The sequence below is a fragment of the Mangrovibacillus cuniculi genome (genome assembly GCF_015482585.1).
GTDB lineage: Bacteria > Bacillota > Bacilli > Bacillales > R1DC41 > Mangrovibacillus > Mangrovibacillus cuniculi.
The window spans coordinates 1,199,903-1,315,245 of the sequence record NZ_CP049742.1 but is presented as its reverse complement, the minus strand read 5'-3'; the positions used below and the strand labels follow the sequence as shown (position 1 = coordinate 1,315,245).

121 protein-coding genes, 1 other RNA gene, 2 pseudogenes, 1 riboswitch and 2 other annotated features (2 of these 127 running past the window's edge) are annotated in these 115,343 nt (G+C 36.3%); of the genes and pseudogenes, 95 read left to right on the top strand and 29 right to left on the bottom strand.

Annotation, left to right across the window (positions count from 1 at the left end; all coding sequences use genetic code 11):
* The 5 genes from G8O30_RS06705 to G8O30_RS06685 form a co-directional block, all read left to right on the top strand.
* Positions 1 to 404, top strand: the 3' portion of a protein-coding gene (locus G8O30_RS06705; RefSeq protein ID WP_239674201.1) for a pyridoxal phosphate-dependent aminotransferase. It extends 796 nt beyond the left edge of the window; only the last 404 of its 1,200 coding nucleotides appear in the window; its start codon lies beyond the left edge, outside the window; the stop codon is at positions 402 to 404.
* Between the two features lie 133 nt (positions 405 to 537).
* On the top strand, positions 538 to 1,830 hold the full coding sequence (gene asnS, locus G8O30_RS06700; protein WP_239674200.1) for an asparagine--tRNA ligase: 1,293 nt from the start codon (positions 538 to 540) through the stop codon (positions 1,828 to 1,830).
* 469 nt (positions 1,831 to 2,299) lie between these two features.
* Positions 2,300 to 3,013, top strand: a complete 714-nt coding sequence (locus tag G8O30_RS06695; RefSeq protein ID WP_239674199.1) for a DnaD domain-containing protein — start codon at positions 2,300 to 2,302, stop codon at positions 3,011 to 3,013.
* A gap of 12 nt (positions 3,014 to 3,025) precedes the next feature.
* Positions 3,026 to 3,688: an endonuclease III gene (gene nth, locus G8O30_RS06690; RefSeq protein WP_239674198.1), complete on the top strand. Its 663-nt coding sequence runs from the start codon at positions 3,026 to 3,028 to the stop codon at positions 3,686 to 3,688.
* A complete protein-coding gene (locus G8O30_RS06685; RefSeq protein ID WP_239674197.1) occupies positions 3,685 to 4,041 on the top strand; it encodes a YpoC family protein in 357 nt (118 codons plus the stop codon). Before nth ends, G8O30_RS06685 begins: the two co-directional genes overlap by 4 nt.
* A gap of 84 nt (positions 4,042 to 4,125) precedes the next feature.
* On the opposite strand, the gene G8O30_RS06680 is transcribed toward G8O30_RS06685, so the two are convergent.
* Positions 4,126 to 6,735, bottom strand: a complete 2,610-nt coding sequence (locus G8O30_RS06680) for a transglycosylase domain-containing protein (protein ID WP_239674196.1) — start codon at positions 6,733 to 6,735, stop codon at positions 4,126 to 4,128.
* A 2-nt stretch (positions 6,736 to 6,737) separates the two neighbouring features.
* Positions 6,738 to 7,376, bottom strand: coding sequence for a Holliday junction resolvase RecU (gene recU / locus G8O30_RS06675; protein ID WP_239674195.1), 639 nt, complete (start codon positions 7,374 to 7,376; stop codon positions 6,738 to 6,740).
* A 78-nt stretch (positions 7,377 to 7,454) separates the two neighbouring features.
* Here recU and G8O30_RS06670 point away from each other — a divergent pair, with 78 nt between their 5' ends.
* The 4 genes from G8O30_RS06670 to G8O30_RS06650 all read left to right on the top strand — a co-directional run bounded on the left by G8O30_RS06670 (position 7,455) and on the right by G8O30_RS06650 (position 10,102).
* Positions 7,455 to 8,441: a DUF2515 family protein gene (locus G8O30_RS06670; RefSeq protein WP_239674194.1), complete on the top strand. Its 987-nt coding sequence runs from the start codon at positions 7,455 to 7,457 to the stop codon at positions 8,439 to 8,441.
* 423 nt (positions 8,442 to 8,864) lie between these two features.
* Positions 8,865 to 9,074, top strand: coding sequence for a hypothetical protein (locus G8O30_RS06660; protein WP_239674192.1), 210 nt, complete (start codon positions 8,865 to 8,867; stop codon positions 9,072 to 9,074).
* Between the two features lie 22 nt (positions 9,075 to 9,096).
* The gene (locus G8O30_RS06655) at positions 9,097 to 9,459 is read left to right on the top strand and encodes a DUF1798 family protein (RefSeq protein WP_239674191.1); all 363 of its coding nucleotides are present in this window, start codon (positions 9,097 to 9,099) and stop codon (positions 9,457 to 9,459) included.
* 70 nt (positions 9,460 to 9,529) lie between these two features.
* A complete protein-coding gene (locus G8O30_RS06650; protein WP_239674190.1) occupies positions 9,530 to 10,102 on the top strand; it encodes a YppG family protein in 573 nt (190 codons plus the stop codon).
* A 265-nt stretch (positions 10,103 to 10,367) separates the two neighbouring features.
* Here G8O30_RS06650 and G8O30_RS06645 read toward each other — a convergent pair whose 3' ends face one another.
* Positions 10,368 to 10,826 (bottom strand): Hsp20/alpha crystallin family protein, encoded by a 459-nt coding sequence (locus tag G8O30_RS06645; RefSeq protein ID WP_239674189.1) that lies wholly within the window; start codon positions 10,824 to 10,826, stop codon positions 10,368 to 10,370.
* A 136-nt stretch (positions 10,827 to 10,962) separates the two neighbouring features.
* Between G8O30_RS06645 and G8O30_RS06640 the strand changes: the two genes are divergently transcribed.
* The 10 genes from G8O30_RS06640 (at position 10,963) to G8O30_RS06595 (ending at position 22,710) form a co-directional block, all read left to right on the top strand.
* On the top strand, positions 10,963 to 13,224 hold the full coding sequence (locus G8O30_RS06640) for a DEAD/DEAH box helicase (protein ID WP_275576538.1): 2,262 nt from the start codon (positions 10,963 to 10,965) through the stop codon (positions 13,222 to 13,224).
* Positions 13,221 to 14,447, top strand: coding sequence for a ribonuclease H-like domain-containing protein (locus G8O30_RS06635; RefSeq protein WP_239674188.1), 1,227 nt, complete (start codon positions 13,221 to 13,223; stop codon positions 14,445 to 14,447). Before G8O30_RS06640 ends, G8O30_RS06635 begins: the two co-directional genes overlap by 4 nt.
* Positions 14,448 to 14,818: 371 nt before the next feature.
* Positions 14,819 to 15,118, top strand: a complete 300-nt coding sequence (locus G8O30_RS06630; RefSeq protein ID WP_239674187.1) for a spore coat protein — start codon at positions 14,819 to 14,821, stop codon at positions 15,116 to 15,118.
* A gap of 129 nt (positions 15,119 to 15,247) precedes the next feature.
* Positions 15,248 to 15,793, top strand: coding sequence for an SLOG family protein (locus G8O30_RS06625; protein WP_239674186.1), 546 nt, complete (start codon positions 15,248 to 15,250; stop codon positions 15,791 to 15,793).
* A gap of 89 nt (positions 15,794 to 15,882) precedes the next feature.
* Positions 15,883 to 16,188, top strand: coding sequence for a cell division regulator GpsB (gpsB, locus tag G8O30_RS06620; protein WP_239674185.1), 306 nt, complete (start codon positions 15,883 to 15,885; stop codon positions 16,186 to 16,188).
* A gap of 54 nt (positions 16,189 to 16,242) precedes the next feature.
* Positions 16,243 to 16,624, top strand: an RNA gene (gene rnpB, locus G8O30_RS06615) — RNase P RNA component class B.
* A gap of 526 nt (positions 16,625 to 17,150) precedes the next feature.
* Positions 17,151 to 18,284 carry a THUMP domain-containing class I SAM-dependent RNA methyltransferase gene (locus G8O30_RS06610; RefSeq protein ID WP_239674184.1) on the top strand — a complete coding sequence of 378 codons (1,134 nt, stop codon included), beginning with the start codon at positions 17,151 to 17,153 and terminating at the stop codon, positions 18,282 to 18,284.
* A 57-nt stretch (positions 18,285 to 18,341) separates the two neighbouring features.
* On the top strand, positions 18,342 to 18,515 hold the full coding sequence (locus G8O30_RS06605) for a hypothetical protein (protein WP_239674183.1): 174 nt from the start codon (positions 18,342 to 18,344) through the stop codon (positions 18,513 to 18,515).
* A 202-nt stretch (positions 18,516 to 18,717) separates the two neighbouring features.
* Positions 18,718 to 20,646 (top strand): ATP-dependent DNA helicase, encoded by a 1,929-nt coding sequence (locus G8O30_RS06600; protein WP_239674182.1) that lies wholly within the window; start codon positions 18,718 to 18,720, stop codon positions 20,644 to 20,646.
* Positions 20,647 to 21,192: 546 nt separating this feature from the next.
* Entirely contained in the window at positions 21,193 to 22,710 is a 1,518-nt protein-coding gene (locus G8O30_RS06595; RefSeq protein WP_239674181.1) for a carboxypeptidase M32, read from the top strand.
* 50 nt (positions 22,711 to 22,760) lie between these two features.
* Here the strand turns inward: G8O30_RS06595 and G8O30_RS06590 are convergent, their stop codons facing one another.
* Complete coding sequence (locus G8O30_RS06590; RefSeq protein WP_239674180.1) at positions 22,761 to 23,222, bottom strand: chemotaxis protein CheX; 462 nt, start codon at positions 23,220 to 23,222, stop codon at positions 22,761 to 22,763.
* Between the two features lie 171 nt (positions 23,223 to 23,393).
* On the opposite strand from G8O30_RS06590, the gene G8O30_RS06585 reads away from it, so the two are divergent.
* From G8O30_RS06585 to G8O30_RS06560, 6 genes are all read left to right on the top strand, one after another.
* A complete protein-coding gene (locus G8O30_RS06585) occupies positions 23,394 to 24,476 on the top strand; it encodes a type III polyketide synthase (RefSeq protein WP_239674179.1) in 1,083 nt (360 codons plus the stop codon).
* The gene (locus tag G8O30_RS06580) at positions 24,473 to 25,042 is read left to right on the top strand and encodes an isoprenylcysteine carboxyl methyltransferase family protein (protein WP_239674178.1); all 570 of its coding nucleotides are present in this window, start codon (positions 24,473 to 24,475) and stop codon (positions 25,040 to 25,042) included. The genes G8O30_RS06585 and G8O30_RS06580 overlap by 4 nt, the downstream gene beginning before the upstream one ends.
* A gap of 161 nt (positions 25,043 to 25,203) precedes the next feature.
* Positions 25,204 to 28,695, top strand: coding sequence for a dynamin family protein (locus G8O30_RS06575; RefSeq protein WP_239674177.1), 3,492 nt, complete (start codon positions 25,204 to 25,206; stop codon positions 28,693 to 28,695).
* Between the two features lie 8 nt (positions 28,696 to 28,703).
* Entirely contained in the window at positions 28,704 to 29,582 is an 879-nt protein-coding gene (locus G8O30_RS06570) for a 5'-3' exonuclease (RefSeq protein WP_239674176.1), read from the top strand.
* A 58-nt stretch (positions 29,583 to 29,640) separates the two neighbouring features.
* A complete protein-coding gene (locus tag G8O30_RS06565; protein ID WP_239674175.1) occupies positions 29,641 to 30,099 on the top strand; it encodes a divergent PAP2 family protein in 459 nt (152 codons plus the stop codon).
* 13 nt (positions 30,100 to 30,112) lie between these two features.
* A complete protein-coding gene (locus G8O30_RS06560; protein ID WP_239674174.1) occupies positions 30,113 to 30,382 on the top strand; it encodes a DUF6123 family protein in 270 nt (89 codons plus the stop codon).
* 69 nt (positions 30,383 to 30,451) lie between these two features.
* Here the strand turns inward: G8O30_RS06560 and G8O30_RS06555 are convergent.
* A pseudogene (locus tag G8O30_RS06555) lies at positions 30,452 to 30,834 on the bottom strand (reverse transcriptase-like protein).
* A 42-nt stretch (positions 30,835 to 30,876) separates the two neighbouring features.
* Positions 30,877 to 31,548: a queuosine precursor transporter gene (locus tag G8O30_RS06550; protein WP_239674173.1), complete on the bottom strand. Its 672-nt coding sequence runs from the start codon at positions 31,546 to 31,548 to the stop codon at positions 30,877 to 30,879.
* Positions 31,549 to 31,652: 104 nt separating this feature from the next.
* Between G8O30_RS06550 and G8O30_RS06545 the strand changes: the two genes are divergently transcribed.
* Together G8O30_RS06545 and G8O30_RS06540 are read left to right on the top strand one after the other, a co-directional pair.
* On the top strand, positions 31,653 to 32,330 hold the full coding sequence (locus tag G8O30_RS06545; protein WP_239674172.1) for a reverse transcriptase-like protein: 678 nt from the start codon (positions 31,653 to 31,655) through the stop codon (positions 32,328 to 32,330).
* A complete protein-coding gene (locus G8O30_RS06540) occupies positions 32,330 to 32,506 on the top strand; it encodes a zinc-finger domain-containing protein (protein ID WP_239674171.1) in 177 nt (58 codons plus the stop codon). The genes G8O30_RS06545 and G8O30_RS06540 overlap by 1 nt, the downstream gene beginning before the upstream one ends.
* Before the next feature lie 83 nt (positions 32,507 to 32,589).
* Here the strand turns inward: G8O30_RS06540 and cspD (G8O30_RS06535) are convergent, their stop codons facing one another.
* Positions 32,590 to 32,790: a cold-shock protein CspD gene (gene cspD / locus G8O30_RS06535; RefSeq protein ID WP_239674170.1), complete on the bottom strand. Its 201-nt coding sequence runs from the start codon at positions 32,788 to 32,790 to the stop codon at positions 32,590 to 32,592.
* A 305-nt stretch (positions 32,791 to 33,095) separates the two neighbouring features.
* On the opposite strand from cspD (G8O30_RS06535), the gene G8O30_RS06530 reads away from it, so the two are divergent.
* The 5 genes from G8O30_RS06530 (at position 33,096) to mntR (ending at position 37,150) form a co-directional block, all read left to right on the top strand.
* Positions 33,096 to 34,028, top strand: a complete 933-nt coding sequence (locus G8O30_RS06530) for a metal ABC transporter solute-binding protein, Zn/Mn family (RefSeq protein ID WP_239674169.1) — start codon at positions 33,096 to 33,098, stop codon at positions 34,026 to 34,028.
* 66 nt (positions 34,029 to 34,094) lie between these two features.
* Positions 34,095 to 34,844: a metal ABC transporter ATP-binding protein gene (locus G8O30_RS06525; RefSeq protein WP_239674168.1), complete on the top strand. Its 750-nt coding sequence runs from the start codon at positions 34,095 to 34,097 to the stop codon at positions 34,842 to 34,844.
* Positions 34,845 to 34,850: 6 nt separating this feature from the next.
* A complete protein-coding gene (locus G8O30_RS06520; RefSeq protein ID WP_239674167.1) occupies positions 34,851 to 35,783 on the top strand; it encodes a metal ABC transporter permease in 933 nt (310 codons plus the stop codon).
* Positions 35,773 to 36,660 carry a metal ABC transporter permease gene (locus G8O30_RS06515; protein ID WP_239674166.1) on the top strand — a complete coding sequence of 296 codons (888 nt, stop codon included), beginning with the start codon at positions 35,773 to 35,775 and terminating at the stop codon, positions 36,658 to 36,660. Before G8O30_RS06520 ends, G8O30_RS06515 begins: the two co-directional genes overlap by 11 nt.
* Positions 36,661 to 36,736: 76 nt before the next feature.
* Positions 36,737 to 37,150, top strand: coding sequence for a transcriptional regulator MntR (mntR, locus tag G8O30_RS06510; RefSeq protein ID WP_239674165.1), 414 nt, complete (start codon positions 36,737 to 36,739; stop codon positions 37,148 to 37,150).
* A gap of 312 nt (positions 37,151 to 37,462) precedes the next feature.
* Here the strand turns inward: mntR and G8O30_RS06505 are convergent, their stop codons facing one another.
* The 3 genes from G8O30_RS06505 to G8O30_RS06495 are packed head-to-tail and all read right to left on the bottom strand — an operon-like array spanning position 37,463 to position 39,829.
* Entirely contained in the window at positions 37,463 to 37,639 is a 177-nt protein-coding gene (locus G8O30_RS06505) for a hypothetical protein (protein ID WP_239674164.1), read from the bottom strand.
* Between the two features lie 52 nt (positions 37,640 to 37,691).
* Positions 37,692 to 38,687: a metal-dependent hydrolase gene (locus G8O30_RS06500; RefSeq protein ID WP_239674163.1), complete on the bottom strand. Its 996-nt coding sequence runs from the start codon at positions 38,685 to 38,687 to the stop codon at positions 37,692 to 37,694.
* Positions 38,687 to 39,829 (bottom strand): MGDG synthase family glycosyltransferase, encoded by a 1,143-nt coding sequence (locus tag G8O30_RS06495; RefSeq protein WP_239674162.1) that lies wholly within the window; start codon positions 39,827 to 39,829, stop codon positions 38,687 to 38,689. Before G8O30_RS06495 ends, G8O30_RS06500 begins: the two co-directional genes overlap by 1 nt.
* Positions 39,830 to 39,979: 150 nt before the next feature.
* On the opposite strand from G8O30_RS06495, the gene G8O30_RS06490 reads away from it, so the two are divergent.
* The 7 genes from G8O30_RS06490 to G8O30_RS06460 all read left to right on the top strand — a co-directional run bounded on the left by G8O30_RS06490 (position 39,980) and on the right by G8O30_RS06460 (position 47,700).
* Complete coding sequence (locus G8O30_RS06490) at positions 39,980 to 41,656, top strand: formate--tetrahydrofolate ligase (protein WP_239674161.1); 1,677 nt, start codon at positions 39,980 to 39,982, stop codon at positions 41,654 to 41,656.
* A complete protein-coding gene (locus tag G8O30_RS06485) occupies positions 41,656 to 42,306 on the top strand; it encodes an HD domain-containing protein (RefSeq protein ID WP_239674160.1) in 651 nt (216 codons plus the stop codon). Before G8O30_RS06490 ends, G8O30_RS06485 begins: the two co-directional genes overlap by 1 nt.
* Entirely contained in the window at positions 42,303 to 44,195 is a 1,893-nt protein-coding gene (locus tag G8O30_RS06480) for an ABC-F family ATP-binding cassette domain-containing protein (RefSeq protein ID WP_239674159.1), read from the top strand. Before G8O30_RS06485 ends, G8O30_RS06480 begins: the two co-directional genes overlap by 4 nt.
* 17 nt (positions 44,196 to 44,212) lie before the next feature.
* The gene (locus tag G8O30_RS06475) at positions 44,213 to 45,349 is read left to right on the top strand and encodes a conserved virulence factor C family protein (RefSeq protein ID WP_239674158.1); all 1,137 of its coding nucleotides are present in this window, start codon (positions 44,213 to 44,215) and stop codon (positions 45,347 to 45,349) included.
* Positions 45,349 to 45,786 carry a BrxA/BrxB family bacilliredoxin gene (locus G8O30_RS06470; RefSeq protein WP_239674510.1) on the top strand — a complete coding sequence of 146 codons (438 nt, stop codon included), beginning with the start codon at positions 45,349 to 45,351 and terminating at the stop codon, positions 45,784 to 45,786. The genes G8O30_RS06475 and G8O30_RS06470 overlap by 1 nt, the downstream gene beginning before the upstream one ends.
* Complete coding sequence (locus G8O30_RS06465; protein ID WP_239674157.1) at positions 45,770 to 46,570, top strand: class I SAM-dependent methyltransferase; 801 nt, start codon at positions 45,770 to 45,772, stop codon at positions 46,568 to 46,570. Before G8O30_RS06470 ends, G8O30_RS06465 begins: the two co-directional genes overlap by 17 nt.
* 527 nt (positions 46,571 to 47,097) lie before the next feature.
* A complete protein-coding gene (locus tag G8O30_RS06460; RefSeq protein ID WP_239674156.1) occupies positions 47,098 to 47,700 on the top strand; it encodes a YpjP family protein in 603 nt (200 codons plus the stop codon).
* A 104-nt stretch (positions 47,701 to 47,804) separates the two neighbouring features.
* On the opposite strand, the gene G8O30_RS06455 is transcribed toward G8O30_RS06460, so the two are convergent.
* Positions 47,805 to 48,047, bottom strand: coding sequence for a hypothetical protein (locus tag G8O30_RS06455; RefSeq protein ID WP_239674155.1), 243 nt, complete (start codon positions 48,045 to 48,047; stop codon positions 47,805 to 47,807).
* Between the two features lie 90 nt (positions 48,048 to 48,137).
* Between G8O30_RS06455 and G8O30_RS06450 the strand changes: the two genes are divergently transcribed.
* From G8O30_RS06450 to G8O30_RS06410, 9 genes are all read left to right on the top strand, one after another.
* Positions 48,138 to 48,839: an anthrax toxin lethal factor-related metalloendopeptidase gene (locus tag G8O30_RS06450; protein WP_239674154.1), complete on the top strand. Its 702-nt coding sequence runs from the start codon at positions 48,138 to 48,140 to the stop codon at positions 48,837 to 48,839.
* 1 nt (position 48,840) lies between these two features.
* Complete coding sequence (locus tag G8O30_RS06445; protein WP_239674153.1) at positions 48,841 to 49,785, top strand: thymidylate synthase; 945 nt, start codon at positions 48,841 to 48,843, stop codon at positions 49,783 to 49,785.
* Positions 49,786 to 49,795: 10 nt separating this feature from the next.
* Entirely contained in the window at positions 49,796 to 50,287 is a 492-nt protein-coding gene (locus tag G8O30_RS06440) for a dihydrofolate reductase (RefSeq protein WP_239674152.1), read from the top strand.
* Between the two features lie 10 nt (positions 50,288 to 50,297).
* Positions 50,298 to 51,035: a lysophospholipid acyltransferase family protein gene (locus tag G8O30_RS06435; RefSeq protein WP_239674151.1), complete on the top strand. Its 738-nt coding sequence runs from the start codon at positions 50,298 to 50,300 to the stop codon at positions 51,033 to 51,035.
* An 85-nt stretch (positions 51,036 to 51,120) separates the two neighbouring features.
* Positions 51,121 to 51,369, top strand: a complete 249-nt coding sequence (locus G8O30_RS06430; protein ID WP_239674150.1) for a DUF2535 family protein — start codon at positions 51,121 to 51,123, stop codon at positions 51,367 to 51,369.
* 83 nt (positions 51,370 to 51,452) lie between these two features.
* A complete protein-coding gene (locus G8O30_RS06425) occupies positions 51,453 to 52,298 on the top strand; it encodes a DegV family protein (RefSeq protein ID WP_239674149.1) in 846 nt (281 codons plus the stop codon).
* Positions 52,299 to 52,484: 186 nt separating this feature from the next.
* Complete coding sequence (locus G8O30_RS06420) at positions 52,485 to 53,438, top strand: nucleoside hydrolase (RefSeq protein ID WP_239674148.1); 954 nt, start codon at positions 52,485 to 52,487, stop codon at positions 53,436 to 53,438.
* A 133-nt stretch (positions 53,439 to 53,571) separates the two neighbouring features.
* The gene (locus tag G8O30_RS06415; RefSeq protein WP_239674147.1) at positions 53,572 to 54,348 is read left to right on the top strand and encodes an SGNH/GDSL hydrolase family protein; all 777 of its coding nucleotides are present in this window, start codon (positions 53,572 to 53,574) and stop codon (positions 54,346 to 54,348) included.
* Between the two features lie 18 nt (positions 54,349 to 54,366).
* A complete protein-coding gene (locus G8O30_RS06410) occupies positions 54,367 to 54,951 on the top strand; it encodes a YpmS family protein (protein ID WP_239674146.1) in 585 nt (194 codons plus the stop codon).
* A gap of 179 nt (positions 54,952 to 55,130) precedes the next feature.
* Here the strand turns inward: G8O30_RS06410 and G8O30_RS06405 are convergent, their stop codons facing one another.
* The gene (locus G8O30_RS06405; protein ID WP_239674145.1) at positions 55,131 to 55,868 is read right to left on the bottom strand and encodes a DUF4397 domain-containing protein; all 738 of its coding nucleotides are present in this window, start codon (positions 55,866 to 55,868) and stop codon (positions 55,131 to 55,133) included.
* 173 nt (positions 55,869 to 56,041) lie between these two features.
* On the opposite strand from G8O30_RS06405, the pseudogene msrA reads away from it, so the two are divergent.
* The 4 genes and pseudogenes from msrA (at position 56,042) to G8O30_RS06385 (ending at position 58,115) form a co-directional block, all read left to right on the top strand.
* A pseudogene (gene msrA / locus G8O30_RS06400) lies at positions 56,042 to 56,529 on the top strand (peptide-methionine (S)-S-oxide reductase MsrA).
* On the top strand, positions 56,522 to 56,956 hold the full coding sequence (gene msrB, locus G8O30_RS06395) for a peptide-methionine (R)-S-oxide reductase MsrB (protein WP_239674144.1): 435 nt from the start codon (positions 56,522 to 56,524) through the stop codon (positions 56,954 to 56,956). The pseudogene msrA and the gene msrB overlap by 8 nt, the downstream one beginning before the upstream one ends.
* Before the next feature lie 221 nt (positions 56,957 to 57,177).
* Entirely contained in the window at positions 57,178 to 57,678 is a 501-nt protein-coding gene (locus G8O30_RS06390; RefSeq protein WP_239674143.1) for a PTS sugar transporter subunit IIA, read from the top strand.
* 293 nt (positions 57,679 to 57,971) lie between these two features.
* Positions 57,972 to 58,115: a YjcZ family sporulation protein gene (locus G8O30_RS06385; RefSeq protein WP_239674142.1), complete on the top strand. Its 144-nt coding sequence runs from the start codon at positions 57,972 to 57,974 to the stop codon at positions 58,113 to 58,115.
* 293 nt (positions 58,116 to 58,408) lie between these two features.
* On the opposite strand, the gene G8O30_RS06380 is transcribed toward G8O30_RS06385, so the two are convergent.
* Positions 58,409 to 60,193, bottom strand: a complete 1,785-nt coding sequence (locus G8O30_RS06380) for a methyl-accepting chemotaxis protein (RefSeq protein ID WP_239674141.1) — start codon at positions 60,191 to 60,193, stop codon at positions 58,409 to 58,411.
* Between the two features lie 323 nt (positions 60,194 to 60,516).
* Here G8O30_RS06380 and G8O30_RS06375 point away from each other — a divergent pair, with 323 nt between their 5' ends.
* The 5 genes from G8O30_RS06375 to G8O30_RS06355 all read left to right on the top strand — a co-directional run bounded on the left by G8O30_RS06375 (position 60,517) and on the right by G8O30_RS06355 (position 63,277).
* Positions 60,517 to 60,792 (top strand): YozE family protein, encoded by a 276-nt coding sequence (locus G8O30_RS06375; protein WP_239674140.1) that lies wholly within the window; start codon positions 60,517 to 60,519, stop codon positions 60,790 to 60,792.
* A gap of 217 nt (positions 60,793 to 61,009) precedes the next feature.
* Entirely contained in the window at positions 61,010 to 61,666 is a 657-nt protein-coding gene (locus tag G8O30_RS06370) for a hypothetical protein (protein WP_239674139.1), read from the top strand.
* 64 nt (positions 61,667 to 61,730) lie between these two features.
* The gene (locus G8O30_RS06365) at positions 61,731 to 61,898 is read left to right on the top strand and encodes a YozD family protein (RefSeq protein ID WP_239674138.1); all 168 of its coding nucleotides are present in this window, start codon (positions 61,731 to 61,733) and stop codon (positions 61,896 to 61,898) included.
* Between the two features lie 196 nt (positions 61,899 to 62,094).
* Positions 62,095 to 62,859 (top strand): sporulation protein, encoded by a 765-nt coding sequence (locus G8O30_RS06360; protein WP_239674137.1) that lies wholly within the window; start codon positions 62,095 to 62,097, stop codon positions 62,857 to 62,859.
* Positions 62,860 to 62,953: 94 nt separating this feature from the next.
* The gene (locus G8O30_RS06355) at positions 62,954 to 63,277 is read left to right on the top strand and encodes a YodL domain-containing protein (protein WP_239674136.1); all 324 of its coding nucleotides are present in this window, start codon (positions 62,954 to 62,956) and stop codon (positions 63,275 to 63,277) included.
* Here the strand turns inward: G8O30_RS06355 and G8O30_RS06350 are convergent.
* The gene (locus G8O30_RS06350; protein ID WP_239674135.1) at positions 63,274 to 63,423 is read right to left on the bottom strand and encodes a hypothetical protein; all 150 of its coding nucleotides are present in this window, start codon (positions 63,421 to 63,423) and stop codon (positions 63,274 to 63,276) included. The two genes, G8O30_RS06355 and G8O30_RS06350, sit on opposite strands and share 4 nt — an antisense overlap.
* Before the next feature lie 154 nt (positions 63,424 to 63,577).
* On the opposite strand from G8O30_RS06350, the gene deoD reads away from it, so the two are divergent.
* From deoD to G8O30_RS06325, 5 genes are all read left to right on the top strand, one after another.
* The gene (deoD, locus tag G8O30_RS06345) at positions 63,578 to 64,285 is read left to right on the top strand and encodes a purine-nucleoside phosphorylase (RefSeq protein WP_239674134.1); all 708 of its coding nucleotides are present in this window, start codon (positions 63,578 to 63,580) and stop codon (positions 64,283 to 64,285) included.
* 152 nt (positions 64,286 to 64,437) lie between these two features.
* Positions 64,438 to 65,280: a M15 family metallopeptidase gene (locus G8O30_RS06340; RefSeq protein WP_239674133.1), complete on the top strand. Its 843-nt coding sequence runs from the start codon at positions 64,438 to 64,440 to the stop codon at positions 65,278 to 65,280.
* A gap of 124 nt (positions 65,281 to 65,404) precedes the next feature.
* Positions 65,405 to 66,910, top strand: a complete 1,506-nt coding sequence (locus tag G8O30_RS06335; protein ID WP_239674509.1) for a lmo1851 family serine protease — start codon at positions 65,405 to 65,407, stop codon at positions 66,908 to 66,910.
* 161 nt (positions 66,911 to 67,071) lie between these two features.
* Positions 67,072 to 68,073 carry an LCP family protein gene (locus G8O30_RS06330; protein WP_239674132.1) on the top strand — a complete coding sequence of 334 codons (1,002 nt, stop codon included), beginning with the start codon at positions 67,072 to 67,074 and terminating at the stop codon, positions 68,071 to 68,073.
* Between the two features lie 73 nt (positions 68,074 to 68,146).
* Positions 68,147 to 69,049 carry a CobW family GTP-binding protein gene (locus tag G8O30_RS06325; protein WP_239674508.1) on the top strand — a complete coding sequence of 301 codons (903 nt, stop codon included), beginning with the start codon at positions 68,147 to 68,149 and terminating at the stop codon, positions 69,047 to 69,049.
* Between the two features lie 332 nt (positions 69,050 to 69,381).
* On the opposite strand, the gene G8O30_RS06320 is transcribed toward G8O30_RS06325, so the two are convergent.
* Positions 69,382 to 69,624 carry a DNA alkylation repair protein gene (locus G8O30_RS06320; RefSeq protein WP_239674131.1) on the bottom strand — a complete coding sequence of 81 codons (243 nt, stop codon included), beginning with the start codon at positions 69,622 to 69,624 and terminating at the stop codon, positions 69,382 to 69,384.
* A gap of 94 nt (positions 69,625 to 69,718) precedes the next feature.
* Between G8O30_RS06320 and G8O30_RS06315 the strand changes: the two genes are divergently transcribed.
* The 3 genes from G8O30_RS06315 to G8O30_RS06305 all read left to right on the top strand — a co-directional run bounded on the left by G8O30_RS06315 (position 69,719) and on the right by G8O30_RS06305 (position 71,472).
* Complete coding sequence (locus G8O30_RS06315) at positions 69,719 to 69,967, top strand: hypothetical protein (protein WP_239674130.1); 249 nt, start codon at positions 69,719 to 69,721, stop codon at positions 69,965 to 69,967.
* A 62-nt stretch (positions 69,968 to 70,029) separates the two neighbouring features.
* Positions 70,030 to 70,536, top strand: coding sequence for a GNAT family N-acetyltransferase (locus G8O30_RS06310; RefSeq protein WP_239674129.1), 507 nt, complete (start codon positions 70,030 to 70,032; stop codon positions 70,534 to 70,536).
* 126 nt (positions 70,537 to 70,662) lie between these two features.
* Complete coding sequence (locus G8O30_RS06305; protein WP_338040674.1) at positions 70,663 to 71,472, top strand: SDR family oxidoreductase; 810 nt, start codon at positions 70,663 to 70,665, stop codon at positions 71,470 to 71,472.
* Positions 71,473 to 71,538: 66 nt separating this feature from the next.
* Here the strand turns inward: G8O30_RS06305 and G8O30_RS06300 are convergent, their stop codons facing one another.
* On the bottom strand, positions 71,539 to 72,900 hold the full coding sequence (locus tag G8O30_RS06300; protein ID WP_239674128.1) for an MATE family efflux transporter: 1,362 nt from the start codon (positions 72,898 to 72,900) through the stop codon (positions 71,539 to 71,541).
* A gap of 215 nt (positions 72,901 to 73,115) precedes the next feature.
* Between G8O30_RS06300 and G8O30_RS06295 the strand changes: the two genes are divergently transcribed.
* The 6 genes from G8O30_RS06295 (at position 73,116) to G8O30_RS06270 (ending at position 78,337) form a co-directional block, all read left to right on the top strand.
* Complete coding sequence (locus tag G8O30_RS06295) at positions 73,116 to 73,883, top strand: carotenoid biosynthesis protein (protein WP_239674127.1); 768 nt, start codon at positions 73,116 to 73,118, stop codon at positions 73,881 to 73,883.
* Positions 73,880 to 74,617, top strand: a complete 738-nt coding sequence (locus tag G8O30_RS06290) for a lysophospholipid acyltransferase family protein (protein ID WP_239674126.1) — start codon at positions 73,880 to 73,882, stop codon at positions 74,615 to 74,617. Before G8O30_RS06295 ends, G8O30_RS06290 begins: the two co-directional genes overlap by 4 nt.
* The gene (locus G8O30_RS06285) at positions 74,614 to 75,279 is read left to right on the top strand and encodes a glycosyltransferase family 2 protein (protein WP_239674125.1); all 666 of its coding nucleotides are present in this window, start codon (positions 74,614 to 74,616) and stop codon (positions 75,277 to 75,279) included. The genes G8O30_RS06290 and G8O30_RS06285 overlap by 4 nt, the downstream gene beginning before the upstream one ends.
* Before the next feature lie 8 nt (positions 75,280 to 75,287).
* Positions 75,288 to 75,713 (top strand): hypothetical protein, encoded by a 426-nt coding sequence (locus tag G8O30_RS06280; protein WP_239674124.1) that lies wholly within the window; start codon positions 75,288 to 75,290, stop codon positions 75,711 to 75,713.
* The gene (locus G8O30_RS06275) at positions 75,689 to 77,176 is read left to right on the top strand and encodes a phytoene desaturase family protein (RefSeq protein WP_239674123.1); all 1,488 of its coding nucleotides are present in this window, start codon (positions 75,689 to 75,691) and stop codon (positions 77,174 to 77,176) included. Before G8O30_RS06280 ends, G8O30_RS06275 begins: the two co-directional genes overlap by 25 nt.
* Before the next feature lie 90 nt (positions 77,177 to 77,266).
* The gene (locus G8O30_RS06270) at positions 77,267 to 78,337 is read left to right on the top strand and encodes an undecaprenyldiphospho-muramoylpentapeptide beta-N-acetylglucosaminyltransferase (RefSeq protein ID WP_239674506.1); all 1,071 of its coding nucleotides are present in this window, start codon (positions 77,267 to 77,269) and stop codon (positions 78,335 to 78,337) included.
* Between the two features lie 47 nt (positions 78,338 to 78,384).
* Here G8O30_RS06270 and G8O30_RS06265 read toward each other — a convergent pair whose 3' ends face one another.
* From G8O30_RS06265 to G8O30_RS06250, 4 genes are all read right to left on the bottom strand, one after another.
* Positions 78,385 to 78,951 (bottom strand): GNAT family N-acetyltransferase, encoded by a 567-nt coding sequence (locus G8O30_RS06265; RefSeq protein ID WP_420844615.1) that lies wholly within the window; start codon positions 78,949 to 78,951, stop codon positions 78,385 to 78,387.
* Positions 78,952 to 79,291: 340 nt separating this feature from the next.
* Positions 79,292 to 80,413: an amidohydrolase gene (locus G8O30_RS06260; protein ID WP_239674121.1), complete on the bottom strand. Its 1,122-nt coding sequence runs from the start codon at positions 80,411 to 80,413 to the stop codon at positions 79,292 to 79,294.
* A 53-nt stretch (positions 80,414 to 80,466) separates the two neighbouring features.
* A complete protein-coding gene (locus G8O30_RS06255; RefSeq protein WP_239674120.1) occupies positions 80,467 to 81,060 on the bottom strand; it encodes a DedA family protein in 594 nt (197 codons plus the stop codon).
* A gap of 12 nt (positions 81,061 to 81,072) precedes the next feature.
* Positions 81,073 to 81,855 (bottom strand): undecaprenyl-diphosphate phosphatase, encoded by a 783-nt coding sequence (locus G8O30_RS06250; protein WP_239674119.1) that lies wholly within the window; start codon positions 81,853 to 81,855, stop codon positions 81,073 to 81,075.
* A gap of 139 nt (positions 81,856 to 81,994) precedes the next feature.
* On the opposite strand from G8O30_RS06250, the gene G8O30_RS06245 reads away from it, so the two are divergent.
* Entirely contained in the window at positions 81,995 to 82,870 is an 876-nt protein-coding gene (locus G8O30_RS06245) for a patatin-like phospholipase family protein (protein ID WP_239674118.1), read from the top strand.
* 65 nt (positions 82,871 to 82,935) lie between these two features.
* On the opposite strand, the gene G8O30_RS06240 is transcribed toward G8O30_RS06245, so the two are convergent.
* Positions 82,936 to 83,184 (bottom strand): hypothetical protein, encoded by a 249-nt coding sequence (locus G8O30_RS06240; protein ID WP_239674117.1) that lies wholly within the window; start codon positions 83,182 to 83,184, stop codon positions 82,936 to 82,938.
* 102 nt (positions 83,185 to 83,286) lie between these two features.
* Here G8O30_RS06240 and G8O30_RS06235 point away from each other — a divergent pair, with 102 nt between their 5' ends.
* The 8 genes from G8O30_RS06235 to G8O30_RS06200 all read left to right on the top strand — a co-directional run bounded on the left by G8O30_RS06235 (position 83,287) and on the right by G8O30_RS06200 (position 90,957).
* Positions 83,287 to 83,544 carry a hypothetical protein gene (locus G8O30_RS06235; protein WP_239674116.1) on the top strand — a complete coding sequence of 86 codons (258 nt, stop codon included), beginning with the start codon at positions 83,287 to 83,289 and terminating at the stop codon, positions 83,542 to 83,544.
* Positions 83,545 to 83,549: 5 nt separating this feature from the next.
* Positions 83,550 to 84,008: a hypothetical protein gene (locus G8O30_RS06230; RefSeq protein ID WP_239674115.1), complete on the top strand. Its 459-nt coding sequence runs from the start codon at positions 83,550 to 83,552 to the stop codon at positions 84,006 to 84,008.
* Positions 84,009 to 84,079: 71 nt separating this feature from the next.
* Positions 84,080 to 84,227, top strand: a riboswitch (FMN riboswitch).
* A gap of 133 nt (positions 84,228 to 84,360) precedes the next feature.
* Complete coding sequence (ribD, locus tag G8O30_RS06225; RefSeq protein ID WP_239674114.1) at positions 84,361 to 85,455, top strand: bifunctional diaminohydroxyphosphoribosylaminopyrimidine deaminase/5-amino-6-(5-phosphoribosylamino)uracil reductase RibD; 1,095 nt, start codon at positions 84,361 to 84,363, stop codon at positions 85,453 to 85,455.
* A 5-nt stretch (positions 85,456 to 85,460) separates the two neighbouring features.
* Entirely contained in the window at positions 85,461 to 86,111 is a 651-nt protein-coding gene (gene ribE, locus G8O30_RS06220; protein ID WP_239674505.1) for a riboflavin synthase, read from the top strand.
* Between the two features lie 12 nt (positions 86,112 to 86,123).
* The gene (locus tag G8O30_RS06215; protein WP_239674113.1) at positions 86,124 to 87,317 is read left to right on the top strand and encodes a bifunctional 3,4-dihydroxy-2-butanone-4-phosphate synthase/GTP cyclohydrolase II; all 1,194 of its coding nucleotides are present in this window, start codon (positions 86,124 to 86,126) and stop codon (positions 87,315 to 87,317) included.
* Between the two features lie 13 nt (positions 87,318 to 87,330).
* Positions 87,331 to 87,798: a 6,7-dimethyl-8-ribityllumazine synthase gene (gene ribH / locus G8O30_RS06210; RefSeq protein ID WP_239674112.1), complete on the top strand. Its 468-nt coding sequence runs from the start codon at positions 87,331 to 87,333 to the stop codon at positions 87,796 to 87,798.
* 443 nt (positions 87,799 to 88,241) lie between these two features.
* Complete coding sequence (locus G8O30_RS06205) at positions 88,242 to 89,525, top strand: NCS2 family permease (RefSeq protein ID WP_239674111.1); 1,284 nt, start codon at positions 88,242 to 88,244, stop codon at positions 89,523 to 89,525.
* Between the two features lie 184 nt (positions 89,526 to 89,709).
* Positions 89,710 to 90,957: an EAL and HDOD domain-containing protein gene (locus G8O30_RS06200; protein ID WP_239674110.1), complete on the top strand. Its 1,248-nt coding sequence runs from the start codon at positions 89,710 to 89,712 to the stop codon at positions 90,955 to 90,957.
* 40 nt (positions 90,958 to 90,997) lie between these two features.
* On the opposite strand, the gene G8O30_RS06195 is transcribed toward G8O30_RS06200, so the two are convergent.
* Positions 90,998 to 91,300, bottom strand: coding sequence for a hypothetical protein (locus tag G8O30_RS06195; protein ID WP_239674109.1), 303 nt, complete (start codon positions 91,298 to 91,300; stop codon positions 90,998 to 91,000).
* Between the two features lie 76 nt (positions 91,301 to 91,376).
* Here G8O30_RS06195 and dapF point away from each other — a divergent pair, with 76 nt between their 5' ends.
* From dapF to cspD (G8O30_RS06180), 3 genes are all read left to right on the top strand, one after another.
* The gene (gene dapF / locus G8O30_RS06190) at positions 91,377 to 92,351 is read left to right on the top strand and encodes a diaminopimelate epimerase (protein WP_239674108.1); all 975 of its coding nucleotides are present in this window, start codon (positions 91,377 to 91,379) and stop codon (positions 92,349 to 92,351) included.
* Between the two features lie 15 nt (positions 92,352 to 92,366).
* Positions 92,367 to 93,578, top strand: a complete 1,212-nt coding sequence (locus G8O30_RS06185) for a class I SAM-dependent methyltransferase (protein ID WP_239674107.1) — start codon at positions 92,367 to 92,369, stop codon at positions 93,576 to 93,578.
* Between the two features lie 158 nt (positions 93,579 to 93,736).
* Positions 93,737 to 93,937 carry a cold-shock protein CspD gene (gene cspD / locus G8O30_RS06180; RefSeq protein ID WP_239674106.1) on the top strand — a complete coding sequence of 67 codons (201 nt, stop codon included), beginning with the start codon at positions 93,737 to 93,739 and terminating at the stop codon, positions 93,935 to 93,937.
* A 40-nt stretch (positions 93,938 to 93,977) separates the two neighbouring features.
* Here cspD (G8O30_RS06180) and G8O30_RS06175 read toward each other — a convergent pair whose 3' ends face one another.
* Entirely contained in the window at positions 93,978 to 96,845 is a 2,868-nt protein-coding gene (locus G8O30_RS06175; protein WP_239674105.1) for a putative bifunctional diguanylate cyclase/phosphodiesterase, read from the bottom strand.
* Between the two features lie 317 nt (positions 96,846 to 97,162).
* Between G8O30_RS06175 and G8O30_RS06170 the strand changes: the two genes are divergently transcribed.
* From G8O30_RS06170 to trpA, 8 genes are all read left to right on the top strand, one after another.
* Positions 97,163 to 97,306 (top strand): hypothetical protein, encoded by a 144-nt coding sequence (locus G8O30_RS06170; RefSeq protein WP_239674104.1) that lies wholly within the window; start codon positions 97,163 to 97,165, stop codon positions 97,304 to 97,306.
* A 564-nt stretch (positions 97,307 to 97,870) separates the two neighbouring features.
* Positions 97,871 to 98,100, top strand: a binding site (T-box leader).
* Positions 98,101 to 98,248: 148 nt separating this feature from the next.
* Positions 98,249 to 98,473 (top strand) — a binding site (T-box leader).
* Positions 98,474 to 98,543: 70 nt separating this feature from the next.
* Positions 98,544 to 99,932: an anthranilate synthase component I gene (trpE, locus tag G8O30_RS06165; protein WP_239674103.1), complete on the top strand. Its 1,389-nt coding sequence runs from the start codon at positions 98,544 to 98,546 to the stop codon at positions 99,930 to 99,932.
* Complete coding sequence (locus G8O30_RS06160) at positions 99,929 to 100,513, top strand: anthranilate synthase component II (RefSeq protein WP_239674102.1); 585 nt, start codon at positions 99,929 to 99,931, stop codon at positions 100,511 to 100,513. Before trpE ends, G8O30_RS06160 begins: the two co-directional genes overlap by 4 nt.
* Position 100,514: 1 nt before the next feature.
* Positions 100,515 to 101,498: an anthranilate phosphoribosyltransferase gene (trpD, locus tag G8O30_RS06155; RefSeq protein WP_239674101.1), complete on the top strand. Its 984-nt coding sequence runs from the start codon at positions 100,515 to 100,517 to the stop codon at positions 101,496 to 101,498.
* Positions 101,495 to 102,277 (top strand): indole-3-glycerol phosphate synthase TrpC, encoded by a 783-nt coding sequence (gene trpC, locus G8O30_RS06150; protein WP_239674100.1) that lies wholly within the window; start codon positions 101,495 to 101,497, stop codon positions 102,275 to 102,277. Before trpD ends, trpC begins: the two co-directional genes overlap by 4 nt.
* Positions 102,274 to 102,891 (top strand): phosphoribosylanthranilate isomerase, encoded by a 618-nt coding sequence (locus G8O30_RS06145; RefSeq protein WP_239674099.1) that lies wholly within the window; start codon positions 102,274 to 102,276, stop codon positions 102,889 to 102,891. The genes trpC and G8O30_RS06145 overlap by 4 nt, the downstream gene beginning before the upstream one ends.
* Positions 102,888 to 104,087 carry a tryptophan synthase subunit beta gene (gene trpB / locus G8O30_RS06140; protein WP_239674098.1) on the top strand — a complete coding sequence of 400 codons (1,200 nt, stop codon included), beginning with the start codon at positions 102,888 to 102,890 and terminating at the stop codon, positions 104,085 to 104,087. Before G8O30_RS06145 ends, trpB begins: the two co-directional genes overlap by 4 nt.
* Positions 104,084 to 104,878 carry a tryptophan synthase subunit alpha gene (gene trpA, locus G8O30_RS06135; RefSeq protein WP_239674097.1) on the top strand — a complete coding sequence of 265 codons (795 nt, stop codon included), beginning with the start codon at positions 104,084 to 104,086 and terminating at the stop codon, positions 104,876 to 104,878. The genes trpB and trpA overlap by 4 nt, the downstream gene beginning before the upstream one ends.
* Positions 104,879 to 104,904: 26 nt before the next feature.
* On the opposite strand, the gene G8O30_RS06130 is transcribed toward trpA, so the two are convergent.
* The 5 genes from G8O30_RS06130 to G8O30_RS06110 all read right to left on the bottom strand — a co-directional run bounded on the left by G8O30_RS06130 (position 104,905) and on the right by G8O30_RS06110 (position 109,089).
* The gene (locus G8O30_RS06130) at positions 104,905 to 105,495 is read right to left on the bottom strand and encodes a hypothetical protein (RefSeq protein WP_239674096.1); all 591 of its coding nucleotides are present in this window, start codon (positions 105,493 to 105,495) and stop codon (positions 104,905 to 104,907) included.
* 27 nt (positions 105,496 to 105,522) lie between these two features.
* On the bottom strand, positions 105,523 to 106,470 hold the full coding sequence (locus G8O30_RS06125) for a TIGR03943 family putative permease subunit (RefSeq protein WP_239674095.1): 948 nt from the start codon (positions 106,468 to 106,470) through the stop codon (positions 105,523 to 105,525).
* The gene (locus G8O30_RS06120) at positions 106,467 to 107,468 is read right to left on the bottom strand and encodes a permease (RefSeq protein WP_239674094.1); all 1,002 of its coding nucleotides are present in this window, start codon (positions 107,466 to 107,468) and stop codon (positions 106,467 to 106,469) included. Before G8O30_RS06120 ends, G8O30_RS06125 begins: the two co-directional genes overlap by 4 nt.
* Positions 107,469 to 107,624: 156 nt before the next feature.
* The gene (locus tag G8O30_RS06115) at positions 107,625 to 107,780 is read right to left on the bottom strand and encodes a hypothetical protein (RefSeq protein WP_239674093.1); all 156 of its coding nucleotides are present in this window, start codon (positions 107,778 to 107,780) and stop codon (positions 107,625 to 107,627) included.
* A gap of 46 nt (positions 107,781 to 107,826) precedes the next feature.
* Positions 107,827 to 109,089, bottom strand: coding sequence for an ATP-binding protein (locus G8O30_RS06110; RefSeq protein ID WP_239674092.1), 1,263 nt, complete (start codon positions 109,087 to 109,089; stop codon positions 107,827 to 107,829).
* Positions 109,090 to 109,314: 225 nt separating this feature from the next.
* Here G8O30_RS06110 and G8O30_RS06105 point away from each other — a divergent pair, with 225 nt between their 5' ends.
* Entirely contained in the window at positions 109,315 to 109,941 is a 627-nt protein-coding gene (locus tag G8O30_RS06105; RefSeq protein WP_476738608.1) for a response regulator transcription factor, read from the top strand.
* Positions 109,938 to 111,359, top strand: a complete 1,422-nt coding sequence (locus tag G8O30_RS06100; RefSeq protein WP_239674090.1) for a HAMP domain-containing sensor histidine kinase — start codon at positions 109,938 to 109,940, stop codon at positions 111,357 to 111,359. The genes G8O30_RS06105 and G8O30_RS06100 overlap by 4 nt, the downstream gene beginning before the upstream one ends.
* Positions 111,360 to 111,597: 238 nt before the next feature.
* Here G8O30_RS06100 and G8O30_RS06095 read toward each other — a convergent pair whose 3' ends face one another.
* Positions 111,598 to 112,041, bottom strand: a complete 444-nt coding sequence (locus G8O30_RS06095) for an Hsp20/alpha crystallin family protein (RefSeq protein ID WP_239674089.1) — start codon at positions 112,039 to 112,041, stop codon at positions 111,598 to 111,600.
* A 333-nt stretch (positions 112,042 to 112,374) separates the two neighbouring features.
* Here G8O30_RS06095 and G8O30_RS06090 point away from each other — a divergent pair, with 333 nt between their 5' ends.
* Together G8O30_RS06090 and odhB are read left to right on the top strand one after the other, a co-directional pair.
* Complete coding sequence (locus G8O30_RS06090) at positions 112,375 to 115,212, top strand: 2-oxoglutarate dehydrogenase E1 component (protein ID WP_239674088.1); 2,838 nt, start codon at positions 112,375 to 112,377, stop codon at positions 115,210 to 115,212.
* Between the two features lie 20 nt (positions 115,213 to 115,232).
* Positions 115,233 to 115,343: the 5' end (the start) of a 2-oxoglutarate dehydrogenase complex dihydrolipoyllysine-residue succinyltransferase gene (odhB, locus tag G8O30_RS06085; protein WP_239674087.1), read on the top strand. 1,128 nt of this gene lie beyond the right edge of the window; only the first 111 of its 1,239 coding nucleotides appear in the window; the start codon lies at positions 115,233 to 115,235; its stop codon lies beyond the right edge, outside the window.

The following is a 115,343-nucleotide window of genomic DNA, read 5'->3' as shown; positions in this document are numbered from 1 at the left end:
GTCATTCCACTTCAAACCCAACAACGACGTCTCAATACGCATCTATTGCAGCATACAATGGTTCTCAGGAATCTGTTGAAGAAATGAGACAGTCATTTGAATCAAGATTAAATTCCGTTATTGATACAATTAATAGCATTCCAGGCTTTCATTGCCTTAAACCACAAGGAGCATTTTACCTGTTTCCAAATGTAGCACAAGCAGCGAAATTAACGGGTTACGCTTCCGTAGATGATTTTGCAAAAGCTCTTTTAGAGGAAGCGAATGTAGCGGTTATTCCGGGATCAGGATTCGGTGCAAATGATTATATTCGATTATCCTATGCTACATCACTAGCGCAATTTGAAAAAGCGTTAGATCGTATTCATAAGTTTGTGGAAGAAAAAGTAAAAGTGCAACAATAGAGTGACTGTACATACCCGAAATTTATCGGGTATGTACAATCGTAATGATGCTATTACATATTGAATGATAAGTGTGACATCGTTATAATAGAACACGATACATAGAAGTGTGTACGTTTTGGAGGGACTTAAAGTGAAAACAACTATTGGACAAGTACATAAATTTGTTGGAGAGCAAGTAACTATTGGAGCTTGGATTGCTAATAAGCGCTCAAGTGGTAAGATTGCTTTCTTACAACTACGTGATGGATCAGGTTTTATTCAAGGCGTAGTAGTAAAAGCGGAAGTAGAAGAAGCGATTTTTGAAACAGCTAAAGGGTTAACGCAAGAAACATCTGTTTATGTAACAGGAACAGTCCAAGAAGATACGCGTTCTTCTTTTGGATATGAATTACATGTGACGAACATTGAAGTAATCCATGCATCTGTAGATTTCCCAATTACACCTAAAGAACATGGGACAGAATTCTTAATGGATAACCGTCACCTTTGGTTACGTTCTCGTCGTCAGCACGCAGTAATGAAAATTCGTAATGAAATTATCCGTGCTACGTATGAATTCTTTAATGAAAATGGCTTTACGAAAATCGATCCTCCTATTTTGACAGGATCTGCTCCAGAAGGAACAACAGAATTATTTGCAACAAAATACTTTGACGAAGACGCATACCTTTCTCAATCAGGTCAGCTGTATATGGAAGCAGCAGCGATGGCCCTTGGAAAAGTGTTCTCCTTTGGACCAACTTTTCGTGCAGAAAAATCAAAAACACGTCGTCATTTAATTGAATTCTGGATGATTGAACCAGAGATGGCTTTTGTAGAATTTGACGAGAACTTAGAAGTTCAAGAACAATATGTTAGCCATGTTGTGCAGTCAGTTCTGAAAAATTGTACATTAGAGTTAGAAAGACTTGGTAGAGATACTTCTAAATTAGAACAAATTCAAGCTCCATTCCCTCGTATCTCGTATGATGATGCGATTACCTTCTTAAAAGAAAAAGGGTTTGATGATATTGAATGGGGCGATGACTTCGGTGCACCGCATGAAACAGCTATTGCAGAAGCATACGATAAGCCAGTGTTCATTACGCATTATCCAACAGGATTGAAGCCTTTCTATATGCAACCTCATCCAGAGCGTGATGATGTCGTACTTTGTGCAGACTTAATTGCACCTGAAGGATATGGAGAGATTATTGGTGGTTCTGAACGTATTCATGACATGGAACTTTTAGAGCAGCGCATGAAAGAACACGACCTACCACACGAAGCATATAAGTGGTACTTAGAACTTCGTCAATACGGTTCTGTACCTCATTCAGGTTTCGGACTTGGCTTAGAAAGAACAGTAGCGTGGATTTCAGGAGTAGAGCACGTGCGTGAATCTATCCCATTCCCACGTCTATTAAACCGTCTATATCCATAATAGTTTTTAGGGACATGTTATAAATTAATAAAATACATTTTTGTGACTGCAGAGGGATTTCCGCTGCAGGGGGGACGCTTTCCGCGGGGCGGGCATCTGAGCCTCCTCGTCGCTAAAGTACGCGCTCCTGTGGGGTCTCAGCTACCCACCTTTTCCGCAGGAGTCGCCCCCCTTCCGCTTCAATCCCCAAAAAGTGTAGAAAATTACTTTATTTTGCATCATGTTTGTTTTTTAATGACTTTTAAAACCTTAGATAAGAAGCCAGGTGCATCTCATTTTTATGAGTGCACCTGTTTTTAGTTTGATTCTTTTACCTTGAATCCAAAAGACGATTTAGAATGAGTTAAAACTTAACGTATGGAGCGGAAATCCCATTGCAGTGACTGTGAACTATCTAATTCCTCTACCAAACAGCACCATACCACATTCAAATAAATCATGTTATACTAGCAAAAGAGGTGTTGTGAATATGAAAGATTGGTATGCGAATTTTATAGAGGATGGCATGATTACATTGCCACAAAAGCTCTTGTCTCACTACAAACAGTTAGGACTAAATGAGACAGAGCTTGTTTTATGTTTATCTCTCTATTCCTTTAAACAAGCAAATGTACCTTTTCCTACATTAGAAGAAATTAGTGAAAGAATGACGATAAGTTCCAATCAGTGTTCCATGCACATGAGATCTCTGATTCAACGAAACATTATTATGATTGAAGAAGCCGTTTCCGAAGATGGAAGATTTATGGAAAGATATACACTCAAACCATTATGGGAACTTTTATATCAATTAGATGTTAGAACGATAGAAATGGAGAAAAAACAAAAGCAACTTGAAGAAAGCAAAGATGTTTATTCCATGTTTGAACAGGAATTTGGTAGAGCATTATCTCCAATTGAACTAGAAATGATTGGTAACTGGTTGGATGAAGACGACCATACAGTACCATTTATTAAAGCGGCACTTCGTGAGGCTGTCATCTCATCTAAGCTAAACTTTCGATATATTGATCGTATTCTTTTGGAGTGGAAGAAAAAAGGATATACGTCATTAGAACAAATACAAGCACATAGTGAAAAATTCAGAAGAGCACAGCAACAAAGAGCTTCTTTTTCAACTACTAATGAAGAAATAAAACGACCAACTGCACCAATTTACAACTGGTTAGAAGCAAATGAATAAGGGAGTAAAGCTATGTTAAATCTTAAACAAATTAGAACTGTTTTAGATACGATGGGTGAAATGTTTCCCGACGCTCATTGTGAATTAAATCATTCTAATCCTTTTGAGTTAGTTATTGCTGTTGCTCTATCCGCTCAATGTACGGATGCTTTAGTAAACAAGGTTACGAAAGATTTATTTCAAAAGTATAAAAAACCAGAAGATTATTTAGCTGTTTCAGAAGAAGAACTTCAACAAGACATCAAATCAATAGGCCTATATCGCAATAAAGCAAAAAATATTCGTAAACTTTCAAAGTTATTATTAGAAGAGTATCAGGGGATTGTTCCACATGACCGTAATGAATTAACAAAATTTCCTGGTGTAGGAAGGAAAACAGCGAATGTCGTCGTCTCGGTAGCATTTGGAGAACCAGCAATTGCAGTCGATACTCACGTGGAGCGAGTAAGTAAACGATTAGGTATTTGTAAATGGAAAGATAGTGTATTGGAAGTCGAAAAAACACTAATGAGAAAGATACCTAGAGAAGAATGGTCAGAAACGCACCACCGTCTAATCTTTTTTGGAAGATACCATTGTAAAGCACAAAGTCCTAAATGTACGGAATGTCCATTACTCTCGTTATGTAGAGAAGGAAAAAAACGTATGAAGGCAAAAGGAATTGTTGTAGGATGAAAAGTAGTTTGCGACAGTTTTTTGAAACAGATCGCTTACAGATGGAGACGCAATTTATGAAAGCGTACAACGAAGGGATTCAAGCGATAAATCAAAAAGAATATCTTTTAGCACAAGATTCATTTCATATATGTATGATCCAATTTCAAGAATTGCTTTTGCAATCAAATGGTTTAGAAAAGGGTAGAGAAGACATTCCTTTTTCTACTTTGTCTGTTTTTCCATTAAACCTTGAAGAGAGATGGGGATATATTCATGATCAAGCAGGAAGATATACTTCTTTTATTCAGTTAAATGAACTGTTTAGAGAACAAGTAAAAAAAATTGCCTCAGCGCAAGCTAGGAATGAATAACTTGAAATTTTTATGTAATTCTTGAGGATTAGTTGTTTACAAAAAAAAGCTGCTCCCCCTTTAAAAGGGGGAGCAGCTTTTTTCTTAGTTAGAAGAATTTATTTCATCTTCTATGATTTCTTCAACAGAAGCAGCATTGGCATCATCACCATCATCGTCACCATTTCCGTTCCCGTTGCCACCGTTTCCTGGCGATGTTTCTCCTTCAGACGGCTGCTGGTTTTCATCATCCGAATTGTTACCATCATCAGGATTAGAATCCTCTTCATTTCCTTGGCCAGGATCTTCTTCCGTTTCTTCATTTGGATCTCCAGGTAATTCAATCAACTCATCATCTGTTTCTTCTTGCGGTATCTGAATACTTACCGTCGCTCTTTCTGATTCTTGCGTGTCTGATTTAGCAAACACACTAAATGTTAGAGAAGCTCCTGGGGTTGGATTAGCGATTTTGAACGAAGTCTCTTGTGTAGATGTAATACCTTGTTCAGGACCACCTTCAATGGAACCACCAAGTTCAAAGGTAACAGGGTTTTCTTCATTTTGTTCATACTCCCAAGCAAGTGTTAACTCTTGTGTTTCTTGATCATACTCAGCAGTAAAATTACCTGGTGCAGGTAGTTGATCAAATTCTGTGGAAACTTCTCTTGGTTCCGTTCCTGCAATAAATAGTTCTGTAGTTATTTGTTCATTTGGTGTAAATGGACTAGGTTTTTTAGCAGGGTTTGAACCTATTTCTACCTGAGCCTCTACAACAGAGGATGGACGTTTGAAATCTGTCACTTCACGTCTTTGAGACATAAACGTCATAATCTCTCTGAAAATATTCTGGGATATTTTACGATTTTCATTGGCAATATACCCATCGTTCCTACTTGGATACCCAGTCCAAACAGAAGTTGTAAACTCTGTACTATATCCCACAAACCATGAGTCAGGTACAGCTCCAGATGGTATATCATATTTGTCTTTATCCTCTTGACTGAAATTCGTTGTTCCCGTTTTACCAGCAATCGGTACGCCTGGTACAGCAGCAGCTTTACCAGTTCCTTCAGCTCCAGTTACAACATCTTTTAACATATCTGTTGTCATATAAGCAGTAGAGTCTTTCATAGCGATAGTAGGTTCTCTATCAGGTGTGACAGACGTTTCTCCATCTCTCATGACAATTCGTTTAACTGTGTGTGGTTTATTGTAAATACCTTCGTTTCCTAAAGTAGCAAATGCTGCACCCATTTCTAGAGAGGATACAGGCTCTCCGCCACCAATAGAGCTTGATTCGTAAACATTTTCAAAATTTAAACCTAATTTAGAGACAAATTCTTTTGCACGATCGGTACCAACTTCTTGTAACGCTTTTAACGCTGGGATATTTCGTGAAGTAGCTAATGCTCTTCTTATAGACATTTGACCATAGTGTCGGTTATCCCAGTTATTGATTGGTGTTCCATCAGAATATTCGTAAGGCTCATCGGCAAGCTGATGATAAGTCGACCAATCTAAATACTCAATAGCAGGTGCATAATCTATAATTGGTTTAATAGTAGAACCAGGTTGACGTTTTGTATCAACAGCATAGTTTGTTCCACGTTCTACTTCTTGATTACGGCCGCCACCAACAGCTAAAACTTCTCCAGTCTTTGTATCAATTAAAGAGATACCAGCTTGGAATGCATCATCCGGGAAAGAAATTCCACCATTTCCTTGCATTAAATTATCTACGAAATCTTGTGCTTCCGGATCAATCGTTGTATAAATTTTCAATCCATCTGAGAAGACATCGTAATCTCCAAGTTCTTGCACTTCTTCAATTACTAAATCTGTAATAGCATCTACTTCTGAATTGACTTTTGTGCGTTTTCCATCCTCTAAAATCATATCTTCAATCGGAACTGCTTGTGCATCTTTCATTTCTTGTTCCGAAATTTTACCGTGCTGATGCATTAAAGAAAGGACAATATTTCTTCTTTTCTCTCCAGCTTCCGGATGCTCAAATGGATTATAGCGATTTGGACTTTGAGGAAGCCCAGCTAATAAAGCAGCTTGTGGCAAATCAATTTCATTTAAAGGCTTACCGAAATAATAGTCAGAAGCCATAGCAAATCCATTAATACCTGCTGACATATATACTTTGTTCATATACATCTCAAGAATTTCTTCTTTTTCATACTCTTGTTCTAACTTTACGGAAAGCCAAGCTTCTTGTGCTTTCCTCTTTAAGTTTTTATCTGGTGTAAGGAAGGACCTTTTCACAACTTGTTGTGTAATAGTCGATGCTCCTTCAGAACCAAATCCACGTGTTACGTTAGCAATTACCGCACCACCTAATCGGATAGGGTCAACGCCAAAATGGCTATAGAAACGTGAATCTTCTGTTGCAATTACGGCATCATGCAATAATTCCGGTATGTTGTCTGATTCTAAATAAGTCCGATTTTCATTTCCAAGCTTCGTGTATAAATCCCCATTAATATCATAAATTTCTGATGGTATTGAGTCGATAAGTGCGTCGCGATCTAAGTCAGGAGCTGTACTTGCATAATAAGCAAAGAGACCTGCTCCAGATAGACCTCCAACAATTCCAATTACTACTAAACTAATTAATACTTTTTTTATTAATGAACGTTTATTACTCTTCTTTTTTGTTGTTTTCTTTTTTGCTTGTTGCCTACGTTGTTCTCTTGTTTGTTGAGCCATCGTTATTCCTCACTTTCTTTCTGTAAAACGGGTTGCAAAAGCCATTGATCGATAATTGGTAAATAGTGCAACCTCGGCGTTAGTCCAGTTTTTATAAAGTATCCTTCTTTTGTAATTTCTTCATAAGTAACTGATTTTCTGCCGCCGCATTCCATTCGATTCCACCATTTAAATATCGAATGGCCGTGTACTAAGTACGTTTCTTCTTTTGTGGAAAAACGAATGATTACAAAGGCTAAACCACCTTGTTCCATAACTTGTTTCATATGATTTATTTGGTGTAGGTGGAAGTTTTGAAGAGGGAAGGAAGTTTTATTTTTTGTTTCCTTCGCTTCAAAATCTATATAGTGGCTTTTGTAAACACCATTATAATCTGTTGTTGATGCTTGTTTAAAGTATGCCTCTTTAATTACAGCTGCACTCCTTTTTGGATAATCGACTTGAACAATTTGAACGGGAGTGGGCTTTTTATGAATAACAGCTAAACCTCTTGAGAGATAATAGTTATTTGTATCGTTTACATCTTCTTCAAGAGTCATTCCACGTTTTCCATAGCTGACAGGTTTGATTTTCGAAAGTTTATTGTTGGTCGCTGGTTTATTAGATGTAAAAGATTTACCACCAGGATAGTTAAAAGGCAACTTTTCACTTCCTTTCTGTGTTAAATGTATAAACCATCAAATCCAAGTTACGCTAAGGTAGAAAAGGAAGTGATGGTGGTGACCTTAATCCAGTCCTTAAATCAATTAGTGATATTAGAAAATGACCTTGATATTGAACAAAAGGTTTGGGAGATCACTCAACAGTATAACGTTGATAATATATCACGCACAGAGGCTTATGGACAATTTTATTCCCTTTGTAAGGACATAAAATGGGCATTTCTTGCGTCTATGGTCTCACGAAATGCAGGATGGAACATAACAGATCTTTATAACCCAGCATTTTCTTCTTGGCTAACAGTAGATAATCGTGAGAGTTTATGCAAAACATACGAGCGAGCTAACTGGTTAATTTTCCGTGATGCCTTCCCACAACTGCTTCTCTATTATTATTGGACCGTAACAAAGCGTTTAAAGTTACATTTGCTTCCGTTATTTTACGTTTCTAGTTTTATGGTGAGACAGTGGGAATTATATATAAATAATAGTAATAGTGACCTCTTAACTTATTCGCTAATTACTAATGAACAAAATGTAATAGAAGATACGGTTGTTCAGCATCCTTTTTATAAGAAGAAAGTTTTTGGTACGGTTATGTATACGCTGCAAGAGTGGAATCATTTTACTTTTGTATTGTTTCCTACACTAACAGGTCAGTTATATGGAGCGAATGTAAAAGGATTTAGGTCAATAAGCAATAGGATAATGTTCGGTAAACAGCTATATTCTATTTTGTTTCACAGGGATTTATATAACTATTTTTGGGAGTTTCATCTTAAAGTGCCACCAACTGGTACCCGGTTAGATTACTTGTTTTTTTGTCCATGGAAAGAAACGTATACTTTACCGCTTAGATGTTATGTACCGATTATGGGACACCATGTGAAAGAAGAGAGTAATTGGTCTAATTTTCGAACTCCACAAAAAGGTTGGTCACAACGTCCACCTAAAATGCCAACAATCTCTATGACGAATTTATATCGTAAGAAAAGACAAGAGATTGAAATGTTAGCTTCTATTCATGAATGGTGGAAGCGGTATTAACTATATTATATAGGAACGTATGTTCAATGACTATTAATAACCTCTTGTTCTACAATTGTTTTCTGTAACAAAATTAAAAAGCAAACCCATTTGTGATAAGGGTTTGCTTTTGTAGGTTATGTAGCTGGTTGATTAGGACCATCTAATTTTTTATCAGTAGGTACATTATTCTGCTGCTTTGGTTGAGCAGCTTGTTGTTTTTGCTTATCTTGTTTCTTCATACGAACACCTCCTTCCATAATAGAATATGTAGTTTGGTTTTTGTTATTCAAAACGTTTAGTAGTTTGTGTCGAATTAACGAAGAATCTATGCAGAATTTCCACTTTGTTTGACGAACAGGTTCTAGTTTTGTCAAGCGGGAAGGGAATTTTAAAATTCCTACGAATTTAATTAGAAAAAGCAGTTGTGGGAGGAATTTACTCATGGATAAACATTCGCTTGTACAACAGTTAATGAACGTGACAGAAGCTTTAGATGAACTAGAGAGTAAGGTTTCAAGAGCCATTTTAAAAGAACAGATGAAGTCTCAAGGTAAAATGAATAGCCAAATAATGCACATTCATACTAAACTAAGAGAGTTGGAATATGTTCCAAGTGCGGATTACACGGAACTTCGTAAAGTTAGCCTTTAATATGTAGCAAAGGAGTTTATTAGTGAGTGTCCTAAATGAAACACAGAAGTTAAAAGAGCTAGTAGAGCAAGCGCATTCTATTTACTTATCAAGACGAGAAAATGGATTGAGAGGGGATTTTGAAAAAGAGGTTAAACCTTTTGTCTATAAAGTCGACCTTCAAATGAATCAATTTGAGGAAGTGGTTCGTCCTTGGTTGCAGCAAGAAAAACCTCTATATCTTCATCCTAGCCAAATTGACAAAGTAATGGAGAATATTGAGCTAATCTCGGTACAAGCATTTTTTCCTGAATCGAGTTGGAAAAGATACCATCAATATGTACAATCTACTGTTTACGTCTTGGATTGTATAATAGATGCAGTAAATAATGTGAAAAAAGCCTAAACGTGATGAACGTATAGGCTTTTTTTGCATAAAGTAAAGTAAATGACTAAATAGAGAGGAGTGAGCCGAGGTGCGTACAAAAAGACAACCGTATACACAGTCACCTGTATTTTACCATGGTCAAAGTCCTGTATCACCAAATGGCCACCTACCCTATTGGAATGGACAGCAGGTTAACACTTCGTTAGCAGCAAACAATATACAAATGGCTAATCCTATGGTTCCACCTGCCTATCAATCTACTATGCAAATGCAAGGAAACATTCATCCTACAAATCAGCAACCTATGGGACAGGAGCAAAATTTTTCAAATCCATATCCTACTTACGGAAAGTGGACGAAGCAGAATGTTGCAGATTCTGTTTTTACTAACCCGTTGCATCAAGAAGGGTACTTTGATCCTTACACAGGGATGAAACCAAATGAACCTAAGAATTATGCGAATCCATATCCAAAATTGAATCCCATCGCAAAACCAAAACAAAGTGGAGTGTCTTCCGTTATGAATTCCTTTAAAAATCAAGATGGAAGTATGAACATGAATAAAATGATGGACACTGCTGGTCAGGTGATGTCAGCAGTAAATCAGATGTCAGGCATGATAAAAGGTGTGGGAAGTATCTTTAAAGGATTTGGTGGATGATTTAGTGGATTAGGATGAAAGTGGCTTTTACACAAAAAAGAGACTGCACTAGGATTTCCGCTCCAATCGCAAAAATTAATTAATAAATCATTAAATCTGCATTGTTATCACCTTAAAGAATCATTTAATAGTTACACTTAAAAGGTACATTCGAATTGCGAATGTACCTTAATTTGCTTTGTCATAGCCTTTTTATTTTTGATTAGGATCCTAAAGTTAAACACGCAGTAGGACCCCATAGAGTAAAACCATACTATTTAAAAATCTAGCGAATTTGAATCTTTTTCCCTTTTAATTTTGGGACAGTAACAACTAATAAACCATCTTTATACTGCGCATCAACATTTGTATCATCAACCTGTTGAGGAAACGGAATGGACTTAGTTGTCTTTGTATTGGCTTTAGAAGAAAACATAAATCCACTACTTGGTGTGTTGACGCTTCTCTCTTCTTGATTGGTAATCGTTAAAGTCATATATCTAGGGTACGTTTCGATTTCAATATGCTCTTTTTTTACACCTGCAAGATTTGCGGAGACAATATAGCTCGTTTCATTTTCATCTAAGTTTAATTGAAATGAAGATTGTAAAAAAGGTTGGTGAAACAAGTCATCTACAGATTGCATAAAGCCTTTGACGGGTTTTTCTTGAAAAAAATCGTTCATCGATTTCATAATAAAACCAAATGGTTCTTTTTCGGGTCCTTTTTTTTGATCTTCTGACATACCTCTACCTCCTATCCAAAACTATTCAACATAGTATATGGGCAGGTAAAAAAAGGTGTTCCAATCTATACAGGTCTCTCTTTTCAATAAAACATTTGTTCGATACAATAGAAGAGACGAGGTGAATATCTTGAGCATAGAAAAGAAGAAAAGTATAAAAAAATTAATCAGTGATTTGCAACAAAGTACTAATTTCATGGAAAATGTTTCACATTGGGAAACATTAGATAGCAAAAAAGCAATACACAGTCCATTTCCGAATAACCTAAACAACAAATTACGTACGATGTTAGAAAATAGAGGCATTAAATCCCTATATAGCCATCAATCTCTGGCGTTTGAAAACGCTATTAATAAAAATAATTTTGTTACCGTAACTCCAACAGCATCAGGTAAATCGCTATGTTACCACTTGCCAGTTATACAAAGTATTCTCCAAAACAAAAAGTCAAGATCGCTATATATATTTCCAACGAAAGCCTTAGCGCAAGACCAAAAGTCAGAAGTGAATGAGTGGATTGAATCGATGGAAGAAACAATCACTTGTTATACGTACGACGGGGATACAGCTCCAACCATAAGAACGAAAATAAGACAAGCTGGTAACATTGTTATTACTAACCCGGATATGCTACATTCCGGAATTTTACCCCACCATACGAAGTGGGTTAGTTTATTTGAAAACCTAGAGTATGTCGTCATTGATGAATTACATACATATAGAGGTGTCTTTGGAAGTCATGTTGCGAATGTCGTTAGAAGGTTAAAAAGGATTTGTGCATTTTACGGCTCGAATCCAACTTTTTTAATGACATCTGCTACGATTGCCAACCCGACAGAGCTAGCAGCTAATCTAGTTGGAGAAGAAGTTACTTTGATTGATCAAAACGGCGCTCCTTCTGGTACCAAACATTTTGTTCTGTATAATCCGCCAGTGGTAAATAAACAACTCGGAATAAGAAGAAGTGCCGTATTAGAGGTTAGGGATATGGCAACAGCATTCCTAAAAGAGAAGATCCAGACAATTGTCTTTGCAAGAAGTAGAGTAAGGGTGGAAATGATTCTAACTTACTTAAAGGAAATTAATAAAAAACACATTGGTGTAAATTCCATTAGAGGTTATCGAGGAGGATATTTACCTTCTTTACGACGCGAAATAGAAACTGGGCTGAGAAATGGGGAAGTATTAGGGGTAGTAAGTACAAACGCATTGGAACTTGGTGTAGATATTGGGCAATTACAGGTATGTATTATGACGGGATATCCAGGAACAATTGCAAGTGCTTGGCAACAAGCTGGACGAGCTGGTAGAAGGCACGGGGAATCTCTAGTAATAATGGTAGCAAGTTCATCTTCGTTGGATCAGTATGTAATAAAGAACCCTACTTTTTTCTTTGAACAAGCTCCAGAGACTGCAAGGATATCACCAGATAATTTGATTATCTTAATTGATCATATTAAATGTGCGGCATTTGAACTACCATTTAGAGAAGATGAACAATTTGGTGATGTTCCTATGGATGAAATCCTTGCTTTCCTTTCGGAAGAACATGTTTTGCATCAAGTTGGCGACAGGTATCATTGGATGTCCGATACATTTCCAGCGCATGGTGTTTCTCTTCGTTCTGCTTCACAGGAGAATGTCATTATTGTTGATCGAACTGTTACGGCTTCCTCAGTTGTAATTGGCGAGATGGATACATTTAGTGCTTTAACATTATTACATGATGAAGCAATTTATCTTCACCAGGGTGTCCAGTTTCAAGTAGAAGAACTGGATTGGGAAGAAAAGAAAGCTTATGTCACAAAAGTAGAGGTTGATTACTTTACGGATGCCAATTTAGCCGTTGAGTTGAAAGTTTTAGAAGAGGATTTGACGGATAATTATTCAAAAGTTGACATTTCTTATGGAGATGTAATGGTCTCTGCTATGGCAACCATGTTCAAGAAGATAAAGTTTGATACGCATGAAAACATCGGTTCAGGTCCTATTCACTTACCACCTATTGAGCTTCATACAAACGCTGCTTGGATAACTTTTGATAGTGGGGAAGTAAGAGAAGAAGTACTGATTAGTATCGCTAATGTTATTCGAACAATTGCTCCTCTTGAAGTGATGTGTGATCCAAAGGACTTGCATGTTATCCCTCAAGTAAAATCGCTACATTCTGAAAAACCAACTATCTTTATTTATGATAGCTATCCAGGCGGAATTGGACTAAGTAAAGGTATTTATGAAAATCGACAACAAATTTGGTTAAGGATCTTAGATATTATCAATGGGTGTACCTGTGAGGACGGTTGTCCAGCGTGTATAGGTATGGAACAGCCTTCAGATGGATTAAAGAGAGAAACGAAAGAGGTTCTTGTAAAGATGTTAGGGAAGGTAATATCATGATAAAATCTAAGCTGAATCGATTAAAATCACACATGTCTTTACCAGAAAAACCAACTATTATGAAGGAACAAAGCAATGTTTCTAAATCATTTCCTCTTCCACATGAGCAGCAATGGAAGGAATTTGGCGTGACACCTTATTTTGATAACGACCAATTCTGTTTAGTTAGAAAAGTAACCTATCCACTATCCTATAAACACGGAAAGTATACTTTTTACGATATTCAGAAAGCCTTTTCGTTATGGGAGAAAAGTAATCTAACGCATCCGTTGAGCACTAAATCTATTCATTCTCGTTCTATTACTTTTTTTGATACAGAAACCACTGGGTTATCCAGTGGTGCCGGGACATTAATATTCTTATTAGGTCATGCTGAGTTGACAACAAACGAACTGATTGTTACCCAGCACCTGTTACCTTCACCAGGTCATGAAGTAGCACTATATAAAAGTTTTATCTCTTCTTGTTCGGTAGATTTATTAATGTCTTTTAATGGAAAGAGTTTTGATTGGCCGCGAGTAAAAAATAGGCATACATTTTTACAAGAATTAGTACCGGCCCTTCCAAAATTCGCGCATTTTGATTTATATCATGCCGCAAAGAGGTTATGGAAACTAGAAATGAATTCTCTGAAATTAGTAGAAATTGAAAAGCAACAATTAGGATTTACGCGAAAAGATGATATCCCGGGGCACTTGGCACAGTTTATATACTTTGATTTTGTGAAGCATCATGCTCCTGAATCACTAATGGAAGTGATGCGACATAATGAGCGGGACATTCTATCATTAGTAACGTTGTTTACTCATTTAACGTTTAAAATAGTGGGCGAAAAAGAAGTCAATGGAACGGAAAGAGAGCAGTTAGGTAAATGGTTTGCTCAATCTGGAGAACTGCAAAAAGCTCTAGAACTTTATGAACATGAAACTATGTCTCCTGTTGCAACCTATGAAAGAGGAAAGCTCTTGAAAAAGGCTGGAGAATACCCTGAAGCGTTGGATCATTTCTTAAGAATTATTTCCATGGAAGGGAACGAATTAAAGGTAAAAGCTATTATTGAAGCTGTAAAGATTTTAGAACATAAAGAGAAAGATTTTGAAAGTGCTCTCTCGTTATTAGAAAAAATCCAACCCTTTGATTCCATTTCCACAGAAAACCTTCGTGTAGATTGTGAGAAAAGAGTAAAACGTTTAAAGAAAAAATCAGTTCGAAATAGGGTTTAAATTCTGTTAATTTCCATTGAAAGATTTTATAAAAAAAGGTAAAATATTTACTGTTTGTTACTAATTATTATGGGGTTGAAATAGATGTACCGCGCAATTTTTATTTTATTTTTTGTAGTGGTTAGCCTTACTGGGATAGGCTTCACAGTATTACACGATCAACTGCATGCAATATTCTAAGGTTTTTTACAATGGAACAGATGTTTACACATGATCTTTAAAATAACGAAATCAAACAAATTTTGTTAGCAAGGTAATGACTGATTAATCATGTAAACAAAAGGAAAATAGGTGTTTTCATTAGTACATGTCTCCCCCTTTGCACATATGTTACTAGTGTAAAGTGAATTTAAACGAAGGGAGATATGACCATGCACTGTAGACCAAAAGTTATGCCAGCAGTTGTTCATCCAACAAAGTGTTGTGTGACTCATTCATTCGACGAGGTGATTGTTCCTCACATTCACCCAACACATACAACGAATGTAAATCACACGTTATACAAACATCAACACTACTTCCCACAAACTGCTAGCAATGTAAATGAAGTTTCTAACCAACAGTTCAACTGCGGTGGAAACCCTCCTGGCCCAGGATTCCCAGGGGCTGCTGCTCCTGGTTTCCAAGGTCCTGCTGGCCCAGGATTCCCACGCCAAGGATTCAGACGCTAATAATTGTTCTTCAGAAGACTGAGGGTTTTTCCCTTGGTCTTTATTATATTGAGGCAGTTAAAAAGATAGTTTTTTTCATGTAGAGAGAAAAAATGTTTAATCTACATAAGTTGGAGGTAACTTAACAATATGAAGGTTGTTACAATTACAGGCTATAAGCCACATGAAATCGGTATTTTTCAACAAACGCATCCAGCTGTTACTATCATAAAAAAAGCAATTAAACAATCTCTACTACCTTTATGTGAAGAAGGTCTAGAGTGGATAGTCCTTTCTTGTCAAAAAGGTGTAGAAATGTGGGCGTCTCAAGTTGCAATTGAATTAAAACAAGAATATGAAGTTAAACTCGCTATCTTAACACCATTTCTCGATCAAGAATTAAAATGGAAAGAAAACGATCAACTACTTTACAATGAAATTATCCAAAATGCAGACTTTGTAGATAGCGTATCGAAGAAGCCTTATGAGAACCCAGAGCAATTCCGAATAAAAGATCGCTTGTTGATACATAAGACGGATGGATGTATTATTTTATATGATGAAGAAGTAGATGGATCACCGAAGTTCTTTTTAAATCAATGCAAAGAATTTTCGCTGCAACAAGACTACGACATCCGATTAATTACTTTTGAAGATCTTCAATTAATTCAAGAAGAAGCCCAATGTACTGATTGACAAAAATCAAGAAGTTTGGAAAAATAATAAAATAGATTTGGTTCTATACCCATTTAGTTCCATATTTTGTTAGGTGGTGTAAACAAGAGATGTTAGCAAATCAAGTGAAGTTAACGGCAAAGGATATATTAGAAAAAGAATTTAAATCTTCGGTTAGAGGGTATAAACAAGAGGAAGTAGATCAATTTTTAGATCTAGTAATAAAAGATTATGAGCTTTTTCATCAAACAATCGAAGAGTTACAGCAAGAAAACTTACGTTTAAGAAAGCATGCAGAAGATACCCAAAAGCGTCCTCCAGCTCCAACACAGCAAGCTGGTACAACAAACTTTGATATTCTTAAACGTCTTTCAAATTTAGAAAAGCATGTTTTTGGAAGTAAACTCTATGATTAATACTTGATTTTTGTCATCAAATAAAGTAAAATATATTCTTGGCTAATAAATATAGTGCTTGGGTAATCGCTGTAATGGTTACATTGCAGAGGAAAGTCCATGCTCGCACGAACTGAGATGTTCGTAGTGTTCGTGCCTAGCGAAGACATAAGCTAGGGCAATCAGTAATGATTGACGGCAGGAAGAACACCTAAGTCTTCGGATATGGTGAACTACCTTGAAAGTGCCACAGTGACGTAGCTTTACTGGAAACAGTAGAGGTGGAACGCGGTAAACCCCTCGAGCGAGCAACCCAAATTTGGTAGGGGCATTTTCTCCTAAGGAAATGAACGAAGGAGAAGAATGAGTTTATAACTCTTAGATAGATGATTACCACCGGTTCGTACGAGATTTCCCAATCGTTTGAGTACACCGGTACAGAACATGGCTTACAGAGCACTATAGTAGGGATCAGCCAACGAAATTGTTCACATCGCTCTCTCGAACATCCGAGGGAGCGTTTTTGTTACGTGACGTAACAACTCAGCGTTAGCCACGTGATGTGGCTTGAACTTAGCTGAGTTTCGTAACAATTTGGAATGATAACAAAAACTTAAAAGGTGCATTAACTAAACGTGATGTGGTCTGTACTTAACAGAGTATCCGAATTAACTGGAATGACCACCATAACTATTAAAGAAAGCAGTTAAAGTGATGTGGCTTGAACTTAGCTGAGTTTCGTAACAATATGGGATGATAACAAAAACCTTAAAGGTGCATTAACTAAACGTGATGTGGTCTGTACTTAACAGCGTCTCGATATGCACATAAATCTTTACTAGTTAATCTAAGGAATTCTTAGATAGTATCTAAGGATAAGATTATGTTTATACTAGACTTTGTTTATAAAAAATAGGTTGTTTTACAAAATGACCTCTATACATAAAGAAATTAATCTTCATTAAGATAAAGGAGCTTCAAACATGTATACTATTTTAGCTACCGCTGCAATGGGGTTAGAAGCACTTGTTGCAAAAGAAGTTAGAGAACTAGGTTATGAATGTACCGTTGATAACGGTCGAATTATCTTCCAAGGTGATGAAAAAGCAATTGCAAGAGCGAATATGTGGCTTCGTACAGCTGATAGAATTAAAGTAGTTGTTGGTGAGTTCAAGGCCTTCACATTTGATGAGTTGTTCGAAAAAACGAAGGCTTTACCATGGGAGCAATTTTTACCAGAGAATGCAGAATTTCCAGTTCAAGGGAAATCTGTGAAATCTAAATTATTTTCAGTTTCTGATTGCCAAGCAATTGTGAAAAAGGCGATTGTATCAAGGTTACAACAAGCATATCGTCGTACAACATGGTTAGAAGAAAATGGGCCAAAGTTTAAAATAGAGGTTTCTTTATTGAAAGATAAGGCTTTGTTAACGATTGATGCATCTGGAGTTGGTTTACACAAACGCGGGTATCGTGCGGGGCAAGGTGACGCACCTTTAAAGGAAACGTTGGCAGCATCTCTAGTGTTATTATCTAATTGGAGACCGGAACGCCCATTCTTAGACCCATTTTGTGGTTCTGGAACTATTGCGATAGAAGCAGCAATGATTGGCCAAAATATTGCTCCAGGTTTTAATCGTGACTTCGCATCAGAAGAGTGGCCTTGGATGAGCAAAGAACTTTGGGAAGAAGTTAGGCTAGAAGCGGATGATAAAGCAAATTATGATCAGCCAATTCTTATTACAGGTACAGACATAGACCATCGAATGATTAAGATTGCGAAGGAAAATGCATTAGAAGCAGGTTTTGCAGATCTAATTCATTTTGAACAACGACAAGTGAAAGATAGCAAGCCGCATGGGGATTATGGAGTCATTATTGGGAATCCGCCATATGGTGAACGATTAGGTGATAAGCCAGAGGTTCAAGCGATGTACCGTGATTTAGGACAAACTTTTCAAGAGAAATTTGATACATGGTCTGTGTACATGCTTACTTCAGATGAAGAATTTGAAGAGTGCTACGGTAAGCCAGCAACGAAAAAAAGAAAATTGTTTAATGGTTTCATAAAATGTGATTACTATCAGTATTGGGGACCAAGACCACCACGTGTATGAATAATTTTGAATAAATCGTCATAGTCTATCTTCATGGAAGATAGGAGGACGAACGGATTGAAGGATTATACAAACGAGTTTCAATTGATTACGAATGCGTTAGAAAGTGCTACTAAATCATTAGCGGAGACGGAATCAAGCCACATGCACCAATCTTTTGCATTAGCAAAAGAAGATTGGAAAAAGGCATATAAATACTGGCTTTCTAATGACTCGAGGTTTCGTAGTTGAAAAATTCGCAAGTTTACTTGCGGATTTTTCTTATGTTTGGTACGGAATCAGTAACATTCCCCTGTTATGGCTAGCTCCTAAAGGAGTAGTCGTTTGTAAAACAAAGTCATTATAACTCATAAAATACTAATAGTTAAAAAGATTTAAAGGACTTTTTCATGAAGGAACAGAATTAGTCGTATGAAGACGAAAGGAGCCGTTTATGTCTAACCTATATCCATTTACTGTATCTAAAGATGAACGCTTTTTTGATAAATTAGGAGAATACATTGGTGATGTATTCTACGATATATTACCCGATAAAGGGTACGAATTAAGAGACGAACAAATCTTCATGGCTTATCAAGTCGAACAAGCTTTCCAGAAAAATAAAACCATTTTTGCTGAAGCAGGAGTAGGTACAGGGAAAACATTTGTTTACTTGCTATATTCTTTATTTTACGCTCGATATAAAGGTAAACCTGCTATTATTGCTTGTTCCGATGAAACGCTTATTGAGCAGCTTGTGAAAAAAGAAGGTGACATTAAGAAGTTAGAAGAAGCTTTGGGCTTAACAATTGACGTTCGACTAGCTAAAGCAAGAGAGCAGTATGTGTGTATTAAAAAGTTGGATGAGCTATCTAATACTACTGACAATGAGTCTATTCTAGAAGTCCATGATAATATTCCTGATTTTGTTTACGATCAAAGCTCTATGAGTCGTTTTTATCCATATGGAGATAGAAAAGAGTACCCTTGGGTGTCTAATAAAGATTGGGTAGATATTGCCTATGATCCACTGCAACAATGTTCTACTTGTGATTGGAGACATCGCTGTGGACAAACATTAAACCGTGAATATTATCGCCACGCTAAAGACTTAATCATCTGTTCCCATGATTTTTATATGGAGCATGTTTGGACAAAAGAGTCTAGAAAGCGTGAGGGCCAGTTACCACTTTTACCTGAAGCTAGTTGTGTTATTTTTGACGAAGGACATTTACTAGAATTTGCAGCGCAAAAAGCACTGACGTATCGTTTCCACGCAGACACGATTACGCAAGTGTTAACAGGATACATGGCGCAAGATGTTCGAGAAGAGACATTAATGTCGATGGAACGAATTCTAGAGTTACATGACGAGTGGTTTGCTGAATTGGATATGCATTCGGAGGATATCGAAGGTTCCATTAGAAGACAGGTGACATTAACAGACAAAGCACAAAAAATTGCTAAAACATTAATGCAGTTGGTAGACGAATTAATGGAGCAGTTAGTCTTTGATTCCGAATTATTCACATTAGACCAATATCACGTCAAAATGATTGAAGAATACTTGGAATTCTTCCATTATGGATTATCCATCCTAATGAAGAATGAAGATGGAGTCTTCTGGTTAGAAGAGAATCACGGAGACCTTGCTTTTGTTATCATGCCAAGGTTAGTAGAAGATATTCTTCGTAAGGAAGTGTTTTCAGCTGACGTACCATTTATCTTCTCTTCTGCTACAATGTCCCAAAATGGCGACTTTACGTATATGATGAAAAATCTAGGAATTGAAGATGCATTATCATTTACTGTCGATTCTCCGTTTGATTATGAAGAAGTCATGAAAATTAATGGGTTCACCGAGAAAGAGGAAGAAACAAAGTTTAGTGCCATTAAGGAAGACTTGAAGAAAAATGGAGGAAGATCTTTAGTGTTATTTTCTTCTGCGGAAGAAATGAATCGCTTCCGACAAGTTATTCAGTCTGAGGAGATGCCATTTCCTATGTTGTTTGAAGGAGATGAAGAGATCTCCAAAATGGTGGAACAGTTCCAAAGAGAGGAACAAACAGTTCTATGTTCTTACCATTTATGGGAAGGGTTGGATGTACCAGGGGATTCACTAACTGCTGTTCATATGAGTTCGCTACCGTTCCCTCCTCACGACCCAGTTTTTGATGCGAAAAGAAGACATGCAGGAAGCGCTTTTGAAGAAGTTGACCTACCATTCATGGTTCTTCGTGTAAGACAAGGAGTAGGAAGGTTAATTAGACAGCAAGGCGACGCTGGTGTAATCAATATTTGGTTAAAACCAACGGAAGACAAACTAAAAGAAACACTTTCGTCCGTACTGCCAGTTTCAGTAGAGTGGTCAGAGAGAGTTTAAATAAGTAAAAGCGAAGCGTCTGTGACAACACAAAAGGTACATTCAAAAAAAGAATGTACCTTTTGTGTTGTCTTGTATATTAATTTATAACACTGCACAATTAGTGTTTTAACAAAATATATCTTTGGGATTGGAGCGGAAGGGGGTGACTCCTACGGGAAAGGTGGGTTACTGAAACCCCACAGGAGCGCGATCTACCGCGACGAGAGCGATGTCTAGCTCCAGGTGCGCAGATGCTCGGCAAACTCAGATGGCCCTGTGTGTGGGACCTTCTGCTAAATACCGGTGACATCACGTCACCAACGCAGAAGACAGTACCTCACGTACAAGCCCTCGGTCCCTCCAAGTTTGCTGCCGCATCTAAACGCGCGCCTTCCGCTTTTCGAGGTGGAAAGCATCCCCTGCAGCGGAAATCCCTGTGCAGTCATTTTGAGTTTTGTCTTACACGACTTAACCGTAAATGAAGCGCCATTCTACAATCAAATCTGTTTCATTTTTCTGAAAAATATGGTAATGTTAAGCCATCTTGTTATAGGGGGAATGGACATGACTACAAAATCTATCGAAGAAGTAAAGGCTTCCTATTATGACTATGTAAAGAAAATGGAAGCGTATGGAGAAGCACTTGGTTTAATGTTTTGGGACTTGCGTACAGGTGCTCCGAAAAAAGGAATTGAGCAACGTTCAGAAGCAATTGGGATGCTATCATCAGAAATTTTCGAAATGTCTACTTCGGAAGAAATGAAATCATACATAAAGGAACTATCTTCTGTTTCCAATTTAGATGAAAAAACAGCGAAGATGGTGCAAGAAAGTAAGAAAGATTTAGAACGTAATCTAAAAATTCCTGCTGAAGAATATAAAGAAATGGTAATTTTACGTTCAAAAGCAGAAAATGTTTGGGAGTCAGCGAAAAATAATGCTGATTTTAAATCTTTCCAGCCATATTTAGAGAGATTAGTAGAATTGACGAAGAAGTTTATTGGGTATTGGGGATACGAAGAAAATCCTTACAATACGCTTTTAGATATGTATGAACCTGGCATGACTGTTGAAATACTAGATCGAGTTTTCGGGCAGTTACGTTCAGAAATTGTCCCACTTGTAAAGTTGTTAGATGAAAAGGGAGTAAAACCAAAAACGGACTTTTTATTTAAGCCGTTCCCTAAAGCTCAACAAAAAGAATTTAGTTTATACGTTTTAGATCAATTAAGTTATGATTTTGAGGCTGGTAGATTAGATGAAACTGTTCATCCTTTTGCGTTAGGTCTAAACCCAGGAGATGTTCGTGTTACAACGAAATACGATGAGAAAGATTGGAGAACAGCCATTTTTGGAACAATTCACGAAGCAGGTCACGCGTTATATGAGCAAAATATTTCTCAAGACTTAGTAGGAACGAATTTATGTTCAGGAACGTCCATGGGTATTCATGAATCTCAATCACTTTTTTATGAAAACTTTGTAGGTAGAAATGAAAAGTTTTGGGAGAAAAACTACGAAGCTTTAAAATCATACAGTGAAGGACAATTTGATCAAGTTTCTCTAGAAGATTTTTATCGCGCGATTAACGAGTCAAAACCTTCCTTAATTCGAATTGAAGCGGATGAATTAACGTATCCACTACATGTTATGGTACGTTATGAAATTGAAAAAGGTTTGTTTAACGGAGAAATTGAAGTAAAAGACTTACCGGAAGTATGGAATGCGAAGTACAAAGAGTATTTAGGTGTAGTACCAGAACATGATGGTGAAGGAGTACTTCAAGATGTTCATTGGTCAGGTGGATCTTTCGGATATTTCCCTTCTTATGCTCTAGGTTACATGTATGCAGCGCAAATAAAAGTGGCGATGGATAAAGATATCCCTGAATACGATGAACTGTTATTGAATGGGGATACGAAACCAATTAGAGAATGGTTAACAGAGAAAATTCATCAGCACGGAAAATTAAAGCAGCCTCTTGAAATTTTAAAAGAGGTGACGGGAGAAGAATTAAATGCTCAATACTTGGTGGACTATCTAAAAGCTAAATATAAAAGAGTTTATCAAATAACAGAGTAAAGTATAAAAAAAAGAGTTGGGTCACATTTTGTGCCAGCTCTTTTTTTGCATCATTTTAAGTCCATATCAATCATTAAGACGATTTTTAATTCACCTAAACCAGTTAACTCTACTGGTAATCTAACAGCTTTATCAAAACCATACACCTTAGACTGTCCTACTAGAACGGTTGGAGGAGTTATATCCATCACTAAACCTTTGGCAGAAAGATTAGTAGCTAGATTACCAGCTAGCATATTACCTAATTCCCCTGAGAAAGACTCTAACATTTCTCCTTCTATAGGCATGCCGAACATTGCTTGTCCAATAGATGAAAACATTTCTGGCTTTCCATCAATTAAAACTCTTCCTCTAATGTCTCCGGTCATTCCAATTAACACACCAATTCCATCATGTGGATAAGGTTCTGTAATTAACGCCAATTTTCCGATTTTCGTTTCCGACGCAACTAACGTGTTAATAGATTCAATAGTTCCGTTTACGATTTCCGTTATGGTTTTATTTAGAGTCATTGTCGAATCCTCCAACATTTTGTCTACTTTTAGAATACCATACTTTTTTCCTGTATTGGATAAAATTTTTTGATAATTTGGGCCTTCTGCCTTATTGTGAGTGTTTCTTCACATAAAAGTAGCTGCTGTAGGTAAACCTAATCAGTAACTCAGTTGATAGGAGCGGAAAATATGGGCTTTATCCAAGCGGTAGGTATTGCAGAATTGCCATATAAGATTTCACAAGAAGAATCAAAGAAATTTGCGAAAGAATTATTTTCTGACTCATTTGATGATATCGAAAGACTACTATCTGTATTTCAAAACGGCGAAATAAAGTCTAGAGCTATTTCTATGCCAATGGAATGGTATGGAGAAGATCATAGCTTATCTGAAAAAAACGATTTGTATATCAAAAAATCTGTGGAATTTTTAAAGAAATCGATAGAAAAATGCTTCCAAAAAGCAGAAGTTTGCGGTGTAAACGTTGACTTGACGGATATTGATGCAATCTTCATGATTTCTACTACTGGTTTTGCAACACCATCGCTAGATGCACATATAATGAATGAATTGCCTTTTTCTCCTACTACAAAGAGGATACCTATTTGGGGCCTTGGCTGTGCTGGAGGAGCTGCTGGTTTAGCGAGGGCGAGAGAGTACTGTTTAGCTTTTCCAGAAGCTGCAGTATTAGTTTGCTCAGTAGAATTGTGTAGTTTAACTTTTATGAAAAATGACACCTCCAAAAGTAACTTCATTGGTTCCTCTTTATTCTCAGATGGAGCAGCGACAGTATTAATGACAGGTAGGGAGAACAAAAAGCGTACCAAAAACCCAGTTCCTTTTGTATTGGAATCACAATCTAACCTAATGCCTAATTCTATGGATGTCATGGGCTGGAAGATAGGAGATGAGGGCCTCCATGTTATTTTCTCTAGAGATATCCCTTCCATTATTAAGAAGTGGTTAAGACCTAACATAGAAGAACTGTTACATAAAAAGCAATGGAACTTTTCTGAAATTGATACCCTTATCGCACATCCGGGAGGTAAAAAAGTCATGGATGCATATCGTGAATCATTAGATGTAGAAGAGTCCCTGTTGCACTCTTCACAAAAAATACTATCAAATTATGGAAATATGTCATCTTGTACGATTTTATATGTGTTGGAGGATATTATGGAACAAAAGTATGGGGAAGGAACGAAAGGAATTGCAGCAGCATTAGGACCAGGCTTTTCTTCTGAATTAAGTTTAGTGGAGTGGTGCAAATGATCTGGGCAATAGTTTTTTTAGTAGTAATTATTATTCAAAGGCTTGTAGAAGTAGCGATTGCTAAAAGTAATGAAAAGTGGATGAAGAGTCAGGGAGCTAGAGAATTCGGCCAATCGCATTACCGCTTAATGGTGTTAATGCACACAGCCTTCTTTGTTTGTTTAATCACGGAAGGTTTATGGTTGGAACCAACTATGAGTTCTCTATGGCCAATTTGGATAAGTTTATTCATCCTTACACAAATGGCACGTATTTGGGTCCTTACATCTTTAGGTAAATATTGGAATACCAAAATCATTGTACTTCCTAATGCAAAAGTAGTGTCTAAAGGCCCTTATCGGTTTGTAAGACATCCAAACTATGTCATAGTAACGATGGAATTAATCATTATACCTTTAGCTTTTAATGCTTTTGTCACTCTATTTCTATTCGCTATTTTGAATCAAATTATTTTAACGATTCGTATCCAAGAAGAAGAAAAAGCGTTAATGGCAATAACGAATTATGAAGAAGAAATGAAATCAAAATTTAAAGGTGTATTACTACCTCCAGATGTAGAAAGATGATCATTAACGCATATTGATTACATTTACCAAACGGATGCATTTTGGAAGAAATGCATTCGTTTTCATATTTGCGCTAACCTTCGAAAATCATCATTAACAATAAGGAAAGCATAAGGTAAAATGTAGGGAGATGTCGATAAGTAAAAAGGGGACGTATTAGGATGGTTGTAAAACAACAAACTTCACAAACAATAGAAGTTACTATTAAATCTTTTTATCAAAATGGGGACACTACTCGAGTTCAAAGGGCTTTTGAGTTAAAGGATAAATTTTTCAGTAATGAAAAGTATATAGCATTTTGCGGTCATTTCTCAGCAGGGAAATCCACCGTTTTAAACAAAATATTAGACGGAAACTGGCTACCTTCAAGTCCGATTCCAACTAGCGCTAATATCGTTTTACTGAGGAATCAAGACGTCGAAAAGTTAACTTTTATAAATAGGGATTCTGAGAGATATGAGCTTCCTTCTTCTTCGTTTTTGTCTATCTCAGAATTAGCAAAAGACGGAGAGGAAATCGTTCAAATGGAGATTTCTTCTCCTAATATCGCTATTCCAAAAGGGGTAGTGGTTTTAGATACGCCAGGGGTAGACTCTACGGACGCAGCTCATCAAGAGTTAACAGAAGGAAGTTTACACCTTGTAGACCACATTGTGTATGTGACGGATTATAATCATGTTTTATCTGAAGTAAATCATCAGTTCCTTGATTCGATCCAACAATTAGGTATTCCGGTTACGTTTGTGGTCAATCAAATGGATAAACATGTAGAAGAAGAGATTTCTTTTAATGAATTTGCATTTGGTGTCAAAGAGATGGTTCAAGCGTATGGGGTGAGAGAAGATTCTGTTTACTTTATTTCTGCAAAAAATCAAGAAGATTTTCAGGCGGAATGGCAAGTTTTCGAGAAGCACCTTAAGGGGTTGTACAAAGAACTACATGCTCAAAATTCTGCGGAACTAAGGTCTATTAAACAGTTAAGAGATCAACATGAAGAATGGTTAAACGTTGAAAAAATGCAACTAATAGAAGAACGAAATAACTATACAGAAGAAAGTAGCTTATCTGATGCGGAAAAAGCATTACTTGAGAATCATCGTAAAGTAAGTGAACGAATGGAGCAATTTGAAAAGGATTCTGTAAATGAGTGGATAAAGGGTGTTAAGGACATAAACCTTATGCCATTTTCGATACGAGAGAACATTAGAAGCTTACTAGAAACATATACTACGGGTTTCAAAATAGGTTTCTTTTCTACCAAGAAAAAAGTAAAGCATGAACAAGATAGTAGGTTAGTAGAATGTCATCATTTGTTGAATGAAGAAACTCAGAAAAAACTAGAGTGGCATGTAAAAAACAAGTTAGAGTCAATTTTTGATGTATTCCCAGAAACGAAAGAAAGTTTTCGTCTTAAGATAGATCAAGTAGATTTCCGTATCTCCATACAAGAACTTGAATCGTTTTGTAAAGAACAAGCAGACGTAACTGGAGAATTTTTATTACAAGTGACGTCGCAAATAGAAGAATTAATTAAAAGTAAGGTTAGGTTATTCATCCGGGAATTTTGGGTTGCATGGCAAGAAAATCATCTATTAGTAAATCAAGCAGATCTTAAGTTTGTGAATGAAAAGCAAAAAAAGTATGAGAGTAAAGTAGAAGAGTTTAATTCCAAAATAACTATGTTAGAGTGTAAACTTGATGATCACAAAAAAAATAAAGAAGTCGTATTAGATGTTATAGTAGAAGATCCTAGAAATCCGATTAGTATGGTAGCACAACATAACACTCCTTCAAAAATGATTGGAGAAGAAAATGTACTTACAAGTTTTGAGCTAAATGATAAAGAAAATTTCGAAAAAGTTACAGGAATAGAAAAGTTCCTCCAAGTAGCAGAACAATATCCTTATTTAGATGGTATAACAAATAAAATAAAAGATGTATTACAGGAAAAACAAAAGAAGCAACTGAAAATTGTGCTATTTGGAGCTTTTAGTGCTGGGAAATCTTCTTTAGCTAATGCGTTACTAGGAGAATGGTTCTTGCCTTCTTCTCCAAACCCAATGACAGCGACTATTACTTCAATAGCTCCACCAACTAATGAATTTAAGCACAACACAGGGGTTGTTAAGTGGAAGACCGAACAAGACTTAGTAAATGAATTGAACAGTCGTTTGTCTAGAAATATGTCAACGTTAGAAGAATGGATCAATAACGACTTAAATCAGTCTTCTTTTTCAGATGATGACCAAAAGTTTTTAGAGCAATTCCAATCATCTATCACTTTTGTACGCGATAAATTAGGGCAACAATTAGCAACAACTGTCAAAGAGTGTCATAGCTGGATTGCGCAAGAAGAAAAATCGATGTTTGTAAAAGAAGTAACTCTCTACATTCAAAGTTTCTTATCAGACCTAGGTGTTACCTTGATTGATACACCGGGTGCAGATAGTATTCATGCTAGACACACCAATGTTGCCTTTAATTATATGAAAGAAGCGGATATCATCCTATATGTAACCTACTATCACCATGCTTTTGCTAAGGCAGACCGGGCCTTTTTGGCACAGTTAGGTAGGGTGAAAAGTGCCTTTGAACATGACAAGATGTTCTTTTTGGTCAATGCCATTGACCTAGCTGAATCAGAAGAAGAAAAAGAACAAGTTATTTCATACGTCAGAAAAGAATTAGCGACTCTAGGAATTCAAAATCCTAGATTATACGGTGTGTCCAGCTTAAAAGGCTTAAGAGACCCAATGAGTAAAGATTCAGGAATACCCGGAGTAAAGGGAATATTGACTGATTTCATTCAAAATGATTTAGCTAGTGTATATGAACGAGCGCTCGTTAGTTTAGTTAGAGAAGCAGAAAGACTGACCTTAATAGAGCAGGAATGGAGTAATAAAAGTAAGGAAGAGAAACAGAACGCATTTATAGAACGTGAGAGCAACATGCAAGAAACAGTAAATATGTTAAATGAAATGGAAGTTTCTTATGGAGCAAGTGTCAAGAGAGAACTTCATGAACTACTTCATTATGTTCATCAAAGAATTTCTCTTGCAATGAATGACTATTTTAAAGAGTCTTTTAATCCTGCTGCATTAAAGGTGAGAGATAAGGCGTTACTTCAAGAAGCTTTAGAAGAATGGATTACTAGTATTAGCTTCCTTTTAGAAGAAGAAATTAGAGCAACAATTCTTCGTGTGGAAAAACAGATTAAGCGAAGTGATCAACAAGTAAAAGATCAGATGAAAATGGAATTACACTCAACAATCCCTTGGTACACCTATACTTGGAATGGCAAGAAGGAGTGGGAGTCTCCAGAGGTTTTCGCAGATTCTTCCTGGTGGAATAAACAAGAACTCCAACCAGCATTACGTCATTTTCGTTCCGCACAGTCTTTTTTTGTTAAAGGAGAAAAAGAAAAGATGTTGGACGAACTTCAAACTATTGGCTCGAAACAAGTTAGGAATCAACTTGAATGGTGGGAAAATCAGCTCTACAACTGGTATAGTAGACAATGGGAAACATCCCATCAAGAATGGATAGACGTATTGAAAATAGATATAAATGATCAATTCATGGTATCGAAACAAGATCAGAAGACAATATCTTATACACAGCTTTTAGAAGTGATAAAAAAGATGGCAACGTAGGAGGGTTTATGAGAAACAAGTATTTATTAGTAGATGGTATGGCATTATTATTTCGTTCTTTTTATGCAACAAGTTTAACTGGACAATTTATGATTAATCAACATGGTGTTCCAACGAATGCTGTACAAGGTTTTTTAAAACATTTATGGCATGCTATGGATGAGGTAACGCCAACACATACAATTATCTGTTGGGACATGGGAAGTACAACATTTAGAACGGAAGAGTACGCAGCTTATAAAGCAAATCGATCAGCTCCTCCTGTGGAAATGGAACCACAGTTTGGCTTAGTGAGAGAGATAACAGATGAATTAGGATTTCATTCTGTTGGTGTTGTAAACTATGAAGCAGATGATTGTATTGGAACCATTATGAAGCAATTAAAAGACGAAAATGTTGTAGTTTTGTCAGGAGATAAAGATTTATTACAACTGCTCGATGTGAACCATGAAGTATGGTTATTGCAAAAGGGATATGGAAATTACGCTAAATGGACTGTAGATTCTTTTAAAGATGAATATGGAATTAACCCAAACCAATTAATTGACGTGAAAGGATTAATGGGTGACCCATCTGATGGGTATCCAGGAGTTAAAGGTGTTGGAGAAAAGACCGCACTAAAATGGATTCAACAATTTGGTTCTGTGGAAAGTCTACTAGAAAACATTTCCTCCTTAACAAAAACGCAACAAACTAAAATTAATACGCATTTAGATGATTTACACTTATCTAAAAAATTGGCTGCTATTCATTGCGAAGTACCACTATCTTTCCAACAATCTGATGGTAAAACGCCTGAATCTACTTCCATGAACTGGGAGTTCCTTGATCACCATGGAATGGGTGCTGTAAAAAGGTATCTGGTTACTAAATCGTTTATTGCATAAAGACTTTCACCTTATGTTTTCGTACTGTTTGGATACGATAACATAGAGGTGATGAAAAATGAATCGAGGTATTTTGACGGCGCTTGGAGCAATAACTTTAGCACAAGCAAGTAAAATTCCTATTCACTATGTAGCGTCTGAAGAATGGAAACCAGAATTATTTTTTCAAACTGGTGGTATGCCAAGTTCACATTCAGCTGGAGTATCAGCATTAACCACATATATTGGCTTAGAGAGAGGAGTCTCAACGTTTGACTTTGCACTAGCCTTTGTATTTGGAATTATCGTTATGTACGATGCTCAAGGTATTCGAAGACAAACGGGAGAGCTAACATTACGTGTTAATAATCTAGATGAATTGGTTCATAAAGTGGACCAGCACGAAGAAGTAGAATTTGAACAAAGACCACCAAAACTAAAAGAAATGTTGGGTCATAAACCAGAAGAAGTAATTGGGGGAGCATTACTTGGAAGTCTTTTAAGTTTTTGTGTATTTCATTTAACTAATGATAAGTAAGGGGCTTAGTTACATGACGTTGGATTATTATTTGCAACGACTGGTGGATAGAGGATTTTCCTTTAGAGAAGATGCTGTGGGGTTTATCTATTTCGGAAAACAATCCTCTAATTTACCTGAAGAAGTAATTATTGCGGCAATTGAGGCAACCATAAAGTCTCACTACTCTTTTGATAGCAGCTATTACTTATCTTTATTAGATTTATTTCAATCAATGGGTGTCCAAACAAGGATGCAAGCTATCCAAGTATTTGAACGAGAGACTAATTATAAAATTTCATAAAAGAGAGCTGTTCTTAAAGGTTATCCGAAGATAATCAAGAACAGCTCTTTCTGTATAATGGTCATATACTTATTTCAAATTGATTCCTTCTCTAGCTAATTGATCTGCAACACCATTTTCTTTACTAGGAATCCATTTGATAAAATATAGAGGAGATGAAGATAACTCTAACATAATCTCGTCAAGTATCTCTTTGTACTCTTTTTTGCAAAGCCTTTCTCAACGGCACTAACAACTGCTTGTGAGTCAGATCGGAAAGACACCATGGTATACTCTTGTTGTTTACAATAACGAATGGCGTATAAAAAAGCCTGATACTCTGCCATATGGTTATTCATTTCACCGATCGGTTGAGAGATCCTTTTATGAATGCCGTTACCTTTGATTAATATGCCAATACCACTGGGACCAGGATTACCAGCACTTGCACCATCGATGTATACTTCAATCATAGGTACCTCCAATTTGTACAGAGTAGATGAAAATGAAAACTTTTATTTTGGAAATCGCTTTGCTATATATCCAAACGGTGTATCTAAAATAGAAACTACCACTTTTAGCAAGTAAGTTGTAATAAATATTTGCACCCAAATATTCCATTCATAGACACCTAAGAAAGCAATAGACGTAAATAATAATGTGTCAAAGAACTGACTAATTAGGGTGGAACCATTATTTCGGATCCAGAATTGATTGTCTTTTGGGAATTTTTTTCGTAAAGCTTGGAAAATATACACATCAAGTAATTGACTTAATAAGTATGCGGCAAGTGATCCTAAAGCAATTCTTGGTAAGAAACCAAAAATAGTAGCAAGGGACTCCTGGGCAAAATCATCGGGATGTGGTTCGAACAATAAAACCATTTGCATAATAATAGTCATAACTAATAAGGTAAAGAAACCTAACCAAACCGCTTTACGTGCTTCTTCTTTACCATAGCGCTCGTTCAATATGTCTGTTACCAAAAACGCCGTTCCATACATGGCATTCCCTAAAGTCGCAGTTAAACCAAAAATTTCAACTGTCTTAATTACTTGTAGATTCGCAAGAATGGTAGAAGCACCAATCCAAACAAATAAACCGATCTTTCCGAAGAAACGATAAATTGCCAACACAAAAATAAAATTCACTAAAATAAAAATAAAACCAAACCACTCATTAAACAATATATACAACTCCTACAATAGTTTTGATTTCGCGGGATATTACGAACCGCGGTGATAAAATCAACTTGTCTATTATACTGCTCATTAAGGATGGTGACAATAACATGAAAGTAAGAATATCAGCTACTATAAAAGTACAAAATTTAGCGCCGATGCCTTTTTTCTCAGATTGGTGTGAATTAGAAGAGGCTGCTGCTGTCATTAAAAAGATAGAAGCAATGGGTGGGTGGCACTCTTTGCAAATTGAAGATGAATTAGAACAAACTTGGACACCAAAACAATTCAAAAAATGGTTATCAAAAGCCGACGATCTAATCCGTGATCTAGAGATGTATGTAGACGGTGGATATGAAGAAGGACAAAAACTTGCGGGAATTGGAGTTGTCCTTTATTTTAGAAAGGGTAGTCAATTAACCAGGATAAGGACTAATGTAGGATTAGAACAAATTCAAAACAATAATGAGGCAGAAGCTTATGCATTTTACAGAGGGGTTACCTTGTTAGAAGAAGAGGGGATTCAACATGTCCCTTTGACTCTTTACTCTGACTCACAAACCATCATTCAGCAACTAAATGGAGAATGGCCATCCTATGATGATTCCGTAAATAGATGGTTAGATGAAGTAGATATATTGCGGGAGAAGCTCAAAATAAAGGCTAAATTTGTTCATATTGAACGAAAGAAAAACAAAGAGGCGCATAACTTAGCAACGCAAGCGTTGAAAGGGATTGTAGTTCATGCGGAAAAAGAAGTACTGGAACAAAAGAAAGGGTTGTCATAATGAACAGGACTAGTGCAATAAAAGAAGTAGATTACCTTTTAGAAACATACTGCGAGGGCTGCCTTGTAAAGCAAGTGATGAAAAAAGATAGAGGTAGAAAAGGGGCACATCAATTTTGTATTTCATCTTGTACAGTTGGAGAGCAGTTAAAAAAATTAGGAGAAGAACTAAAATAACATACAAAAAAACCCGCTAGAGTAGAACTCTTGCGGGTCTTTCATGTAGCGGGGGAAATCCCCTCTATGATCGTATTAGTTAATTATAGTTTTGTAACGTTTTCAGCTTGAGGTCCACGGTTACCTTCAACGATCTCGAAAGAAACTGATTGACCTTCTTCTAGTGATTTGAAACCATCGCCTTGGATAGCTGTGAAGTGTACGAATACATCGTCTCCGCCTTCAACTTCGATGAATCCAAATCCTTTTTCGTTGTTGAACCATTTTACCTTACCGTTTTGCATGAAAAAATCCTCCTGTGTTGCAAGCCTACAACCTGCCAAAAAATTTATCAGAAAAGTTTCTTATGTAATAGGAAACGAATACCTGATATACGTATAATATCGCATATTTCTTGATAGGTCAAGGAACTCCTTGCCAAATCGTCAAAATATTTATTCTTGACGAATAAAATTTGTTGCATTTTCTATAGATTCGTTTTAAAGTTGCACTAAGGAAACTTTTATAAATCAATAAAAAATTAGTGACTAAAACAAAAACTTCTGAATACAGCTATAAAGACTGTATAAAGAAAATGGGGGACGCTAAAATGAAAAAATGGTTTAATCTTACTCTTTTGTTTCTGTCTTTAGGATTCTTTTTGATGGGGTGTTCGCAAGGGGAAGAAGCAGAAGGTGATTCAACTGACAAATTAAAGATAACAACCACTATTGGTCAAATTGCAGATGCTGCTAGCGTCATTGGTGGGGATAAAGTGGAAGTTACAAGTTTAATGGGGCCGGGTATTGACCCGCACTTGTACCAAGCAACGCAAAGTGACATTCAGAAGCTACAACAAGCAGACATTGTGTTTTACAACGGTCTTCACTTAGAAGGAAGAATGTTAGAGATTTTTGAAAATATTAATCAAACGAAACCGGCAGTTGCATTAGGTGAGAGGGTGGATGCTTCCGAATTATTAGAGGATGAAGCGGACACGAAGTATTCAGATCCACATGTGTGGTTTAATATCGATCTGTGGAAACAAGCGATCTCCGGAATTACCGAGACGTTATCAGAAGTTGATCAAGAAAATGCTGATTACTATAAAGAAAATCAAGATAACTACTTTAAAGAATTAGATGAACTTAATGAATATGCGAAGAATAAGATGCAAGAAATTCCAGAAGAGCAAAGAGTTTTAGTTACTGCACATGATGCATTCAATTACTTTGGAGCAGCTTTTGATTTAGAAGTAAAAGGCCTTCAAGGGCTAAGTACGGAATCTGAATTTGGTATTGGTGATATCCAAGCGATAGTTGACCTACTAGTAGAAAGACAGATAAAAGCAGTGTTTGTCGAAACTAGTGTGAGCGATGAAGCAATATCATCTGTTATGGAAGGTGCTAAAAAAGCTGGTTTAGATGTAAGTATTGGTGGAGAGATTTACTCTGATGCAATGGGAGAAGAGGGGACAGAAGAAGGTACGTATTTAGGTATGTACCGTCATAATGTCGACACCATTGTGGAGGCACTTAAATAAAATGATTTGTGTGAGCTGCCTACTAGTAGGCAGCTTTATCAACATCTAATAATAGGAGGAAGAAAAATGGCTGACGCACTTCAAGTTGATAACCTAACTGTATCATATGATAAGCAGCCGGTCCTAGAAGAGGTATCGTTAACTATCCCTGCAGGAGTTCTATGTGCAGTAGTAGGACCTAACGGAGCTGGTAAATCAACTTTTATACAAGCAGTTTTATCGTTAATTCCAAAATCATCTGGTGAAGTTTCCTTGTTTAATAAACCATATCGTGCAAAGGATCGTATTGTTGGGTATGTTCCACAAAGAGGGTCAGTTGATTGGGACTTTCCCACAAACGTTTTAGATGTTACGTTGATGGGGAGATACGGACACATTGGATGGTTTAAGCGCCCAGGAAAAAAAGATACATCTCTTGCAATGGAAGCTCTAAAGAAAGTAGGTATGGAGAAATATGCTGATAGACAAATTAGTCAGCTTTCAGGTGGCCAACAGCAACGAGTGTTTTTAGCAAGAGCTCTTGTTCAAGATGCAGAAGTATACTTCATGGATGAGCCATTTGTAGGGGTCGATGCTGCAACGGAAAAAGCTATTATTGCTCTACTAAGAGAGCTGAAAATGAGAGGGAAAACAGTAATTGTTGTTCACCACGACCTTCACACAGTCCCTGAGTATTTTGATTATACCGTATTATTAAATAAAAGAATTAAGGCAGTAGGAAAAACAGAGGATGTCTTCACGATAGATACACTTCAAGAAACGTATGGTGGCACATTAGCTTTTTTGCAAAAAAACTCCATGAGCACAAAGGGGTGATGAAAAATGGAAATATTACAGGTTCTCCTTAGCTCAAATGCACAATGGGTATTGTTTAGTACACTTTTGTTAGGTATTGCTAGTGGTGTTTTAGGTAGTTTTGCTTTATTAAAAAAACAAAGTTTATTAAGCGATGCAGTTGCTCACGCAGCTTTACCAGGAATTTGTTTGGCTTTCTTAATTGTGGGAGAGAAGCAAATGTTATGGTTAATTGTTGGAGCACTATGTACTGGTTTGTTAGCGACGTATTTAATTCAATTCATTACTTCTACAACAAAGCTTAAAAAAGATACAGCAATCTGTCTTGTGCTATCAAGCTTCTTCGGATTAGGTATTGTGTTATTGACAATGGTTACTAGGCAACCAAGCGGAAATAAAAGTGGTTTAGATCAATTTATTTTTGGTAAAGCAGCGGCAATGACATTGTCTGATGTAATGACTATGGGAATTATGGCGCTAACGTTGATTGTAGTAACCACACTTCTTTTTAAAGAATGGAAAATCACCACTTTTGATCCTGGATTTTCAAAAGGGATAGGTCTTCCTGTGAAAAGTTTAGAGTTTATCTTTTCCTCTTTTTTAGTGCTGACCGTAGTGGTAGGTATTCAGGCAGTGGGAGTAATTTTAATGGCAGCTATGTTAATGATTCCTTCTATGACTGCAAGATATTGGACGGACTCACTTGGTAAAATGGTTGTTATTTCTGGTGGGGTAGGGGCAGTATCTGCTACTAGCGGTACTGTACTATCAACATTAGGGCCTAGTATGCCAACAGGTCCTTTAATCGTGTTAACAGCAACTTCTCTATTTATTGTATCGTTTTTCTTCGCTCCCAAAAAGGGGATTGTCATGAAGAAAATAGCACTTCGACAGAAACAAAGAGTATACCAATCTTCCGTGGTAAATAAGCGGAAGGAGGCAATACATCATGATGTATGAATCGTGGATTATATTAACTGCTTGTTTAGTTGGCATGACATGTGGAGTTGTAGGGTGCTACCTAATTGTACGTAAAATGGCAATGATTGCAGATGCTATTAGTCATAGTGTTTTATTAGGTATTGTACTAGCGTTTTTAATAAGTCAAAGTTTAAATGGTACATGGATGTTACTTGGTGCGATGATAATAGGTTTAGTGACAACTGTAGCAATTCAATGGTTTATTCAAAATGGTGTTCCCGAAGATGCGGCTATTGGTATTGTGTTTACCACATTTTTCTCTATTGGAGTAATACTTGTTACCATTTTTGCAAAGGATGTACACTTAGATGTGAACCATGCTCTAATGGGAGAAATCTCTTTCATTCCATGGAATACCATTTCTTTCTTAGGATTCACTATCCCAAAAGCGACATTTATCCTTCTCTTAGTAGCGATTATTGTAGTAATCGTGGTAACAGGATTTTATAAAGAACTTAAAATAACATCATTTGATCCAAAGCTTGCTCTAGCGATTGGATTACCGGTTAGCTTTATTCATTATGTGTTAATGTCACTTGTTTCCGTAACTGCTGTTGCCTCCTTCGACGCTGTTGGAGCAATCCTGGTAGTATCTATGCTAATAACACCTGGAGCAAGTGCCTATCTAATGACAGAAAGATTTAGTAGAATGCTACTGCTAAGTATGGCTTATGGTGTGATGAGTGCTTTGGTTGGCTACTATGGTGCGTCCATATTAGACGTTTCTATCTCTGGTTCAATGGCTGTTGCAGGAGCATGTTTATTTATAGTAAGTTGGATATTCTCTCCAAAACAAGGACTATTAAGAAGGTTAATTAAGTGGAATCAATCATCGAAGTCATCCATTACTTCATAGAAATTGATTATTCGGTTGCATTCCTCATAATCAATATAGTAAACTTTTAACGATAAGGTTATGGGGAGGCCAACAAATGCCGACACCGAGTATGGAAGATTATATAGAACAAATTTATTTATTAATTGAAAATAAAGGATATGCAAGAGTATCGGATATTGCAGAAGCATTGTCTGTACATCCTTCTTCTGTTACTAAAATGGTTCAAAAACTAGATAAAGATGGCTATTTAATTTATGAGAGATATCGCGGCTTAATTTTAACTGCGAAAGGAAATAAATTAGGTAAAAGATTGGTTTTTCGTCATGATTTATTAGAACAGTTCTTACATTTGATTGGCGTGAAAAAAGAGCTAATATATGAAGATGTTGAAGGAATAGAGCATCATCTTAGCTGGGATGCTATAGATCGCATAGGAGATTTAGTTCAGTATTTCGAATCAGATGAAAATAGAGTAAAAGAATTGCGTAATATCCAAGAAGATAATTAACCATTGCTTTATAATAGAAAAAGAGCCATGGAAAAACAAAGAAGGTACATTCAAAAAATGAATGTACCTTCTTTGTTTTAAAATACTGCAGAATTTGTGCTTTTACAGAATAAATATTTGGGATTGGAGCGGAAGGGGGCGACTCCTACGGGAATGGTGGGTAGCTGAGACCCCACAGGAGCGCGTAATTTAGCGACGAGGAGACTCAGCTGCCCGCCCGGTGGGAAGCGTCCCCCTGCAGCGGAAATCCCTATGCAGTCACTTTCGGTTTTGGTACAAGCCTCTTTTCTCGTGTACTTTAAAACAGGAAAATTAGTACTCCATTCTTTTCATATAGGATAATGCATCACTTTCTTCTAAACCACCTAAAGAACCTTCTTCGTGCTCTAGGATTGCCTTTTGATAAGAGATAATACGGCCATCAGTCGTATATACATTGGTAATAAAACCATTTGGGTGAAACTCTACTTTAGAAACATAGTCTTTCATAAGCTCTACCTCCTATAAAGGTAGTATGGATGGAACGCTTTTTCCTATTCTTTTAAATGTGTACATTTTCCTTTTTTAATTGTCTTACTTTTCTCTTTACCTGAGAAGGAGTGTGGAACCACCCCGAATAGCTTGATACTTGATCATTCTGCTTATGAAAAATAGAAATGGCCATAAAAGGGAAAAATGTTTTTTTTCTAAATCGTAAATCTATCCACCTTATCTCTACTCCATTTTTACGTTCAATTGTTAATGGAATAGCAAAAGGTGAACTAAATAGAAAGGATGATACAATTTCTTCTTCTTTTGAACGGTTGATGATGTTTTCAGAAATGGATTGTTTCATAATAGTCTGTTCAATTTTTACCTGATTGTTAAAAAAAGATCCTAGAAGATAAGATTCTTCTGTTTCTATAATGAATTGCCAACTAATTAAGCTCATAGATGGGATTAATTTAATTCTTTCTGCGTTTGGATAATGATTCGATAAGTGATGCCTTATATCGTTTGTTACTAAAAATCTACCAAAAATGTAGAGTAGTAATACCACATAAATCCATAGAAAAGTGACGCCAGCGGATGTGCCTACTACAAACACGAGTAGAATTCCAATTATATGAGAGAAAAATATAATGGAGTCAAACAGGGGGATGACATCATAAGCTATCCACTTGTCTGTAAAAGGACGCAAAACTTGTGTCCCATGGATGTTACATAAATCACTGGCTACATGGATGAGCACGGCAAAGAAAGACCATAAGGCTAAATGTATGGAAAGTTGGACATCAAAAACGAATAGAGAAAGCAATCCTAAAATGATAGCGTAAACAGGTAACATAAAAATAGAATGCGATAAACCTCGATGATGTTTATAGTAAAAGGCATTTCCTCTCATTTTGCATATATAATCTAAATCGGGAGCATTCGAACCAAAAATGCAAGCACCTATAGCGGCTATTTTGGCTGTACTGGAAGTAGCAAGTACAGGGTCTAATTGGGCAAGTAATCCAATCCCAATCCCTGTGATCATATGTGTACTCGTGTCCACTATAAAACCCTCCTTGCTTGAATGGTCCTGTCTTGCCTAGCAAGTTGTTTTATTTCTTCTTTTATTCTGTAAGCTGCATTTGGTTTTGCAATTTCCCCTAAAGATTCTTTCATTTTTATTCTAGCTATAGGATGATGTAAAAGATAAGTTGTATAATCTAAGATATCCTTGTTTGTCTGGGCGATAAATGCTGCTCCTTTTTGTACAAAATACATAGCATTTTCCTTTTCTTGACCAGGAGTTGGTTTGAAAAAGATAAGGGGAGTACGTTTAATTGCAGCTTCTGTAATGGTGACACCACCAGGTTTTGTAATGAAAATATCAGCAACCTCCAATAGTAGGTGCATTTCCTCCACATATCCAAAAATGTTTACATGAGAATTCTTGTAGCTGTGTTGAATGGTTTCTTGTAAGAATTTGTTTTTACCACAAACGACAATTAATTGAATAGTAGGTATCATAGCAAGTTCTCTTACAAGAGTAGGGATATCTTGGGCAACACCTAGCGCTCCTGCCACTAATAGTACGGTTTGTTTAGAAGAATCTAGATTGAAACGTCGATACACTTCTTCTTTACAGACAGGTTGTAGAAAAGCCTCTCTTACTGGAATACCGCTAATGGTTATTTTGTTTTTTTTAATACCAGACATAAGTAATTTATCTTCGACTTCTTTGCTAGCTACGAAATAACGACTTATGTTTTGATGTATCCAAAGTGGATGTAAACAGTAATCTGTAATAATAGTTGCCGTTTGAGTTTTACACCAAGGTTGTTTTGTTAGTGCATTTGGTGCATGAAGAGGAAAGGTAGTAAGTACTAAGTTTGGATTAATGGTTTGCATGAGTTCTTTCATTCTCTGTTTCCCTAAATGTTGGTACAAATAAGATAATCCTTTCTTTGATAATCGATCTGTACCATAATAAAACATTTTATAAATAGGGGCTCCTACCTTTGTGAAACTTTTTTGAAAGATTTGTTGGGTAATGATTGACATGGCTGGATAGGATTCTTCGTATAAATCACATTGATGAACAAGATGTCCATCCTTTTCTTTAAATGAATCATGTACGGTTTTTGCTACTTGTAAGTGGCCTGTTCCGTATTGAGCAGTTAATATAAGAATAGAAGGTGTTGATTTCATTTGGTCTTACCTCCTTTACGATGCTTTAATGTTACCAATTATATGTAAAGGGATTATTAACGGAATTCATCTATTTTTGTTAATTTTTAATGTATCAGCTAAATAAGGAAAAAAGAATGAAAATAATTTATCTATATTAGGAGGAGTAGTATGTCTAACGTACCAACAGATATTGAAATATCTCAAAAAGCAAAAATGATTCCTATACAAGACATCGCATCAAAAGTAGGTTTAAGTGCAGAGAACCTAGAGATGTATGGTAAATATAAAGCGAAACTTTCTTATGATTTGCTAAACTCACTGGAAGGTAAAAAAGAAGGGAAATTAATATTAGTAACCGCAATTAATCCCACCCCAGCAGGTGAAGGGAAATCAACCGTTACAGTCGGTTTAGGAGATGCATTCCAGAAAGTGGGCTACAAAACTATGATTGCATTAAGAGAGCCGTCACTAGGGCCAACGATGGGAATTAAAGGTGGGGCAACCGGTGGGGGTTACGCTCAAGTAGTCCCAATGGATGAAATAAATTTACATTTTACTGGTGATTTACATGCTATCACGACAGCAAATAACGCTCTTTCCGCTCTAATTGATAACCACATACATCAAGGGAACACATTATCCATCGATCCGAGGCGTGTACTTTGGAAGAGAGTAGTAGACTTAAATGATCGTGCTCTGAGAAATGTACTAGTAGGGTTGGGTGGACCTATTCAAGGTGTGCCGCGTGAAGATGGATTTGACATCACAGTAGCCTCTGAAATTATGGCGATTTTATGCCTTGCAAAAAACTTGAAAGATTTAAAACAGCGTATTTCTAACATTGTTATTGGCTATACATACGAACGAGAAGTGGTTAAAGTGAAAGATTTAGGGGTGGAAGGTGCATTAACGCTGTTATTAAAAGATGCCTTGAAACCAAACTTGGTTCAAACCCTTGAGGGAACACCAACATTAATTCATGGAGGCCCTTTTGCAAACATCGCACATGGATGTAACTCTGTTATTGCCACAAAAACCGCATTATCTCTTGCAGACGTCGTAGTAACGGAAGCTGGTTTTGGTGCAGACCTCGGAGCAGAGAAGTTTCTTAATATAAAAACGAGAATTACGGAGACCAATCCATCTGCAGTAGTTGTCGTGGCGACTATTCGAGCGTTAAAAATGCACGGTGGTGTAAAGAAGGACTCTTTAAAAGAAGAAAATATTGATGCCTTACAAACAGGGCTAATGAACTTAGCTAAGCATGTAGAAAACGTACAATCCTTCGGCATTGAACCAGTTGTAGCTTTAAATAAATTTATTTTCGATACACCAGAGGAAGTAAGCGTAGTCAAATCATGGTGCGAAAATAATGGAGTCCGATTTGCCTTAACAGAAGTATGGGAAAAAGGTGGCGCTGGAGGAGAAGAACTAGTAAAGCAAATCATTCCTCTATTAAAAAAGGACTGCTCATTTACACACACCTATGATGTAAGTGATTCCCTCCAAACAAAGATGGAAAAAATCGCAAAGAATATATATGGGGCAAAGGGTGTAGAGTTTACTTCAAAAGCAAAAAAACAGTTAGTAGAATGTGAACGACAAGGCTACGGTATCTTCCCTGTATGTATGGCAAAAACACCTGTTTCTTTATCGGATGATCCAACTAAAATTGGGAGACCAACAGACTTTGTGATTACTGTTAGAGAGTTACGACCAAAAGTCGGAGCTGGCTTCGTTGTTGCATTAACTGGTGATGTTATGACAATGCCAGGCTTACCTAAACAGCCTGCTGCTTTAAAGATGGATGTAGATGAAAATGGGAATGCTATGGGGTTATTCTAATGAACTTAATGAAAGATAGACTGTTAATGGACGTTCAAAAGATTGCATTTGAATCACTACGAGATGACACAACTGGACATGCAATGGATCATATGAACCGAGTAGTTCAAAACGCTTTGCTGATAATGAAAGGTATGAATGTGGATGAAGTAGTGGTGCTCGTATCTTGTTACGTTCACGATTGTATTGATGAAAAGTTGGTAGAAGATGTAGAAAAGGCAAGCAAACAACTAGAACGACAACTATACTCAATTGGTCTATCGAAGGAACAAGTCATGCAAGTCATGCATATCATCAGAAATCTCTCTTTTTCTAAAAGGGAGATTTCTGAACCTTTATCCGATGAGGGAAAGGTTGTACAAGATGCTGATAGGTTAGATGCCATTGGTGCTGTTGGGATTGCTAGAACTTTTCAATACAGTGGTAGCAAAGGAAATGTTCTCTATGATTCCACCATTCCATTACCAGTTGAAGATAGAGAAATTGGGCAGAATGCAAGACATTCAACACTACATCATTTTTATGATAAACTTTTACTAATAAAAGATAATATGAATACAAAAAACGGAAAGAAATTAGCTATGGAGCGTCACAAGACCTTGGAGCAATTTCTTTTACAATTTATGAAAGAATGGAACGGTGTAGGATGAATACGTATGTGATGGAAAATGCAACGAAAACAGTGGGTGAAAAGACACTGTTTACAAACGTATCTTTTCACATACAAGAAAAGGAACGCGTTGGGTTAATTGGAATTAATGGCACTGGTAAAACAAGCCTTTTAGCCATGATTGCAAGATTAGATGATGGAGACGGGTGTAATAGAATTCATGCAAATGATTACTCCATTGGCTATGTCATGCAGGATATGCCTTTTGATGAGCAAGAAACGGTGATTGAACATGTTTTTAAAGGTCAGTCTATTATCATGAAAACGATGAGAAACTATGAACTTGCGTTAGCAGAGCTCCAAGAAGATCCTGAAAGTGTAGAAAAACAGGAAAAGCTTTTCCGCTATCAGAAAGAAATGGATACGTATAATGCTTGGGATGCGAATGCAAATGCAAAAGTTATCTTATCGAAGTTAGGAATTAGTCAAATTCATCAAAAAATGAGTGAATTATCAGGGGGACAACAAAAGCGTGTCTCATTAGCGCAGGTCTTAGTAGAGACTCCTGATCTGTTAATCTTAGATGAGCCAACTAACCATTTGGACACAGAATCTGTTCAATGGCTTACACATTTTTTAAACAATTATCCTAATGCAGTATTGCTAGTAAGTCATGATCGCTACTTTTTAGATTCTGTTACAACAAGAATGATTGAATTGTCTAATAAACAACTTTACAGTTATCAAGGCAACTACCAACAATTTATTCAGGCGAAAGCAGAGCGGGAAGCGAATGAAGCGGCAACTTCAGCTAAAAGGAAAAATTTATACCGCAATGAGCTCGCTTGGATGAGAAGGGGAGCGAAGGCTAGAACGACAAAACAAAAAGCTAGAATCCAACGTTTTGAAAACCTTGAAGACTCCTTAAGTAAGGATAACGGCAAGCAACAAGTAGATATGAACGTTCAGGGAGCTAGGTTAGGGAAACAAGTGGTTGAATTAAAGAACATCTCTAAGTCATTTCATAATAGAGAGTTTGTAAAAGATTTCTCCCTTTTAGTTAAACCTGGTGACCGAATTGGTATTGTAGGTGCAAATGGTGAAGGGAAATCTACGTTACTAAACATCATTGCTGGTACGTTAAGTATAGATACTGGGGAAAGAATAGTTGGACAAACGGTTAAATTTGCTTACTTTACACAAACGATGGAACCAGTTAACGGTGATCAAAGAATGATTGAATACGTGCGTGAGTCTGGAGAAGTGGTTCATACTTCAGAAGGCGAGGCCATTTCTGTAGCGCAAATGCTTGAAAGGTTTTTATTCCCTCTTCATACACACGGAACGCTAGTACGAAAGCTTTCAGGTGGAGAGAAAAGAAGACTTTATTTATTAAAGTTATTGATGCAAAAGCCGAATGTTTTATTGCTAGATGAGCCAACGAATGATTTAGATACAGAAACGTTGACTGTTTTAGAACAATATTTAGAAGAGTTCTCAGGAGTTGTCATTACTGTTTCACATGATCGTTACTTTTTAGATAAAGTGGTAGATCACTTACTCGTCTTCCGTGGTCACGGAGTAATTGAACATTACTTAGGGGAATATACCGAGTTTCTTGAAAGTGAAGCAGAAAGAGAAAAGAAGCAAAATCTTCAGAATGTAGAAAAGATTGCTCCAGTAAAACAAGAAAGAAAAACTACTACTACTAAACGCCTAAGTTATAAAGAACAAATTGAATGGGAAGCTCTAACACCTGAAATGGAAAAGTTAGAAGAACGCCTACTTGAAATAGATGAAGAATTACAAAGGGTTGGAAGTGATTTTGAAAAAGCTCAACAGTTATTTGATGAGCAACACCTGACGAATGAACGTCTAGAATCATTGATTGAAAGATGGTCGGAATTAGAAGAAAAACAAAATAATTAAAATGGAGGCGATTGAAAGTGAATATTACTGGAATTGAGCCAACACCCAGTCCAAATTCTATGAAGATAATTTTAGATACCTCTCTTCCTGCAGGGAAAAGCTTTAATTACTCAAAGGACAAGCTTGATGGTGCACCAGATTGGATTCATTCTCTCTTTTCTATTGAAGGTGTAAAAGGAATTTATCATGTTGCAGACTTCCTAGCCTTAGAACGACATCCGAAGATAGATTGGGAAACAATTCTTCCAAAAGTTAGACGAGTATTAGGAGAAGAGAACGAAGAAACAAGTGAAAAAGAGACTAAAATAGATGATCACTTCGGTGAAGTGCAAGTCTCAGTTCTTCAGTTTAAAGAAATTCCTTATCAAGTGAAAATATCTACTTCAGAAACAGAGAAAAGAGTCCAGCTTTCTGGTCGATTTTTAAAAGCCATGCAAGACGCTGAATTACCAGGAGATAACGTGGTTTTTCTACGTAAATGGAAAGAGTACGGTATTCGTTATGGAGAGGAAGAAGAAGTAGCTGCTCAAATTGCAGAAGAAATAGAAGCCTCCTATACCGAAGAAAGATTAAATGAATTAGTTTCTCAAGCAAAAAATGCAGGTACAAGACCTGTTAAACAAAGAATAGAAAAAATCACCTTAACAGAAGATATGTTAGAAAATCCTGACTGGCAAGAGAGATTTCGTCTTCTTGATGCAATGAAAGACCCTACCGAAGAGGATATTCCACTTCTACAAAAAGCATTAAAAGATGAGAAAGCTTCCATTAGAAGACTTGCTGTTGTATATATAGGGATGATAGAATCGCCAAAAGTTATTCCTTTGTTAGAAGAAGCTATGCTAGATAAAAACATGGCAGTTAGAAGAACTGCTGGAGATACATTTTCAGACTTAGGTTTTGTTGAAGGTATTCCAGCAATGATGAAAGCATTAAAAGACAAAAGCAAACTAGTTCGCTGGAGAGCTGCCATGTTCCTATATGAAGTAGGAGATGAAACAGCGTTAACAGCCCTAGAAGAAGCTAGTAAAGATGAGGAATTCGAAGTAGCATTACAAGCCAAAATGGCCGCTGCTAGAATTAAAGATGGAGAAGAAGCAAAAGGTTCTGTGTGGAAACAAATGACAGAAGCCAGAAAAGGAAAGGAAGAATAATAATGAATGCATATGAAGAATACATGAAACAATTGGTAGTTCCAATGCGACAAGAATTAACTACTGCAGGGTTTACGGAACTAACTACCGAAGAAGAAGTACAAAAATACATGGAAAGTACATCAGGTACTACATTGGTAATGGTTAATTCTGTCTGTGGATGTGCTGCAGGCTTAGCTAGACCAGCTGTAACACAAAGTATTGTTAGAGAAGAAAAAACACCTGCGAATTTAGTAACTGTTTTTGCTGGTCAAGATAAAGAGGCAACAGCAGCGATGCGTTCTTACTTTAATGGATATGAACCATCCTCTCCTTCTATTGCTTTGTTAAAAGGTCAAGAGGTAGTTCACTTTATTCCTCGTGAAGACATTGAAGATCATACGATGGAAGACATTATGAATAATTTAGGGAAAGCATATCGTGAATTTTGCTCCTAACCTTATTGTCACCACTGCGTATCGATCAACTAGAGAATTAGAAGAGGAAGCTGCGAGGATAGCAGCTTCTTTTCATGTTTTATTTGTAGAGAGAAAAAAGCAATCAATTCCTTCTTTACAAAAGAGATATTCCTGTGATGTATTCGTCGTTGGGAAAGAGAGAGAAGAGTGGTTTCCTCTTGGGCAACTGGAACCTATTTTCTTTCATCCTAATAGTGCAATGTTTAGGGCTAAACGAATCTTTAGGGGAGAGTCAGATCCTTTTCTAGAAGCATGTGCGTTAAGAGAGGGGATGAAAGTAATTGATGCCACACTTGGATTAGGCTCAGATGCTATCATTGCATCTCTTGTAACAGGATTGAAAGGAAAAGTAACTGGGATAGAGGCAAATCCAATATTGGCTCACATAGTGAAACAAGGGCTTGCTTCTTACCAGGAAGGTGCAGATGATTTTCTACATGCATGTAGGAGAATTGATGTACGGCAAGGAAATCACCTTGTATTCTTGAAAAGTCGACAAATGAACGATGTAGATATTGTGTATCTTGACCCAATGTTTGAAACAGAAATTACGGAATCGAACGGAATTAACCAGATTAGAGCGATAGCATATGGAGAAGATGTATTCGATGAGACCATAACGGAAGCATTGAGAGTAGCGTCGCATAGAGTGGTATTAAAAGACCACTATCAGTCCAGTCGTTTTACGAAATATCCGTTTCAAGTGATAAAAAGAAAAACCGCGTTATTTCATTTTGGGTATATTGATGTTCCTAAAAGATAAGGAATACAAAGAAAAAGATGCATTCTTTTTGAATGCATCTTTTTCTTACTTAAATTGTAAAATGTGATACATAATTGCAGAATTAATGCCCACCAATATAAATATTTTGGGATTGGAGCGGAAGGGGGCGACTCCTACGGGAAAGGTGGGTTACTGAGACCCCACAGGAGCGCGAACTATCGCGACGAGGAGGCTCAGCAACCCGCCCCGTGGAAAGCGTCCCCCTGCAGCGGAAATCCCTGTGCAGTCACTTTTGGATTTTGTCCGTTCCTCTTTAACATGTTTTATCAATCAACAATACACAAAGTTGTTACACCAGCTAATACTACCAACAAGAAAATCTCCACTAAAATCATATGTATGACCTCCTAATTATAGATACCTTAGTATATGCACACTCATGATTGATTAAACCTTTTCATCTAGGTAAGAAATATTACAATAGTATGAATGTTAACGCTTACTTATTAACAATTTACAAGCTTCATAGTATACTAATAGAAATGAGAGTAGAGGAGGATTGCGAGATGTTTCATTGGTTGAAAAAAGCCTTAGTTGTTTCTATATCTATCGCTACATTTGGTTTAGTCTCGCCATCTGCTTTACTAGAAGACTTGAATGCAGTTAATGCCAAAGATACGGAAAATACAAAGCCGGTCTCATTAGCTGAAGACTTAGACATTTCCATTGAAAACATAGAATCAATAGAAACAGACCTACATAATGACTTTGTTGCATTAGCTATGGAAAAAGCAGAACAGCAAGCCCATGTGAAATTTGGCGAAAAAATTAGCCCTGTTATTGCCAATGAATTTACAGATGTCATTTTACCACAGATACACCGCGCTATTGATGAAACAGCCAAAGAATTTACACCACAAGAAATAGCTCAATTAGTTATTACAGAAAAACCAGCTGGCGGTTTAGGAGAAAAATGGTTTCACATCTATAATGAAAAAACGAACGAGGATATTATCCGTTTCCACGTGAGAAGGGATCATCCACCTCAAGAAGGATACTATTTTAATTTCCATTATCATACAAGAAGCGACAACTTCCAAACACACCATGATTTAGGTGTTATTTATTGGGATACGCAAACACCTCCTAAATGGAGCACAATTGTTTAATAAATGGAAAAAAGTGCACTTTTCTAAAGAGTGCACCTTTTTTATTGTCTAAGTAAAGAAAAACACAGCATGATTGCATGGAATGTACTTACTTTTGTTTATTTTCAAACACGATGTCTCGATGCTCTCCTCTTTTTTAACAAAAACTTCACTAACATGAAAACCATATAAAAACTGCTGCAAATAAGATATAAGCTCAGTCCAAACAATAAAACTTGAAGCGAATTAGAGAATAAAGACTGGAACAGTAAAGAGAAAATGACACTAAATAACACAAAATCAATCCAAATTACTCTTTGTTCACTTACCCATTGAAAGAACAAAAGAAAGATATTTTTTTGTAACATCTCCAATCCTCCCTAATGATTTCCTCCTATATCGTATTCCGTATCTCTTCTATATGTTCTATAATAGTAAGAAGGACTGGAGTGATTTTTATGGATAAAAGATTACTAGTTTTATTACTTCTTGGGACATTTTTAATGTCAGGTCATGAAAGAACCAATCCAAAAGGTCTTATTTTACATGAGAGTATTTATTATCATGAGATGAACTTACGGTCAGACTGGCCACTCAAACAAATGATCTATGTACCAGTAGAGAAGGCTGATAGTGCTGATGTAAATCAAATGGTACAAACGATAGATAAAATACCAGCTAGAGTGTTAAGAGATGCCTATAATGCAGGACTTCGTATTCACTTTTTCCAAGGGAAGCTTACTCAGTTCCCTTCCACAACGCATTTAGAAAATCTGACTCCTCGAGGATATGAGAATACAGAAACTACTTGGGATGACGTACCTGGAATTGGCGGGGGGAAAGTAATATATGCTAAGGTAGGGCATAGTGACAAAGGAGAAGGACATGGCTCGGTAAATTTAGAATTACATGAATTTGCCCATTCACTGGATAATTACCTATTTACTTCTGCTTGGCATCATGTTACCCAATATGAGAGTTGGAAATCCGAAGCTAGTATTTTATTTCCTAATAAACGATATTTTATAGATTATCAATCTGAGTTTTTCGCAGAGTCTTTTGCTTATTTTTACCATTCAGAAGATAGGAGAATGAAGTTGAAAGAACATGCACCAAAAATGTATGACTACCTAACTACTATTGATAAAGGAGAATGGTAACATGAAAGTCTATCACGAATTATGTGAAAAGATCTTATCGGAAGGAACAAAAAAAGAGGACAGAACATGTGTCGGCACGATTAGTATATTCGGTCATCAAATGCGCTTTGATTTGTCGGAAGGGTTTCCTTTGTTGACCACCAAAAGAGTCCCTTTTAAGTTAATCGCTTCAGAACTTTTATGGTTTATAAAAGGAGATACAAATATTCGTTATCTATTAGAACATAACAACCATATCTGGGACGAGTGGGCATTTAAAAACTGGGTCGAAAGTGATGTGTACAGTGGGCCAGATATGACCAACTTTGGAATAAGAGCAGAAGAAGACTCTTCTTTTAAGCAACGCTACCTACAACAATTAGAGATTTTCCGGAACCATGTCTTACAAGATGATGTCTTTGCTGCCAAATTTGGAGATTTAGGGAACGTTTACGGGAAGCAATGGAGAGAATGGAAAACTAGTTCAGGAGAAACGGTCGATCAGTTAAAAGAACTTGTAGAAGCAATAAAGAATAATCCTGATTCTAGAAGATTAATTGTGTCTGCATGGAATCCTGAAGATATTCCTTCTATGGCTTTGCCGCCATGTCATACTATGTTTCAATTTTATGTTGCAGAAGGCAAATTGTCTTGTCATTTATATCAACGCAGTGGAGATGTCTTTTTAGGTATACCGTTTAATATTGCAAGTTACGCATTATTAACCCACATAATTGCAGAGATGACAGATTTAGAGGTTGGAGAATTTATTCATACCATTGGGGATGCACATATTTATGTAAACCATTTAGATCAAGTGAATCAGATGTTGAGCCGAGAAGAGAGACCTTTACCATCTTTACAAATTAGTGGGGAAATGAAGGGGTTTTCAGATTTAGAAGTAACTCAATTTCAATTAGAAGGTTATAATCCGCATCCAACGATAAAAGCGCCTGTGGCTGTTTAAGGGGGATAACATGTTATCTATTATTTATGCTTGTGATGAAAACAATACTATTGGTCTTGATGGAGATATGCCGTGGCATCTACCAAACGATTTAGCTTATTTTAAGCGAGTGACAGGTGGTCATCATGTCATTATGGGTAGAAAGACCTTTGATTCCATAGGTAAACCTCTTCCAAATAGAAAGAATACGATTATCACTAGGCAGCAGTGGGACAGAGACGAAGATGTCTCAGTTGTTCACGATATAACGGAAATAAAACAGTATGAAAAGATATCAGAAGAAGTTTTTATCATTGGTGGAGGGCAAATTTATGCGTATGCACTTCCCTTCGTACAGAAAATCTATCAAACCAAAATTCATGCATCCTTTGAAGGAGATACAACTTTTCCACTTGTTAATGAAGAGGAATGGGAAGTAGTATTTCAAGAGTTTCATCAAAGTGATGAGAAAAATAAGTATGATCATACATTTTATGTTTATGAACGGATGAAAAAGGAGTAAAGAAAGTATAATGTTAAGATTAATTTGGAGTTTTGTTTATTTAAGTATGTATTTAATTTTAAGTATTCCATCTTTACGTAAAGCCCAAAAAGTTAGTTTAAGTGAACGTTCAACGGTGGAAAAAGATCAAGAAATACATACAATCCCTAAAAAATGGGCTAGGTCGTTCTTACATACTACTGGAAGCAGTGTAAAAGTAATAAATAAAGCAGGATTACCGAATGGTCCTGTAGTATTAGTAAGTAATCATGAGGGTAATTTTGATATTCCTGTATTAATCGGCTATGTAGAAAAACCATTCGGATTAATGTCAAAAGTGGAAGTGAAAAAAGTTCCACTTATCCGTGATTGGATGGAAGTAATGTCATGCTTGTTTGTAGATCGAAAAAACCGTAGACAAGCCGTTGCTGCTCTTAAACAAGGTGTAAAACAGCTAAAAGATGGACATTCTTTATTAGTATTTCCAGAAGGTACTAGAAGTTTAGGAAAAGGTATCGGAGAGTTTAAATCAGGAAGTGTACGTATTGCTAAAGATGCAGAGGTGCCTATTGTGCCAATAGTAATAAGTGGTACAGCTGCTATTTTCGAACGTCAAAAACCTGCCATAAAACCATCTCAAGTTACCATTTCTATACTTCCAGAGATTACAAGAGATGAAGTCATCTCTCTTGACCAAAAAGAATTAAATAGCATCTTACATGAAAAAATGAAAGAAGAATGGGAAAGAATTTCTACTAGTGGCATATAGTATATATGGAGATTAATTGGTACTCTTTCATGACAATACCTGTATAATTAAGGTATAATAAAAGAAAAAGAGGATTGATATTTTGTTGACGAAGAGCGTGGAGTTTAAACGGTCAAACGGAGCTAAAGTCAAAGTCACAGACATTCCGATGTTACCAGAGCAACACTCAAAGTACTTTTTCGTTCAATTGCGTCTTCAATGTTTGTTTAAGAACCTCTATGAAGATAATCAAACCATATCTGAAGTATCTTTTCGCACGTATTTAAAACAACGTATTAAATGGAAAGATTATGTATTGATTTATGAAGAATCAATGTTAAAAAATAATGCCTAGTAAGCTAGAGATCGAATGGACGCTCTCTTCCTTTGTTCGAGAGCGTCTTACTTAATGAACATAAATATAAGGAAGTGATTTAGTTGACTACTATAAAAATAGTAACAGATTCTACAATTGACTTGGATATTGCAACTTTAGAAAGTTTAGGTGTTACCGTTGTTCCTCTTTCGTTGACCATTGATGGTGAGACATATAGAGATCGATTAGACATTACACCTCAAGACTTTTTAGTTAAAATGAAAGAAGCTAAAGAACTTCCAAAAACATCCCAACCACCTGTTGGAGAGTTCTTAGAAGTTTACGATCGCTTGGGTGCAGATGGGTCTGAAATCATCTCTATACATATGACTGGCGGTATGAGTGGAACGGTTAACTCCGCGGAAACGGCAGCAGGTATGACGGAATCAAATGTAACAGTTATTGATTCAAAGTATATTTCCCGAGCGTTAGGTTTCCAAGTATTAAAAGCTGTTGAGATGGTGAAAGCAGGAGAGAATAAAGAAGAAATATTGGCAGAAATTTCTAAAGTTAGAGAGAACACAAGGTTATTTGTCGTTGTGGATACGTTAGAAAACTTAGTAAAAGGTGGCCGTATTGGAAAAGGACAAGCTCTACTAGGGTCATTATTAAACATTAAACCGATTGCTGATTTATCTGGTGGTGTTTACAACCCTATTGGAAAAGTTCGCAGCTATTCTCAAGTAGTTAAAACTCTAATTAAAGAAATGAAATCCGATCTGGAGGGAAAGAAACTACTAGAAGTTGGCTTAGTTCATGCGGGAAATGATGAACTGGTAGAAGCTTTAGTGAAAAAAATTGAAGAAGATTTTCAGTTTAAGGTGGAGAATGTGGGTTACACCACACCAATAATCGCAACACATACAGGGCCAGGAACAATTGGATTTATGTATCGTTGGGAAAGCTAAATTCAAGAAAAGAGGTTGTTATGTACAGTTAATTCTGTATGATGACTACCTCTTTTTTACTTTCCATAGGTAATAGAATAGCAAGTATTTTGGTTATATATGTAAAATTATACAAATTAATAATTTGTATAATTCTCTCATGAAAGCTGCACCAGTCGTCATACCTTTAATATGGGGGTGTCTTGAATGGCAAAGGTGTTACTTTTTAGTGATTTTGGAGTAGACGATGTTATTACAGTATTATATGGCTATTACAGTGAAGAAGTAGAGATCGTGGCTATTGTAGCTGATTACGGTAATGTATCGAAAAGAACAGCTATCCGAAATGCGCAATTTTTATCCTCCATTTTAAAAGTAGAGTTACCGTTAATAGGTGGGGCTAGTCAACCAATGACTGCTATAGATCAAGAAGTATTTCCTGACATTCATGGTCCAGTGGGACTAGGACCATTTATACCAGCTGAAGATGGTAATGATTATGTTTTAGAGAATTTTTTTAAGGTGAAAGAAGTCATGGATGAATATGGCAAGGACTTAACGATTGTATCAGTAGGAAGACTCACTTCACTAGCTACGTCTTATTTATTATACGAAGAAACTATGAGAAATGTAGGGAGAATTATTATTATGGGTGGAGCCTTTAATGTCCCAGGCAATATTACACCCGTAGCGGAAGCGAATGTGTTCTCAGATCCTGTAGCTGCAAATATCATCTTTGAATTAAGTACCATTCCAATTGATATCATACCTTTAGATGTGACAATGAAAGCGCTTCTGAAACCTGAATTTGTAGAAGAACTTGATGATTATTATGTGAAGGTAGATGACCCTGTTGGACAATTAATCGCTCCGATGATTAATTATTACTATGAATTTTATAGTAAAAGTAACCCAGGTATTGAAGGTAGTCCTATTCATGACCTAGTTGCATTATGGGCAACCCAAAGAAATGCAAAAATAGAGTATACAAAGGTTCCTGTAAAAGTGAGTACCCAACGCGGTTGTTCTTTTGGAGCTACTTTTGGAGATTTTAGACAAACGCCAGATAAAGAATTTTGGCCCGTTCATCGAATCGCGACATCTATCGACGTAAATGCCTATCTTTCGCAGATTATGTCGGAATTTAAATCTAAATCTTAGCGGAAACTTAACCGAGATGCTATAATACAAACTTACGTACGAAAATAACCATGATTATGAAAACTAGTTCTTCATTTTTCTAATATAAGGATTTACCATTAGAAGTGAAAAAATTTTAAGAGGAGTATCCATCATGAAAAGAGTTACTTTGTTCTTTATTCTTGCTGTTTTTACTCTTTCATCATGTAATCCTTCTTCAGCAGTGGAAACGTTGGTTAGGGAATTTAACATCGAAGAGAAAAAGACACCAGAGGAAGAATTTTTCCCTAAAGACTATCAGATTGTAGGATTTGGAGATTCTCTGACAGAGGGCTTAGGTGATAGTAAGAGTAAAAGAGGTTACGTAGGACGTTTTGAAGAAAAATTAGTAAAAGAACCTGAAATTAAAGATGTAAAAATAGATAATTTCGCAATTAGAGGCCACTTGTCTCATCAAACGTTAAACATTGTGAATCAGAAAGAATCAAGAGTTGCGATATCTCGAGCTGATTTAATTTTATTAACAACAGGTGGAAATGATATCATGTCTGTCGTTCGTGGGAATATGTTTAATTTGACTTTGGAACCTTTTGTTGAAGCAAATGAAGTATATAAGAAAAATATAAATGCTATACTGAAGGTAATAAGGGAAGAAAATCCAACTGCACCAATTATGGTAATTGGATTATATAATCCATTCTTACAATGGTTTTCTAACATACAAGAAGTAGAGCAAATAATGGATTTATGGAATCATACTACAAGTAAAATGGTCAGTGAATATTCAGGTGTTCACTTTGTTCCTATAGCGGATTTATTTCAATCAGGAGATATGTCTTTACTTTATGATGACTACTTTCATCCAAATAATATAGGGTATCAAGCAATTGCAGACAGGGTTTATGAAGAGTGGTCTGCTCATCTAGATTAATATCAACAGGAGGAAAAGATGAATAAAAAGCGTTCGCCGTGGGCTTTTGCGTTTTGGATTTTGCTCGCCTTAAATATGGTAGCTATCCTATTCTTATTCTTTAGTGCCACTTCTACAAAAAGCAATTTTATCTCTGCACCAAGCAGTGCAAAAGTAAATGGAACACAATTTAACATCTCGTTGAACAAAGTAGATCTAAATAAACTAATTGATCACACCTTGTCTTCTCAAGATTGGGCCGTTGGAGAAATAGAATATGATATCGAAATAGAGGATGCTGTGAAGCTTAAAGGAGAAGTACCTGTATTTTCGAGTACGATTCAAATGCAAGTAGACTTTATTCCAGAAGCACAAGAAAATGGAGACGTTGTCTTACAAGCAGATGATCTTCAAGTAGGTGGTCTTAAAGTGCCTATTTCCTATATCATGGGGTACATTGATCGACAATACGAATTTCCTGAATGGGTTCGTGTCATGCCTTCTGAAAACATTATTTATGTTGCTTTGTCAGAACATGAACTAAAAAATGGGACAAAGGTCAAAGCTTCCTCCATTGACTTATCAAAAGAGAATCAAGAATTTACTATTGAACTACCAAAATAAAAAGAGCTCAGTCGAAGTAAACGCTTTGACTAAGCTCTTTTTTGTAAATATCTAATGTAAAAAAACAACTGGTAGGCGTATTGTGCAATTCTCTCAGGGATCATGAGAGGAATTGAATTAGGTGTCATGTGTCCTGCAAGACTATTAAGAAAAGAGTGTTGTATAAATTCCTGAAAAAATCACCCTTTTACAAGTTTTGCTTCTAGTTCAGGTGAACCACTTGCTTTTCCCAGTGCGAAAATAGTATAGGATTCATTTGGACTTAAGCTTACGTTTGGCACGTCTAGAACGACGTCTTTTGTACCTGCAATACGTACTTCAAGATTAACAGTCATAGGAGTTAATCCTAAGTAATCAGTTGCTTGCTTGTAAGAGATATTTTCAAAAATTACATCTCCTCCTTTTACAGCAATATCTACTGCTGGTGCATCAGGAGAAAGGTGTATAAAACGAACTTTTGTCTCGTTATTTGGAACAAACGGATCGTCAGCGTAAGGTAGTAAACGTAGAGAGTTTCCTAATCCTATTGCAGCTAATGTTAGTACTTGGTTTGGCTCTACTTTTACTTTTTTACTGATAACAGTGGTGGTTTGATTACCAGTAGGATAAATGTCAATGTGGTAAGACCCGGCCGGTAGAGGTAAGTAATCACTGATTTGACCGAACTTAACATTAGTAAGGACACGATTACCATTGACGAAGATATCTACAGCTGGTGCATCTGGAGCTGCGTGTAATGCTCTAACGTAAGCTAAGCCACCTTGCTGAGAAGTACCTCTAACTGTTTGCAACGCTTTGTGCATATACTTAAGATGTTTTTCATAATACTTCACGTGAAGTGTGGGGTCACTGTATTTGTAATAACAAGATAATAAATCATACATTGCTGCTTTTTGAAATAATTGATCTTGATTCATAACTTCCACTCCTTTATAGGGATACGCCTATACGATATGCTGAATAGTCTTGTTTGGTGTTTAGAAGTCGGATGATTAGAGAATTATCTTAAAAAGGGGTACACTAAAAGTAAAATCAGCGGGAGGCGAGTGTATTGGAAAAAGCAACTTTTGCAGGAGGCTGCTTTTGGTGTATGGTTAAACCATTTGACCAATATCCAGGAGTTGAATCCGTCATTTCAGGATATACTGGGGGCATAAAGAAAACCCTACTTATGAAGAAGTATGTACAAATCTTACTGGACACACAGAAGCGGTACAAATTACATTTGATCCTACAATTATGAAATATGAAACATTACTTGAACTATTTTGGCAACAAATTGATCCAACAGACGCAGGTGGGCAGTTTTATGATCGAGGTTCAAGTTATCGTACCGAAATATTTGTTCATAATGAAGAACAACGAATAAAGGCCGAACAATCAAAACAAAAGCTTGAGTCAAGCGGAAAATTTACTAGCTCAATCGTTACACCAATAACAAGTGCCTCTAAGTTTTATCCTGCAGAGGAATATCATCAAGATTTTTACAAAAAGAACCCAGCAAGGTACAATTCTTATCAAACAGGCTCTGGTAGAAAAGCTTTTATTGAAAAGCATTGGGGGAAAAATAATGAATAGAGAAGAGAAATTAAAAAAACTAACACCTATACAATACGAGGTTACCCAAAATAATGGAACAGAACCACCATATCAAAATGAATATTACAATCATTTTGAAGATGGTATTTATGTAGATATTGTTTCAGGAAAGCCACTTTTCCATTCACGTGATAAATATGATGCTGGTTGTGGATGGCCGAGTTTTACAAGACCAATAGAGGAACATGAAATTGAAGAGAAAAAAGATCTTTCACATTTTATGATTCGAACAGAGGTGAGAGGAAAAGAAGGCAAGACACATTTAGGCCATGTTTTTCCAGATGGCCCTAAAGAAGCAGGTGGTTTACGTTATTGTATCAATTCTGCTGCGCTTCGCTTTGTTCCAATAGATAAATTGGAAGAAGAAGGATACGGAGAGTATGTTAAGTTATTTAAAAATAAGTAAATACTAATTTAGTGGCTCGAAAATGAGTGTAATTATTTGCGATAAAGTTGGAGAAATCTTCTATCGTTGAGTAATTTATAGATGAAAGTGTTTACATGAAAGCTTTTCATGGCATCCAAAAATAACTTATGGTAAAATTCTTCAAGTGTGTGTATATATTCACATGTTTTACTCCATTAAATTTAGTGTAAATACATAGTATAGAAAGGTGTGTATATAAGTTGTTTAAAAAATTATTTGGAAAAAAAGAAGAAGCACCAAAAGGAATTGCAATAAAAGCACCATTAACAGGAGAGCTTGTTTCTTTAGAAGAAGTACCAGATCCAGTTTTCTCTCAAAAAATGATGGGTGACGGAGTAGCAATTGAACCTACTGAAGGAAAAGTTGTTTCGCCTGTCAATGGTGAAGTTATGCAAGTTTTCCCTACAAAACATGCAGTAGGCTTAAAAGCTGAAAATGGTGCGGAAGTTCTTATTCATATCGGCTTAGAAACAGTTGGTATGAAAGGGGAAGGGTTTGAAGCACATGTAGGAGAAGGGGATAAAGTTTCTGTTGGTGATACACTAGTTACTTTTGATATGGAACTAGTGAAACAAAAAGCAAAAGCTACTGTAACACCAATCATCATTACGAATGGCGATGAGCTAGCATCAGTAGAGACAGAAACAGGAAAACCAGTTACAGCAGGCCAAGATTCAATTATGACAGTTACAGCTAAATAAATGAAAAAAAGTCAAAAATCACATTTTGTGGTTTTTGACTTTTTTGTGAAGAGTCGATGTATTACATATCTCAAGCATAGTAGTTTGCTCTTTCCTTAGATGGGTAATTCCTTTATTACTATTTGAAGAATAAAACACCATCCTTACCATGTTCTTATCACTAATGTTTTCTTTTCGAAACTTACATAGCCTAGCCCAAAATAAAAAATTAGGCAAATACACAGTCCGCTTTTGCCCTTAGTGCATATGATACGACTGTAAGAGAAAACAAAACATCTGAGGAGTGACTACACATGTACGGTTACGAATGTGGATACCCAGCTTACCCAGCTTACGGTTATGGTGGATGCGGAAATTCAAATTGGTTTGCTTTGATTGTAGTATTATTTATTCTTTTAATCATTATTGGCGCATGCTACAACTATAATTGTGATTGATTAGAAAAGCTCCTAGCGTGCGCTTAGGTGCGGCAGGAAAGTTCAAGAGACCGAGGAGGCAGCTCTTCAGCCACCGGAGGGCTTTTGGACTTTTCCGAGCGGTTGCGCACCAGGAGCTAGACAAAGAGAAAAGCTCCTAGCGTGCGCTTAGGTGCGGCAGGAAAGTTCAAGAGACCGAGGAGGCAGCTCTTCAGCCACCGGAGGGCTATTGAACTTTCCCGAGCACCTGCACACTAGGAGCTAGAAAAAAAGGATTGCCAATTGGCAATCCTTTTTTAATTACATGTACAAAATTACATTTTAAAATTGCCTACTAGACGCTGTAAATCTTCCGCTTGTCTAGAAAGTTCAGCAGCTGATGCTGTCATTTGTTCCATTGCTGCAGATCCTTCTTCCGATGCAGCTGCCGTTTGCTCCGAATTCATTGCAGTCGTCTTAGCGATTTGAGAGACATAATCAAAAGCACCTTTTACATCTCCACTCAACGATTTGGTTTGGTATATATGAGATGAGATGTTTGCAATATCGGCAGTCGTCTTTTCAATTTGACTTAAAATGGTTTCAAAGACTGACTTTGTCTCTAATGAACTATCTACACTTTGTTTCATTTCTTTCATGTTTTCATCGTTGTGAGACAATAATGTTTTTATCTCTTCTTGAATGGAAGCTACAACATTCGTAATTTCATTTGCTGTAACTTGTGATTGTTCAGCTAATTTTCTTACTTCGTCGGCTACAACTGCGAATCCTTTACCATGCTGTCCTGCTCTTGCCGCTTCAATAGCTGCATTTAAAGCAAGAAGATTCGTTTGATCCGCAATATCTGTGATTCCTTTAATCATGGAAGAGATAGTTGTAGATTTTTGTCCTAATGATTGAACTGTATCATTACTTCTTCCTAAAACGAATTGAAGCTGGTTCATCTTGTTTACTACATGATCAATAGAGTTTCTCCCATCTTCAGCAGCTTGACGCATTGATGATGAAGATTGTTCCATTTGTACGGTTTGTGATTGAAGTGAATTCGTTGATTCCTCAAGAGTACTCATTTTACCAAGGGCGTCTTGCATCTTAGTTGATGTTTCCTCACTGCCAGATGCAATCTCTAGTGTTGTTTGAGAGATAGATTCGATTGTTCTAGAAGTCTCTTCGGAAGAGGCTAGTAACTGTTGACTACTTGCAGAAACGTGTTCTGACATACTAGCAACTTCTCTAACTAATTTTGCAATTCCTTCAATAAGAAGGTTTGTGTCATTGGCTAAGCCTGCTAGTTCATCTTTTGACGTAACATGAATTCGTTTAGTCAAGTCACCACCAGCATTTGCAATTTCCAGTATGGAAGAACTAATAGTATTAACAGTTCTTTTTATTGTTTTTGATAACGTTATTGCAAAGAAAAATGCTAGGATGATAGATAATAAAGAAAGTATACCTGTAATTCCTTGTGCAATAAGTACCTGACTATTTAGAGACGCAATTCTTTCTTTGCTTAGATTAGATTCTTCAGAAAGAAGTGTTTCAACTTCTGAACGTAATTCTTGTATGTATGTTTGGCCTTGACCAGAGGACAACAGGAGAGAAGCGGCTTGAGCGCCATTATATTGTCTTGTTTCTACCACACGATCTACATACCCTACCCAAAAGTTATAATTCTCATAAATGGATTCCAACCTAGAGATCTGTTCTTCGTTAGTAACTGATGACTTTAAGTCGGTAATGGAAGATTCTACAGTCTCTTTACCATTATTATAGGGAGTAAGGGAGTCTTCACTACCTGTGATGACATATCCTCGTTGACCCAGCTCAATGTCTATTAGTGCCCTTAAAAGCTCTTGCATTTTGGTATTAACTAGCATATCTCGCTCTGTTACGTTTGTAATCTCTTGTGCAAGCTTTTGGTTATTTACATAACTTACAACAGAAGACACAATAAGTAGAGTAGTTAGTAATCCAAAGGAAAACAACACTTTTCCACTAATAGTTCGTAAAAAGCCAATATTCCATTTTGGCATTTTTACTTTTCTCTTAATCTTTGGTGATTTTTCTCCCTTTTTAATGCTTGATAGTAAACGTTTCATAAGGTCCCCCTCTTCCTGAATGGTTTATGTGTCTATGGGCATAGGTCTATTGTATAGACTGAAGGTAGAATTTTCTACAAATTCTTTCAATTATAGATAAAAAAATTGTTACGTGACTTGTAACAACTCATCGCTCGCCTCGTGATGTGGTCTGATCATAGATGAGTAAATTTAAATTTTTCTTTTCTTTTCTTTTCTAGCGTTGACAAGCAGAGGAACGTGATTTAGCTAGATCATAACGGAATCTCAATATTAAAAATACAACTAGTTCCTGCATATACCTTGCAAAAAATCATAACCACTTTACAATATAAGATAAATACATGAAGCCTTTCACAAAGAAAGAGTTTCAAGAAAGGTTTGGACAAGTTGTGAATAAAAGTTTTTATCATTTTTTAATGTCATACAGAGATCCGTCCCCGAAATCAGAAATCGGTCATTTCGCAAATAGTGCCTATGATGATCATCTGTTTCCAAGACAATCTACTAGCTACTCAGAATTAACGAATTATTTAGAACTTAATGCTCCGTACCTTTCCTCTATGTCCATTTTTGATGAAGCATGGGAATATTACGAAACATATCGTAGTCAAAGATAAAACAGAGACGTTCACTTCTTTTGTGGACGTCTCTGTTTTATACGTAGCCAGTAACAATTTATTTTTCCATTACGGGAAGGTATGTTACCTGAGAGGAGATTCTTTTAAACCTTTGTCACTTCAACAATGAAGAACAAGCCTATTTTTTCTCGTTCATACCCCTTCTTGATTTTTTTGCATATACTATAAAACCATAGGATGAAGGGGACAGGAGGCCATGTCAAAGCGGAAGAAACCAAAATTTCGAGTTGGAGAAGAAGTGGTCATTGTCATTTACGGTACGGTGGGCTTTATCACCGAGATAAAGACGATTGATGGTAAATACTTATATGAAATTAATCATAGTGAGGGTTTATTTAAAGAACAAGTCTTAATTCCAGTATCTGAATATGAAGGCTCCTTAGTGGAAAGAGAGCAAATTGACATTGAATATAAATTCTTTTTTGGTGACATCGTTCAAGTTACAGGATATGGGCAAGATTTATTTAAGGTAGTTGGATTTCGAACGGAGATATGGAGATATAAAGAAGATGCTTGGGAAGATGTCATTTATGAATTAACAAGAATGACTGATGGAGATTGGTTAGAGGCTGATGAGGAAGAAATTACATTAATTGCAGATGCTGAACAAGCAGATGTACTCACGAGTAAATATGGCATCCAATTCCCAGTACAAGAAACAAAAACGCCAAAAAAACAAGTTGTGTTTCCGGTTCAACGTTATGCTGGGAAAGTAGCAGTAGATAAATTATTAGATGCATACAATGATTATCGAACTCTATATAAAATGTTTGGTGATGAGAAATATGAGAAAATGTTACGAACTATTTTAAAGCAATTAAAAAAACTTTCATCTGAAAATGAACACGCTTGATCTTTTGTTGTCATACAGGCTTTTCTTTTGTCATATATGTGAAAAAGGAAGGGAGCGATGAGGTATGCGAGAAATGGAAGTAATTATTGACACCGAAGAAATGGCAGAGTTTTTTTATCAACAACTAATGAAACGTGGATTTGTACCAACGGAGGACGAAGTGGAAGAACTCGCAGATATCGTTTTTGATTACCTCATTGAAAAAGCGATTATTGATGAATTTGACGAATAAAAAAACACAAGAGCTATACGAATGTAGAGTGTTATACATTGGTATGGCTCTTGCTTCGTTTTGGGATCGATTCAAGAGAAACGATGAGTTTTGAAAAAAAAAATTTATTTTCAAATAATCATATATAATAGATAATTAGTGAAACTAACTAGTCAGTAAATACGTATAAAAGGAAAATATTAAAGGTGGGGAAAATATGTCGTTTTTTCAAAGAGCTTTAGCGAAAATTGGTGTAGGTGGAGCTACAGTTGATGCTCAACTGTCTACTTCTCGAGTTAGACAGGGAGAAACAGTTAGCGGAAAAATTCTTTTAACAGGTGGAACAGTAGATCAAGAGATGGATGGTATTACTATTGCCGTTAAAACTGTGTATGAAAAAGAAAAAGATGATCATAAACAAAAAATCCCAACAGTCATTCATAAAGTCAGAGTCACAGATAATTTCTCATTAAAAGCAAGAGAAGAGAAGCTGTTAGATTTTACATTACAAATCCCTGCAACAGTTCCAGTTACTTATGGCAGTGTTAGAGTGTGGTTAGAAACAGAAATGGATATCAAAGGTGCAATTGATCCAGAAGATAAGGATTTCATCGAAATTAGTCCATTACCAATATTAAAAGAATTGATGGAAGGCTTAGAAAATGAAGGTTTCAAGCTTCGTAAGGTGGAATGTGAAGCAGCACCTCGTTGGATGAGAAGTAACCTACCGTTTGTTCAAAAATTCGAATTTGTTCCAGTATCAGGAGCTTTTCGCTCTAAATTTGATGAGATTGAACTATATATTGTTCACTTATCTGATGATTCTATAGAAGGAGTTGTAGAACTAGATAAAAGAGGTAATTCGTTAGGAGGGTGGCTAGCTGAAGCGCTGGATATGGATGAATCTTATCACCGTGTTCACTTAACTAGATCATCTACAAGTGTTACGAATCAATTTATCGACATAATCTCTAAAGTGTAGGCATTAAAAGTCAAAAAAACAAATTTTTCATCAAAGGTAAAACCTCCTCATACTCCGAATATATACGTATAACTCGGTGTGAGGAGGTTTTTTCTTGTTGGTAAAAAAACAATTCTCATTAAAAGAATCGGATTTTGACGTCACTGTTTTTCAATCACCTAGATACGGAGTACGTTCTGATTACCGTCAGGTGTATAGAGGTGTAATGACGTCTTCCTCTTCGGAAGATGTGTTAGAAACGATTTATCGGCGACTAAATGTAAAGGATACATTACCATCGAAGTATAATGGCAGATATATCAATTTAGGCGATATTGTATTTATTGATAAAGGTTTAGAAGGTCATGAATACTATCAGCTGCAACATGAAGGTTGGGAAAAAATTCCTAGACTTCGTTTGTTGAGAATTTCTCGTTAATAGTCTCGCATATGATTGCCAGGACCATTTTTACGTTTTTCTGAATTATGCTCTTTTTCATGAGCTACTGAATATGTTTCTAACGCAGCTTCAGAGACATGATTATTTTTCTTAGGTGTTAATCTGTTTCTCTCCTTTTTACCCATGTCATTACCTCCTTTAGCAAATGAATTGTAAAAGTCTAAATAGAAGACTTTGTAGTAGTATCTTTTGCAAAGTATGTCGAATAATACATGTGATAGATTGCAACAGCTCGTTATTTCACGTACAATAACGGTACATAACAAGGAGGTAATAGACATGAGTGTTCATATTGGTGCAAAAAAAGGCGATATTGCCGAAACAATCCTTTTACCGGGAGATCCGCTAAGAGCGAAATACATAGCAGAGAATTTTCTTGAAGATGTGACATGTTACAATGAAGTACGTAATATGTTTGGATATACTGGTACATATAAAGGTCATAGAATTTCTGTACAAGGAACGGGTATGGGAGTTCCTTCTATTTCTATCTATGTAAATGAACTAATTCAAGAATATGATGTAAAGAACTTAATTCGAGTTGGTACGTGTGGTGCGATCCAGAAAGATGTAAAGGTACGCGATGTTATTCTTGCGATGACTTCTTCTACTGACTCTCAAATGAATCGTATGACATTTGGTGGAGTAGATTATGCTCCAACAGCAGACTTTGAATTATTAAAAGCAGCGTATGACGAGGGAACGAAAAAGGGTCTTTCCTTAAAAGTAGGAAGTGTCTTTACTGCTGATCACTTCTACAATGATAACAGCGAGTTAGAAAAATGGGCAAAATACGGCATTCTAGCTATTGAAATGGAAACAACTGCTCTATATACAATTGCTTCAAAATTTGGCCGAAAAGCATTATCTGTCCTGACAGTTTCAGATCATATTTTAACTGGAGAAGAAACATCTGCAGAAGAGAGACAGACTACTTTTAATGATATGATTGTCGTTGCTCTTGATGCTGCGATAGCTAGCAAATAATAGTTTATAATTTTTGAGGAAGGCATAGCCTTCTTCTTTTTTATGGAAAGATAGTAATGTATCATCTTACTTAATCATGAAAAAAGTATACGAAATTTAATGGATTTGTTACTATAAACAAGAATGTTTTAGTAAAAGAAAAGGGTGAACGTATGAAAAAGATTGCTGTATCGATCTTGACAATATCACTATTGTCAGGTTGTCAAATGGTGGAGGATAAATTTCCTAATTTGACTAACGAACAAACACAACCAGAGGAAACACCAACCCCTTCAACTGACACCGATAAAGAAGTAGAAAAAGAGGAACTGGAAAAAGAAAAAGAAGAAGACATAGTAGAAGATAAGATGCTACTAGTAAATGAGGAAAAACTAACAAAATCTGTAGAGGTAGATGGACAGTTTGTAGTGCAAAATCCTGAGAATGCATGGGTGTTGGTTAATAAAGAACTTGCTCTTCCAAAGGATTATTATCCTGAAGATCTTGTTCGCCCTTCTGTACCTTTTGTATTTGGAGATGAGGAAGTAGAAAAAGCATTAATTCGAGAAGAAGCGGCAATTGCTCTGGAGCAATGGTTTGAAAAAGCGAAAAATGAAAATATTGATATATTAGCTGCTTCTGGCTTTCGTTCATACGATAGACAAGCAACCATCTTCCAAGCCACAGTAGACACGAAAGGTGAAGAACATGCTATTCAAGCAGTTGCTTTACCTGGAAAAAGTGAACATCAAACGGGCTTAGCAATGGATATTACAAGTCCTTCTGTTAATTACGATCTTGTACAAGAATACGGAGATACAAAAGAAGGTAAGTGGCTTTCTGAAACGGCGCATGAATTTGGATTCATCCTTAGGTATCCCAAAGATAAAGAGTCAATAACAGGATATATGTATGAACCATGGCACTTTAGGTATGTTGGGGTGGAGCTAGCTACATACTTAAAAGAAAAAAATTGGACGTTAGAAGAATACATGAATGAAGTACAAGCAATTTGATGCAAAGTAAATAATTTATATACACTAGGAAAACCTTCTTAGTATGAAAGATTTTCTTTGCTTAATTTTCACACCCTGTGCTAGAGTTAGGGAAAGTGTATAGAAAGAGAAAGCGGTGAAACAAATGGATGAGTCTAATAAGTCCGAACAAGTGGAAGAAAACAAACCTTCTAGTCATATTCGTTTAAGAAAGTTTACATTAGTAATGTTAATCTTTTTTACAGTCTTTGCAACTGCTGGAGTTACGACATTTGCTTTAGCATTTGGGAATGAAAAGGCTGTAGAAGTTGGTGCGCCTGATCGCCGAGAATTTGAAAAACTTTATCAAGCATATGATCAATTAACAAATAGCTATTATAAAGAATTAGACCAACAACAGTTAATTGACGGTGCAATTAATGGGATGCTTGACTCTATGAAAGATCCGTATTCCGATTACATGACTCAAGATGAAGCAAAAGAATTCAGAAGCACACTTTCCTCTTCTTTTGAAGGTATAGGAGCAGAGATCCAAGAGAGAGATGGATCTATTCTAGTTGTTTCACCTATTAAAGGTGCACCTGCAGAAAAAGCTGGTTTACTTCCAAACGATGAAATCTTAGAAGTTAACGGAGAAAGTGTCCAAGGTCTTACAGTAAACGAAGCTGTAATGAAAATTAGAGGTGAAAAAGGGACGGAGGTTTCACTTAGTATTCGTCGTGCAGGTTCACCGAAGCCAATCACCATAGATATTATTAGAGATGAGATTCCAATTGATACTGTATATTTAGAAATGAAAAACGAGAATGTAGCCCATATCCAAATTACAAACTTTTCAGAAAACACCTATGAAGAGTTTGTAGATAAGTTAAATGAAGCAAGATCTAAAGGGATGAAATCTCTTGTATTAGATATGAGACAAAATCCAGGTGGTCTATTAGATCAAGCAATTTATATTGCTAGCTTGTTTATTGAAGAAGGTAAGGGAGTAGTTTCAGTAGACTATCGTGCAGGAGAAGATGAAGAAATTAATGCTCGTGGTGGCGAGAAAGTAGATGTACCAACTACCGTATTAATTAATGAAGGTAGTGCGTCTGCTTCAGAGATAGTAGCAGCTGCATTGCAAGAATCTGCAGGTATAAAAGTTATTGGAACAAAGTCCTTTGGAAAAGGAACAGTTCAATCACCTTTAGATTTTAATGATGGTTCAAACATGAAAATTACTACAGCAAAATGGTTAACGCCAAAAGGTAATTGGATTAACGAAAAAGGAATTAAGCCTGATATCACAGTAGAACTACCTGAATATGCATCACTTCCTTTCTTAAACCAAGAAGAAGAGCTTAAGTTAAATGTTATATCCGAGCAAGTGGAAGTGGCAGAAAAAATGTTAACTGCTCTCGGATATTCTATTGAAACAGTAGACCGTACCTTTACGGAAGAAACGGAAGAAGCAGTTAAAAAATTCCAATTGGATAATGAGTTAGAACAATCTGGTGTTCTTACAGGGGATACAACTTTTACGCTTTTAAATAAACTAAGAGAAGATTTACAAAAGAATGACCCTCAACTAAAAGCAGCCCTGAAAGAACTTGGTGTGGAGGAAGTAACACCTAGTGAAGAACAAGCTACGGAAACAGAAACTGAATAAGTGAAAGAAGCTGGAGTGTACCTACGCTCCAGCTTCTTTCTGTTTTATTCGTGACCTCAGATAAGAAAAGTAGTAATGTATCCTTTCCCTTTATCACGTATCCTTTGTAAACGTGTATAGGTACTATACGCTAGTGGAATGCTGATGGAAAGGAGGCGAACATGATGAAAATTCGCACGACTATTTTACTAATAATAGGTTTGTTAGCGATTTCAGGATGGGGTATCATGAGAAAAGAAACCAATGAACAACCTCTAACAAACCAATCTACAACGACTCCTTTAAAAAATTCCACTCAGCAAACAAATCACACTTTACCAAAATGGATGACAGATGTAATTCCAAAGAGTGAAAAAGAAGCTAGTGATCAGTTTAACATATTAATTTTAGGTACAGATGAGAGAAAAAGCGAGCCTTCTAGGGCGGATGTATTAATGGTAGCAAATGTTAATCCCAAAGAAAACTCTTGGAAAATTATATCTTTTATGCGTGATTTGTATGTTCCAATAGCCGATAACAATGGATGGAGTAAGTTAAACCATGCCTATGCATTTGGAGGAGAAGATTTAGTAGAAAAGACAATAGAAGATACGTTTGGCGTACAAATTGATTATAAAGCAAAAATCAATTTTGAGGGTTTTGCAAGATTAGCCGCTGACGTCTTTCCAGAGGGATATAAAACAACTGTTACACAAGGCATGATAGATTATTTTAAGTGGGATTTACAGCCTGGAGAACAAACATTAAAAGGACAGCAAATATTGGAATACGTTAGGTATCGAGATCCGATAAAAAGCGACTTTGGAAGAGTGGAGCGTCAGCAACAAGTGTTAGCAGATGCCGTAAGTTATTGGAAAAGTTTAAGTAAGGATGGTATTCCCTTTCAAGAGATGATGAGAGTTGTTCAAAGTGGACGTTCCGTTATAAAAACAAATGTACCTTTAACGGAATTAGTTCAAGTAGGTTTAGATAGTATATCTAATTCACCAAATGTAGAATTATTAAGAATACCAACAGAAGGTACATACGTAACAAAAAGAACTAATGATGGGCTAGTTTTAGATTTTGAACTTTCACAAAACGTAGTCGAGATTAACAAGTTTTGGGGCGAAGGAACTCCATCTATCGAGACAACAAAAGTGATATTACAGCAAGATCATTGAACAACCGTTTAAATTATGAGAAAATACACTTCGCATACAAAACTTTGTTATCGTGAGGTAAGACTATGAAAAAATACCTGTATATATAGTAAGTGGGTTTCTAGGGGCTGGAAAAACATCGTTTCTGAAAAATTGGATCTTGAGAGAAAAAGAACTCCAGCATACACCAGCTATTTTAATGAACGAATTAGGTAATGTATCAATTGACTCTGATGAAGTAGAGGACGGTATTCCGTTAAAAGAACTTCTAGGTGGGTGTATTTGTTGCACCATTCAAGAGAAACTAGAAGCGCAACTACAAGAATTATTATTCGGTGAACCTTTTGATTCCCTGTTAATTGAGACAACTGGTGCAGCACACCCTGTAGAAGTAATTGATTCCATTCTATCTCCTTTATTTGCTGATCGTTTTGACATGCGAGGAGTTATAACTGTAGTAGATGGGACAAGATTTTTAGAAAGAAATACTCTTTCTATACAAGTACAGCAGCTATACCTAGAGCAAATTAGACATGGGGATTTAATTATTGTGAATAAGGCTGATCAACTATCAGACAGTATGCAAGCAGAGTTGTCTCAAAGCTTGCAATCTATTAATTCCATGTCTCCAGTTTTGTTCACAACGTATTCTAAAGTGCCAAGTAAGTATATAGATCAATTGACGTTTGATCCAAAGAGTAAAAATGCATCTTTACATGTAGAAAATACGTTGAGGATTCAGTCAATGGTGTATACGTTTGAAAGTAGTGTTGATTTAGAAGAATTTGAAGCGTTTTTAAGGGAGTTGCCCGACAGTATCTATAGAATGAAGGGGTATATTCCATTCACACATAGTAAGTATCCGTATACGTTTCAATATAGCTACGGGATGCCTTTGTATTTCCCAAACGAAATGAAAATGCCAACGAATCTAGTGATTATTGGGGAAAACTTACCGAAGGATGAATTGCGAGATAAATTAAACAGCCTCTATTAAACTGTAGAGGCTGTTGCCATTTTTAAAATCTGTGAAGTTTCCTGCCGCGGCTAGACAAGCGCCTTCAGTTTTTGTTACGTGATCGGTAACAACTTAAGAAGGACCACGTGATGTGGTCCGTTCTTAACTGAGTATCATTATCACAATGATATCTAGCTTCAGGTGCGCAACCGCTCGGGAAACTCCAAAAGCCCTGTGGTGGCTGAAGAGCTGCCTCCTCGGTCTTCTGAAGTTTCCTGCCGCGGCTGAACGCGCGCCTTCAGCTTTTGTTACGTGAACAGTAACAACTCAGTGTTGACCACGTGATGTGGTCAGTACTTAACTGAGTATCCCTATCTAGGCATAGCCCCAAATTGCACAAACATTTTTTCGTCTTCAACTAAACCGCAAGTTGCACATTGCACCTTTACAGTTGGGCCTTTGTATGGCATATGGAAAGCATCTAATGCTTCTTGGTCTGATTTTGTAATTTCGCCAGAATGTGCATCCATTCTAACTGGTGTAGCAACTTGATTGATTACATTAAATCTTGTTCGATTCGTTTTACAGTGAGGACAACAATAAGGACTTGACATAAAAGTTCATCCCTTTCAAGATCTATTTTAATATAAACTATTGAATAATTTACCCACGAAACGAAGAACTATACACAAGCTAGGAGTAGGTATCTTGAAGAATATAGATGAACTGTTTGATCTGCTTTGGAAACAGCGAGATAACTCGAAGTATTCTAGGGAAAGGTGGATAGAGATGGAACTGAAAGATGAATGGACACATCCTCGGTTACGTCTATCTCTCGAAAAGCGTTACAAATTGTCTATGGAGAGGATTCAACAGAATACAGATCTAATGGAAAACGAAAAACAAGAGTTAACAAAAGAATATACAAAAATATATGAATCATTGTCCAAACCTTAATGTTTTGAAAGACTTCACAAAGGGTATTACTAAAATGAATATGGCAAGAAGGGAAGAACAGTATGAACATTCGACTAGGAACGAGAGACGACATCACAGAAATCATGAAGATTGTTCGCAAAACGGTGGACCTTATGGATAAGGAAGGGAACGATCAATGGACTGGTGATTACCCAACTCCTGATGATTTTGAACGTGATGTTGCTAACCATACATTACATGTTGCAGAGAATAATGAGGGTGAAATTCTAGGTATGATTACTGTAGATCAAGTAGCTACAGATGAATACAATCAGGTAACGTGGCGACAAGAAGAACCTTACTATGTTTTTCATCGATTAGCAGTTAGTGTGAAAGCAAGAGGTTTAGGACTTGCCCAAACACTAATTCAACATGCAGAAGAATATGCAATAGATCAGGGTGTTCCTTATATGAAAACGGACACGTACTCATTAAATGAGAAAGCACAACAACTTTTCGAAAAATTAGGATATCATAAAGTTGGAGAAATGGAATGGTTGAATAAAGATCATCCATTTTACTGTTACGATAAAATCTTAACTAAATAAAGGAATGAGGGAGTTTATCCTAATAAGTTAATTTAAGGACGAACTCCCTTCCTTGTACCTATTTTTAGTGTCATGGATTAGAGGGTTAATATTTGCCATTAGGCATATTCTTTAGGTACGATAATTATGTACTTATTTTGGTTAACGGAGTGGATTTTAGTGAATAGACGAACCGCTTTCATAACAGGAGGCGCAAAAGGACTTGGAAAGGTGACAGCGGAGCGACTTGCACAGGAAGGGTACAATGTTATTGTAAATTACCGCAACAGTAAAGAAGAAGCTCAAAGCTTAATCAACCAATTAAGGGAAACGTACGATATCCGAGCATTTAGTATTAAAGGCGACATGACCGTAAAAGACGATATTCTTCATGTCGTAGAGGAAATTAAAGAACAAGTTGGTGTGATTGACGTACTTGTGCATAATGCTGGTCCTTATATAAAAGAAAGAAAAAAACTCACAGATTACACAGACGATGAATGGAATGAATTAATTAATGGCAATCTGACAAGTGCCTTTTATCTCTTTAGGGAGATACTCCCACTTATGAGAAAACAAAATTTTGGCCGAGTCATTACGTTTGGTTATGACAGGGTCGACACCACTCCTGGATGGATCTATCGCTCTGCTTTTGCATCAGCTAAAGCAGGACTTGCTTCATTAACGAGAACAATAGCATTAGAAGAAGCGGAATACGGTATTACTTGTAATATGATTTGTCCGGGAGACATCCTACCAGAATGGAAAGAATCCACTATTTCTTCTGCAATGGAAGTTGATGATAAATCCATTCCAGTTGGAAGGCCTGGCACAGGTGAGGATATTGCTAGGGTAGTTAGTTTTCTTTGTAATGAAGCCGCAGATTTTATCACAGGATCCATTATTCCAGTAACAGGTGGGAAAGATGTATTAGGGAAAATCTATCATCAACAATGATACAGATGGAACACTAGAAAAGGCGCATTCTTTTTTGAATGTGCCTTTTCTAGTGTTATTTTTACTTTAGGTTAATTTACTTTCTAAAGCCATCTTTCTTTGAAGCCATCGTAATCGTAAAGATAATGTTATTGCTCCAGCAGTTAAGCCTGCAGTTAAGCCTACCCAATAACCAAATGGTTCAAGAGTTGTGTAGTTGGCTAAAATGTATCCAAGAGGTAATCCAATTACCCAGTAAGAGATTAACGCCATGATAAAAGTAATATTGACATCTTTATATCCTCTTAAGGCACCTTGTACTGGTGCTTGGATAGCATCAGATAATTGAAAGAAGACAGCATATAATAAAAAGTGAGCGATTAAACTAGATACTTCAGGGTCATTTACATAAAAATCACCAATTGCCTGTCTACCTAAAAATAAGAAAAGACCATATATAAAAGCTAAAAAGATTGCTGCAATAACTCCCATCCAACTGTAAGTTTTGGCATCTGCATATCGTTTGGCTCCCACTTCAAATCCTACAACGATTGTCAGTGCCATCGCCATACTTAACGGGATCATATAAAGTAGACTGGAGAAATTCAACGCTGCCTGATGTCCTGCAATGACTTGAGTAGAATAGTCACTCATGAACAACGTCACCGCTGAGAATATGCTAGTCTCAAAGAATATCGATAAACCAATGGGAATACCAATCTTAAACACATCTTGAAAGCCGGCAAGTTCAAAAGGAACAACTTTCTTAAATATACCATAACTACTAAAGGGTTCTTTACGGTGAATCACGAATATGGAGATACATAGGAGTATCCAATACGTGAAAGCACTCGCATATCCTGCACCAACTCCGCCTAATTCAGGCAGGCCAAGGTAACCGAAGATAAGTAAATAGTTTAAGATAACGTTAATAGGGAGAGCAATTAATGATATAAACATGGTAATTTTTGTCATACCTAACGCGTCCATAAAAGCCCTTAAGACATTGTATAGAAATAATGGGATTAATCCTATGGATAAGGCTAATACATACTTTCTAGCTACATCTTCTACTATAGGCTCTAAGTTCATAACACTTAACGCAGGATTAAGAACCAGCATACCTAAAAGATAGACTATCAATACCATTAAAAGAGAGGCATATAACCCTTGGAATACAGCTGGGGCAACTTCTTCTCGTTTTCCACCACCATTAAGTTGTGCAACAATAGGAGTTATTGCGACCAGTATCCCGCCAAGTCCAATGGCTATTGGAACCCAAATAGAACTACCTATGGCAACACCTGCTAAGTGTGAAGAATTATATTGCCCTGTCATTAACGTATCAAAGAAGTTCATACCAAAAATAGCTAATTGCGTAATAAGAATAGGCCACATAATTCTTAATAGAAGGAAGCCTTTTTCTTTTTTGTTATACGTTTGATTCATCGTCCACCTCCAAGTGGGATCTTAGAAGAAAATAGAAATTTCTGCTTTACCACTATGGGATTATACCATATTAAATGAATGTAATTGGTTAATTCTATTTGGAACGTATTAAAAATGTAAAATATTATTTTTGCTCTTTATACTTAATAGCATACATGACATCTCCATTACATGAATAACAGGTATCAAATTATTTAAAAAGGGTGTGAGGCTAAATGGTTTGGCTAAATCGTTTGTTTTATTTTTTCATTGTTTGGTGGGCAATAGGTGTAGTACTTACGTCAACCGACACGTTGCCTCCATGGCTGGAGTGGGCAAATGCAGTCTTCTTATATACTGCTGGAATCCTTAGCATTATTTATCTATGTCTCATTAGTAGTTGGGGAAAGGGATTACTATTATCCGTTTTTATTATGCTTCTTACCATTTCTGTTGAATCATTAGGAGTTCATTACGGGATTTTATTTGGAGACTACCACTACGAAAAGGATTTTGGAATTCAATTGCTTGGCGTTCCGATAACTATTGGATTTGCCTGGGTAATGGTTGTGTTCACATCTATGGCACATGTCACTTACTTATTTAAGCAAAAACCTTCTTTTTCCTCAGGTTTTATCTATGTTTGTATAACAGGCTTATTAGCTGTCGTGATGGATGCCATAATAGATCCTGTAGCGTATAAAGTTAAACAGTATTGGATCTGGGATGAAGGTGGATTTTATTATGATATACCAACCTCCAATTTTATCGGTTGGTTTGTCTTATCTTCCATTGCTCAGATAGTCGTTTACCTTTATCTACATAAATTTGGAAGTCCGTTTTTAGAAGAGAAATGGAGAAAGAGAGCTATCCTTGTTTATCGTTTAATTCTAATTATGTTTAGTATTATCGCTTTGGTATCTCAGCTATGGTTTGCTGTCGCAGTAGTGTGGGCATCTTATCTCTTCCTTCTAATCGTGATGAAGAGAGGAGAAAAGGGATGATTGAGGCAAAAAGAGATAAGTACTTTGAGAAGGTCTTTGATTACTATGTTCAGTGGCAAATCAAGAAGAATTTCTACAAAATTAAAATAAAGGACCCTTATGTGAAGGAAAGAAAGATGGAGAAAGGACAACTGTATATTGTAAACCATTCATCGTGGTGGGACGGCTTACTTATTTTTTATCTATCAAGGAACTATTTTAAACAAGATTCCTATGCCATGATGAGTGAAAAGGGGATAAAGGAATTCCCTTTCTTTCGTAAAATTGGTGCGTACTCTGTGGATTATACCTCCCCTAAAGGTAGTATAAAATCGCTTCAATATACTTTGAAATTATTAAACCAAGGTTCTCCAGTTTGGTTATTCCCTCAGGGAGAAGAGCAACATGTGGAAAAAAGGCCGCTTGCATTTAAGCAGGGAGCTGGTTATCTAGTAGAGAAAACAGGAGAACCGTTTATGGTTACTCCATTATCTATCTACTATACATTCAGACATGATCAATTGGCTGAATGTTGGATTCAAGTTGGAAAATCGATTCTGTCAACCGAAATTCAGGGAGGAAACAGAGCTGGTAAAACGTCCTTTTTGGAAGAAATGGTTACCAAAGAACTCTCTTCTTTAAAAGAAGATTTAATTAATGAAAATGAACATTTATATAAGGATCTCCTAAAAGGTAAGAAAACATTGAGTGAATGGTTTACGTTTTGGAAAAAGAAGAAAGGAGAAACATTTTGATTGAGTTTATAATCTTGTTTTACATAATCATATTATTGTTAACCTTGATGAATATCTTACTGACTCCTAAGTTGAAAAAATATAGAACCCGAAATGATCCGATGATCTCGATTCTTATTCCTATGAGGAATGAAGAAAGAAATGTTGTTGAACTAATAGAGAATATGAAAAAACTTACTTATCCAAATTTAGAAGTAATCGGCTTAGATGATGGCTCAACCGATCTCACCTCACAGAAATGGGTGGAACATACCCGTGGAGATCAAAGATTTACATTAAAGTTTGGCAATAAACTACCGGAAGGATGGAAGGGTAAGGTACACGCTTGTGACCAATTAGCTGCCTTTTCTTCGGGGGATAAACTGTTGTTTTTAGATGCAGATGCGAGAGTAGAACCATCAACCTTGCAGCATGCCCTAGGCGTCATGGAAGCATTCCAATCAGCTATGGTAACAGGTTTCCCAAAGTTTCCAACTAAACCATTCTTATCAAAACTTTTAGTTCCTTTTCAACATATTTTGGTATTATCTCATTTACCTATTTTTATGGCTAACCAAACAACAAAACCTGCCTTCACAGCGGCTCATGGTGCGTTTTTGTTCGTTGACAAACAGGCATATTCTGAGGTAGGGGGCATGAAGCAATCAAAGATGCAATGGTAGATGATGTTATGTTAGCTCGACTTTTTAAAGTAAACGGATTTAAGGTAACACTTGTGAATGTTACATCGTTTGTAGAATGCTTTATGTATGACACAAATAAAGAAGTATGGGAAGGTTTTCAAAAAAATATCTTTATTGGTGTTGGAAAGAAAGTTCTTCCGGCAATCCTAGTCGTACTTTATTACCTGACAATCTATCTACTTCCATTCTTTTTGATAATCCCGTACATCCAAACTGGATATTCGCCTTACCTGATGCCTATACTGTTGGTCTTTCTTACAAGGCTTAGTATTGCAATGGCAACTAGAGAGTCTATGTGGAATACGATTTTATTCCCAATTGCATCTATTAGTTTTTCACTCTTAATGTTTAGTGCCATCTATAAGGATAAAAGACAAAGAGGGTATACATGGAAGGGAAGGACGTATTCATGAGGAAAGTACTTATTATTGGAGCTGGACTAGGTGGATTAGCTGCAGGTATAAAACTACAAGCAAGTGGTTTTGAAGTAACCATAATAGAAGCAAACGAACATGCAGGTGGAAAAATGATGCCTGTAAACCTGAATGGATATTCGTTTGACTTTGGTCCAAATACAATTACGATGCCGAAAGTCTTTGAGAAAGTGCTCTCTTATTCAAATAAAGAAGAAATGGCACTACCTTTTGTAAAATTGACGGACCATACGAAAAATGTTTTTTCAGATGGAAGTGAATTTATTCAAACAACTGATAGAGAAAAAATGATAAACCAACTTTCTTTATTGGACCCACACGCTGCAAGTAACTATGTGGACTACCTAACCGAAGTAGAGAGACTTTATACACTGGGAGAAAAGTCTTTTTTTTATCGAACATTCACTTCTTGGAGAGATTATTTAGATCCTTCGTTATCTAAGGCACTTCTTCAAGTTAGACCACTAGAAGATTTAGATTCCTTTCACAAAAAATACTTTATGCATGAAAACGTGCGTAATGTATTTAATAGGTATGCTACATACATAGGATCCTCCCCCTATAAAGCTCCAGCTACATTTGGATTAATTGGCCATTTAGAAATGAATGAAGGTGTATTTTATGTAGAAGGTGGGAATACGCTAATAGCTCAACGGTTTTCAGAGGTTTTTACTAGTTTAGGTGGGAAGTTACGCTTGAACACCAAAGTGAAAGAAATTGATATTTATAAAGGAAAAGCTTATGGGGTTAAAACTAGTACAGATGAAAGAATTAGTGGAGAAATTGTCATTATTAACGGAGATTATGTCACAGCAACAAAAAATTTAATAAAAGAATCAAATCGTCCTAGAACATCTGATAAAGAGCTTACTAGTTATGAACCTTCTGTATCTGCATTTGTCATTATGGTAGGATTAAAAACGTATCAACCAACTATTCATCATCATCATGTATTCTATCCAAAGAACTATAGGCAGGAATTTGAGGACATCTTTACACATAAAAAACTACCAACAGACCCTACTATATATATTAGCCATTCAGCTGCAACCGATCCAAATCGAACAAAGGGTAGCAATCTATTTATTTTAGTTAATGCACCGGCAGTGGAGAAACTAGAGCAAAAGGAATTAACAAATTATAAAGAGAAGATTTACGATCGATTAGAAGCTCAAGGGATTCCGATACGAGCGGAAATGGAAATAGAGAAAGTAATTACTCCTATTGATATTGGTAAGAAATTCTTTGCAAACAAAGGTGCTTTATATGGTATCTCAGCACACGCTAAGAAGGATGCATTCTTAAGACCTATTAATCGTTCCAAAGATATAAAGAATGTTTATTATGTTGGAGGCACGACGCACCCAGGTGGTGGTAGCCCAATGGTAACAATCAGTGGGTTAAACGTAGCGGAAGCAATCATTCACCAATACAAAAGATAGGTCTGTTTCTACGGCTTGGTAATACGGTATAATAAATGGAATTGTTTTTAGTTAGTTTTAAGGTATGTACCGATTGGAGTGAAAGTTTTGATGAAAAAACAATCAATAGTATTTACAGGTGGAGGATCAGCTGGGCATGTTTCAGTAAATGTAGCGTTAATGCCTGCATTTATAAAGGCTGGCTGGGAAGTTGCCTATATAGGTTCGAAAAATGGAATTGAAAGAGAAATGATTACGGAACAGTTCCCTAATGTACCTTATTATCCAATTTCTTCAGGGAAATTGCGTCGATATGCATCTTGGCAAAATGTTACAGATCCTTTTCGGGTATTAAAGGGTGTTGGAGATGCTTTACGTGTGTTAAGAAAACGAAAACCTGATGTAATATTTTCAAAGGGTGGATTTGTTTCTGTACCTGTAGCACTTGCAGCAAAAGTATCTAAAACACCGATGGCTATTCATGAGTCCGATGTTACACCAGGTTTAGCGAATAAACTAGCAATGCCTTTTGCGAATCAAATTTTCACGACTTTTCCTGAAACGTTGTCGTATACGCCTAAAGAAAAGAGTACTTTTGTAGGCGCTGTAATTAGGGAGGAACTATTTAAGGGTGATGCATCCCACGGCAGAGCACTTGCAGGGTTACATAATGGCAAACCAATCTTAATGATGATGGGTGGAAGCCTTGGTGCAAAGAAATTGAATGAAGCGCTAAGAAGCCAAATCGATCGATTATTAGAACATTTTCAAATTATACATCTTTGTGGAAAAGGTAACATGCATCCTGAACTCGTCAAGGATGGATATAAACAATATGAATTTGTTACAGAAGAATTACCACATTTCCTAGCAGCTACCGATTTTGTCATTTCAAGAGCCGGTTCAAACTCTATTTTTGAATTTCTTGCTTTAAAGAAACCGATGTTGCTAATACCTTTATCAAAACAAGCGAGTAGGGGAGATCAGATCTTAAACGCCAATTCTTTTGCTAAGCTTGGTTATGCAATTGTGTTAGAAGAAGAGAATGTAACAGAAGCGACATTGTTTAATGAATTGCAAGCACTTGTAAGTCAATCTAATGAGATGAAAGAGAAAATGGGGCATTCTACTAGTGGGATGACGATTGAACAAATGAAGAAGAAGATAGAAGAATTGATTTAATAGAGAAAAGGGTACAGTGATTTTGATAAATCACTGTACCCTTTTTATTATGCCTCCAAAGCCGCTTCCTCGGCATGGTTTGATTGCTCGCGCAGGTAGTATAGCATATAAAGGTCTTTCGGAATTTCGTATAGATCATAGATATACTCATCTTTGTTTAATTGCGCAAAGATAGAAGGTCTTGATTCATTTGCTTTTACTACATATGGTAGTTTTTCTGCTGCTCGGCGAGAACGCTCATTTACCACACGGATTCGCATGAAAATTGTATCCATACCTAATTCAAAGAAAACTTCGTTAAAGAATGCATCTTTTGCTACTTTGTTGTACCCTTTTCCGTGGTAAGGTTTGCCAAGCCAAGTTCCTAAAAAGCCCGCACCATCTTCAATATCAAATAGATTTATTGTTCCTATTGGGTTACCCCATTCATCAAGAATCGTTCTGGAAACTAGTTCACCATTCTCTTCCGCTTCCACCGTTTGTTTGGTAAGAAAGACAAATTCATCATAGGAATATGCTTTTTGACGCACAAAAGGGAAGACATCAGGATGCGTCATTAGTTCAAATAAGACGTGGTTTTGATCGTGGGCGTGTATGTCGCGTTTTGTTAGTATCATTGTTATCCCTCCGCACGAGGGTACACGTCGAACTACGGACAGTAATCGACTCTCACCCTCGAAATTTTTCAGCTTTCTCAAAAAATTTCGGGGTGGGAATCGAACCCACTAAAACCAGTCTCACTGGTGGCGCACCATTTGCCTTCCCTCAATTGTAAGCACTATAGATATGTGAACAATTGATATATGAAATGTATGTTTCAAGTGATTTTATCCATCACTATTGTTTCAATTTCGCTTTACTTTCGTATCATACTAAAAAAAGTTTTTTTTGAAAAGAGGTAATTTGTAAAGAAAATGTGAATTTCTGTAGAACTTTACGACAAACTAGTGAAATTTATGTCGAATGAACTATTTTACCGTCAATCATCGTCCAAATTGGTTTTGCCATAAAAGAGAAAGGGTGTTGATTCCATAACACTAGGTCCGCGTCTTTCCCAACTTCTATGGAACCAATTCTATCATCCATTCGAAGATTTCTTGCAGGTAAGATGGTGATACCTTCCAAGGCTTTTTGTTGTGTTAAACCTTCTCTAACGGCTAAAGCTGCACAAACATTTAAATATTGAACAGGTGTATACGGGTGATCTGTTGTGATACTCACTTCGACACCTGACTCTGTTAAAGCTTGATACGTATTCCAAGTCTTATTTTTCAACTCAATTTTTGATTTGCGAGTAAGAGTAGGTCCAACGCTTACTTTTAATCCTAATCCTTTTAGTTCTTCTTTGATTAAATGTCCTTCTGTACAATGTTCCACACGAAGATCTAAATCAAACTCTTCTGCTAAACGAATAGCACTTAAAATATCATCGGCTCGATGTGCATGAGCTCGAACTGGTATTTCTTTTTTTAATGCCTTTACGATAGGTGCTACTCTAAGGTCATCGGGGTTATCGACATATTTGGCATGATAAAATGCTTCTCTCAACATCCCCATAATGCCCATTCTAGTAATAGAGTCCTTGTTCCCGGAGCTGTGAATTCTTTTAGGGTTTTCACCAAAGGCAACTTTAAGTCCGGCTGTTTCTTGAATCATCATGTCCTGAACGTTTTTACCGTATGTTTTAATAACGGATGTGGTACCTCCAATAACGTTGGCACTGCCAGGCATGACATGTACAGAAGTAATACCGAACTTAATGGCATCTTGAAAACCAGGGTCTAGTGGATAGACTCCATCAATGGCTCTTATATGGGGAGTAAGTGGTTCAATCGTTTCATTTGCATCATTGCCCGCCCAACCAGTTCCTTCATCATACAAACCTAGATGAGTGTGTACATCGACAAAACCAGGTAATAGGTGTGCACCATTTGCATCAATGATAGAAGCCCCTGCTATAGGAGTAATAGAAGGAGAGACTTTGGCGATTTTTCCGTCTGTCACTAACACGTCACCAGAAAAGGGTTTTTCATTAACTATTGTGTAAATTACAGCGTTTTTTATTAGAGTATTCATTGAGTTTCCTTTCCTCTGCAATAAATTGATTGAACATATTGTAGCAAATGTGTTTACTTCTGTGAATATTGTTTCCACTTATATATGAAGAAATAAATAACCATTGCTGCACCAGTTGAAAGTAGTAAATGAGGATAGTAGTGATGTGCAACTTCTTTGATTGTCCACCAGTGACTTCCTAATTGTATCCCTAATACAATAAAAGCGATGGACCAGGGAATCATTGCTATAGCCGTGTATACTGTGAAGAGTACAAATGGCATTTTAGAAATACCTGCTGGAATAGATACAGCATGCCTAACAACAGGTATAAATCTAGCTATAAATAACATAACACTACCATGTTTTTCTACCAAGGAATCTAAACGATCGATGGAGTGTTTCTGTACGAAAAAGTATTTCCCATACTTTAACGCAAATGGCCTTCCACCTATTCTACCAATAAAATAAAGAAACCACTGTGCGATTGTCCCACCTATTACTCCTGCAATTACTGCTTCCAAAAAATGGAGTGTACCTTGTGAAACCATCCATCCTCCATAGGCAAGTACAATCTCACTAGGAATCCATTCAACTGCTAGTCCTATAATAATTCCCATGGCACCTAATTGTGCTAGAAATTCTAACCAGCTTGTAATCCATTCCATATCGTAACCTCCTTAGAATATGCCAAACCATTGAAATAGGAGAATGAAAACGCCTAAAATCCAGACATAATAGGCAAAATATCTTAATGGACGAGTCTTTAAATAATGGATCATCCCTACGATTGCCAAATAACCTACTAGACAGGAAGCTAACGTCCCAATTAGGAGGGGAAATAAACCAATTGTCGTATTGGTTTCTACAAAGAGATACCTACCTTGTAAAATAATGCCGCCTAAAATTGCTGGAGTAGCAAGTAAAAAGGAAAAATAAGCTGCAGTTTCTTTCTTTAAACCTGTAAAGAGTCCTGCAACAATTGTTAAACCAGATCGACTAAGTGCAGGGAAAATGGCAGCTGCTTGAAAACTCCCAATAATCGCAGCGTCTTTCATTGATAGGTCTTCTATCTCTTTTTTTCCTTCTTTCCACTTATCTCCCCAATACAATAAACATCCTGTAATAAGGAACTCCCACCCTAACGTTACGCCTGATTTAGAAATTGCTTCAAAGTAGTCTTCGAACAGTAATCCAACGATTACAGCTGGTAAGGTAGCAACGATAAGTAAAAGTGTTAGTCTCTGGAATGGATTCTTTAGTAACGATAATAGTACTTCTTTATATACCACAATAATGGCAAGTAAAGTTCCAATGTGTAGCATTGTGTCAAGAAATAACCCAGCGTCATCTAACCCAAATAAGTGTCTACCTATATACAAATGACCCGTAGATGATATTGGTAAAAACTCTGTTAAACCTTGTATGATACCTAAAATAAATGCCTCTAACCAAGAAACCATTATTATCCCTCCTAGCATGTCCTCATACCAAACTATGAAAGAGTTAAGGAATCCATTCATTTTCAAGCATTATTTAAAAGAAAAAATTGTCATTATGATAAAATAGAAAAAGTGAAGAGATTTAAAAGGGGGATTTAATATGGTACAAGATACAGCACTTGTATTAGAAGGTGGAGGAATGAGAGGTATCTATACTGGTGGAGTATTGGACTTTTTTATGGAAAAAAATATACGCTTCCCGTACACAATAGGTGTATCTGCCGGTGCCTGTAATGGTTCCTCTTTAATTAGTAATCAACCAGGAAGAAATAAACAAGTAAACATTGGGTTTATACATGATCCTCGCTATCTTTCTTTTCGAAACTTTATAACGAAGAGAGAAATGTTTGGAATGGATTTTCTATTTGACGAGATACCTAATATACATGTTCCTTTTGATTTTGAAACATTTTTTGCTAGTTCAGAAGAGTTTGTCATTGGCACTACTGATGTTCATTCAGGAAAATCTGTGTATTTTGGGAAAAACGACTATACGAAAGAATCTATACTGCCAATCATAAGAGCTTCTAGTTCTTTACCGCTTATGGCTCCGATTGTAAAAGTTGATGGGTTTGAATTACTAGACGGTGGAATTGTGGATCCTATTCCTACCAATAAAGCAAGAATAGACGGCTATGAAAAACAGGTGTTAATTTTAACTAGAGAGTCACATTATAGAAAAAAACCTAGTAAATTTTCTAGTTTATTAAAGACATCTTATCGTAAGTATCCAGCGTTAGTAAAAGCAATTCAACAACGGTATAAGTTGTATAATGATACGATGGATGAAATAGAAGAAAGGGAAAGAGCAGGAGAGTTATTTGTTATTCGACCTACTAGAACAATGGAAGTGAAAAGAATAGACCGGAATGAAAAGCGCTTAGAATCTTTATATGAGCAAGGGTACAACGACGCCAAAGAAAAATATAAAGAACTTCTAGACTTTGTTAATATGAAACCAGTTTTAAATAGATAATCAGCGTATAAAAGGTCAAGGTAGAGAGTTCTCTACCTTGACCTTTTATGTTATTTATATGGTTATTAAAAAACACTTCGTATAACATTCCATAAGGTAATGGAGAAGAAGAAAGTAAACACACTAGCCCAAAATACAAGGCGAACTTTTGTCAATTTCTTTGTATCTGTTAATTGAAATAAAGCAAAGCTAGCAAAAAATAAAGATTGAAAAACTACAGTAAGAGCAGCATTACCCTGTACTAATGCAACAATAGTAGCAATAGCAAATGCAATTATGGTTAGTCCAATACTAAATCTTAATTTATCTGTCATGAAAGCCTCCAAAATAGCAAAACTAGTAATTTATTATAGCACGAATGAATATTAGAAGAATAGGCGCATATAATTTACTAGACTATTGAAGTGGGTGAGTACATGTCTTCCTTATATTATTATTGGAAACAATACATAGAACATCGAACAAAAGTTGCGGCAATCACAGCTGTTGCTTTTTCTGTTATTATAACAATTTCTATTTATCGGCAATTGCAAGATTCGATTTTGTTTACATCTATTTTGCTATCAATGGCTATTGTGGTAATCATCATGATTTTACGCACGGTTGTTTCAACTGTATCTATGCCATTGAGAACTTCTTCTATGGAGCGTAGGAAAAAAATCTGTTCGCTGTAGTTCAAATGAAAATAAATGGAACTAATCGAAGACAACTACACACTTCTGAAGGTTTATTAGCATGGGAGTGGGAGACAAAGTCAGGGGTTCAAAGAGAAATCCAATTAGATAATCATAAAATTAGAGAAAAAGTAAAAATAATTTATACTGAAGATAAGGTAACGGTAACGAAAGAAAATGTACATTATAGGTTAGAGCTAGACAGACATGTAATTCCTTCTCAATTTACCATCAGTTCAGAAGGCGAGGCCTATACTATTAGGAAAGAGAAAGACCGACTCATCATTTTACATGAGAATAAAATGGTTGGTACATTTGAATGGACGACCACTTTTCGTTCCTTGGAAGCTGTATTTGGCACTCGCCAAAGAATTTTTTCTCTTAACGAAGAAATTTCATTTGTAGGACTAGTAGCTAGTATCATTGCAATAGATGAATGGTTAGATTACTATACCATGCTCTAATAGGGAAAGTTAAGGAGTGTTAATTTGTTTTCTTCTGTTTACCAATATGATACTATTAAGTCAATCGAATAGATGTTTCTCGGGGCAGGGTGAAATTCCCAACCGGCGGTGATGAAGGAAACTTCTTAGTCCGTGACCCGTGCACAGAGTGAGACTCGTGCCGGTGGATTTGGTGCAACTCCAAAGCCGACAGTATAGTCTGGATGGGAGAGAAACGGTGTAGCGTCTTTTTAACAGAGTGAAAAGGATTATTTTCTGTATTTTCATTTGTTATCGATACGTTTATTTAGTCATACATAAGCCCCCTTTCTTTTAAAGAAAAGGGGCTTTTTTCTTAGGAGGTGATAATGTAATGTCTACAAGTCATGAACGCTTCATGCAAGCAGCCATTGCGATGGCATCTGTTACACACGGTCAAACAGCACCAAATCCTGCGGTAGGCTGTGTCATTGTAAAGGACGGAAGAATTGTAGGAATGGGTGCACATTTTAAAGCCGGAGAGCCGCATGCCGAAGTGATGGCACTTAAGCAAGCCGGAGATTTAGCCAAAGGGGCAGATGTCTATGTTACACTCGAGCCTTGCGCACATTTTGGTAAAACTCCGCCTTGTGCAGACACGTTAGTTACCCATAATGTCAAACGTGTCTTTATTGCAACTACGGATCCTAATCCACTTGTCGCTGGAAAAGGAATCGAGATATTAAAGAGAAATAATATTTCTGTAGAAGTTGGAGTATGTGAAGAAGAAGCTCAAAGAATAAATAGAGATTTCTTTTTCCGCATGGCAAACAAACGACCATGGATTACTTTAAAGAGTGCTTCCACTCTTGATGGGAAAACAGCAACAAGAACATTTGATAGTAAGTGGATTACTTCAACTGATTCTAGAGAAGATGGACATCTTCTAAGACACCACCATCAAGCAATTTTAGTAGGCCTACAAACCGTTATCCACGACAATCCCTCCCTTACATGTCGCTTGCCCGGCGGCGGAGTTCATCCCATTCGATTTATTTTAGATACTCAATTAAACATACCTAAAAACTCCACTGTTTTACATGATGGAGTAGTAGACACCATTATTGTATGTGGTGCGAATGCAAGTTTAGAAAAAGAGAAAGAACTCACGAAAGAGCAACACGTCTCCATATGGCGATCTAAAACGGAACGTGTAGAGCTTTCATGGTTAGTAAAAGAAATGGCAGCCAATAATATTCTATCATTATTAGTCGAAGGTGGAGCAACTGTTCAATCTTCCTTTGTCAAAGAGAACTTATTTGATGAATTTCATCATTATCTAGCACCAAAGTTAATAGGTGGCCAAGACAGTCATAATATGATTGCAGATTTAAACGTAACCATGATGAAAGAAGCAATAGAATTAAAAGTGAAAGAAGTAAAAATACTTGGTCCAGATGTCAAACTAATCTTAACTAGAAAGGACTGATACGTATATTTACTGGAATAATCGAAGAAACGGGAAAAATTACGCAGATTAAACCTGGTGCAGAATCTTTATCCATGACTATTCAAGCTACTAAAATACTACACGATGTCCATTTAGGAGATAGTATTGCTATAAATGGTATTTGTTTGACAGTAACGAATTTCACAAACAATTCTTTTTCTGTAGATGTGATGCCGGAAACTGTTAAGGCAACAACAGTTAAAAGTTTACGAGTAGGAGATTATGTAAACCTAGAACGTGCTATGGCTGCAAACGGAAGATTTGGCGGTCATTTTGTTTCAGGACACGTCGATGGAGTAGGGAAGATTATTAGAAGACAAACTCGAGATAATGCACTTCAAGTTGACATACAAGTACCAAGTCATCTGACTGATTGGATGATCATGAAAGGTTCTGTTTGTGTGGATGGAACGAGTCTAACCATCTTTGGATTAACAGATGATTCGTTTACGATCTCCTTGATCCCTCATACGCAAGATGAAATCATAACTGCAAAGAAAAAAGTAGGAGAAGAAGTAAATATTGAATGTGACATGATGGCGAAATACATTCAACAAATGCTAGAAAAAAAACAACGAAGCACGCCAGAGAAATCAGGCATTACAATGGATTTTCTCCAAAATAATGGATACTAAAGAGGTGTTTAGATGTTTTCGACTATTGAAGATGCATTGGCTGATTTAAAACAAGGAAAAATGATTATCGTAGTTGATGATGAAGACCGTGAAAATGAAGGAGACTTTGTAGGAATTGCTGAACTAGCTACTCCTGAAATGATTAACACGATGGCCAAAGAAGGTAGAGGGTTAATTTGCGCTCCTATCACGGAACAAAGAGCAAAAGAATTAGACCTAGTACCAATGACGACCAATAATACAGACCCTCATGGTACAGCCTTTACAATTAGTGTCGATCACGAGAATTCTACCACAGGAATAAGCGCATTCGAGCGTTCATTTACGATTCAGTCATTAGTGGCAGAAGATACAAAACCAATTCAACTTAAACGACCAGGACATATCTTCCCTCTAGTTGCAAGAGAAGGTGGCGTCATTCGAAGAGCTGGTCATACAGAAGCTGCTGTCGACTTAGCGCGTTTATCAGGTTTTAAACCTGGAGGCATTATTTGTGAAATTATGAATGAAGATGGAACGATGGCTCGCCTACCAGACTTACAAAAATTAGCTGTTGAAAAAGGATATAAGTTGATTACCATTCAAGATTTAATAGAATATCGTCGTAAACATGAAACATGGGTAACAAAAGAAGAAACGATTCAATTGCCTACTGACTTTGGTAATTTTAAGATGGTTGGATTTACTAGCGAATTAGATGGAAAAGAACATGTTGCATTAGTAAAAGGTGATATACAAGAAGGTGACACTCCTCTTGTTCGAGTTCATTCAGAGTGTTTAACAGGTGATGTCTTCTTTAGCCAACGCTGTGATTGTGGGCCACAACTCCATGCTGCTATTAAACAAATTGAAGAATCGGAAAAAGGTGTATTGCTTTATCTTCGCCAAGAAGGTAGAGGAATTGGACTTATTAATAAGTTAAAAGCTTATAAACTTCAAGAACAGGGTCTTGATACGGTTCAAGCAAACGAATCATTAGGGTTTAAAGATGATTTAAGGGATTACGGAATGGGTGCGCAGATGTTATATGAGCTAGGAGTGCGCAAAATGAAGTTACTGACTAATAATCCTCGTAAGATTACAGGGCTAAAAGGACATGGATTAGAAATAGTAGAGCGTGTTCCTATCATAATGCCTTCAAAAGAAGCGAATCAACAGTATATGGAAACAAAAAAATCTAAGCTAGGTCATTTACTACAACATTAAGGGAGAGATAGAAATGAAGAAAATTGTAGAAGGTCATTTAGTAGGTACTGGTTTAAATGTGGCGATTGTAGTAGGAAGATTTAATGAATTTATCACCGGAAAATTATTAGGCGGTGCTGAAGATGCATTTAAACGTCACGGAGTAGAGGAAGAAAATGTAACAGTTGTATGGGTACCAGGTGCCTTTGAAATTCCATTAGTAGCGAAAAAACTAGCTGATTCCGGAAAGTATGACGCTGTTGTAACATTAGGAGCTGTTATTCGCGGTGCGACAACTCACTATGATTATGTATGTAATGAGGTCGCAAAAGGGGTTGCCTCTGCTGGAATGAACAGTGGTGTACCAGTTATTTTTGGTGTTGTAACGACGGACACTATTGAACAAGCCATTGAGAGAGCAGGAACAAAAGCAGGAAACAAAGGTTGGGAAGCAGCTGTTAGTGCAATTGAAATGGGTAATGTATTAAAACAATTAGGATAAATTAGTAATAGAGGCTGAGACATAACTAGAAAAGGTACATTCATTTTTAATGTACCTTTTTTTTTTTGCGTTAATCGTAATTGATTATTCTAGTCTTCATTACTGCAGATCTAGTGCTTTATCAATATTAATATTTGGGATTGGAGCGGAAGGGGGCGACTCCTACGGGAATATAGCGGTTCGTCGAGACCCCACAGGAGCGTTTTTCAGCGACGAGGAGGCTCGACGGGCGCCCCGTGGAAAGCGTCCCCCTGCAGCGGAAATCCCTGTGCAGTCATTTTGGGCTTTGTCCTAAGCACTTTTTATAGCGTAAGAAAAGTTAGCGTTTCCAGTAATCGACCTTTCTTTTCTTCCGTCTGTTTGATACAATACATTCCGTGGCTTCTACAAATGTGTAAGAAGCGGGTAGGGAGAGGGCTATTACAACAAAAGAAGGAAAGAGGATGAATAAATTTTTCTCTTTAGAAGCGCATGACACTACAATGAAACGAGAGATCCTTGCTGGTCTCATTGGATATTTCACCATTGTTTACATTGTTATTGTAAATGCACTTATATTATCGGACGCAGGAATGCCTCTCGATGCAGCAGTAATGGCGACAATTGTCACTTCAGGTGTGAGTTGTATTATGATGGGAATCATGTCTAACAGTCCGATCATTATTGTTCCTGGAATGGGAATTAATGCACTGTTTACGTACACTTTAGTACATTCAATGGGACTGTCATGGCAAGAAGCGTTAGCAGCTGTATTTGTAGCAGGATTATTTTTTACTATCCTTACATTTACAAAAGCTACGAAAATCATCAGTGAATCCATTCCCTCTAGTTTGAAAGCAGGTATTACAATCGGTCTTGGATTGTTCCTTGCTTTTATCGGATTAGAAAGTGGTGGGATAATTGTACGAGGAGAGCAGAGTATCGTAGCAATTGGATCTTTTTCAGATCCTACTGTTTTAGCTACATTAGCTAGCTTGGTTGTTACTGTTTTTGTATTCATTCGTCAAACGCCAGGTTTATTCTTATGGACCATTATAGCTGGAGTGGTATTTTCTTTCATCTTTGGTGTGGAAATGAACGCTGCAGACCAAACGACTTCTATTGCTTCATTTGGCGACGTTTTTATGGCTATGTCTTTTGATGCCATTTTCACGACTGCTTTTTGGTTGGCTGTGTTTGCCATGTTTATGATTACGACATTTGAAAACATTGGATTAGTTGTTGGCCATGCAGGTATGTTAGGACGACCTGAGATTGTTCGTCCTGCTTTAAAAGCAAACGGAATATCTGCTATGCTATCTGGTATCTTCGGAACTTCTCCAACGGTAGCTACTGTAGAAACGGCAGCTGCTATCACATCAGGCGGAAGAACTGGTATAACGACAATTGTTACTGGAGTACTTTTCTTTGGAACTTTATTCTTTTTACCAGTAATCGGCTATATTCCAAGTGCTTCTATTGCACCTATCTTAATCATCATAGGTACGCTGATGTTAGCGCATGCGAAAGATGTGAATTGGTCGTCGTTTTCCGAATCCTTCCCTACAGCTTTAATGATATTCGTTATCCCGTTTACGTTTAGTATCGCAGACGGAATTGCGATGGGCTTTGTAGCTTATCCAATTATTAAGTGGATTGAGGGGAAAGGTAAGGAAGTTAGTAGGACAATGTATATCGTATCATTCCTATTCTTATTAGCGATTGTTGCGCAAGCAATCATTCACTAATTTGGTAGAGACTGTTTGAAAAGTAACTCGTTACTTTTTAAACAGTCTTTTTTTTTGCGTAGTAACATATCGCCGATGGAAAATCTGCTACTAAATACTTTACGAAACGTAAAAACTTAGATATTCTAATATTATCCAATAATTAAGACTAAAGTTGCATTTCATAAATTAGGAGGTGACTGGCTTGGAGGTATTTGTTGCTAGACAACCAATATTCAATAAGAATAAAGATGTATATGCATATGAACTATTGTATAGAAATAATCAGGATAATACATTTCCTCACATTGATGGAGATCAAGCTACTACTGATGTGATAATCAATAGTTTTTTGAATATTGGTATAGACAAGCTCTCAAATGGTTTACCTTGCTTTGTTAACTTTACAGAAAATCTGTTGAAGTTAAAGTTACCTACTTATTTTTCTCCTCGAGATTTGGTAATCGAAATATTAGAGTCTGTAGAACCAAGTAAAGAGATCTTATCTACTATAGAAGAGCTAAAGAGATTAGGGTATAAGATTGCCTTGGATGATTTTATTCTAAAAGATACTAATGAACGTTACTTAAAACTTTTAAAGTCTGCAGATTATGTAAAGGTAGATTTTGTTCATTCGACCCTAAGTGAAAGAAGACAAGTGGAAGGTTTAGCAAAAAAGCTTAATATTGTATTATTAGCAGAAAAGATAGAATCACTTGATGACTATTTGGATGCAATAAAGCATGGGTATTCTCTTTTTCAAGGATACTTCTTTAGTAAACCATTCATTGTTTCATCAAGAGACGTACCATCCTATTTTCAATCTTACTTACCATTATTACAATATCTGACTACGACAGTTCCGGATGTAAAAGTTGTAGCAACTCTAATTGAAAAGGATTTATCGCTATCCTATAAACTTTTAAAACTAATTAATTCACCTTCATTCCGACCGAAACATAAAATAAGTTCTATTCAACAAGCTATCGTCTTACTAGGATTTATTGAGGTTCGTAAATGGATCTATGTGTTGGCTGTTAGAGATCAGAAGTCCAAATTATCGGGACCTTCTGTCGAACTGTTGAAAATGAGTTTAATGCGTGGAAGAATGTGCGAATTAATTGCATCACATAATGGGGAAAGACAAAGTTCTAGTTATTTCTTAACCGGTTTGTTTTCCTTGATGGATGTAATCTTAGGAATACCGATGGAATCTATATTAGAAGAATTGCCATTGCAAGATGATATAACTGATTCTTTAAAAGGGCAACAAACTAAAATGAACGTTGTTCTATCAGTTGTTAAACAGATGGAAAAAGGTAATGTAATCAACTCCGATCAATTAAGCGGAAGGAAAAATATAAATAATGTATATCTCAATACTTTTTACAAAGAATCTGCTGTTTGGGCAGATCAATTGTTAGATCCATCATTGGAGGAAATGGTCAATTAACTATAAAGGTGGAGCGATCTCGTAAATCGCTTCACCTTTATTAATTGTTCGGAATTAAGTAGGGGATTTGCGGCTTAATGTATTTCTTTATCTCAGCATATACTTGCATCTTCATGACATTTCCGCCTGGAAGAGTTGCTAAATCTGCAGGAGAAGGAAACGCTTCCGTATGATTAAAGTCTACGTGAACAACACCTTGATGGAGGGATTCGTTAGATGGTTTCGATTTAACTATCACAATTACAGCAATTCTATACCCTTTGTTAGGGTGTAAAACGACATCTTTCTCCACGTTATCGATTTGAAAAACTAATTTGTAACGTTGATTTCTTTCTCTTCTCATTTACTACCAGTCCTTTTATAAAGTAAGTAAAGTTGCGTAACAGGCCATCATATGGCATTCTTACGGATAAGGAGTGATGATGATGTACGGACCTTATATTAAGTGTCATGGATCAAAAAACGATTTCTTTATTGTAGACGAAAGAAAGTATTCTATCAAATGGAATGAAAATCAAAGAAAAGAAGCTGCATTAACGTTATGCGACAGAACTCATTCATATGGTGGAGCTGACGGTATACTATTTGTAACAGAAAGTACTGTTGCAGACGCTAAGTACCGCGTAATAAATGCGGACGGTAGTGAGGCTTCTATGTGTGGAAATGGACTGCGATGCGTAGCTAGATATGTCTGTGAAGAACTAGGAAAAGAATCCGTTGTAATAGAGACTATGAAAGCAAATCTAACTTGCCGAAAGCATGAAGATATTTCTGAAGGTGTAGAAACTTACGGGGTAGAAATTTCTCCAATTGTTTTTGATAATGATGCACTACCTTTTAACTACAAACCTTCTCCTTTCATTCAACAACCTATTGACAAGTTATCAAAAAACTTATTATTCTCTGCTGTTGCGGTACCCAATCCTCATTTAATTACATTTGTTGATCAAGAGGAGCTTAACTCCAATTTACAAAAAGAAATCTCAGAATATGTGAATGGACAGAATCCATTATTTCCAGATGGGGTAAACGTTAGTTTTGTTCGAGTTTTATCAAATAACAAATTATTTGTTAGAACATACGAGAGAGGTGTAGGATTTACGAATGCTTGTGGAACTGCGATGTCAGCCACTGTATTTGTTGCAACAGTAGCAAAAAAGGTAGTTCCAAATACACCAATTACAGTAATAACGGATAAAGGCATGGTTCAATGCTTGGCTCATACTTCTGAAAACCCTTGGGTCGAGTTGATTGGCAACGCAACATTCACAAGTAAGGGACAATGGACTTATGAAGAAGGAAAGTGGGAAATAAATCAAGCTACTTCTTGTGAATTTGACATCAAGCAATATGACAATTTAGAAAAGAAAGCTGCTGTATTAAACATAGGTTAGAAAGGAACTATTGAAATGAATTTTCCTGAGTTAGTTGAAAGGTTATTAAATGATTTGAGACAAAAAAGACTGGTTGCAGCAACAATTAGTCAGCCACGAATGAAGTCTTCAGAAGTGAAAAGAATCAAAATTAAGCCTGTTCAAATTAAAGAATCTTACTATCTTCAGTTTGAGTATCAAACAGATCAGACCATCAGTCATGAAAATATCTCTCTAAATGGTTTGCCTGAAAAAATAAATGAGATATTAGAACAATATAGACAAGCTTTCATCCAATTAGATAATGAGACTATTCAAGTACAAATATCTAAAAAATTTAAAGTTGTTTGTAAGTCTAACCAGACAGAGAAAAAAGAAATTTCTTTAGAACATAATAGAAAAAAGAATTACTTATTATCAGATGAAGATCCAATCCCATTTTTAGTAAGATTAGGGGTGCAGTCTGCTGATGGGAAAATAAAAAAACAGAAATACGATAAATTTAAGCAAATTAATCGTTTCTTAGAATTTATTGAAGACTCCCTCGAGTATTTACCTAAAGATAGAACAATTCGTATTTTAGATTTCGGTTCTGGCAAGTCTTATTTAACATTTGCTCTATACCATTACTTACATATCGATAAAGGATATGATATACGTGTTACAGGTTTAGATTTAAAAAAAGACGTCATAACAGAATGTCAATTGATAGCTCAAGATTTAAACTATGAAAAGTTAGAGTTTTTAGTTGGTGATATTAACGATTACCAGGAAGATGCTAAAATTGACATGGTTGTGACACTACATGCTTGTGACGTGGCTACAGATATGGCACTTAGTAAAGCTGTCAATTGGGGAGCGGATGTTATTTTAAGCGTTCCATGTTGTCAGCATGAGTTATTTTCACAATTAGATGCGCCTAATCTAAAAGTAATGACTCAATATGGACTTATGAAAGAACGTTTTTCTTCTCTTGCTACTGATACTATTAGAGCAGAATTGTTGAAATTAATTGGATTTGAAGCACAACTATTAGAATTTATCGATTTAGAACATACCCCTAAAAATATTTTAATTCGAGCATATAAAACAAATAAACGTGCAACAGAACAACAAATTGTCGAGTATAAACAGTTTGTTTCTATGTTAGGAGCTAAGCCATTTTTGCAAAGAGAGTTATTTGGTGAGGAAGAGGTATCTTTGTTATTGACTGACAATTTCCTTGACGCAAATCGTAAAATCTTGTAAGATATATATAACCGTTTCACAGATATTAAATTAAGTAAGATGTTATAGTCGTTTCACCAGTTTGGTAACACAGGGTCAATCCTGCTGACTTATACTTGCGATTACTTTATTTTTTATCCGAAATTGGTAATTTCTTTATTATGTAGGAGGAAACAAAAATGATCTCTGGTAAAGTAAAATGGTTCAATGCGGAAAAAGGTTTCGGTTTCATCGAAGTTGAAGGACAAGACGATGTATTCGTTCACTTCACAGCAATCAATGGCGATGGCTACAAATCTTTAGACGAAGGTCAAGCTGTAGAGTTTGAAATCGTTGAAGGTAACCGCGGACCACAAGCTGCTAATGTTACTAAACTTTAATCTTTAATTACAAAACGACCCAGACTTCTGGGTCGTTTTTTTATTTGAAAATTCTTAGTAATTTTAGAAATTCTTCTTGGGGAATTGCTTTACTAAAGTAATAACCTTGAAATAGATCGCAATGAACTCCTTGTAAATAGTTTAATTGACTTTTTGTCTCAACACCTTCTGCAACGACGGTCATATGTAATGAATGGGCAATTTCAATGAGAGATCGAACAATAGTAGTGTCAGCATGATCCATATCTTTGATAAAACTTTGATCAATTTTTAATACATCGATAGGTAACATTTTTAAATAGTTTAATGAAGAGTAGCCAGTACCAAAGTCATCTAATGCTAGAGTGATACCCTTGTTTTTTAAGTTTTTTAGCTTTTCAATAACAATTTCTGGTTGGAACATAGCTACACTTTCTGTAATTTCTAATTCCAATAATGTAGGATCTATCTTTGCTAAATTAATTGCATTTTCAACTGATTTAAGTAAATTTTCATTCAAAAATTGATGCATGGAGATGTTGACTGAAACACTGATATTTTTTGTACGATTAGTATTCCAGATAAATAAATCCTTACATGCTTGCTCCAAGATCCACTCACCCATGGGTATAATTAGTCCAGTCTCTTCTGCAATTGGTATGAAATCAGCAGGGGATACAAATCCATAAGTTGGATGAATCCATCTTATTAGTGCCTCAGCACCAACTATCTCACCAGACGCAATATTTACCTTAGGTTGGTAGAACAATTGAAGTTCTTTTCGTTCAATTGCATGTCTTAATTCATTTTCCATTTCTACTTTTGAGGTAACACTATTGTAAGAAGAGTTATAAAATTCGTATGTGTTTTTACCATTATCTTTTGCTGCATACATAGCTATGTCTGCATTTTTTATGAGAGTATGAACATCTTTCCCATCATCAGGATAAACAGATATCCCTATACTCGCTGACAGGTGAAATTCATTTCCTTCAACATGATACGATTGATTTAACGATTCTATAATTTCATTGGCAATTTTAGATAGACTATCAACTTCATCGTAAGAGGGTACCACTACGATAAATTCATCTCCACCAATTCTTGATATAAGCAAATTATTATCATTAATTTCTCTTAGTCTTTCCGCAACTTCTACTAACAACTTGTCACCAATTCGATGTCCTACCGTGTCATTAACAATTTTGAAACGATCAAGGTCAATAAATAAAACACTAAAATTTACACTATTAGGAGAATGTTCTATCAACTCATTGATATTCTTCATAATGTAGTTTCGGTTATATACATTTGTTAAGGGATCATAATGAGCTAGATATTGTAAGTCTAGTTTAGTCGCTATATTCTCTTGAAAAAGCTTCTTTAATTTTATTTCTGATTGTTTAAATGCAGCTATTAGATAGAATATTTCTTTAATAAGTGAGTGAGGCCAGTCAATTTTTTCGTTACTGGTAATGTTTTCAGTTAAATTGTTGGTTAACAATAAAACATTATTTAGTTCTTTTTGTAACCAATTGCTAATAAAAAACGATAGAACAACTGCAAGAAACGTACTAAATAACGCGACGACTAAAAGTTGGATATAGGTATTATATAATTGTGTGTTGTAGTCCGACATAGAAACTATGGTAGCTACTTTCCATGGGTAGTTTTCACCAAGTGTTTTTTCCTCTACATAGCTAATAGTAGATAGTTGTTGTAAGGAGCTTATTCTTTGGTTTGTAAGGAAAATCTCACTTTTCTGTAACGTATTCTTTGAAACTACATATGTGTCTCCTGTACGAAATTGGTTGGTAGTAGATGCTATTACTTTACCTAGTTCGTCTATAATTACAGATTCTGCATTTGTCCCTTTTGTGGATTGATGGAGAATTTGTAAATATTCCACGGGTTTTATTATTCCTATGACCTTACCTGACAAATTTTGGTGCCAGAAAGGATATGCAATCGAAATAAACTTCCTATCTTTAGAGTTAACCTGTGAGTTGAATAAATTAGATATGTATTCAGGTCTCTCTAATTGAGTATTTGAGTTAAACTGATATGCATTCGTATCATAGAATTTAAATGCATTTCTAGCGTGATGAGCAATCTTTTTATTCTTACTGTCTACGGCATATACAAGTTGAAATTCAGGGAAAGACTGCTGTACTATCATGAATTCCCTCTGGACATCCAACTGTTTATTGTTATTATCTTGTAAGAAATTTGCAAGCTTAGATAATGGAGTGACGTGTTGACTTTGAAATTTGGTAATTTGCAGATTAGATGTATTTGAGGCATATTCTATTTCCATATTCATTGTTTCTTGTACTTGTTTCATCTCATTTTTACCAGTGTGAATTAAAAACACAATCAAAGGTACCAAAAAAAACAAAGAAAACAATGTAAATAATATTTCAAAAAGAGACACTGGTTTATTTACTTGTTTTGACCGTATAGACTCAATTAAAATGATAAGGAAATTGGCTAATAAGATATTTACAATCATGTTCACAGTTTGTTTTAACATAATTAAAACAGAATCAACTGGTCCGTATGATAAAAAATAGAAGGAGAATACGAATGAAATCATTGCTCCTAACGTTAAGTTATATAAAATATCCCAAAAAACTAAATTTCTCCTTATATAAGTATATAAAGTTCCTACGATAAAAATTTCAAGGAAGAGTGAAAGTGTACCAAAAATAGAATCCCATAAATAGAATAAATGTACCCCACTTATCAATGCGGTAATTAATGCAGGGATAACACCAAAGTAGTATAAGATGATGAAAAGAATAATAGTGGTGAATATAAAATGTACACCAGGTAATAATTCAATGGTTAATAATGAGGCAAAAAATGTCAGCACAAGAAGTAAACCGAATGCGATCCATTTCTTCAAACTCCATGTAGTCATATCCATTAACTAGATCACGTCCAATTTCTCTAATATATATACTAAAAATAATTTATTTCGACAAATTTTTACATAGTTTATAAAAAAAACTCGTTAAGATTTTGTAAATTGTAAATTTATTTGACGTGTAAGAGCAGATACCTTATAATGATTATGAAAATCATTCTCACTTACTCCTTCCCCTCTTGTGATTATTTGAGGATGATTACATGATTTATCCCTTACAAACTGTTGCGCATTGAGCAGCAGTTTTTTTATTTCATGAATAAAATTTAAAAATTGGTACAAACTAAAAATGATTCCATATAAAGGAGGGGAAAAACATGAACAAGAAAAACCAACAATCTAAGTCTGGTGCTCAAAACTCTCAAGCGTTCGAAACAGAATTTGCTCAAGAGAATGCAGCAAACCAAGCGATGAAAGCTAACCAACAGCAGAAGGCTGAAAAACAACATCCTAAGAAGTAATGAAAAAAACCTCAAGAGAATAGATTCTCTTGAGGTTTTGTTTCGTTATTAATTGAATCCTACCAGTAATCAAATGACATCGCCATTCCTACGTACGTTAACAAAATTTTATATATAATAGGTAGGTAGGAACTAGGTGTAATTCAATCTAATTGCTTTCATCTAATTAATTTAGTATAGTAAAGTAAATGTAAAGATTGTGTAAATGTTGCGAGGGATTACATGATTAAATCAAACAAAATGGAATTGAGAATTTGGCTTGTCCTTATACTTTTTTTTATTGGAACTACTATTGGATTTGTTATTTTTGGATCAAATTTAACTCATTCAGGCTGGCTTGGGTTAGAAAGATGGTTTTTAGCCTTAAGTGCTATATTTATATTATACGTAAGTGTAGTAGTCTTCAAAGTGTTGAAGGAATTTCTCTTCCCAAATAAAACAACGTTCAAATAGGATGTTGTTTTTCTTTTACTGCTTTTTAAAGAGATACACTTTATTGTTGACATCTTGGCAACGCTGTAATAAGATAAAGTAAATTAATAATTTAAACAATTAAATGCATATACATTTGCTATGAAGAAGAGTAGTAACTTATTTATCTATGTAAAGAGAGCCAGTGGGTGGTGGAAACTGGAGATAGATGTAAGTGAATGGACTTCGGAGCACCTGTCTGAAATAGTAGTAGGGCTAGGCGAGTTATTCCTTCTCGTTATCAAAAGGACAGCGCAAAAGCGCGACAGAGTGAGTAGTTTAACTACTAATGAAGGTGGTACCGCGGGTCTCCCGTCCTTTTTATAGAGGATGGGGGACTCTTTTGTTACGTGACAGTAACAACTCAGTGTTAGCCACGTGATGTGGCTTGTTCTTAACTGAGTATCCTAAACTTTCTTTCAAAACACGTGAACAGTAACAACTCCGTGTTACCTGAAATCAATTTAATAATGTAAATCAATGACTAAGAGTAGTACACAGATGGATTCGTCTTTACAGAGAACCGGGTTTGGTGAGAGCCGGTAAGAGGAGCTCTGTGGAATGGACTTAGGAGTGTAAAAGTTAACGTCACGAAGATTAGTAGCTTTTATCGGTCATCCACCGTTATTGGATTTTTGAGTGAGGTCAGTAATTGACCTAAGTTGAGGTGGCACCGCGAAAGCTTTCGTCCTCGTTTTGTTCTAGTAACATAGAGCAAAACGGGGACTTTTTGTATTTAGCGGAACACGAGAGGAGATTAGATGAGATGAGTAAGGAAAAGCAAAGGTTAATAAGAGAGTTACCTGGAGATGTATTAACCCCCGTTTCGGCATACCTGCAGTTAAATGGGAGAAACAAGTGTTTTTTAGAAAGTTCAAACAAACATGAAGATAGTGGAAGATTTTCGATTATTGGTCAAAATCCATCGTTCATGTTAGAAAAAAGAAACCAAACCTATCAAAAGGTTTCCCTACTAAATAATCACGTAGAAGAATTAGATAGCAATGACTTAACAGGGGCTATTGCTGAGATAATGCCTAAGCAAAACGTAAATTCAGAACTTCCATTATTAGATGGTTTAGTTGGTTACGTTGGGTATGATGTAATTCGTGAAAGAGAAAAAATTGGAAGTTATCCAACTGACGATTCTCAAATTGCAGATGTATCCTTTTACTATATGGACGAGATTGTCATCTTTGACCATCTCAAGCAATCCGTTTATGTAGTAGTAACACAAAGAGAAAATGAAACAGATAATGCTCTGCAGATAAGATTAGACGAGATTTTACAGGATTTACAACAGCCCGCTTCCAATTATTTAGACAGTTACGTATCGCTGGGTGAGTTTTCCTCTTCCGTAAAAAAAGATCAATTCATTAAGGAAGTAAAAACGTTAAAGCAACACATTCTAGAAGGCGATATATTTCAAGCTGTGCTTTCTCAACGATTTGAAGCACCGTTTGAAGGGAATCCATTTGAATTATATAGAAAATTAAGAAAGAAAAATCCTTCTCCTTATATGTTTTACCTAGACTTTCCTGATCAGCAAATTTTAGGCGCTTCTCCGGAATGCTATATTAAAAAGCAAGAAATGGAAGTGTTAACTAATCCGATTGCTGGGACTAGAAAGAGAGGAAAAACACCTGATGAGGACCAAGCTCTTGAGAAAGAGTTAGTGAGAAATGAAAAAGAGTTAGCAGAACATGATATGTTGGTTGATTTAGGTAGAAATGATTTAAATATGTTATGTGAAGCTGGTTCTGTTACTGTAACGAATTACCAAAAAGTGGTGAAGTATGAACATGTGATGCATCTCGTTTCAGAGGTAACAGGTAAATTGCGAAACGATGTTCATGAACTTTCTCCTATTACGGCGTGTTTGCCAGCTGGTACAGTATCAGGAGCACCGAAAATTCGTGCAATGCAATTAATTAATGAAGCTGAACCTGTTAAAAGAGCCGTTTATAGTGGAGGGATAGGATACATCTCATCCAATTACAATTTTGATTTTGCCCTTGCCATAAGGATGATGAGAATTCAAGATAACAAAGCATTTGTTCAAGCTGGTGCTGGAATAGTTTTTGATTCAGAGCCTGAGGCGGAATATGAGGAAACAGTTCATAAAGCTAAATCCATTGTGGGGGTGCTTGTATGATCTTACTTATTGATCACTATGATTCGTTTACTTTTAACGTGGCCAACATGTTCAAGCAATATGGCGAAGTGAAAGTGGTTCGGCATGATGAAATCACATTAGAAGATATAAAGAAATTGAACCCTAGTGCAATTGTCCTTTCACCAGGTCCTGGTAAACCGAGTGATGTACCAAATTCCAAACGAATTGTACGAGAGTTTTATCGTCAAACACCAATCATGGGTATATGTTTAGGTCATCAACTAATTATGGAAGAATTCGGTGGAATGGTAGAGAAGACAAATGCTATTAAGCACGGGAAAACATCCATGATTATGCATACTGGAAAAGGCATATTCTCTTACTTATCAAATCCATTAAAAGTAATGAGATATCACTCCTTAGTTGCTAACAAGGAAATGATTCCAGAAGAGTTCGATTTGCTTGCCACTTCTATGGATGACGGACACATCATGGCTGTTCAACATAAAGATGCACGTTTAGTTGGTCTTCAATTCCATCCAGAGTCTATTGGAACTAAAGAAGGAAAAGAGATTGTCGCTAGCTTTATGTCTCTAGTTCCTGTAAAGGAGTGTGTATGACATGACAAAAGAATTACTACACATGACCTCTACGTATGCGAAAGAATTGGAACAGGTTTTGTTGGGAGAAAAAACCGAAGAAGAGATACTTTTGTATTTAAAGGAAGTAGAAAAACATTCATTCACTCCCGAAGAAGTTGGCGAAATGGTACAGACAATAAAAAATCATGCAATTTACTCACCAACATTTGAATCCTCCACCCTTGTTGATATGTGTGGAACAGGGGGAGATAAACATCACACGTTTAATATAAGTACTGCAGCATCATTCGTGGTTGCTGGTGCTGGGTTACCAGTAGCAAAACATGGGAATCGAAAACTAACGTCTTCTTCAGGAAGTGTGGATGTCTTAGAAGCATTAAAAATACCATTTTCACAAGATTTAAAAGAGCATGAAGAATCTCTACAACGCAACAATATAACTTTCTTATCTGCTCAGCATGTATATCCAGCTTTAAAGCCATTAGCCATTGCTAGAAAGGCGTTTGGTAAGCCAACTATCTTTAATTGTCTTGGTCCACTAACCAATCCTTTTTCTGTAAAAACACAGATTATTGGTTGTTACAGAGAACAAGATCAAGAGATGATTGCTCAAGTACTTTTAGAGCAAGGGAAAAAAGGTATCGTCTTAACAGGTGATCAAGGTTTAGATGAAGCTTCTTTATCTGGTGAAACAAAAGGTATTAGAATAACGGAAAATGGATTAGAATCCTTTATTCTTCATCCAAATGACGTTGGATTAGAAATTTCTCCACTTTCTGCTATTAAGGGTGGAACCCCTGAAGAAAATGCTCAGACGATGGTGAAACTTTTCGAAGGAGAAAAGGGACCGATTTATGACGTGGTTATTTTAAATGCTTGTTTGGCTATTTTTGCATCAGGGATAGAATCTACACTAAAAACTGCCATGGGTAGAGCGATACAAAGCATCTCTTCAGGTGCCGCACTAAAGGTATTACGCGAAATGCAAGGAGGTAACGTATGACTATTTTAACGAAGATCGTAGAAGACAAAGCGAAACGTATCCCTGAATGGAAAGAAAAGTATGAGGATTTAGAAGTACCTAACGTTAAAAGGGCATCATTTATTGCTGCAATCAAGAAATCATCTGACTTAGCTATCATAGCGGAAATAAAGAAAGCTTCTCCATCAAAAGGAGTCCTTTCAGAAAACTTTGCACCTCTTAAAATAGCTGAAGCGTATGAAGCGTCACAGGTAACTTGTATTTCGGTATTGACGGATGAGGCGTTTTTTCAAGGAGGGTTTCCAATACTAGATGCTGTAAGTGATAAAGTTGCTACCCCTCTTCTGTGTAAGGATTTTATAATTGATCCTATTCAAATTAAAATGGCAGCTTTACATGGAGCGTCCTGTATTTTATTAATTGCAGCTATTTTAGAGAAAGAGGAATTAGTTCAATTAAAGAACGTTGCAGACAAATATGGATTAGATACTTTAGTAGAGATTCACAACGAAGATGAATGGGAAAAAATTAAAGATCTCTCCTTCCCGTTAGTAGGTATCAATAATCGTAATTTGCATACATTTGAAGTTTCTTTAACAACTACTTTGGAATTAGTAGATGCAGTCAAGTATTCAGGTGCTCTTGTCATTTCAGAGTCAGGGATATTCACTAGAAGTGATGTAGAATTGGTAGCAAAAGCAGGAGTGGATGGTCTCCTTGTGGGAGAAGCATTCATGAAGACAGACTCAGTAGCAACTCTAAAAGAAGAGTTCTCAGTGAGAAAAGAGTTACGTGTATGATAAAAATTTGTGGTATCACAAAAGAAGAAGAAGCGGTATTTCTAAAAGATTTACCAGTAGACCTAATAGGATTTGTTTTTGCGAAATCTAAAAGACAAGTAACTACCGAACAAGCAAGAAAGATGGGGCGTCTTTTATCCCCTTATCAAAAAAAAGTAGGAGTCTTTGTCAACGAAGAAATGGAAAATGTAAATAAAATAGCTATTGATGCAGGGTTAGACTTTATCCAACTTCACGGGGAAGAAACCAACGAAGATATAAAGAAAGCTGTTGTACCAGTCATCAAAGCAATAGGGATCCGAAAGGAAGCGGACTTTGAATTGTTAAACCAATATAAAGATGCTGCTTATTTATTAGTTGACCACCGAACGAATGATGCATACGGAGGTACAGGATCCGCATTTGATTGGTCGTGGTTAAACCGTATTCCAATAGAAAAAAGAACTGACACGTTTGTAGCTGGAGGTATTAACCCTTCTAATGTGGGGGACCTATCGTCTATTGGCTGGATTCATCATATCGATGTATCCAGTGGAGTGGAAGGAATCAGTGCAAAAGAGAAGAGTTTAGTAGAAGCCTTAATAAAGAATTGGAAAGGTGAGATGATGAGATGAGCACAGTAGAGAACAAGCAATTTACAGGAAAATTTGGTATGTATGGTGGACAATATGTTCCGGAAACCATCATGGCCGCACTTCGTGAATTAGAAGATTCTTATGAAGAGGCAAAATTAGATCCTTCTTTCCAAGAAGAATTAGATAGCTATTTAAAAGATTTTGTAGGAAGAGAAACACCATTATTTTTTGCAGAGAGACTAACGAAGCAATATGGTGGTCCTAATATTTACTTAAAGCGCGAAGACTTAAACCATACAGGAGCCCATAAGATTAACAACGCTCTTGGTCAAGCTTTATTAGCTAAACGCATGGGGAAAAACAAGATCGTTGCGGAGACTGGTGCGGGTCAACATGGTGTTGCAACTGCCACTGTATGTGCCTTGTTTGGAATGGAATGTATTGTTTTCATGGGAGCGGAAGATGTTAGACGCCAAGCGTTAAATGTGTTTCGTATGGAACTGCTTGGTGCGAAAGTAGTTCCTGTCGAATCAGGTAGTTCCACATTAAAAGATGCTGTGAATGAAGCCATGAGGTATTGGGTGACAAATATTGTGGATACACATTATATTATCGGTTCCGCCCTAGGTCCGCACCCATTCCCTACAATTGTAAGAGATTTTCAACGTGTGATAGGGAAGGAAACTCGCAGGCAATTTATTGAACGTTTTGATTGTCTTCCCGATGCTGTAGTTGCTTGTATTGGCGGTGGTTCCAATGCAATCGGCATGTTCCACCCATTCGTTGAAGATAAAGAAGTTTCTCTTTTTGGAGTGGAAGCTGCTGGTAAAGGAACGAATACTGATAAACATGCTGCCACATTAACAAAAGGAACTATCGGTATATTACATGGTGCAATGATGCATGTGCTGCAAGATGAACATGGTCAAATCCAAGAAGCACATAGTGTTTCAGCAGGCTTAGATTACCCTGGAATTGGACCGGAACATAGTTATCTGCACGAAATTGGCCGTGTAAGTTATGTTTCTATTACAGATGATGAAGCGATGGCTGCCGTAGCAGAATTAGCGAAAGTGGAAGGGATTATTCCTGCAATTGAGAGTGCTCATGCGATTGCATTTGCTAAACAGTTAGCAAGCGACATGTCCTACAATCAATCACTAGTGATTTGTTTGTCTGGTCGTGGTGATAAAGATATGGAAACCATACGCTCTTATGGGAAGGAGAATGCATGATGAGTTTTCTAGAGAAAAAGATTAAGGAACGTGTGGAAAGAAATAAACCTGTTTTGGTTCCATATATTATGGCTGGAGACGGTGGATTAGAGGAAACGATAAGAAGAATCGTATTGTTACAAGAAGCTGGAGTTACGGCTATTGAAATAGGTATTCCATTCTCCGACCCGGTAGCAGATGGCCCAACAATTGAACGTGCAGGGATTAGAGCGTTAGAGAAGGGAACCACATTAACCAAGGTTTTAGATAAATTAATAGAAGAAAAGAATCGTTTAACCGTTCCTTTGGTTATTATGAGCTATGTAAATCCAATTTTTCAGTTAGGCTTAGAAAAGTTTGCGCAAAAATGTGCAGAAGCGAACATCCAAGCAGTGATTATTCCTGATCTACCTTATGAAGAACAGCCTATTATATCTCCTATTCTTCAAACAAAGGGAATTGGAATCATTCAACTTGTCACTATTACTAGCTCTAATGAACGTGTAGATATGCTTGCAAAGAATTCACATGGATTCTTATATGCAGTAACAGTGGCTGGAACAACTGGTGTAAAAAGAGATTTCTCCTCAGATGTAGTGAAAAATCTAGAACGAGTAAATAAGCTATCACCTGTACCAGTTCTAGCTGGTTTCGGTATTTCTACTTCAAAACAAGTAGAAGACATGTCAAAAGTAGTTGACGGAGTAGTGGTTGGTTCCAAGATTGTAAGTTGGTTTGACGATGGGGAAGAAGCAGAACTTCTGCGTTTTATAGATGAAGTGCATTCTATCGATAATACTGTACGTGTTTAAAAGAAAAGGATGTTAAGTAGGTTATTCTACTTAACATCCTTTTTTGTAGAAAGTAATACAACAATCGGTCCAACAACAGGGATAAATGATAGGTAAGGCGTTATACAAAAAGAAGCTTTTCTCGTAAGGAGTCTGTCTGCACTTAGCCAAACTAATACCAAGAAGTCTATCGTCATGACACTTACTAGCTTGGATTGCATAAATGCTTCTTGATAGCGGGACAAACTTCCTCCAATTCCACTAACTAAGATTAAGAAGAACAACAGTAACAACAATGTAAGGAGTAGTGTATTTCTTGGCCATACTGTTTGTTTCCCTGAATGTTTCTCGGAAAATCTATCTTTCAAGAAAAAGTAAGGTAAAAGTGAAAATGCGCCTAAAAAGAATGCACCAAAAGCGAATGGCCACTTAGGTAACCTAGTAGAATTTTCTTGGTAAAGGATAAACAAAAATATCATTGGAAACAAACCTAAAAAGGAGAAAATCATTAGAACGAAAGGATCAACATTTGCCCAGTTTCCATTGAATAGTGATTGTAATACAAGGTCTTTTTCCTCACCTGGAGCAAAGAAAAAGCTGTAACAAACCAATGCGATCCACACTAGTAAATACTTCATATTGTCCTCCTTTTCTTTATCGCTTAGTTAATTAGAAAGAATAAGGAAATCCTCAAAAACGTAAGGAGAAGATGGTTTGTCTACTTTCTCCATAACCGTATCTTTTATTAGTGGAATGATTGACTCACCATACTGAACAGATTGAATGTTTCCTTTAATTTTCACCCATTCGTCTGATTTTAAGGAAGCGGCATCAGGATGTTCAATCATAATCCCGTACACAACTGCGTCAGCTACACAACATCCTATGGCGAATCGAGATACAACCAATTGATTATCATTAAACCCTTCTTCGCGATAGACAAATCCAGTTAACTCAATCTCTTTATCTTTTAATTCCCCTAAGTGTGTATCGATGGCTTGTAAAGAGCGAACGAAATTATCATCTGTTATATTAAACGTACCTTCTGTGTTCTTGATTGTTTCAGCGTGTTCTGTATATGCTGAAGCAAATTCTTCTTCTGACTTTGGACGTTCATTCAATAGAGGATTTTGATCATATTGCTGCTCTAATGAATTTAAATATGCCTCTGGATCTTCTAAATAAGATTCTGCTCTCGAAGTCCCTTCATTTGGCTCAGAAGAAGAGTCATTTGCTGAATCTGATACAGATAAGCTCATCCCAGAACCACCAAAATTAACGCCTTTTTTAGAGGCTGTTTCACTACCTAGCACATGATCTGTAAATAGGAACCCAGTCGTTAGCGGTAACAGAAAAGCCGCATAAAGTGCGATAGAGTGAGATACTTTCTTAGGTGGAGGATGGTGACACCCGCATGCATCTCCATGGTGTTCATGTTCTTCTTTTTGAAACAATTGGTGCAATGAGATGATTACTAGCAAAACTAAACCAGTATAGATAAAAGGCATCATTTTAGGAGAGATAAATAATTGGATTGATTGCGTAAGAATTAATTTAAACACTAATAACGTGTATCCAATTAGGACAATCGCTCGAATTAATCGATGATTCATGAAGTCACCCCTAACCAAATAGTGAATAGCATTATGATGACAAAAACACTAACAGTAACCACACTGATAAAACGAAGGACAAATCCTTTTTTGAAGTAAGCAAGCATTAGTAATGTGTTTTTTAAGTCAATCATAGGTCCGTAAACTAAAAATGCTAAAATAGCCGGAATAGAAAATGAATTTGCAAAGCTTGCAGCAACAAAAGCATCAGCTTCCGAACATAAAGATAATATGTATGCTAGGATCATCATTACTATTGGTGATGCAATAGTAGATTGTCCAACCGATTCAAGAAGATCTCTTGGGAAGAAAGCTTGGAATGATGCAGCGATAAAAGCTCCTAACAAAAGAAACTTTCCAACATCAAAGAATTCATCACTCATATGTTGTAGGATTTCATTTGTTTTGTTTTTAAACCCTTTTGCTTGATGGTTGTGTGAGACAAGAACGGCATCCGTTTTTAAAACAGAGGTGAAATTCTTCATGACGAAATAGTAACCAATAACTAACGCAACAATTGCTGCTAGTATCATTCGTCCCCAATACACTTCGGGTACTCCTTGAAATGAGTAGAAAGTGGAGGCAAAAACAATTGGATTTAATACTGGAGCGGAAACAAATAGTACCATTGCTACATATACAGGCATTCCTTTTGATAGTAAACGTCTAACGACTGGAACAATTGCACATTCACAAATTGGTAAAAGGGCTCCAACTATAATGGCAGGTATTATAGAGAGTATTGGTTTTTTTGGTATTACCCTTACCAACCATTCCTCCTTTACGAAAACTTGAATTAAACTAGACGCAAACACACCTATTAGGATAAATGGTAAGGCTTCTAGTACAATTCCTACGAATATAGTGTTCACATTTAGATATGACTGACCAATACCTTCCGTCGATCCCACATCTACTAATCTATCACCAAAAAGGAATAGAAAAAGAATAAAACAAAAAAGCAAAACAGTGCCAATGGTGGATAGTGTTTTTTTCATTCATTACCTCGCATATAAAGTATTCTATCGTTATTCTATTAGACTACTAAAATAGACTATGTATCGCAACTTACATCATGCAAAAGTTGCTTTACAAAATGATTACATAACAAATAATAAAAAGACAAAGCAGAAATGACTTTGTCTTTTTTATTATCATCTTAAACGCGGATCAACATTTTCTTCATCTCCAGGATAAAAAGATTTCATTGACTCTTCTGTCAAAGAAGTTAGAAGAAATAGTTGTTCGTTAGGACTGGCGTGTAAATTCGTAATCGGTAAATCAACGCTATCTTTTTCTTTTTTGTACAAGCTAAACACCTCCGAGTTTAGCCTTACACACAAATAGGAAAATTATTCAATCTTGATGAAGTGGTAAGAACATGGTTACTTTTGTAAACTCATTTTTTACACTTTCATATTTCACAGAACCATTCATTTCACGTAATAACCTGTTCACTACCATAGATCCAATTCCAGTTCCTGTTGTTTTGGTAGTGTAATGGAGGATTCCAACTTTCTCTAATTCCTCAGTGGTCATTCCAACTCCATAATCCGTAACAGAAATAAATGCAAATAGCTTTTTGGAACAAATTCCACTACTGACGTTTATCACACTGTTAGGAGGAGATGCTTCGACACTGTTAAGTAAAATATTTAACAGGCATTGTTTTACGTGTTGACCATCAGCTTTCATAAATAAATGCGGAGAAAGTTCTTGTTCGAACCGGATTCCTTGAAACGTTGCAGACGGTGCAACCATAGAAATAGTATCTTTTACAATTCGATCTACCATAAAGGAATCTATAATAGGTTTTCTAGGTTTAGCTAATTGTAAATAATCAGTTATGACTTGGTTTGTTCGATCTAATTCCTCTAAAATTAGAGGGGAAAACTTAGATAAATCTTTGTGATGATTTTCTGTACTTAAATACTGAATAAAACCTCTAACAGTTGTAATAGGGTTTCTAATTTCATGTGCAAATGCTGCAGCCATTTGACCAATAGTATGTACGTTTTGTAAATATGTTGCTTCCTCGACTTGTCTATTTACATCTTTTAGTTTTTCTAAGAGAAACAATAGTGCAAGATAGGTCGCAAAAAATGCTGTGTTATATGTAAGCAAGAAAGACATTTGAACAAATGGTACCATGTTGTAAACTAATATATTTGTGATAATGAAATAGACAAAGTAAAAGGCTATACATCTAATTAAAAACTGTTTTTCAAAAGGATTAAAAAAACGTTTGAACATATGAGGTACAACAAATGCCGTAAAATTTATTAGTAATCCAAGAAAAACAAATTCGCCCCCTATTATGATTCTTCCTATAGATATAATTAAAAAAATGATAAAGCTAGGTATAAGACCAAAATAGATCGCACCTACTAATATTAACACCATTCTTAGATCGAAATTGGTTTCTCCTAAAGATTCAATAGGATACAACATACAAAGTACCCCAGTAAAAGAAAATCCCAAACTATACACAAGGAATTGACGTTTTGTTAACTTTTCTTTGTTGTCTTTAAAAGGAGCTAGTAAATTTAGGTTAAATGCTAGTGAAAACATGATTGTGTAGTTAACAATTAACGGTTTTAAAAATGAAAGGAAAAGCATAAAAACCTCCAAAATCTTTTTGCATTGATGCTAAAGATAACTATTTGATTATAACGGAACATGGGTAAGAAGTCTGCATTTTTAGATACCTTTCTAATAGGTATTTAGAAAACTTTATGATACTGTAAAAAAAACATATAATGGAGACAAGTTATACAATTGGAGGAAATGTTAGTGAAAAAGCGTGTATTAATAATTGAGGATGAAAAAAATATTGCTAGATTCATGGAACTGGAACTCCAACATGAGGGGTACGAAACAAATACTTGTCAAAATGGTCGAGAAGGTTTAGAGGAAGCATTAACTCATGAATGGGATATGATCTTATTAGACTTGATGCTGCCTGAACTTAATGGTTTAGAAGTTTGTAGACGCATAAGACAAGAAAAAGACACACCAATATTAATGATAACTGCTAGAGATCATATAATGGATCGGGTTTCTGGATTAGATCTAGGAGCAGATGATTACATCGTTAAACCATTTGCTATTGAAGAGTTACTAGCAAGAATGCGAGCTCATTTTAGGAGAACAAAACCAGCAAATGGTAACACGGAAATGATTGTACATGATGATTTGTCTGTTGATCCAAAAGCAAGGTTAGTAAAGAAAGGCGAAGAAAACATCGAACTCACGAAAAGAGAATTTGATTTGTTATATACCCTATTAGAAAACAAAGATATTGTCTTAACACGAGATGTCTTATTAGAAAAAGTATGGGGATATGACACCGATGTAGAAACCAATGTCATCGACGTCTATATACGATATTTAAGAAACAAATTAGATATAGAACATAAGGATCGTTATATTGAAACGGTACGTGGTACTGGATATGTGATTCGAACATGAAAAAACTAATCAAAGCTTTTAAGCAAAGTTCCATTAAAGTGAAGTGGTCTATTGTAGCTAGCTCTGTGATTTTTTTAACTTTCTTTTTGTATAGCTTTGGTCAATACGTATTAATTCAAAATTGGATGATTAGGGAAGAAGAACGTAACGTCAGGCAAGTATTAGATGATTTAACAGTTTTCTATCAACAAAGAGGACCGGTTGTTACGATGGAAGACATCTATCAAAGTCGAGAACTCATTAATCAAATTAATGAACGTAACCAAACCATTCGAATTATTGCTAACGATGGCCGTGAGGTTTTCTCTGTAAAAAGCTCTAATCGAAAGACAGACTACTTACTACCATTCAAACCAATTAAAGATCGAGAAATTCAAAAGTACCAAACAGGAAAAGAGAATATCATTGTGGGAAGATCCCCTATTACTTCTACTGATTTTAATGGTTATGTAGAAGTCATTCATCCATTAAATAGATTTCAAACAATGATGGATCGATTATTTGGTTCTCTACTTCTGTTTGGTGCAGCAGCACTATTCGTGAGTGCAATGTTTGGATTTCTCTTAGCGCGTCAATTTTTACAACCGCTGAAAAGGTTGTCAAATACAATGGCTGCAATTCAAAAGGGTGGCTTTCAAAAAAGGTTGGATGTAGGGGAAGCAAATGATGAAATTGCAGAACTTACTAGAGTCTTTAACCATATGATGCAAACAATTGAGCATAACTTCTCTCAACAAAAAAGATTTGTAGAAGATGCTTCGCATGAATTACGGACACCAATTCAAGTATTAGAGGGGCATTTGAACTTAGTTAATCGTTGGGGAAAAAATGACCCTGAGGTGTTAGAAGAGAGCTTAGATGCTTCTTTACAGGAGTTGAAGCGATTAAAGCACTTGGTGGACGATTTACTAACGTTAACAAGAGCAGAAAGAGAAGACTTTGAACAGGATGCGGAAAGTAATTTAGAAGATACGATTGAAAGTGTGTTGAAAAATCTTCGCTTAGTCTATCCAAAGCAAGACTATCTATTTCAAAAAAACTCTATGCTACCACATACTGCAATTCATTTTTCAGAACATCATCTACAACAATTATTAATTATCTTGTTAGATAATGCAGTAAAATATGGTGGTGGAAAACCAATTACCTTATCTTTAAAAGAAGAGAACGATTTCTTTACATTAGCTATCACCGACAAGGGAGAAGGAATTCCTAAAGAAGACGTACCAAAGTTATTTCACCGATTTTATCGGGTTGATAAAGCAAGAAGTAGAAATGTAGGTGGCAATGGTCTGGGTTTATCCATTGCCAAAAGGTTAATGGAAGGGCATATGGGTCATATAACTATTGAAAGTGAGCTAGGCGTAGGGACCACAGTATATTGTTTCTTTAAGAAGATAGATGAAAAAAACGAATGAACGGTGCAGGGGAGAACACTAATAGCTGATACAGTAAACTCATCGTTTTTCTATGTTTCATTCAACGATGAGTTTACTTAATAAATTTAAGAGAGGTGTTAGGAATGGGATGGATGATCATTTTAGTGATCGCTTATTTACCAATATTCTATCGAATACATAAACGTTTAGATTCTTTAGAAAAGGAAGTTAAGCGTTTAAAGGGAGAAGACGTATACGATTAATGAAGAAAAGCACGTTACTCTCGAATATCAACTTCGGAAAATTGCATATCGTCTTGCTTCGTAAATGTTAAAACGAGTAAGCCATCTCGGTACTTTGCAATACATCCTTTTCTATGCACTAAAGAAGGAAGAGTAATTATCGTTTGCTCTTCCTCTCTTTCTTTTGAAGATAAAATAGCTTGGTTTGATGTATGAAAAACTCTTAAATCCTTCATGTCTTCCTCTGATTTCTTCACTTTTACAAATACATGTTCATGTGTTTCGAACACTTCTATATTGTCATGATGACCATCCGAAGCTTTAACACCTGAACTACTATCAGATTGCCCGAAGTTACCTTGCATAGCTTTTCCCATCATAGATTGTATATATTGTTCCACGTCATTTGGATTAAACGGTTTTAACAAGCCGCCAATTTCCTTCTGTTGAAATGGGAACAAAGACTTCCAAGGAAACATGCTTTCACCCTCTTTACAAATTAGCCTTTTTTATAGCCTATGCCTTATGGAAAAAGAGGGTACTTGTTCCTTAAAAATATGTTATAAAATAGTTGGATTTTTTTGCTAATAGGTGTAAGATGAGGTGGTAGAAATTGTTCACATTAGAAAGTTTGTGATTATTTTTTATTTTCACTTTATCATCTTTTGAGACAGTGATAGAATAGTAATGTAAGCGTTTCACTGATTTGTTAAACTTGTGTTGTAATGCACAAACAGGGGAAGACATGCATAGACATGGTTAGTAGTCTAGCAACAATGAAAATTAAGGGCGATGGTTGGAGGTTTTTCAGTATGAAACAACAACTGACAGCCAAGGTAAATCCGTGGGATATTTTCCATGGTCCTAACCTTGGATACATGATGGAGATGTATGACCGTTATTTAGAAGATTCTTCATCTGTAGATTCAGAGATGAAGGAAATGTTTGATCAGTGGGGTTCTCCTGATCAATGGCAAAAAAGTGAACCAGGTTTATCTCCTGAAGTAGGAATTTCAACAGAATTTTTGACGAAAGTCGTCTCAGCAACAAAACTAGCCGACAACATACGAATGTACGGTCATCTTGCAGCTGATATTTATCCGTTGAATGATCAACCAAAAGATACGTTGAGAATCGACTTGTCTACGTACGATTTATCGGAAGAAGACTTAAGGTCTATTCCAGTTCATTATTTATTACCAAATGCTCCTGCAACGATAAAAAATGGGCTTGATGCAATTTATTACTTAAAAGATTTATATACTAGGTCAATAGCATATGAGTTCTCTCACGTCCATGATGTCAAAGAACGAGCTTGGCTAAGAGAGCAAGTAGAAGTGATGGCTCATTTGCGTTCAGAACGCACTGCAGACGCAAAGAAAGCGCTTTTAAAAAGACTGGGTGAAGTTGAAGGGTTTGAACATTTCATTCACCGTACGTTTGTCGGTCAGAAAAGATTCTCTATTGAGGGTCTTGAGATGTTAGTACCTCTATTAGATGAAATGATATCGTATTCCGTGGAAAAAGGCGCAAGAACAGTCAATATTGGAATGGCTCACCGAGGTCGTTTAAATGTGCTCACTCACGTGTTAAATAAACCATATGAGATGGTTTTTGCGGAGTTTCAACATGCACCAAGCAAAGATTTGATCCCTTCAGAAGGTTCAATCGGTATTACATATGGTTGGACAGGAGATGTGAAATATCACCTTGGTGGAGATCGAAAAGTGAAAAAAGGGGAAGAAGTGAGTGCTAGAATTACGCTTGCAAATAACCCAAGTCACTTAGAAGTAGTTAGTCCTGTAGTGGTTGGGTATACAAGAGCAGCTCAAGAGAACAGAACAGTAGTCGGCACAGCTGAATTGAATGAAAAATCTGCTTACGCAATTTTAATTCATGGCGATGCTGCATTCCCAGGTCAAGGTGTAGTTCCTGAGACATTAAATATGTCTGGTTTAAAAGGATTCCAAACAGGGGGATCTATTCATATCATTGCCAATAATACAATTGGATTTACTACTGAATCAGCGGATTCTAGATCTACAAAGTATGCCTCCGATACAGCAAAAGGCTTTGAAGTACCAATTTTACATGTAAATGCTGATGATCCTGATGCAGTAATTCAAGCAGCTATTTTAGCTTATGACTACCGTGATCAGTTTGGTAAAGACTTTGTCATAGATCTTATTGGTTATAGAAGGTTCGGACACAACGAAATGGACGAGCCGATGGTAACAAACCCGATAATGTATAAAAAAATACATCAACATAAAACTGTTCGTGCTCTTTATGAAGATAAATTAATTCAAGATAATGTTATCTCCAAGGAAGAAGCAGCGGCAATTCAACAAACAACAACGGATACATTAAAAGCTGCCTATGCAAAAGTTCCACCAAAGGATGAAAATGTAGATGCAGTTCTTAATCCTCCAGAAGAAGCAACAAAAGCTTTGCCTAATGAAGGAACGGAATTAACGCCAAATCGTCTAAAGAGTATTAATGAACAGCTTTTAGAATGGCCAGCTGATTTTAAACCGAACAAAAAGTTAGAAAAGATTTTAAAACGTCGTTTAGATGCTACGACAAAAGATGGGAAAATTGATTGGGCTCATGCAGAGACACTTGCTTTCGCATCCATCTTACAAGATGGAACGCCAATACGTTTTTCAGGGCAAGACTCCCAACGTGGAACATTTGCTCAAAGACATTTAGTCGTCCACAACGAAGAATCAGGTGAAAGTATAGTACCACTCCATTCGGTTGAAGGAACAAAAGCAAGCTTTGCTGTTTATAACAGTCCATTAACAGAAGGTGCTGTAGTAGGTTTTGAATATGGATACAATGTGTTTGCACCCGAAACATTAGTTTTATGGGAAGCACAATTTGGAGATTTTGCAAACTGTGCACAAGTATTATTTGACCAGTTTGTATCTTCAGGCCGCGCAAAATGGGGACAAAAAAGTGGTCTAGTTATGTTATTACCACATGGATACGAGGGGCAAGGTCCAGAGCATTCTTCTGCAAGAATGGAGAGATTCTTGACATTAGCTGCAGAAAATAACTGGACAGTAGCAAACGTATCAACAGCAGGGCAGTATTTCCATATCTTACGCCGTCAAGCAGCTATTCTAAATAAAGAAGAAGTTAGACCACTAGTGATTATGACACCTAAATATTTATTAAGACATCCTCAAAGCTCCGTAACGGCGGATGCGATTACAAATGAACAATTTAAACCGTTGTTAGCACAACCTGGTTTAGGGGAAAACAAAGAAGCAGTAGAAAGACTAGTTCTTTGTTCTGGTAAGGTAGCGATTGATTTAGCAGATGCAATCAAAGATCGTGAAGGATTAGAGTGGCTTCATATCGCTCGCGTGGAAGAAGTTTATCCATTCCCACGTCAGTCGATTGAGCGCTTGCTCAATGAGTATCCAAATGTAAAAGAACTTGTTTGGGTTCAAGAAGAACCAAAGAATATGGGAGCATGGACGTTTGCTTTCCCTCATTTAGTGGACATCTCAGCAGGAAGACTGGACATTCGATATGTTGGAAGAAGAAGACGTTCCAGTCCAGCTGAAGGGGACCCAGTTGTCCATCGCGTAGAACAAAATCGTATCATCGAAGAAGCGCTAACTAAACTAGAGGGTTAATACTTGAGGGGGAACCGAACATGGTAGTAGAAATCAAAGTACCAGAACTAGCGGAATCAATCACAGAGGGAACTATTGCACAATGGTTAAAACAACCAGGCGATTATGTAGAAAAAGGGGAATACATTGTC

Bases quoted from the DNA above. Each gene is read 5' to 3' on its own strand.
- G8O30_RS06695 (WP_239674199.1), top strand. From the start codon at position 2,300: ATGAAAGATTGGTATGCGAATTTTATAGAGGATGGCATGATTACATTG.
- nth (WP_239674198.1), top strand. From the start codon at position 3,026: ATGTTAAATCTTAAACAAATTAGAACTGTTTTAGATACGATGGGTGAA.
- G8O30_RS06685 (WP_239674197.1), top strand. From the start codon at position 3,685: ATGAAAAGTAGTTTGCGACAGTTTTTTGAAACAGATCGCTTACAGATG.
- G8O30_RS06680 (WP_239674196.1), bottom strand. From the start codon at position 6,735: ATGGCTCAACAAACAAGAGAACAACGTAGGCAACAAGCAAAAAAGAAA.
- G8O30_RS06660 (WP_239674192.1), top strand. From the start codon at position 8,865: ATGGATAAACATTCGCTTGTACAACAGTTAATGAACGTGACAGAAGCT.
- G8O30_RS06645 (WP_239674189.1), bottom strand. From the start codon at position 10,826: ATGTCAGAAGATCAAAAAAAAGGACCCGAAAAAGAACCATTTGGTTTT.
- G8O30_RS06635 (WP_239674188.1), top strand. From the start codon at position 13,221: ATGATAAAATCTAAGCTGAATCGATTAAAATCACACATGTCTTTACCA.
- G8O30_RS06630 (WP_239674187.1), top strand. From the start codon at position 14,819: ATGCACTGTAGACCAAAAGTTATGCCAGCAGTTGTTCATCCAACAAAG.
- G8O30_RS06625 (WP_239674186.1), top strand. From the start codon at position 15,248: ATGAAGGTTGTTACAATTACAGGCTATAAGCCACATGAAATCGGTATT.
- gpsB (WP_239674185.1), top strand. From the start codon at position 15,883: ATGTTAGCAAATCAAGTGAAGTTAACGGCAAAGGATATATTAGAAAAA.
- G8O30_RS06610 (WP_239674184.1), top strand. From the start codon at position 17,151: ATGTATACTATTTTAGCTACCGCTGCAATGGGGTTAGAAGCACTTGTT.
- G8O30_RS06600 (WP_239674182.1), top strand. From the start codon at position 18,718: ATGTCTAACCTATATCCATTTACTGTATCTAAAGATGAACGCTTTTTT.
- G8O30_RS06595 (WP_239674181.1), top strand. From the start codon at position 21,193: ATGACTACAAAATCTATCGAAGAAGTAAAGGCTTCCTATTATGACTAT.
- G8O30_RS06590 (WP_239674180.1), bottom strand. From the start codon at position 23,222: ATGACTCTAAATAAAACCATAACGGAAATCGTAAACGGAACTATTGAA.
- G8O30_RS06585 (WP_239674179.1), top strand. From the start codon at position 23,394: ATGGGCTTTATCCAAGCGGTAGGTATTGCAGAATTGCCATATAAGATT.
- G8O30_RS06580 (WP_239674178.1), top strand. From the start codon at position 24,473: ATGATCTGGGCAATAGTTTTTTTAGTAGTAATTATTATTCAAAGGCTT.
- G8O30_RS06575 (WP_239674177.1), top strand. From the start codon at position 25,204: ATGGTTGTAAAACAACAAACTTCACAAACAATAGAAGTTACTATTAAA.
- G8O30_RS06570 (WP_239674176.1), top strand. From the start codon at position 28,704: ATGAGAAACAAGTATTTATTAGTAGATGGTATGGCATTATTATTTCGT.
- G8O30_RS06565 (WP_239674175.1), top strand. From the start codon at position 29,641: ATGAATCGAGGTATTTTGACGGCGCTTGGAGCAATAACTTTAGCACAA.
- G8O30_RS06560 (WP_239674174.1), top strand. From the start codon at position 30,113: ATGACGTTGGATTATTATTTGCAACGACTGGTGGATAGAGGATTTTCC.
- G8O30_RS06545 (WP_239674172.1), top strand. From the start codon at position 31,653: ATGAAAGTAAGAATATCAGCTACTATAAAAGTACAAAATTTAGCGCCG.
- G8O30_RS06540 (WP_239674171.1), top strand. From the start codon at position 32,330: ATGAACAGGACTAGTGCAATAAAAGAAGTAGATTACCTTTTAGAAACA.
- cspD (WP_239674170.1), bottom strand. From the start codon at position 32,790: ATGCAAAACGGTAAGGTAAAATGGTTCAACAACGAAAAAGGATTTGGA.
- G8O30_RS06530 (WP_239674169.1), top strand. From the start codon at position 33,096: ATGAAAAAATGGTTTAATCTTACTCTTTTGTTTCTGTCTTTAGGATTC.
- G8O30_RS06525 (WP_239674168.1), top strand. From the start codon at position 34,095: ATGGCTGACGCACTTCAAGTTGATAACCTAACTGTATCATATGATAAG.
- G8O30_RS06520 (WP_239674167.1), top strand. From the start codon at position 34,851: ATGGAAATATTACAGGTTCTCCTTAGCTCAAATGCACAATGGGTATTG.
- G8O30_RS06515 (WP_239674166.1), top strand. From the start codon at position 35,773: ATGATGTATGAATCGTGGATTATATTAACTGCTTGTTTAGTTGGCATG.
- mntR (WP_239674165.1), top strand. From the start codon at position 36,737: ATGCCGACACCGAGTATGGAAGATTATATAGAACAAATTTATTTATTA.
- G8O30_RS06505 (WP_239674164.1), bottom strand. From the start codon at position 37,639: ATGAAAGACTATGTTTCTAAAGTAGAGTTTCACCCAAATGGTTTTATT.
- G8O30_RS06495 (WP_239674162.1), bottom strand. From the start codon at position 39,829: ATGAAATCAACACCTTCTATTCTTATATTAACTGCTCAATACGGAACA.
- G8O30_RS06490 (WP_239674161.1), top strand. From the start codon at position 39,980: ATGTCTAACGTACCAACAGATATTGAAATATCTCAAAAAGCAAAAATG.
- G8O30_RS06485 (WP_239674160.1), top strand. From the start codon at position 41,656: ATGAACTTAATGAAAGATAGACTGTTAATGGACGTTCAAAAGATTGCA.
- G8O30_RS06480 (WP_239674159.1), top strand. From the start codon at position 42,303: ATGAATACGTATGTGATGGAAAATGCAACGAAAACAGTGGGTGAAAAG.
- G8O30_RS06460 (WP_239674156.1), top strand. From the start codon at position 47,098: ATGTTTCATTGGTTGAAAAAAGCCTTAGTTGTTTCTATATCTATCGCT.
- G8O30_RS06455 (WP_239674155.1), bottom strand. From the start codon at position 48,047: ATGTTACAAAAAAATATCTTTCTTTTGTTCTTTCAATGGGTAAGTGAA.
- G8O30_RS06450 (WP_239674154.1), top strand. From the start codon at position 48,138: ATGGATAAAAGATTACTAGTTTTATTACTTCTTGGGACATTTTTAATG.
- G8O30_RS06445 (WP_239674153.1), top strand. From the start codon at position 48,841: ATGAAAGTCTATCACGAATTATGTGAAAAGATCTTATCGGAAGGAACA.
- G8O30_RS06440 (WP_239674152.1), top strand. From the start codon at position 49,796: ATGTTATCTATTATTTATGCTTGTGATGAAAACAATACTATTGGTCTT.
- G8O30_RS06435 (WP_239674151.1), top strand. From the start codon at position 50,298: ATGTTAAGATTAATTTGGAGTTTTGTTTATTTAAGTATGTATTTAATT.
- G8O30_RS06420 (WP_239674148.1), top strand. From the start codon at position 52,485: ATGGCAAAGGTGTTACTTTTTAGTGATTTTGGAGTAGACGATGTTATT.
- G8O30_RS06415 (WP_239674147.1), top strand. From the start codon at position 53,572: ATGAAAAGAGTTACTTTGTTCTTTATTCTTGCTGTTTTTACTCTTTCA.
- G8O30_RS06410 (WP_239674146.1), top strand. From the start codon at position 54,367: ATGAATAAAAAGCGTTCGCCGTGGGCTTTTGCGTTTTGGATTTTGCTC.
- G8O30_RS06405 (WP_239674145.1), bottom strand. From the start codon at position 55,868: ATGAATCAAGATCAATTATTTCAAAAAGCAGCAATGTATGATTTATTA.
- msrB (WP_239674144.1), top strand. From the start codon at position 56,522: ATGAATAGAGAAGAGAAATTAAAAAAACTAACACCTATACAATACGAG.
- G8O30_RS06385 (WP_239674142.1), top strand. From the start codon at position 57,972: ATGTACGGTTACGAATGTGGATACCCAGCTTACCCAGCTTACGGTTAT.
- G8O30_RS06380 (WP_239674141.1), bottom strand. From the start codon at position 60,193: ATGAAACGTTTACTATCAAGCATTAAAAAGGGAGAAAAATCACCAAAG.
- G8O30_RS06375 (WP_239674140.1), top strand. From the start codon at position 60,517: ATGAAGCCTTTCACAAAGAAAGAGTTTCAAGAAAGGTTTGGACAAGTT.
- G8O30_RS06370 (WP_239674139.1), top strand. From the start codon at position 61,010: ATGTCAAAGCGGAAGAAACCAAAATTTCGAGTTGGAGAAGAAGTGGTC.
- G8O30_RS06365 (WP_239674138.1), top strand. From the start codon at position 61,731: ATGCGAGAAATGGAAGTAATTATTGACACCGAAGAAATGGCAGAGTTT.
- G8O30_RS06360 (WP_239674137.1), top strand. From the start codon at position 62,095: ATGTCGTTTTTTCAAAGAGCTTTAGCGAAAATTGGTGTAGGTGGAGCT.
- G8O30_RS06350 (WP_239674135.1), bottom strand. From the start codon at position 63,423: ATGGGTAAAAAGGAGAGAAACAGATTAACACCTAAGAAAAATAATCAT.
- deoD (WP_239674134.1), top strand. From the start codon at position 63,578: ATGAGTGTTCATATTGGTGCAAAAAAAGGCGATATTGCCGAAACAATC.
- G8O30_RS06340 (WP_239674133.1), top strand. From the start codon at position 64,438: ATGAAAAAGATTGCTGTATCGATCTTGACAATATCACTATTGTCAGGT.
- G8O30_RS06335 (WP_239674509.1), top strand. From the start codon at position 65,405: ATGGATGAGTCTAATAAGTCCGAACAAGTGGAAGAAAACAAACCTTCT.
- G8O30_RS06330 (WP_239674132.1), top strand. From the start codon at position 67,072: ATGATGAAAATTCGCACGACTATTTTACTAATAATAGGTTTGTTAGCG.
- G8O30_RS06320 (WP_239674131.1), bottom strand. From the start codon at position 69,624: ATGTCAAGTCCTTATTGTTGTCCTCACTGTAAAACGAATCGAACAAGA.
- G8O30_RS06310 (WP_239674129.1), top strand. From the start codon at position 70,030: ATGAACATTCGACTAGGAACGAGAGACGACATCACAGAAATCATGAAG.
- G8O30_RS06305 (WP_338040674.1), top strand. From the start codon at position 70,663: ATGTACTTATTTTGGTTAACGGAGTGGATTTTAGTGAATAGACGAACC.
- G8O30_RS06300 (WP_239674128.1), bottom strand. From the start codon at position 72,900: ATGAATCAAACGTATAACAAAAAAGAAAAAGGCTTCCTTCTATTAAGA.
- G8O30_RS06295 (WP_239674127.1), top strand. From the start codon at position 73,116: ATGGTTTGGCTAAATCGTTTGTTTTATTTTTTCATTGTTTGGTGGGCA.
- G8O30_RS06290 (WP_239674126.1), top strand. From the start codon at position 73,880: ATGATTGAGGCAAAAAGAGATAAGTACTTTGAGAAGGTCTTTGATTAC.
- G8O30_RS06280 (WP_239674124.1), top strand. From the start codon at position 75,288: ATGTTAGCTCGACTTTTTAAAGTAAACGGATTTAAGGTAACACTTGTG.
- G8O30_RS06275 (WP_239674123.1), top strand. From the start codon at position 75,689: ATGGAAGGGAAGGACGTATTCATGAGGAAAGTACTTATTATTGGAGCT.
- G8O30_RS06270 (WP_239674506.1), top strand. From the start codon at position 77,267: ATGAAAAAACAATCAATAGTATTTACAGGTGGAGGATCAGCTGGGCAT.
- G8O30_RS06260 (WP_239674121.1), bottom strand. From the start codon at position 80,413: ATGAATACTCTAATAAAAAACGCTGTAATTTACACAATAGTTAATGAA.
- G8O30_RS06255 (WP_239674120.1), bottom strand. From the start codon at position 81,060: ATGGAATGGATTACAAGCTGGTTAGAATTTCTAGCACAATTAGGTGCC.
- G8O30_RS06250 (WP_239674119.1), bottom strand. From the start codon at position 81,855: ATGGTTTCTTGGTTAGAGGCATTTATTTTAGGTATCATACAAGGTTTA.
- G8O30_RS06245 (WP_239674118.1), top strand. From the start codon at position 81,995: ATGGTACAAGATACAGCACTTGTATTAGAAGGTGGAGGAATGAGAGGT.
- G8O30_RS06240 (WP_239674117.1), bottom strand. From the start codon at position 83,184: ATGACAGATAAATTAAGATTTAGTATTGGACTAACCATAATTGCATTT.
- G8O30_RS06235 (WP_239674116.1), top strand. From the start codon at position 83,287: ATGTCTTCCTTATATTATTATTGGAAACAATACATAGAACATCGAACA.
- G8O30_RS06230 (WP_239674115.1), top strand. From the start codon at position 83,550: ATGAAAATAAATGGAACTAATCGAAGACAACTACACACTTCTGAAGGT.
- ribD (WP_239674114.1), top strand. From the start codon at position 84,361: ATGTCTACAAGTCATGAACGCTTCATGCAAGCAGCCATTGCGATGGCA.
- G8O30_RS06215 (WP_239674113.1), top strand. From the start codon at position 86,124: ATGTTTTCGACTATTGAAGATGCATTGGCTGATTTAAAACAAGGAAAA.
- ribH (WP_239674112.1), top strand. From the start codon at position 87,331: ATGAAGAAAATTGTAGAAGGTCATTTAGTAGGTACTGGTTTAAATGTG.
- G8O30_RS06205 (WP_239674111.1), top strand. From the start codon at position 88,242: ATGAATAAATTTTTCTCTTTAGAAGCGCATGACACTACAATGAAACGA.
- G8O30_RS06195 (WP_239674109.1), bottom strand. From the start codon at position 91,300: ATGAGAAGAGAAAGAAATCAACGTTACAAATTAGTTTTTCAAATCGAT.
- dapF (WP_239674108.1), top strand. From the start codon at position 91,377: ATGATGATGTACGGACCTTATATTAAGTGTCATGGATCAAAAAACGAT.
- G8O30_RS06185 (WP_239674107.1), top strand. From the start codon at position 92,367: ATGAATTTTCCTGAGTTAGTTGAAAGGTTATTAAATGATTTGAGACAA.
- cspD (WP_239674106.1), top strand. From the start codon at position 93,737: ATGATCTCTGGTAAAGTAAAATGGTTCAATGCGGAAAAAGGTTTCGGT.
- G8O30_RS06175 (WP_239674105.1), bottom strand. From the start codon at position 96,845: ATGGATATGACTACATGGAGTTTGAAGAAATGGATCGCATTCGGTTTA.
- G8O30_RS06170 (WP_239674104.1), top strand. From the start codon at position 97,163: ATGAACAAGAAAAACCAACAATCTAAGTCTGGTGCTCAAAACTCTCAA.
- trpE (WP_239674103.1), top strand. From the start codon at position 98,544: ATGAGTAAGGAAAAGCAAAGGTTAATAAGAGAGTTACCTGGAGATGTA.
- G8O30_RS06160 (WP_239674102.1), top strand. From the start codon at position 99,929: ATGATCTTACTTATTGATCACTATGATTCGTTTACTTTTAACGTGGCC.
- trpD (WP_239674101.1), top strand. From the start codon at position 100,515: ATGACAAAAGAATTACTACACATGACCTCTACGTATGCGAAAGAATTG.
- trpC (WP_239674100.1), top strand. From the start codon at position 101,495: ATGACTATTTTAACGAAGATCGTAGAAGACAAAGCGAAACGTATCCCT.
- G8O30_RS06145 (WP_239674099.1), top strand. From the start codon at position 102,274: ATGATAAAAATTTGTGGTATCACAAAAGAAGAAGAAGCGGTATTTCTA.
- trpB (WP_239674098.1), top strand. From the start codon at position 102,888: ATGAGCACAGTAGAGAACAAGCAATTTACAGGAAAATTTGGTATGTAT.
- trpA (WP_239674097.1), top strand. From the start codon at position 104,084: ATGATGAGTTTTCTAGAGAAAAAGATTAAGGAACGTGTGGAAAGAAAT.
- G8O30_RS06130 (WP_239674096.1), bottom strand. From the start codon at position 105,495: ATGAAGTATTTACTAGTGTGGATCGCATTGGTTTGTTACAGCTTTTTC.
- G8O30_RS06125 (WP_239674095.1), bottom strand. From the start codon at position 106,470: ATGAATCATCGATTAATTCGAGCGATTGTCCTAATTGGATACACGTTA.
- G8O30_RS06120 (WP_239674094.1), bottom strand. From the start codon at position 107,468: ATGAAAAAAACACTATCCACCATTGGCACTGTTTTGCTTTTTTGTTTT.
- G8O30_RS06110 (WP_239674092.1), bottom strand. From the start codon at position 109,089: ATGCTTTTCCTTTCATTTTTAAAACCGTTAATTGTTAACTACACAATC.
- G8O30_RS06105 (WP_476738608.1), top strand. From the start codon at position 109,315: ATGGAACTGGAACTCCAACATGAGGGGTACGAAACAAATACTTGTCAA.
- G8O30_RS06100 (WP_239674090.1), top strand. From the start codon at position 109,938: ATGAAAAAACTAATCAAAGCTTTTAAGCAAAGTTCCATTAAAGTGAAG.
- G8O30_RS06095 (WP_239674089.1), bottom strand. From the start codon at position 112,041: ATGTTTCCTTGGAAGTCTTTGTTCCCATTTCAACAGAAGGAAATTGGC.
- G8O30_RS06090 (WP_239674088.1), top strand. From the start codon at position 112,375: ATGAAACAACAACTGACAGCCAAGGTAAATCCGTGGGATATTTTCCAT.